Origin of the sequence: Snodgrassella sp. B3882 (assembly GCF_026535915.1) — a bacterium.
In the GTDB taxonomy this organism is placed as follows: Bacteria; Pseudomonadota; Gammaproteobacteria; order Burkholderiales; family Neisseriaceae; genus Snodgrassella.
This window is the reverse complement of sequence record NZ_JAFNPF010000001.1, coordinates 312,599-427,941: the sequence shown is the minus strand read 5'-3', so window position 1 is coordinate 427,941 and position 115,343 is coordinate 312,599. Positions and strand designations below refer to the sequence as shown.

Here is a 115,343-nt window from a genome sequence, read left to right as displayed (position 1 = left end):
AAAATAGTGAATCATTCTGGGGCTGAGATTATCAGTGGAATTGAGGCTGAATCAAATCCTATCTTAAAAAATACATCTGGCGGAACCATTGATAGCAACAATGCGGGTCTATTACATGGAAAAATTGCGGCTGAAGCTGGAGTGATTAATCTGACCAATACCGGAACTTGGCAAACAACAGGCTCCTCCAAATTAACTAATGTCGACAATTCTGGGACGATTGAATTTATTCGCCCTCTTCTTTATTCCACGAAGCATGATTTTTATACCATCGATATCACCGGCAATTACGTCGGCTATAATGGTATTGTAAAAATGCATACCATATGGAACGCACCCGGCGATGAAAATGGTGACAATTCCCAGTCTGATGTACTGAATATTGCCGGTACGGCAACAGGCTCTACAACCATCATTCCCGTTTCTGCCGATGGACATGAGAATATCATTGATGGCGATGTAAAACAGGTAAATAAAGTGATTAATACCATTCCCGTTGTGACAGTAGCTCAAGGAGGAGGTGTTAATGCCTTTACTGGTGCTGCTGAAACCACCGGTATGACCGCGGTTCAATTAGCAAAGCGAACGACCGCAACAGGAGTAGATGAGTATTATTGGTCAATGACCGCATCAAACAATGGTGGCGGTAATGGTAACGGCACTGGTGGTGGTAACGGCACTGGCGGTGGTAACGGCACTGGTGATGGTAACGGCACTGGCGGTGGTAATGGCACTGGCGGTGGTAATGGCACTGGCACAGGTAACGGCACTGGTGGCGGAAATTCTAGCAACAATAAAGGCACACTTATTTATGCCGATGCTGTAGCCGGCTATACCCTTATGCCTCGTGTCAATCTGGAACAGGGATTTGCCAGCTTGGCCACTTTGCGTGAACGCCGCGATAATACTTTTGTGGACAACGGCAAAGGCAATACTTGGGCTCGTACCTTTGGCAAACATCAGCAACAAGACGGCAACCTTCGTCTCAATCTGGAATCTGATATCTACGGTCTGCAAATTGGACATGACTTCTGGAACAGTCAAACCGCCAACAACGGCCTTAACCTTCTTGGCGGTTATCTCTCCTACAGCAGAGCCAATACCGATTTCTCTGATCAATACCATGCCAAAAACGGGTTGATTATTGCTGATAAAAAAACCGGCAAAGGCAAATCCGACAACATCAGCTTAGGTTTGACCAATACCTTCTATGCCGCTAACGGTACCTATATTGACTTAGTTGGTCAGCTATCTTATCTGCACAATAAATACACCGCCAATACCGGTTACAACCCTGACAGTCAGGATGGTTGGGGTATGGCTTTGTCCGCTGAAGTCGGTCGTTCTATTCCAATACGCAATTCTAACTGGTCTATTGAGCCTCAGGCACAATTGGTGTATCAATACTTGAACTTAGATAGTTTCAATGATGGTATTCGCTACATCGATCAGAATAATCCCGATGCTTTACGTGGCCGCGTTGGACTGGCTGTATCTTACCAAGCTAACGGTCAGGCTGAGCAAAGCACATCCATCTACACCATTGGTAATATCTGGCATGACTTCATCAATCCAAATCATGTGAGCATTGGACGGGACAGCGTGCGTGAGAAATTCAACAACACATGGGGTGAATTGGGTGTGGGGGTTCAGATTCCTGTTGCCAAGCAAAGCAATATTTATGCTGATGTTCGCTACGAACATAACTTTGGCAACAGCAAACACCAAAGCTTCCGTGGCAGCATAGGTTTTAAAGTAAACTGGTAACACACTAATTAGAGCAACTTTTGCCACTAGGTATTTATTTAATAATTTATTTACCTAGTGGTCTTTTTTTTTCCATTTCTCAAACTGTCATTTTTAAAATTTAGTCAGAATATCGGATGAATAATAAAAACAATATTTGATTACTTTCACCAAAAACGTTTGTCTATGAGACTTATTAAAACAAATACATAACCAAACCAAACACATTGCATCATTAATACAATTACACCATTATATCTTATACATAATTGATTATTATATTGTAATTTATAAACTATACTCAAATCAGCTAATTCATCTCATTTTAATTGGCCTACAATTATCTCATTTATACTACAACTTATGCATAACTTTGTATATAACTGATAAAAAAGATAATTATTCAAGACATTTGAATATTGTTTTAAATAATATGTTATATTGTTCAATATAATTGAATATTTACATTATTAAATATAGATTAAATTAATTAAGAATAATAAAATGACTAAACTATAACTTAATTAAATTTGTATTTTTTATACATTATGAAATTAAAGTTTACATTCATAGCTCTTAGTTATTAATTTATATTTACTAGAATTAAAACATGAATACCATTTATAAAATTATCTGGAATGAAACTTTCAAACAATGGATTGTGACATCGGAATTAGGCAAACGCAGCAAATCCACCTTACGGAAAGTTTTGGTTGCCACTGTTATACTGACCTCGTCCGCTTATTCTTTGGCAAATTGTGGTAGCCGAACTTCAGGTAGTGAAAAATTAATCACGGCTTCCGACGGAAAAAATTGTAAATTAGATAATAATGCTAACATTAACAAATTTGAATTTAAAGGGATCACGCCAATTGTGATCAACAATAATTCAAGTGTGGACTTTACCAATTTTGATTTAATCATAGCAACTTCTACAGGTAATGGTTATGGTATTGAGATAGGTCGAAGAACATCAGGTGGCGAAGCAAGCTTTAATCGCTTAGAAGTTGAAGCCAGTAGTTATACAAACTCTCGAGGAATTATTTTAGGAGAAAATGCTAAGCTAACTGTAAACAATGGTCTGTTAGTTAGAAAATCCTACAACGGCGGTGCCGCTATAGAGTTGGAAAGTAATTCCAATATGATGAAAATCAATGGTCAAGCCATGATACGGACAGATAGTGGTGATAATGGCTACGGCACAGATGGTATACGTAGCATGGGTACGGTAGAATTTCAAAGGCTCTCTATTAAAATTGAAAAAGCTGGTTGGGGTATTGACTTAAGAGGAGGAAATCTAACCTTAGCTGGATTAGCAGCTATAGTTTATAACAAAAATAATGGCATACGCATGCGAGAAGGAAAAATAACAAACCTTCAACACCTTATGTTAATGAGTCATGACATTAATAATCCGAATTCTGCAATTCTTAGCACGGCAGAAGCAGGAAAAGAGACTGAGTTTGTTAATGAAAAGGGCACTGTAGAAATTTTTAATTCGGACGGTTTCACCCATACTGGTGCCGGTACATTAAAAATAGTGAATCATTCTGGAGCTGAGATGATCAGTGGAATTGAGGCTGAATCAAATCCTATCTTAAAAAATATATCTGGCGGAACCATTGATAGCAACAATGCAGGTCTATTACATGGAAAAATTGCGGCTGAAGCTGGAGTGATTAATCTGACCAATACCGGAACTTGGCAAACAACAGGCTCCTCCAAATTAACTAATGTCGACAATTCTGGGACAATTGAATTTTTTCGCCCTACTAATTACTCCACTAAGCATGATTTTTATACCATCGATATCACCGGCAATTACGTCGGCAATAATGGTATTGTAAAAATGCATACCATATGGAACGCACCTGGCGATGAAAATGGTGACAATTCCCAGTCTGATGTACTGAATATTGCCGGTACGGCAACAGGCTCTACAACCATCATTCCCGTTTCTGCCGATGGACAGGAGAATATCATTGATGGCGATGTAAAACAGGTAAATAAAGTGATTAATACCATTCCCGTTGTGAAAGTAACTCAAGGAGGAGGTGTTAATGCCTTTACTGGTGCTGCTGAAACCACCGGTATGACCGCGGTTCAATTAGCAAAGCGAACGACCGCAACAGGAGTAGATGAGTATTATTGGTCAATGACCGCATCAAACAATGGTGGCGGTAATGGTAACGGCACTGGTGATGGTAACGGCACTGGCGGTGGTAATGGCACTGGCGGTGGTAATGGCACTGGCGGTGGTAATGGCTCTGGCGGTGGTAACGGCACTGGCGGTGGCAATGGCACTGGCGGTGGCAATGGCACTGGCACAGGTAACGGCACTGGTGGCGGAAATTCTGGCAACAATAAAGGCACACTTATTTATGCCGATGCTGTAGCCGGCTATACCCTTATGCCTCGTGTCAATCTGGAACAGGGATTTGCCAGCTTGGCCACTTTGCGTGAACGCCGCGATAATACTTTTGTGGACAACGGCAAAGGCAATACTTGGGCTCGTACCTTTGGCAAACATCAGCAACAAGACGGCAACCTTCGTCTCAATTTGGAATCTGATATCTACGGTCTGCAAATTGGACATGACTTCTGGAACAGTCAAACCGCCAACAACGGCCTTAACCTTCTTGGTGGTTATCTCTCCTACAGCAGAGCCAATACCGATTTCTCTGATCAATACCATGCCAAAAACGGGTTGATTATTGCTGATAAAAAAACTGGCAAGGGCAAATCTGACAACATCAGCTTAGGTTTGACCAATACCTTCTATGCCGCTAACGGTACCTATATTGACTTAGTTGGTCAGCTATCTTATCTGCACAATAAATACACCGCCAATACCGGTTACAACCCTGACAGTCAGGATGGTTGGGGTATGGCTTTGTCTGCTGAGGTCGGTCGTTCTATTCCAATACGCAATTCTAACTGGTCTATTGAGCCTCAGGCACAATTGGTGTATCAATACTTGAACTTAGATAGCTTCAATGATGGTATTCGCCACATCGATCAGAATAATCCCGATGCTTTACGTGGCCGCGTTGGACTGGCTTTATCTTACCAAGCTAACGGTCAGGCTGAGCAAAGCACATCCATTTACACCATTGGTAATATCTGGCATGACTTCATCAATCCAAATCATGTAAGCATTGGTCGGGACAGCGTGCGTGAGAAATCCAACAGCACATGGGGTGAATTGGGTGTAGGTGTTCAGATCCCTGTTGCCAAGCAAAGTAATATTTATGCTGATGTTCGCTACGAACATAATTTTGGCAGCAGCAAACACCAAAGCTTCCGTGGCAGCATGGGTTTTAAAGTGAACTGGTAACACAGTAATCAGTGCAGCTTTGCCACTGGGTATACAAAGAATTAACCGTATACTCAGTGGCATTTTTTATCATTTCAAAAACAATAAGATACTTCAAAAACTGGGAAAATCAAAATATTATAATTTAAATTAATTTTAGTAAATAAAAAAAATAATATTTTTTTCTTAAGCCAAAATTTTTTTTCTTAAATTCCTACTTAAAATAAATCAGCTTCATTCTGGGCATGGCTTGCAGCTCAAAATCTTCATACATGAATTCCTATCCTACTATTATTCACATATTAAAAATTATAAAAAATATATTCTAAACGTATATTAAGTCCCTGTATTTCTTGCATTTTTAATTAATAAAACCTACACTAATTTAGTTTGAGAATTAAATTATGGGTTACCAATTGCCTATCCTTAAATAAATAATTTCCAAAAACACTTTGTACATCAATATCAATCAAGCAGTGGGGAATAGCTATGAACAGAATTTATAGAATAATTTGGAACTCACTATTGAATCAATGGATCGTAGCTTCTGAACTGGCAAAACGTGGCAAAACACACAGCATCAAACCAATTTCTCTGCTGGCTTTAAGTGGTTTAAGTGCTTATGCAATGGCAGATTGTCAGATCAATCCTAACCAAATTATCGTTAACCAAAGTGCAGGTACATATTGCCAGATTAGCGGGGAAGAATATGTAGGGGGTGATGATAACGTTGTGGTTGTTGATAATGAGGGGATGGCAAAATTTAACGCCAATAAGGTTAAGCTGACCAGCACTGGTCAAAATCACGCTTTGCTTGTTGGTAACCCAGAATCTGCCACTGATAAAGGTGGCTTTGTCGATTTTCAGGGTAATTTAACCATTAATTCAGATGCCAATATCAATCCCAATAATACTAAAAAAGATGCTCGGGCCAGTGCTATCGTCCTTGGTAACCTTAGTCACCTAACCATTAATGGTAATCTGCAAATCGATCATCACGATCATACCAATACCACAACATTTAAACCGGGAAGTGCCATTCGTTTGGCCTCGAAAAATCTTTTGAATCCAAGTTCGTTAACCGTCAAAGGAACCACCCAAATTACGTCAAATGGCGATGGAATATTAAATGGTGATGAATCTGATCCTACTAAACGAGGAGGCAAACTTCAGTTTGATGGTGAAGTCAAGCTTAAAACTGAAAATAATGGCATTATTAACCATGCTGGTACCATTATTTTTAAAGAAAATGTTTCGATAAAGAGCACAAATGGCTCTGCCATCAAGCAAGCTCCAGACCATTTATCCAACTCTATCACAAGTGGTATTGTTGCCGAGAAAGATGTCACCTTAGAGTCCAATGGCAATGAAAATACCTTGAATATCTATGGCGGTAATAGCATATTTAAAGGTATTACTATTTTAAAAGCGTCTGGCAATGGAGATACAGAAGAAGCTTCTTCAACAGCCCTATTTGTTAAAGATGGTTTAGTTCAATTTGATAATAATGTAAGCGCAACAACATATTTTCCTACTACTCCGGGTCCTTTTAACCATAGAAATGCCACGGCTATAAAAATCAGAGGTGGAAAAACCATTATTAACAATTCCATAAGTTTCACGAGTAATAGTATGTATGACACAGCTTATGGACTTGATATCTCTGGCGGTGAATTAATTTTGGGAACAGATAACTGGGGAGTAACCAATCAAGCACCTGTAATTAATATGACAAATGGGAAGATATCGGTAACTGAAGACAGTCTGTCGATGAGACTGAATACCATTTCTGCTCAAACCGTCATCAACATATCTGGTGGAGAGTTTACTTTAACAAAATTTAATGACCTAATCTCTCCGGGTATAGACACTAAGGGTATCACTTTATCTGGAGGGAAATTAACATTAAACGGAAACACATTTATTCGTGTTAAAAGCGATTGTCTATCTGTTTCTGGTGGAGAAATAAATTTATTAGAAAATTCGAGCACTAAATTAGAGGCATACTCTGTAGAAAATGGATCAAGTCTGGTTATGTCAGGCGGTAAATTTACTTTGGCAGATAATACAACATTGATAAGTTCCAGAGAGAATGGAATTACCATGACTGGCGGTTTAATCAACTTAAACACATCTACATCCGTACAAGGCGCGCTATATGGAATTTTAATGAGCGGTGGCGAAATCAGACCTTTAGAAGATAGGGATACAGAACTTAACATCACGGGGATTATGAATTCAATTACCATGAATGGTGGTCTATTTACACTTGCTAAAAAATCCACCTTGAATATGAATTATGAGTTTGACAATATTATTGTCAATGGTGGCACTTTGGTTTTCAATGAACTGACTGATATTAGTAGCCAGGAAGGTAATGGTATCAATATGTCTGGCGGTAAGATTTTATCCACCGGTTCGAACCCTACTCTAATCATCAACAATTCCTCTTCTGGCAAGCCGATCAATATTTCTGGTGGTGAGTTTGATTTCAACGGGCAGGCTACGATTAGCAGCCGTGATAACAGTATCTTTATCAGTGGCGGCAAAGCCAGATTTAATGGGATAACCGATATTAAATCTGAACATTTTGTGCCAGTACAAATTGAAAATGGTGAGCTTACGCTATCTCAAAACACCACTATTCATGCCAACAGTCACACTGATGAAGCAATTAGCCTGCGTGGGGGTAAATTAACTCTGGCAGGTACAACCCAATTCGATACGGCTGGTAACCCTTTTATCGTCATGTCTGGTGGCACATTACATACCGCTGGTGAATTAAAGAGCTTTTCTGCCCCTACTCCCGTTTGGATCAGTAGTAATGTGCCTAATGGTGAAACCGCACGAATTATAAACAGCGACAAGCTGGTCATAGACTCCGATGAACATTTAAATGAGGATATGATCAACCATAATGGTGCCGGTACCCTTAACATTACCAATACAGCCACCGGCAACATCACTAAAACAAATGGCTTAATCTTCACCAATTCCTCTACCGGAACCATTGAAGTAGATAATGCAGGTACAATGGTTGGTCAGCTTCATCCTGGCAACGGTATAATCAATCTGAATAATCACTCTTCCGGCATCTGGAAGTTGACCGCTGATTCTGCAATCAACAATTTAACTAATGCGGGTAAAATACAACTCTCTCAGCCTGCATCTATTACCCGCAGCGCGGATGCATTCCATACCTTGACCATTCGTGAAAATTATCATGGACAAAATGGTATTATCGAAATGCACACCATTTGGAATAAGTCTGAGGTCGGCAATGAGCACAGCTCTCAATCAGATAAGCTGATTATTTATGGTCAAGCTGATGGAACGACTACTCTCGTCCCAGTAAAAGACAAGGAAGAGAATATCATTGATGGAAATATTCAGCAGGTAGCTTCAGCTATAGATTCTAATCCGGTAATCTATGTGCATACTAGTGGTGACAATGTCTTTACAGGTATAGCCAAAACCACCGGTGCCAGCGAAGGTCAATTAAAAAAACGTACCACAAATGCAAATAAAGATGAGTATTATTGGTCTATCACCGCTGACACGACTGGTCCTGTTGAGCCTGTTAAGCCTGAAAAACCCAAACTAATATACGCCGATGCTGTAGCCGGCTATACCCTTATGCCTCGTGTCAATCTGGAACAGGGCTTTGCCAGCTTAGCTACTTTGCGTGAACGCCGCGGTAATACTTTTGTTGAAGACGGTAAAAGTCGTACTTGGGCTCGTACCTTTGGCAAACATCAGAAACAAGACGGTAACCTTCGTCTCAATCTGGATACCGATATCTACGGTCTGCAAATTGGACATGACTTCTGGAACAGTCAAACCGTCAACAATGGCCTTAACCTTCTTGGCGGTTATCTCTCCTACAGCAGAGCCAATACCGATTTCTCTGATCAATACCATGCCAAAAACGGGTTGATTATTGCTGATAAAAAAACCGGCAAAGGCAAATCCGACAACATCAGCTTAGGTCTGACCAATACCTTCTATGCCGCTAACGGTACCTATATTGACTTAGTTGGTCAGCTATCTTATCTGCACAATAAATACACCGCCAATACCGGTTACAACCCTGACAGTCAGGATGGTTGGGGTATGGCTTTGTCTGCTGAGGTCGGTCGTTCTATTCCAATACGCAATTCTAACTGGTCTATTGAGCCTCAGGCACAATTGGTGTATCAATACTTGAACTTAGATAGCTTCAATGATGGTATTCGCCACATCGATCAGAATAATCCCGATGCTTTACGTGGCCGCGTTGGACTGGCTTTATCTTACCAAACTGCTGGCAAATCTGGTCAGAGCACATCCATCTACACCATTGGTAATATCTGGCATGACTTCATCAATCCAAATCATGTGAGCATTGGTCGGGACAGCGTGCGTGAGAAATTCAACAGCACATGGGGTGAATTGGGTGTAGGGGTTCAGATCCCTGTTGCCAAGCAAAGTAATATTTATGCTGATGTTCGCTACGAACATAATTTTGGCAGCAGCAAACACCAAAGCTTCCGTGGCAATATTGGCTTTAAAGTGAACTGGTAATGTAACACTCCTCGATACTGCGCCAAAGAGAATACCATGAATATCCGTATGCTCTTTGGTCAATTTCACCCAAATGTCATAGTAGTTATCCATATACTACATAAACTAAATAATAGATAAATTAATTTAAGTAAAGTTTATAAAATGTTGTCTGATTTTATCGAAACTTTAAATTTAATAAATATATAGATTGAGTGATCAAGTTTGTATTCTGGGTATAGCTCTGAGCACAAAATAATTTCCAATTAGTTCTGAATTTAATAATCATTCACATATTAAAAATTAATAAAACAACATCCATAATGAATATTAAGCATTTGTATTTATTGTATTTTTATTTGACAAATCTTACACTAATTTAGTATTTGAAGTTGATTTTATGTTATCGATTGCAAATTTCGAAACATAAAGTGATCAAATCAGTATGTACATCAATATCAATAAAGCAGTGGAAAATAGCTATGAACAGAATTTATAGAATAATTTGGAACTCACTATTGAATCAATGGATCGTAGCTTCTGAACTGGCAAAACGTGGCAAAACACACAGCATCAAACCGATCTCATTGCTGGCTTTAAGTGGTTTAAGTGCTTATGCAATGGCAGATTGTCAGATCAATTCTAACCAAATTATCGTTAACCAAAGTGCAGGTACATATTGCCAGATTAGCGGCACTGAGTACATCGGTAGTGATAACAATGTTGTTATTGTTGACAATGAGGGGATGGCAAAATTTAACGCCAATAAAGTTAAGCTGACCAGCACTGGTCAAAATCACGCTTTGCTTGTTGGTAACCCAGAATCTGCCACTGATAAAGGTGGCTTTGTCGATTTTCAGGGTAATTTAACCATCAATTCAGATGCCAATATCAATCCCAATAATACTAAAAAAGATGCTCGGGCCAGTGCTATCGTCCTTGGTAACCTTAGTCACCTAACCATTAATGGTAATCTGCAAATCGATCATCACGATCATACCAATACCACAACATTTAAACCGGGAAGTGCCATTCGTTTGGCCTCGAAAAATCTTTTGAATCCAAGTTCGTTAACCGTCAAAGGAACCACCCAAATTACGGCAAATGGCGATGGAATATTAAATGGTGATGAATCTGATCCCACCAAACGAGGAGGCAAACTTCAGTTTGATGGTGAAGTCAACCTTAAAACTGAAAATAATGGCATTATTAACCATGCTGGTACCATTATTTTTAAAGAAAATGTTTCGATAAAGAGCACAAATGGTTCTGCCATCAAGCAAGCTCCAGACCATTTATCCAACTCTATCACAAGTGGTATTGTTGCCGAGAAAGATGTCACCTTAGAGTCCAATGGCAATGAAAATACCTTAAATATCTATGGCGGTAATAGCATATTTAATGGTGTTACTAGTTTAAAAGCTTCTGGCAATGGAGATACAGAAGAAGCTTCTTCAACAGCCCTACTTGTTAAAGATGGTTCAGTTCAATTCAATGCAGTAGGCGCAGTAACATCCTATTCTAATATTATGGGTCCTTTTAACCATGGAAATGCCACGGCTATAAAAATCAAAGGTGGAAAAGTTGTCATCAAAGAATATTTATCTTTTGGTACGGCCAGTCACAGCGACACAGCTTATGGACTCGATATTTCTGGCGGTGAAATCGTTTTAGGTAGAAATACGGTAGCTGGAAACGATTACGCACCCTTATTCAATATAACTAATGGAAAAATATCAGTAACTAATGACAGTGACATGATGAGACTAAATACTGTTAACGCGAAGACCATTATCAACATGTCGGGTGGAGAATTTACTTTCACAAAATTTAATGACCTAAACTCTAAGGGTAGTGGCAATATGGGAATCACTTTATCTGGAGGGAAATTAACATTAAACGGGACGACACATATTACTTCCTTAGGAACATCTATTTATATAACAGGCGGCGAAATAAATACCTCGAAAAATACAAATACTGTTTTAATCTCTGCCACACATGGGAATAACCCTAATCTAAATATGTCAGGGGGCAAATTTACTTTAGCTGAAGATACAACTTTGATAAGTCCCTTAGAAACCGGAATTACCATGACTGGCGGTTTAATCAACTTAAACAAATTGACAAAAGTGCAAGGCACGCAGGTAATTTTAATGAGCGGGGGAGAAATCAGACCTTTAGAAGATAGGGATACAGAACTTAACATCATGGGGAAGACGAATTTAATTACCATGAATGGTGGTCTATTTACACTTGCTAAAAAATCCACCTTGAATATGAATTATGAGTTTGACAATATTATTGTCAATGGTGGCACTTTGGTTTTCAATGAACTGACTGATATTAGTAGCCAGGAAGGTAATGGTATCAATATGTCTGGCGGTAAGATTTTATCCACCGGTTCGAACCCTACTTTAATCATCAACAATTCCTCTTCTGGCAAGCCGATCAATATTTCTGGTGGTGAATTTGATTTCAACGGGCAGGCTACGATTAGCAGCCGTGATAACAGTATCTTTATCAGTGGCGGCAAAGCCAGATTTAATGGGATAACCGATATTAAATCTGAACATTTTGTGCCAGTACAAATTGAAAATGGTGAGCTTACGCTATCTCAAAACACCACTATTCATGCCAACAGTCACACTGATGAAGCAATTAGCCTACGTGGGGGTAAATTAACTCTGGCAGGTACAACCCAATTCGATACGGCTGGTAACCCTTTTATTGTCATGTCTGGTGGCACATTACATACCGCCGGTGAATTAAAGAGCTTTTCTGCCCCTACTCCCGTTTGGATCAGTAGTAATGTGCCTAATGGTGAAACCGCACGAATTATAAACAGCGACAAGCTGGTCATAGACTCCAATGAACATTTAAATGAGGATATGATCAACCATAATGGTGCCGGTACCCTTAACATTACCAATACAGCCACCGGCAACATCACTAAAACAAATGGCTTAATCTTCACCAATTCCTCTACCGGAACCATTGAAGTAGATAATGCAGGTACAATGGTTGGTCAGCTTCATCCTGGCAACGGTATAATCAATCTGAATAATCACTCTTCCGGCATCTGGAAGTTGACCGCTGATTCTGCAATCAACAATTTAACCAATGCAGGTAGAATACAACTCTCTCAACCTGCATCTATTACCCGCAGCGCGGATGCATTCCATACCTTGACCATTCGTGAAAATTATCATGGACAAAATGGTATTATCGAAATGCACACCATTTGGAATAAGTCTGAGGTCGGCAATGAGCACAGCTCTCAATCAGATAAGCTGATTATTTATGGTCAAGCTGATGGAACGACTACTCTCGTCCCAGTAAAAGACAAGGAAGAAAATATCATTGATGGAAATATTCAGCAGGTAGCTTCAGCTATAGATTCTAATCCGGTAATCTATGTGCATACTAGTGGTGACAATGTCTTTACAGGTACAGCCAAAACCACCGGTGCCAGCGAAGTTCAATTAGCAAAACGCACTACCGATAAAGGAATAGATGAGTATTATTGGTCGATGGAGGCACTTGATGACGGCAGTGGCAAAAACATATATGCCGATGCTGTAGCTGGCTATAGCGTTATGCCTCGCGTTAATCTGGAACAGGGCTTTGCTAGCTTGGGCACGCTGCGCGAACGTCGGGGCAATGTGACCTGCTTTGAATGCTTTACTTCTGACAATCGCCACACCTGGGCTCGCGCCTTCGGCAAACATCAGAAACAAGATGGTAAGCTACGCCTTAATCTGGACACCGATATCTACGGTGTGCAAATCGGGCATGACTTTTGGGCTAAACAAACGGCCAACAACGGCTTAAATATGCTTGGGGCCTACCTTGCTTACAGCCATGCTGCTACCGATTTTTCCGATCAATACCGCGCCAGAAATGGTCTGATTATTTCTGATAAAAAAACCGGTGAAGGCAAATCCGACAGTATTAGTTTGGGGCTAACCAATACCTATTATGGTGCTAATGGCTCTTATCTGGATCTGGTTGGTCAGTTATCTTATCTGCACAATAAATACTCTGCTCGTAGCGGTAAAAATCCTGACAGTCAGGACGGCTGGGGTGCGGCTGTGTCCGCCGAAGTGGGTCGTACCCTGCCCTTGCGCCAATCTAACTGGTCTGTAACGCCTCAGGCACAATTGGTTTACCAGATGGTGGATTTAGATTCTTTTAACGATGGCATTCGCCATGTTGATCAAAACAATCAGGATGCATTACGTGGACGAATTGGTTTAAGGCTGGAATATAACGCGGCCGGTCAAGCTGGGCAGGCTGCCTCATTCTATACAGTCGGCAACATCTGGCATGACTTTATCAACCCAAGCCATGTGAGCATTGGTCGGGACAGCATCCGTGAAAAATTCAATACCACATGGGGTGAAATCGGCGTTGGACTACAACTACCGTTGGCACGTAATAGTCAGCTGTATGGTGATGTACGCTACGAACATAACTTTGGTAGCAGCAAACGCCAAAGTTTCCGCGGTAACATTGGCTTAAAAGTGAACTGGTAGGAGTTTGCTTACTGCCGTAACCATAATAGCTTTGTACTTTCGAATGGTTACGGCAATTTCTAATGAATCTATTTAAATTAATTTCATATTACTTAAATTCAATCCATCAAATTTTTTTCATTCAAAAATAAATCAACCTTCTCATTCGCGTATTTAATCGCAAAGCACAATATTCCAATTTCATTTTATAATCATTAAAATCATATAGTTACAATAAAACAAATTGATATAAAAATTAATAAATATAACTTAAAAAGTTACGAAATATATAACTTTAAGCATTTAATTCTAAATTAAGCATTATATATCTTAACTTAATTGATTTATATAAAAATAAAATCTAAACTAAGTAGCTTTAATGTAATAACTTGTTAATTTTATTTATTAAAATTGTAGTAACACGATTCAGAATTCAATAACAATTCGTAGACAAAACTTGGGAAATAGATATGAATAAAATATATAAAATAATATGGAATTCAGTTAAAAGACAATGGATCGTCACTTCCGAACTCGCTAACAGAGGAAAAACCAAAAGCTTAAAATTAATTGCTGTCGCCACCTTAACCAGTCTATCGGCTTATTCGATGGCAACATGCAATATAAGCAATTCACAAGTGAGTGTGGATAATTCTGGCAACACAGCTTGTTCCATCCAATCTGGTACTTATGAGAGAGGCTCTGCAACCAATGATGTCATCACCGTCAAAGATAAAGGTATCGCCGTAGTCAATGGTAATCTCCAAGTCAAAAACACTGGTCAATATCACGCCATTGTCGTTGGCACCCCATACTCAAACCGTGATGGAGGGCAGCTGACCATCAACGGGGATTTAAATATTGATTCTGATGCCAGAATAAATGTTGATGACAACAGGACAAATGCACGTCCCTCGGGTCTTTTAATTGGCGATCTCAGTCAAGTTACCATTAAGGGAAATGTAAACATTGTTCATATGGAAAATGAAGAAGGAGGTGGGGTAGGAAAAAAATATGCTTCTGGTGCACCGATTCGCGTCTGGAATAAAATTGCTGGTAACAGTTCTTTAATAGTAGAAGGTGAAACCCGCCTGAAATCCAATGGCGATGGCATTCGCAATGGCGAGGAACATAACACTCTTTCGCAAATGAAAGGTGGAAATCTGACATTTAATAAAAAAGTAGATATTGATGTAGTGTTTGTAGGGTTAAAAAATAATGCCGGTAAAGTAACGTTCAAAGATGATACAAATATTTTTGCAGCAGATGGCATATCAATTGTTCAGACACATGCAAATGGAAAAATTCTTGCAGAAAAGGATCTTACCCTTACCTCACGCGGAGTACATAATGCCATCGATATATATGGAGGGAAAATAGACGCCCAAAAAAAGACCACCATTTCCACTGAAGGATCTGGAACTACTCATGGTGTAACTTCTTCAGCCGTGTTTATCACTGATGGAGAAATTACATTTGGAGAGGAGTTGATAGCGACTACAAACGGTACATCAACTGCTATTAATCTATTTGGAAATGGTGATGTGTTTCAATTAGAAGGGGGTACTATTCACCTCGCCCAAAAAAATACCTTAACCGCTGAAAACAATGGACATGGCATTTTTATGACCGATGGAGAAGTGACCAGTAACAATGTGAATAGTTTGGATATTAAGGTAAACAAAGGCAAGGCGATATTTGTTAAAGGTGGCGATCTAAGTATCAAAAATACGACCATTTCTAAAGTGGATTCTGGACAGGCTATCGAACTGGCAGGTGGGCGCTTTTCCACGCATGGTTATCTACAATTCGAGCAATCTTCTGCAGATACCGCCGCCATCCACAGCACAGTTGTCAGTAATCAAACCGCAGAGTTTATCAATACCGGTAGTTTAAATATCAGTAATCTATCTGATATGACTGATATTATTAATCATGAAGGCAGCGGTACACTGGATGTGTATAACTCTGGTAATCTGATAACAACCAAAGGTAAAGCATTAGCCAATACCAGCAACGGATCGATCATAGCTTTAAATGAAGGTGGGGTAATATCCGGTCAGATTGATGCAGGTAACGGCATTATCAATCTGGAGAACCTAAATTATGGGAGTTATATAGGTAGATGGGAAAATACTGGTAAGTCAATTCTGAACAACCTCACCAATGAAGGAATCATCGAATTCAAGCATCATCCAGCCGTTACCCGCGCTAGCAATAATTTCGATACCATCGAAGTTAAAGGAGATTATATTGGCAGGAATAATGCCACTTTAAAAATGCACACTGTATGGAATCATCCCGGCGATATCGATGGTACTAATTCATATTCTGATCAATTCATCATTCAAGGTACTGCCTCAGGACAAACCACGGTTATTCCAGTTGCTGCAGACGGCACAGAGAACAAAATTGATGGCGATGTTCAACAGCTTAAGACACAAATAAATACTATTCCTGTGGTTAAAGTTGGGCACAGTGGCACTGATAGGGCCTTTATCGGTACAGCACATACCACCGGCGTCGCCGAGGTTCAGTTAGCAAAACGCACTACCGCAGGCGCAGACGAGTATTTTTGGTCTATAACGGCTTCTAATGATGATGGTGGTGGTTCTGGTGGTGGCACGGATGGCGGCACTGATGGTGGTGGTTCTGGTGGTGGCACCGGCGGAGGAAATTCTGGTAAAAATAAAGGCACGCTTATTTATGCCGATGCTGTAGCCGGCTATACCCTGATGCCTCGCGTTAATCTCGAACAGGGCTTTGCCAGCTTGGGCACGCTGCGCGAACGTCGGGGCAACATGACCTGCGCTGATTGCTCTATTTCCGGCAATCGCCACACCTGGGCTCGCGCCTTCGGCAAACATCAGAAACAAGATGGTAAGCTACGCCTTAATCTGGACACCGATATCTACGGTCTGCAAATCGGACATGACTTTTGGGCTAAACAAACGGCCAACAACGGCTTAAATATGCTCGGGGCCTACCTTGCCTACAGCCATGCTGCTACCGATTTTTCCGATCAATACCGCGCCAGAAATGGTCTGATTATCGCTGATAAAAAAACCGGTGAAGGCAAATCCGACAGCATTAGTTTGGGGCTAACCAATACCTACTATGGTGCTAATGGCTCTTATCTGGATCTGGTTGGTCAGTTATCTTATCTGCACAATAAATACTCTGCTCGTAGCGGTAAAAATCCTGACAGTCAGGACGGCTGGGGTGTGGCTGTATCCGCCGAAGTGGGTCGTACCCTGCCCTTGCGCCAATCTAACTGGTCTGTAACGCCTCAAGCACAATTGGTTTACCAGTTGGTGGATTTAGATTCTTTTAACGATGGCATTCGCCATGTTGATCAAAACAATCAGGATGCATTACGTGGGCGAGTTGGTTTAAGGCTGGAATATAACGCGGCCGGTCAAGCTGGGCAGGCTGCCTCATTCTATACAGTCGGCAACATCTGGCATGACTTTATCAACCCAAGCCATGTGAGCATTGGTCGGGACAGCATCCGTGAAAAATTCAACACCACATGGGGTGAAATCGGCGTTGGACTACAACTACCGTTGGCACGTAATAGTCAGCTATATGGTGATGTACGCTACGAACATAACTTTGGCAGCAGTAAACACCAAAGTTTCCGCGGCAACATTGGCTTAAAAGTGAACTGGTAGGATTTTGCTTACTGCCGTAACCACGGTTATAAATTTCTGATTTATAGCCATGGTTACGCTAGATTGTTTGGACAAACGAACCTATGTGAATTTACTCCAATTTATTGAATTTAAATTAAAATATCTAATTTATCACAGTGTAAATACAATAATTACAATATTTTATAAAAGCATAAAAGATAATTAAAATGTAATTAAAATGCCTACATATTTAAAATAAATAATTATAAAAAGTAATTCAAAATAAATAAACGTAACTTAAAAATTCATTATCAATTTCACTTTAAGCATATAATTGCAAATTAATCTATAAACATATTACCCCAATTGATTTATATATAAATTAAATTTAAACTTAAGCGTTTTATCGAAAATAATGGTTAAGTTTTTTTATTAAAATTAGTTAAATACAGAAAAATATTTTGCTATCTCGCGTATATAACTTGGGGAAACGGGCATGAATAAAATATATAAAATAATCTGGAATGCTGTCAAAAGACAATGGATTGTCACTTCCGAACTTGCCAGCAGAGGAAAAAACAAAAGCATAAAATTAATCACACTTGCTACGCTAACCACGATATCAAGCTATTCAATGGCAGCAACTACTTGTCAAATAAATTCTGACCAAATCATAGTCAGTGGAAATGGGTCAGCTTGTTACATCCCATCAGACACTTATGAAGAAGTGAATAATGCCAGCCATAATGTGGCCACTGTTGACAATCAAGGAAACGCCATAATTAATGGAGATATTACTTTAAAAAGTAAAGGGCAAAATCATGCCTTGCAAATAAGTACACCTGTAGATTTTCCAAGTTCTCCTACTCTCGGCGGCACAGTCAAAGTTGATGGTACGCTGAACATCGATACTGATGCTCAAGCCAACAGTGATACATCCAGAATGGGGGTGCGACCAAGTGGTATATTAATGAGTGATTATGGTCAATTAACAGTGGAAAATAATCTAAATGTTAACCATATAGACCATTACTATGACGGCGCTCAACCTGCAAATACTCAATTTTTACCTGGAGCGGCGATCCGTATTTGGAACCGCGATCCCAATACCAGTTCAATACATGTAAAAGGCGAAACAACCATTAAATCTAATGGACATGGTATCAGCAATGGTCATAGAGAGTATAACCTTCTTATACATAAAGGTGGAATCTTAACTTTTGATGATTTTGTTAACATTAACACCACTCATGACGGCATACAAAACAATGCAGGAGAAATAACGTTCCACAAAACAGCTCACATTGAATCTGAAAAAGGAATGGGTATATTTCAATCAACCAACGGCGGAACAATCCATGCACGGGAAGATCTGACTCTGATCACCCATGATCTAAATAATGCACTGAATATTGATGCCGGCACCGTTAAAATTGATGGTAAAGCCACCATTACCACCACAGGCAAGGGCCACAATGATTGGGAATCATCGACAGCCATTTATATATATGGTGGTGAAATCACCTTTGGAAGAGAGTTAACGGCCACAACTAGTAATAACTATACTGATTCCTCAAACCCGCAGACCCCAAGTGGTACCATTATTACTGATCCTGCTCATCCAGATTCTCGTCAAGGCGACCCTGGACACTATGGTACAGTTATCAGAGTAAAAAAAGGGACCATCAATCTGGCTACCAATACAGAGCTAACTGCTACTGGCGTCGGAAATGGCATTAAAATAAATGATCGTAATGGGATTATCAACCTCAATAAGAATACGAAGATAAACACAGCACAGGGAAATGCGATTTTACTTATTGATGGTCAGCTGAACGCTACTCCCAATAGCGAAACTTTAATTGCCACAACCGACGGTCTCGGCAACGTTATCAGAATGGATAATGGTCTAATTAATTTGACTAAACAGACAGAGCTGACGGCTAACGGGGCTGGCAATGGCATCCTGATGAATAACGGTGAGCTCAATCTTAATGAGAATACAACGATTACAACAAAACAAGGTAATGCTATTTTCATTAAAGATGGTGAAATAAAAGCCAATTCGAATAGCAATGTGTTAACTGCCACCACAACCGACAGTGGCCATGTGATTCAAATGGATGGGGGCACCGCTACCTTAGCTCAATCAACCACATTAAATGCTACCGGTCGTGGTCATGGCATCCTGATCAGTGGCGGTCAGCTTAACCTCAAAAACCTTACTGAGATCAATAGCATTCAGGGAGATGCGATCCAGATGAATGGGGGTAGCATCAATCAAAATAACAGTGCAGACACTTTGACTGCGACGACAACTGGCACCGGTAACGTGATCACTATGCACAATGGTACACTCACTGTTGCTAAAAATACCGCTCTAAACGCTACAGGTACTGGTCATGGTATTGATATCTATAACGGTACGATCAATCTCAGTAACCAAACCACCATTAAGACCAAAGATGGCCATGGCATTAATTTCCGTGGTGGACAAATAAATACACTGACAACGCTTAATGCCTCCACCGAAGGTAGCGGTAATGTCATCAATATGCTTGGGGGTCAATTCACCACAGCTACAAACACCCAACTCCAAGCTCAAGGTAATGGCACCGGTATCACCATACACGATGGTCTACTTACTTTGAATACCCAGACCAACATCACCACACAAGCTAATCATGCTATTGAATTCAAAGGTGGAACAATAACCAATAATGGCAAAATAACGATCAATAGTCCTAGCGATCGGGCGCAAGTGTATAGCAGTACCTCAAACGGACAAATCTCAACCTTTAATAACCACGGCGAATTAAAGACACATACTGCGCCCGCTGGCATGTTTAGCCATGGTGGAAATGGTACCTTCAACATTAACAATACAGGTACCCTTTCTTCTGTCGGTGGTGCTTTATTGACCAATACGGCTGACGGTACGATTGAAGTGAACAATTCTGGCAGTCTGACTGGTCTTATCAATGCTGCAAACGGCACCATTAATTTGACCAATAGTGCCATCTGGGAAAATATGGGTGATTCAAAGCTGAACAACCTAACCAATAAAGGCAGCATTGTATTCAAGCATAATCCAGCCGTTACCCGCGGAAGCAATGATTTTAATAAAATTGAAGTTAAAGGAGATTATATTGGCAGGAATAATGCCACTTTAAAAATGCACACTGTATGGAATCATCCTGGTGATATTAATGGTGCCCATTCATATTCTGATCAATTCATCATTCAAGGTACTGCCACAGGACAAACCACGGTTATTCCAGTTGCTGCAGACGGCACAGAGAACAAAATTGATGGCAATGTTCAACAGCTTAAGACACAAATAAATACTATTCCTGTGGTTAAAGTTGGGCACTCTGGTGCTGATAGAGCCTTTATCGGTACAGCATATACCACCGGCGTCGCCGATATTCAGTTAGCAAAACGCACTATCGCAGGCGCAGACGAGTATTTTTGGTCTATAACGGCTTCTAATGATGATGATGGTGATGGTGGCAGTACAGATGAAGGAAAATCTGGTAAAAATAAAGGCACACTCATTTATGCTGATGCTGTAGCTGGCTATACCGTTATGCCTCGCGTTAACCTCGAACAAGGCTTCGCCAGTTTGGGCACGCTGCGCGAACGTCGGGGCAACGTGACCTGCTTTGAATGCTTTACTTCTGACAATCGCCACACTTGGGCTCGCGCTTTCGGCAAACATCAGAAACAAAATGGTAAGCTACGCCTTAATCTGGATACCGATATCTACGGTCTGCAAATCGGACATGACTTCTGGGTTAAGCAAACGGCCAACAACGGCTTAAATATGCTCGGGGTCTACCTTGCTTACAGCCATGCTGCTACCGATTTTTCCGATCAATACCATGCCAGAAATGGTTTGATTATCTCGGATAAAAAAACCGGTAAAGGCAAATCCGACAGCATTAGTTTGGGGCTAACCAATACTTACTATGGTTACAATGGCTCTTATCTGGATCTGGTTGGTCAGTTATCTTATCTGCACAATAAATACACCGCCAATACCGGTAAAAATCCTGACAGTCAGGACGGCTGGGGTGCGGCTGTATCTGCCGAAGTCGGTCGTACCCTGCCCTTACGCCAATCTAACTGGTCTGTAACGCCTCAGGCACAATTGGTTTACCAATTGGTGGATTTAGATTCTTTTCACGATGGTGTTCGCCATGTTGATCAAAACAATCAGGATGCATTACGTGGACGAATTGGTTTAAGGCTGGAATATAACGCCGCCGGTCAAGCTGGAAAGACTGCCTCATTCTATACAGTCGGCAACATCTGGCATGACTTTATCAACCCAAGCCATGTGAGCATTGGTCGGGACAGCATCCGTGAAAAATTCAATACCACATGGGGTGAAATCGGCGTTGGACTACAACTGCCGTTGGCACGCCATAGTCAGCTGTATGGTGATGTACGCTACGAACATAACTTTGGCAGCAGTAAACACCAAAGTTTCCGTGGCAACATTGGCTTCAAAGTGAACTGGTGATTATTCAAATAACACTGCCATTTATATTCTAAAGTTTAAAAACACTTTTCAGAATATAAATGGCAATAAAACCTTTTCTCAGCTTTTCGTATGTCGTTCAATTGTAGATAAATGATTTTTTTAAATAATTTCATTTAAACACAAGATAATTAATTATTACAAAGTTAACCATAGGAAAACATAATTGTAATATTTATTAGATAATGTATACAATTTGCGGTCTGTTGTATATTTTTTTATATTTTACTTAATATCGGATAACCAATGAATCGAATTCACAAAATCATGTGGAGCTCAGTCAAACGACAATGGGTTGTAGTATCAGAACTAGTTAAAAAAGGGAAAGCCAAAAGTGTAAAACTGGCAGTTGTTGCTGCGTTATCGAGTATCCCTTCTCTTGCCATGGCATATTGCGTCAATTCTCCAGGTCGAGGAATTGTGGCAAACGTAGACAGCACATGCGACAATTTTTTTCCAGACCATGCTACCAATACCGATCCAAATAACAATCAACTGTTTGATGATGACGTAATTGTGGTTAATACCGGAGCCACAGTTAACCATTCTGGGGATCTAAAAATTACCAACACCGGTTCACACACCGCCATGATTGTTGGCTCACCTGATGATCCGACAAAAGCACTAGCAACTGTAAACATTGATGGCAACCTGACTATTAATACTGATGCGGATTTAAATGCAACCAGACCAGATGTATTTCCTAGTGGGATACTACTCGGAGATAACAGCAAACTGATTATTAAAGGCAATCTTGACATTACTCAAACTGACAATCATGATGCAAATTGGGGAAAAGGCGCCCCAATTAGAGTTTGGAATGCTGAAGCCAATAACAGTACTATGATTGTTGAAGGCATCACCACCATTACATCTAATGGCGATGGTATTCGCAATGGCGAGGAAACTCAAAGCCTTTCAACTCATAAAGGCGGTAATCTGATTTTTAAAGATTTAGTCAGAATAGATTCCCAGTATGTAGGTCTGAAAAATAATGCAGGCACCATTCTTTTTGATAAAGGAATTGAAATCAATTCCCGAGATGGCATTGGTCTTATTCAAACACAGAATGGTGGCTCCATCACTTCTAATGGGAATCTAACATCAATTGCTGACGGTTGGCATAATAATATGATTATTAAAGGCGGAGAGCTGACTGTTAACGGCGATGCTAACATCATCACTTCCGGAAGCGGCAAAGATGCAGGTCAACCAGGCTTTGATGAATCAAATGCCTCATCCTCTGCCATTTTTGTTGATCAATCAAATCCATCGGCTGAATCTAAAATTCAATTTAAAGGTTCAAATTTAAATGCATCAACTTATAGCTCTACCGGATTGAACAAATACGGTATAGGTGATGTAATTAAAATGCGTGGTGGTTATATTGCTTTGGCTAAGAATAATTATTTAACAGCCAGAGGTTCAGGTAATGGTATAACGCTATCAGATGGCACCATTACTGCAGCAGATAACTCATCCAAAATATTAAACATCACCACCGATGAAGGCAAAGCCATATACATGACAGGTGGCTTACTGCATTTGAATAAAACTGAAATTACCAAAAATTCATTTGATGCCAATGATAATAGCACTCGCAACACGATTGAATTAGCAGGCGGTAAACTCGTTGTTTCCGATAGTATTAAGGTATCAAAATCTCAAGACTCAACGTTAATACACAGCACAGTGGTTTCAGGCCAAACTGCAGATTTTTCAACGACAAGTTCAGGTAACATAGATCTGAGTAGCAACAATCCTAGTGGCGAGATTGAAAACATTATTAAGCATGATGGTACAGGTACTCTAAATGTTGAGAATAATGGCCAACTCATCGCTCGTCAGTACCTATTTCAAAACACCACTACCGGCAAGATCAACGTTTCCAACAATACCGGTGCTGTACTGTCTGGCATGATTGATTCTGGTGGAGGTGTCATTGATCTGAATAATACAGGTACCTGGGAAATCACTGCAGAATCAAAGCTCACCAACGTAACCAATGCTGGCACCATTGTATTCAAACACCCATTAGCCACTACTCGCAGTAATGACCCATTTTTTGAGCTAAATATTACCGGTGATTACGCTGGTAATGGCTCGATAAAAATGCATACTGTATGGAATGCTCCTGGTGATGAAACCGGCACCCATTCCAATTCTGATGTATTGAAGATTGCCGGTACGGCAACAGGCTCTACCACCATCATTCCCGTTTCAGCTAATGGCGCTGAAAATATCATTGATGGCAATATACAACGGGTGAACAAAGTGATTAACACTATTCCCGTTGTAACCGTAGCTCAAGGAGGAGGCGTTAATGCCTTTACTGGAACAGCTCAAACCACTGGAGTCGCCGCGGTTCAATTAGCAAAACGAACGACCGCAACAGGAGTAGATGAGTATTATTGGTCAATGACCGCATCAAACAATGGTGGCGGTAATGGGAACGGCACTGGCGGTGGTAATGGCACTGGTGGTGGTAATGGCACTGGTGGTGGTAACGGCACTGGTGGTGGTAATGGCACTGGCGGTGGTAATGGCACTGGTGGTGGTAATGGCACTGGCGGTGGTAACGGCACTGGTGGTGGTAATGGCACTGGTGGTGGTAATGGCACTGGTGGTGGTAATGGCACTGGCGGTGGTAATGGCACTGGCACAGGTAACGGCACTGGCGGTGGTAATGGCACTGGCACAGGTAACGGCACTGGCACAGGTAACGGCACTGGCACAGGTAACGGCACTGGCACAGGTAACGGCACTGGCACAGGTAACGGCACTGGTGGCGAAAATTCTGGCAACAATAAAGGCACGCTTATTTATGCCGATGCTGTAGCCGGCTATACCCTTATGCCTCGCGTTAATCTGGAACAGGGATTTGCCAGCTTAGCCACTTTGCGTGAACGCCGCGGTAATACTTTTGTTGAAGACGGTAAAGGTCGTACTTGGGCTCGTACCTTTGGCAAACATCAGAAACAAGACGGTAAAACTCGCCTCAATCTGGATACCGATATCTACGGTCTGCAAATTGGACATGACTTCTGGAACAGTCAAACCGCCAACAACGGCATTAACCTTCTTGGCGGTTATCTCTCCTACAGCAGAGCCAATACCGATTTCTCTGATCAATACCATGCCAAAAACGGGTTGATTATTGCTGATAAAAAAACCGGCAAAGGCAAATCCGACAACATCAGCTTAGGTCTGACCAATACCTTCTATGCCGCTAACGGTACCTATATTGACTTAGTTGGTCAGCTATCTTATCTGCACAATAAATACACTGCCAATACCGGTTACAACCCTGACAGTCAGGATGGATGGGGTATGGCTTTGTCTGCTGAAGTCGGTCGTTCTATTCCAATACGCAATTCTAACTGGTCTATTGAGCCTCAGGCACAATTGGTGTATCAATACTTGAACTTAGATAGTTTCAATGATGGTATTCGCCACATCGATCAGAATAATCCCGATGCTTTACGTGGCCGCGTTGGACTGGCTTTATCTTACCAAGCTAACGGTCAGGCTGAGCAAAGCACATCCATTTACACCATTGGTAATATCTGGCATGACTTCATCAATCCAAATCATGTGAGCATTGGTCGGGACAGCGTGCGTGAGAAATCCAACAGCACATGGGGTGAATTGGGTGTAGGGGTTCAGATCCCTGTTGCCAAGCAAAGTAATATTTATGCTGATGTTCGCTACGAACATAACTTTGGCAGCAGCAAACACCAAAGCTTCCGTGGCAATATTGGCTTGAAAGTGAACTGGTAAATTTGAGCAATTTTGCTAGGAAAATAGAGACGAAATATTCATTAATCTCTAATTCAAGTATCAAAAGATTAATTCAATAACTCTCTATTATTATCAGATTAAATCATCAACAAACAGTTTGAATCATTTCAAACTGTTTTTTTTATTGGCTGAGGGAACCAATTTGATTAAAAATTGTTCTTATTTGGTGCCTAAAACAAAAGATTAAACCGCAACCAACAAAAATATAAATTACATTTAATTTATCACAAAATAATAATGATATTCAGAATATTAATTTTCAAATTAACGCTTAGAATTGTCGCTGGAACAGTCAGCATAAAATTTTAATCATTAAACTGATCGCAGATTAAATATTGCACAAGTCATCTTGGACTACTCAATCAATATAAAAATAAAACATCACCATATTAAATATATGAAATTTAATAGCATTTAAAACCGTTATAACATAATAAAATATTACAAATATAAGTTGTAATAAAACAATATTGCTAGATTATTAATAAATTGTATACAATGCTTATTTTTTGTTTATTTTTTTTAATCAGGAAGCCAAATGAATAAATTTTATAAGATAATGTGGAACTCTTCGAAAAGACAGTGGGTTGTTGTCTCGGAATTGGCAAAACGGGGAAAAACTAAGAGTTGCAAATTAACTATGATGTTAGCATTATCTAGCATCGCTACTTATTCATTAGCTTCGCCATGTCAGGTAACTGATCCATCCAAAATACAAGTCAGTGGAGATATCAACTGCGAATTACAAGATTCTACTTATCAAGGCGTAGAAATTGCCGGACAAGATCAAACCGTTATCACGGTGAATAAAGGGGGAAAAGTAAAATTCACAGCTGATGATGTAACCATAACAAGTGAAAAGCAAAATCACGCATTGGTCATTGGCTCACCGGTAGACACGGATGATAGCAATGCAGCGACTGATATCGGTGGAACAGTCACCACAAGTGGCAATATGACCATCAATGTGAACAGTGAAACTTCCCCAGATGCAGCAGATCCATCTAAGAAAAAATATCGCCCTAGCGGAATTCTAATGGGAGATAATAGCCATTTGACCGTGAATGGTGATTTAACCATAAATCAAATTGATTTTTGGAATCCAGCCGGCGAGACCAACGAAAATGAAAAATATTATCTCGGCAGTGCGATAAGAGTTAGAAGCAAAGAAGCACAAAGTAGTACGATCACTGTTAATGGTAAAACAACGATCAATGCAGAAAAAAATGGCTACGGTATACGCAATGGTGAAAAAGACAATAATATTCAGGGAGGCAAACTTACTTTTAATGATCTGGTAAATATCAATACAAGATGGGGCGGACTGTTTAATAACGGTGGTGAAATTATCTTTAATAAAGATGCCAAAATTTCATCAACTGAAGAAATGGCCATTTATCAGACTGCAAATGGCAGTAAAATTATTGCTGAAGGCAATCTAGAGCTGGAAAGCCAATTTTCAAGCTTACACAATACCTTAAATATAGATGCAGGATATTTTGAAGTTAAAGGTACTGCCAAAATTTCTGCAAAGGGTAATGGAAACGGTAACTGGGAAACATCTTCGGCAATTTACGTAGCCAATTCTGCCGATCAAAATGAGCCAACTAAAGTGGTGTTTGGAGAGGAATTAATAGCTTCGACTAACAACAATGGCAGAAGATTTATTGACGGAGAGACATCTTCTCCACCTACCTCTAAAACCGGAACCGTACTCAGAATGGAAGGGGGTGAATTACATCTGGCCAAAAACAATACTATTACTGCTTTAGATGTTGGCAATGGTATTGGGTTGCATGGAGGAACTATTTATGCTGATAAGGCTGAAAAACTCGATATTACTACTAATGGCAGAAAATTTCAGGACAAAAATACCCCCGATAGTCTAATGGAATATAACGCAATTAGTATCTATGGTGGTATTTTAAATTTAGCCAAAAATAATAATCTAACAGTTACCGGTGATGGACATGGCATTTTCATGTCGCAAGATCCAGCAAACCCTAATTCAGGAATTTTAAATCTGAATGGAACAACCACCATCAAAACTTCAAAGGGCAGTGCCATTCGTGTACGGGCAGGTACTATCAATGCTGGAGAGGGTACAACCTTAACAGCCGAAACAACTGATAGTTATCCTTACGGAGAAAATCATGTTATCTATCTCACAGGTGGAACGATTAATCTAGCTCAAAACACCTTTCTAGATGCTAAGGGTGATGGTCATGGAATTTACCTAACACAAGAACTAGACGATAAAGAGCCCAAAGATAGAGTAATTAATCTCAATGAAAATACCACCATCAATACTGTTGATGGTGACGGAATAAATATTAATGGCGGAAAGATCAACGCCGAAAAAGCCAAAATATTAACAATAACCTCAACTGGTAGAGGAAATTTAATCCATGTTTCTGGAGAGATGACTCTCGCTGCAAAAACCATCCTCAAAGCAACAGGATCAGGGCACGGCATCAACATTTACAACGGCACCCTGAATCTAATCAACGATCTAAAAACTTCGCAAGAAATCAATAATGAGGATGATGTTTTTATCTCTACAGTCGATGGTGATGCAATATTATCATCTGGTGGAAAAATTAATCCAAATGGCGCAAATAAATTAACAGCTAAAACAACCGGTCGCGGTAATGTAGTGAATGTCAGTGGAAATGGAGATGTAACTTTAGCCAAAGAAACAACTCTGATTGCTGAAGGTAGTGGTAATGGGATAAGTATTAACAGCGGTCTATTCCAAATTGATGAATCTTCCACAGTCACAGTCACTGCTAAAGGTAACGGGCACGCATTAATGTTCAATAACTTCGGAACTTTACAAGCCAACGGACCAAACTCTAAGCTTATCGCTTCAACATGGGGCAGCGGCAATGTCATCAATATAGAAATGAGTGGAGACGTAAATTTAACATCAGCAGAATTAACAGCATATGGAACAGGACACGGTATAAATTCAGACGCTTACCGGGCAAATGTCTATTTGAGGGGTACAGCTACCATCAAAACCACTTCAGGAAATGCCCTCAATTTTCTTAATTCTGAACTAGACCCAAATCTTGTGTCAGCTGGTTGGTTTAAAGCTTTTGATAAGACAAAACTCAATATAGAAACCGATAGCGGTAAGGCCATATATTTAGAAGACGGTGAGATTGAATTAAATGACACAGACATTAAAAAACATCAATCCGGTGGGATCATTGAATTAGCTGGTGGCACTTTTACCAATGCAGGAAAATTATCTATTCTTGAAGGTGACGATGAAGCTTTAATTCGTACTAGTGGGTATTCTGCTTTTGTAAGACCAATTACCTTCGAAAATAAAGGTTCTATAGATATTAGCCAAGTTTCAACTATTAAGGACATTATTCGTCATGAAGGGCAAAATCAACTAAATATCATTAATCATAAGTCTGGAACTTTAGAAACTGACAGAGGCAATGTCATAGCTAACTACTCTTATGGCAACATTCACGTTGATAATCAAGGTACATTAACAGGAAAAATTTATAATAAAAATGAATGGAATTCACTTGAACTTGACAATAGTGGCACATGGAATGCTCTAGGCGATTCAAATTTAAGTCGTATCGTCAACTCCGGTACTATTCAATTTATCCATCCAAATTTATCTAAATCAGATACTGATGAATTTTACACCATTCGTATTACTAATAGTTATCAAGGTAAGAATGGCATTATAAAAATGCATACTGTATGGAATAAGTCTGACAATGAAGATGATATAAATTCCCAATCAGACATATTACAAATAGATGGAATGGCCTGGGGTTCAACCACCATCATTCCCGTATCCAGAAACGGAAAAGAGAATATTATTGATGGTAATATCCAGCAGATTGCTTCCGTGATCAATTCCAAACCAGTGGTATATGTTGGTCGAACAGGTAATGATGCATTCTCAGGGACAGCAGAGACAACAAGTGGAATCCAAGTCCAGTTAGCAAAACGAACTGTTAATGATACGGATGAGTATTTCTGGACGATGGAAGCTCTCCCGGGCTCTGGTAACGGCAATGGTTCCGGTAATGGCAACGGATCTGGAAACGGTAACGGTTCCGGCAATGGCAACGGTTCCGGTGATGGCAACGGTTCCGGCGATGGCAATGGTTCCGGTAATGGCAACGGATCTGGAAACGGCAACGGTTCCGGCGATGGCAATGGATCTGGCAACGGCAATGGTTCCGGCAATGGTAATGGTTCCGGCGATGGTAATGGTTCCGGTAACGGCAACGGCAACGGCAACGGTTCCGGCGATGGTAACGGTTCCGGCGATGGCAATGGCAATGGTTCCGGCGATGGCAACGGTTCCGGCAACGGTTCCGGCAACGGTTCCGGCGATGGCAACGGTTCTGGCAACGGTAACGGTTCCGGCGATGGCAATGGTTCCGGCAACGGCAATGGTTCCGGCGATGGCAATGGATCTGGCAATGGCAACGGTTCCGGCAACGGTTCCGGCAACGGTTCCGGCAACGGTTCCGGCAACGGTTCCGGCAACGGTTCCGGCAACGGTTCCGGCGATGGCAACGGATCTGGCAACGGTTCTGGCAACGGTAACGGTTCTGGTAACGGTTCCGGCGATGGCAATGGTTCCGGTAATGGCAACGGATCTGGAAACGGTAACGGTTCCGGCAATGGCAACGGATCTGGCGATGGCAACGGTTCCGGCGATGGCAATGGTTCCGGCAACGGCAACGGTTCCGGCGATGGTAACGGTTCCGGCGATGGTAACGGTTCCGGCAACGGCAACGGTTCTGGCAACGGCAACGGTTCTGGCAACGGCAACGGTTCTGGCAACGGTAACGGTTCCGGCGATGGCAATGGTTCCGGTAATGGCAACGGCTCCGGCGATGGCAATGGTTCCGGTAATGGCAACGGATCTGGAAACGGTAACGGTTCTGGCAACGGTAACGGTTCTGGCAACGGTAACGGTTCTGGCAACGGCAACGGTTCCGGTAATGGCAATGGTTCCGGCAATGGTAACGGTTCCGGCAATGGTAACGGTTCCGGCAACGGCAATGGTTCCGGTAATGGCAACGGTTCTGGCAACGGTAACGGTTCTGGCAACGGTAACGGTTCCGGCGATGGCAATGGATCTGGCAACGGTAACGGCTCCGGCGATGGCAATGGTTCCGGTAATGGCAACGGATCTGGAAACGGTAACGGTTCCGGCGATGGCAATGGTTCCGGCGATGGCAATGGTTCCGGCGATGGCAATGGTTCCGGCGATGGCAATGGTTCCGGCAACAGTAACGGTAACGGTAACGGTTCCGGCGATGGCAATGGATCTGGCGATGGCAACGGTTCCGGTGATGGCAACGGTTCCGGTGATGGCAACGGTTCCGGTGATGGTAACGGTTCCGGTGATGGTAACGGTTCCGGCGATGGCAACGGATCTGGCGATGGCAACGGATCTGGCGACGGCAACGGTTCCGGTGATGGCAATGGTTCCGGCAACGGTAACGGTAACGGCTCTGGTGATGGCAATGGTTCTGGCAATGGCAACGGATCAGGCAATGGCAAGGGCTCACGTAAACCAATATTGATTTATGCAGATGCAGTTGCCGGTTATACCCTTCTTCCAAGGGTTAACCTTGAACAAGGCTTCGCCAGCTTGGGCAACCTTAGAGAACGTCGTGGGAACACGAATTGCCAGAATTGCGGAACCGATGGTCATCTCAAAACATGGGTGCGTAGTTTTGGAAAACATCAGAAACTAGATGGACAAGAACGATTAAATTTAGATACTAAAATTTATGGTGTTCAATTTGGTCATGATTTCTGGGTTAAACAAACTGATACCAATGGTATTAATGTATTAGGAAGCTATCTTTCTTACAGCAGAGCAGACACTGACTTTTCTGATAAGTATCATGCCAGAAATGGTATTATTATCAGCGACAAAAAAACTGGTAAGGCTAAATCTGATAGTATAAGCCTTGGCTTGACTAACACGTACTATAGCGGAAATGGAACTTATTTAGATTTAGTTGGACAACTATCTTATTTGCGTAATAAATATACAGCTCGAACCGGCTACAATCCTGATAGTCAAAATGGCTGGAGTATGGCTATGTCAGCAGAAGCTGGTCATTCATTTGCGTTAGGCAATACTAGCTGGTCGCTAGAACCGCAACTGCAACTGATCTATCAGTATCAAAATCTGGACACCATTAATGACGGTATTCGCGATATTGATCAGAACACTCAGGATGCTCTGCGTGGTCGAGTTGGTATGAGATTGTCCTATGAAGCTGCCAACAAATCAGGACAAAGCACCAATATTTATACGCTTGCAAATATATGGCATGATTTCAACTCTCCTAGTCACACTAATATTGGTTATGCCAGTTATAGTGAAAAAACCAATGAAACTTGGGGTGAATTTGGAATTGGATTGCAATTGCCAATTGGCCGCGCTAGTCAGATCTATGGAGATGTGCGTTATGAACATAATTTTGGTCACAACAAACGCCATAGTTACAGTGGCAATATCGGCCTAAAAGTTCAATGGTAATAAATACATCAATGTATAGTATTTAAAAATACTCTTCAATTAATTACCCTACAAGACCGTTTGCAAATTGCAAACGGTCTTTCTTATCTACACTGGAAAAGAAAACGATAAGACCATACTATTGAGCTACACCTTTATCATTGCATAATAACAATATAACAATGTAATTTAAAATTTAAGCTATATTTCAGCTTATAGCTATTCTCATGGTTTCTTTAGCCATCAAAATTATTCTTTAATTCAACAATTCAATTTACTGCAACTATTCTTTTCGTCCATCAATTGTCTTGACATCGGTATCATTTGTTTATCATTAATTTTAATCTGTAAATTAACGTATAGTGATATACATGTAAAATATGACCAATAGATAACTTATCAATATAACGATTATTCTTCTTTGAATATCTATAAAAAATAAATTAATACTTAAATGATAGTAAATAAGGTGATTTTCACTGTAACTATCTATTTAAATTATTTAAATATATTATTACATTATCATTGACCAAAGATTTTTTCCTCAATACAATGAGCAGCCCTATTCAAATAGGGTAATTTTATTTAGTATTTTTTAAATGCTATTTATATACTTATTAAATATTTAATTTTTGGTACAATTATGAACAAAGTTTATAAAATTGTCTGGCATGCTCTAAAGAGGCAATGGGTTGTTGTCTCGGAGCTCGCACGACGAGGGAAAACCAAAAGCACGAAGCTACTTGCTGCATTAGCACTAATCAGTATTTCAGCTCATGCTTTTGCTGGTCCCCCTTGTCAGGTCAGTGACGCCTCTAAGATTAATATTAGTGGTGGCTCTGCGTGTGAACTCAATGACGCAAGCTATATAGGCAAGGAAGTTCATGGATCTGATAACACAGTAATTACTGTCAATAACGGAGGAGAAGTTTTATTTTCTCCGAGTTCTGGCCAGGTTACTATCGAAAGTAAAGGTCAGAACCATGGACTAGTAATAGGTACACCTGAACCTTATCCTGTAAAAGGTCAGCCTGGTGCAGGCACTATCTCCAACCCAGGTAGTGGCGGTAAAGTAACATTCAACGGTAATTTAGATGTTAATCTCGATGCTAAAGTAACATCTGTAGACACATCTAAAACCAATTATCGACCAAGTAGCATTTTAATCGGTGATAACAGTGAACTGATAGTTAATGGAGATTTAACCATTGATCATACAGATTACTGGACTGATAAAAATTCTACAACTGCTACAAATATTTATGAAACAGGAGCACCTCTAGACATATCGCTTCATCAAGCTAATTCAGCCAAAGTCACCGTACACGGCAAAACCAAAATCACCTCCACAGGTGATGGGATTCGTAACGGTTCTGATGAAAATGATAACCAGTATGGTGGTGACCTAGAATTCAGAGGAAATACGACCGTCCAATCGGAATTTGTGGGCCTGAAAAATAAATCGGGCAATATCAGTTTTAGCAAAAATCTAGACATTACCTCAAACCAAGGCATCGCCATCTCCCAAATATCTGGAGAGCTTAGAGTGTATGGCGATGTAAATTTAACATCTTCAAAAAATGGTGTCGATAACTCCATGAGCATTCATGGTGGTTATGTCGATTTCCATGGCAAAACCACCATTCATTCTTATGGTGATGGAGATAACGATTATGCTTCAGGTACTTCCATTTACATTAATGGCAACAGCAGTAATGTTACATTTTCTAGAGAACTCAACGCAACAACATATGGTTCTGACAAAAACGGTGCAAAAAAAGGAACTGGTGATGTCATCAAAATGCGCTCAGGTCGTCTATATTTAGCCCAAAAAACCACTTTAACAGCTGAAGGTACTGGTAATGGTATATCCCAGAACGGAGGTAATATTGAACTATATTCGTTGGGTGGAGATACAACTACTATCAATACCGGAAAGGGTGATGGTATCAGCATTGAGGGAGGCACCTTTGAAGGTAGATTCGCTAATCAATTGACAGTCACCTCTACTAAAGGGGGTCATGCTATCAATATGCAAGGCGGTGAAATAAATTTAGCCGAAAACACCGTTTTGACAGCCAAAGAAACTGGTAATGGTATGAAATTATCAGGTGGTATTATCAACCTGAATAATCAGACAACCATTAATACAGAGCAGGGTGATGCCATTTTAATAGACGAGGGTATTATCTCTGGAGGGACCGCCTTTGGTGTGACCGCCAAAAACTTAACCGCTACCACTTCTGGTAAAGGGAATGTTGTCACCTTGCATGGTGGCGAATTTCGTTCTGCTGAAAACACCGAACTTACAGCCGGAGATAATGGTCATGGCATTAATATGTCTGGCGGTTTAGTTATACTGAACAAGTCAACCAACATTAATGTTAAATCTGGGAACGGACTTCACGTTGACGGCGGTGAGATTATCACTACTCGTGATTCAGAGTTGAATATCAAGGCACAAGAAGGTAAGGCCATCCAAATCAATAATGGCTTTTTAACTTTGCAAGACACGAAAAACTTAACCGCTACCACTTCTGGTAAAGGTAATGTTGTCAACTTGCATGGTGGAGAATTTCATTCAGCTGAAAATACCGAACTTACAGCCAAAGATAGTGGTCATGGCATTGATATGTCTGGCGGTTTAGTTGTACTGAACAAGTCAACCACCATCAATGTTAAATCTGGGGACGGACTTCACGTTGACGGCGGTAAGATTAACACTACTGCTGATTCAGTGTTGAATGTCAATGCACAAGAAGGGAAAGCCATCCAAATCAATGATGGCTCTTTAACTTTGCGAGACACCAACATTAGTAAAGATAATGCTGGTTCGGCTATTGAGTTGGCTGGTGGGAAATTTTCAAATGCGGGTACGATAAACTTCTTAAATGCCCAAGATGTAGCAGCAATTCATGGCACTGCCACAGCTGGCAAAGTAGCCACATTTAACAACAATGGTAGTATTGATATCAGCAAAGTAACAGATATGGTGGACATTATTCATCATGATGGAACGGGTACTCTGGTAGTCAATAATACTCAGGATGGTCAGTTGTCTTCACAATCAGGTCATGTGTTGACTAATACCGCTACAGGTACTATTGAAGCCCACAATCACGGTGTATTGACCGGAAAAATAGATTCAGGTGACGGCAAAATTAGTCTGGATAATACTGGTCTGTGGGAAAGTACGGGTGACTCAATCTTAACTGGCATTCATAATGCTGGAACCATTCAGTTTAAACATCCTAATTCTGCTACTCGCAGTGGGGATAAATTTTTCACCATCAACGTTAAGGGTGATTACAACGGCGATAACGGTATCGTCAAAATGCATACTGTTTGGAATGCTCCTGGAGATGAACAGGGCAGCCATTCTTTTTCTGATAAGCTGAATATTGCCGGTACTGCTACAGGCAATACAACCATTATTCCCGTTTCTGCCGATGGTACTGAGAACATTATTGATGGCGATGTCAAACGAATCGATCAAGTCATTAATACCATCCCCGTGGTAAATGTCGCACAAAGCAGTTCTGATGTCGCTTTCACTGGTACAGCAAAAACCACCGGAGCCACTGAGGTTCAATTAAAAAAACGCACCACAGATGAAAGTAAAGATGAGTATTACTGGTCTATCACTGCTGACACAACTGGTTCTGATAAGCCAGTTAAGCCTGAGAACACCAAGCTAATATACGCCGATGCTGTAGCTGGTTATACCCTTATGCCTCGGGTGAATCTGGAGCAAGGTTTTGCCAGCATGGGTTCTTTACGTGAACGCCGTGGTGCTATCTTAGCTAATGAAAACAGTGACACCAGCTGGGCTCGGACTTTTGGTAAACATCAGAAACAAGATGGTAAAACCCGTTTGAATCTGGATACTGATATCTATGGTTTACAGATCGGACAAGATTTCTGGTATAAACAGACTGGCAATAACGGCTCAAATGTACTTGGCAGTTACGTCTCTTATAGCCGAGCTAATACCGATTTTGCGGATAAATATCATGCCAGAAACGGTCTGATTATTGCCGATAAAAAAACCGGTGAAGGTAAATCCGACAACTTCAGCTTTGGTGTGACTAATACCTACTATTCCGGTAACGGTACTTATGTAGACTTAGTTGGTCAATTGTCTTATTTACGCAATAAATACTCTGCTCGTACCGGTCAAAATCCGGGTAGTCAGGATGGCTGGGGTTTTGCCATGTCGGCTGAGGTGGGTCGTTCAATCCCGTTGAGCAACTCTAATTGGTCTATTGAGCCTCAGGCACAACTGATGTATCAATATCTGGATTTAGATACCATGAATGATGGTGTTCGCAATATTGATCAGAATAATCAAGATGCTTTACGTGGTCGTGTAGGTCTGGCAGTGTCTTATCAAGCTGGCGACAAAACTGAGCAAAGCACTTCATTTTATTCTGTTGGTAACATCTGGCATGACTTCACCAATCCAAGCAGCGTAACTATTGGTCGTGATAGCATCCGCGAGAAAACCAATAATACTTGGGGTGAAGTGGGCGTAGGGGTCAAAATACCTGTTGCTAAACAGAGTAATATTTATGCCGATGTACGCTATGAACATAATTTTGGCAGCAGCAAACGCCAAAGTTTCCGGGGTAATATTGGCTTGAATATCAATTGGTAATTTTTGCGTAGATCAGTCTGCCACGCCGTTTTAAAAATAAAACTTCAAACTATTTTTAATCCATGTGGCAAATGACAGATACAACAGACTCAATTATTATTCGATTAACAAAAAAACAGTTTGAATAATTTCAAACTGTTTTTTCTTTTTACGCGACAACATTGATCAAATGACCAGATAAATATAGACGTGCTCGATAGAAACATTAAAATAAATAATTGGCATATTTAAACACAATATTGCCTATATTTCGATCATTCACCATTGATCCAATGCAGAAATTAAATATTTTTTAGATTATCCAGAAATAGTTTCATCTTTTCGTGATCTTTTATACCTGCACTTATTTCAACGCCACTAGACACATCAACTGCCTGCGCGCCCGTCTGAGCTAGTGCCATCTTAAGATTAGAAGGAGTTAAACCTCCGGATAAAATCCACGGCATCGATAACTGTTGCGGCAACAATTGCCAATCAAAAGTCTGCCCTGTTCCGCCATATTCTCCGGCAACAGCGGCATCAAACAACAATGCTTGCGCATTGGTATGATTTTGCGCTGCAGAAATAATATCTTTACTACTTTGCACCCTGACAGCTTTAATATAAGCGCGATTAAACTGCTGACAAAATTCAGGGCTTTCATCACCATGAAATTGTAATATATGTAAAGGAATTTGCGACAAAACTTGTTCAACTTCTGCTTTAGTTGGATTCACAAACAAGCCAACTACACTGACAAACGGCGGCGTTTTTGCCAAAATCCGTTGTGCCTGTCTAATATCTACGCAACGTTTACTGCCGGCAAAAAAAATCAAACCTATTGCATCCACACCTAAATCTGCAGCCAATAAAACATCTTCTTCTCTCGTCATTCCACAGATCTTACAACGAATATTCATGCCCTCCCCCCTAAAATTCGATTATAGTCATCAACGCAAATTCTTAATTTAAATGTGGCCACAACCACTGTGGTAATGGTGCAGTAGCAACTTGCCATTTCTCCGGATAATCCACACCGGTTAAATAAAGTCCGTCTGGCATGAATGTAGGTGGTGCATACTGACGACTTCGTACTGCCAATAATTGAGCAAAATCGGCAATACTCATTTTACCAGCACCAACATAGACTAAAGCGCCAACAATATTTCGCACCATATTATGTACAAAAGCACTACCATGAAAATCTATGGCCATTAATTGCGGATTACCCAAGATCTGTAAGTCATATAATGTTTTTACCGGCGATTTGGCCTGACAATCACTGGACCGAAAGCTGGAGAAATCATGCTCGCCAACCAGTAGCTTGGCCGCCGTACGCATTAACGATATTTCCAGTGGATAATGCGTCCAACCAACTTTACCTCTTAATTGAGGCATTCGCACCCGGCTAGACTCAAGCATATAACGATAACGTCGTCCGAAAGCATCAAAGCGGGCATGAAAATCAGCAGCAACAGGCTGAGCTTGCAGGATACGTACATTTTTATCCATAGCCGTGTTAACACCACGTAACCATGCTTCAGCATTACGTTTGGCAAAAGTATCAAAATGGACAACTTGTCCTGTAGCGTGCACACCAGCATCAGTACGTCCAGCCACCACAACTTGAATCGGCTCATCAGCAATCTGACTTAACGCTTGTTCCAATACCATTTGAACTGTGTACAATCCGTTTGGCTGTTTTTGCCAACCGTGAAAGGCACTACCTTCATAAGCTAGCGTTAATGCCCAGCGTTGCTGCGACTGTTGTTCATCCACCCTCGGCTGCCCACCTACCAACTCGACCATCTTAATCTTTCTTTGCTACCAGCTAAATTATGGGTTAATTATCGCATAGCTAGAAACCATTTCCTAACCTTGGACAGCGTACATGCTCTGGCTGACTAGCTTAGCTGACTACCTATTTAACCCTTCAATTATGAGTCTGCATAGACAAATTGAACAGATGGTCAAATACATCCAGCTATTCAAACTTAATGAATAAAAACTACTGTTCTATGTGTTAGCCCTTAACCAGATAGCATAAGGTAATGTGAAGATATTAGTACAGCTCCAATCAAATCGCATGGTAATTTGATCCTTATGGATTACCCTTATTCACTCCCTATTTCACCAAGACTCTTTAATCACAGCGTATTTTGTCTTCCCATCAAGCGATGATCTAATAACCGACAACTTAGATGTTTCATCAACCATTTTGTTAATTCAAATCATTTACATGGTTACAGTGCATCAGTCATAGCTTTCATTATTCAAGCACTCAATTCAAAATCCAGATAAATTTAAGCGATATAATCATTGATTATCTTTATTTTCTTTAGTTTCCAATAGATTAAGGCTGAACACTGGTGACCTAGTATTCAGCCTTAAAGAGAACAATCAGGATTATTGATTTACTTTCTGCAAATGGAGCATCCTAAATTTTAACCGCCCAATTTGTATAACAGATTCTGTGCTTCAGCCAGAATAGTACCATTTGCCTCTTCCACTAATTCACGTAAAGTCAGTCGAGCTGTAACCGCATCGTCCATTTCCAAATACATTTTGGCCAATTCCAACTTAGCTTGCAATGGGACGGCCAGTTGCTCAGGAGTTAAAGGTTGATCAATTTGCGTTTTAGGTTCATCTCTCTCCCAATCCTGAATGCCTTTTCCAGTTGCAAATGAGGAAGGTGGTGTAACCGAGGTATCGGCAACAACAGGCTTTTCTTCTTGATGCATGTCTTCATCAGAAAGAGATGGTCCATCCAAATCATCACTCAAACTGAAACCGTCTGCAGGCAAATCAACTCCATCATCGTTTGCTTGAGACTGAGATGGCTCATCAGTAACCAGAACTGGCGAATCTTCTTCTAAATTTAAAGCATTCCAGTCAATATCGGTCGTGACTACTTCATCCTTAGCCGCAAATGCAGACTGCTCTTGCGGAGCCAACGTTTGGCTGATGGTTTGTTGATCAGATTCAGGTGCAACATGTTCTGATTCTGAACGGCCTTCATCAAACTTATACGCGATATTCCATTTTCTGGATGATTGCGCATAAGATTTTTGTCCAGAGGGTTTAGCCTCAGTTTGTTCAATGTGTTCAATTTCTTCATCATCTGGGTCAACAATCGTAATAAATGATTGCTTTTCAGACTCTAAATTATCAGTAGATTTTTTCAGTCCACTGGATAAGGAAATACTTTGTGCGGCCTTTTCTTCTCTTGATATAGGTTGAGTATCGTCAGTAACTCGCCATTCCATGGTTTCAGCAACAGCAGGTTCAGACACCATTTCTTTTTCAGGCTCTTCTTCAGGAATGGCAAACGTTTGAGCAGTTTCTTCTTGCCAGGCAGATATCGACGGTGGTTCTTCAACTTCCAGCGGTTGCTCAAACTCAAGAGGTTGCATTTCTTCGTTTGGCACTGGCTCATCAATTTGATCCAGCCAAGATAAGTCTCGATCATGACTTTCCGTTGTCTGCATCTCAACGTTATCCAGCGAAGCTGACGTAAAATCATGGTCATGATGATCATCTTGCACTGTTGGTGCGTCATCATTGATATCTAAATTGAGCCAATCTTCTTCAGACATCATGGGTGTAGATTCAACTTCAGTTGCTTCAGCTGGGTGCTGTTCAGGCAATGGCTCTGGTGGTACTTCTTCTACAGTATTCGTGACCGTTAAGCTTTTAGGCTCTGATATCTCTTGAGCTGGAATTTCACTTTGAGTGAGCCAAGACCAATCATCTTCTGCAGATGATGCTGATGTTTCAGCAATATCTGCTTCGGCAGTTGTCGGTGATGTACTCGCTAAAGGGCGCTCATTTTCTGAATCGCTAGTGGCTTTATGTTGAGTCTCTGGCGTTTCGACAAAAACAATGTCGTCATCGTCTTCAAAATCGTCATCGTCAGCTGCAAAATCATCCTCATCATCACTGTCATCATCGTCGTCAAAATCTTCATCATCATGTCTAGTGGCTTTTTTACGACGCATCAACAATAAAATGGCAATGATTAATAACCCTCCTACACCACCACCCGCGGCATACGGCCACCAATCAGGTAACCATGTTCCTTCTTCATCAACTGGCTCAGGTTCAGTGTTGGTGACAGGCTGAGCAGGTTTTTCCTCTTCAGTTTTGGGTTCTACTGGTTGCGCAGTCTCTACAGAAGCAGCAGAAGCATCGGATGTGATTGTTCCAATCTCTTGCGATGCCGGTGTTGGTTCCAGATGTTCAGCCACAATAGCGTTTTCCGCTGAAGCGGACACCACTACCGGATTCGGAGAAACAGATGGCGTTTCAGGCGCAGAATCAACTTTATTATCTCTATCAGCCACTGGATGGTTTGAACTATCCGTGCCAGCAGCTGCCTGCTGGGATCTAGGTGTTTCGGCTGCCCGCTCAACAGCTGCGTCCACCCTCTTATCATTTTCGTTAATTTTCTGTTTAGCTAACCGCGATAACTCAGCTGTAGAAGGAATTTTTAGCTTGGCATTACGGTAAATAAAATCGGGATTACCGTTGCGGAATGCATGCGGATTAGCAACAACCAACGCGTGCATGGTTTGCGCCAGTGTCAAACCTTGCGGCCGCACTTTACGTGCCACATCTGTAAGCGTTTCATTACCGTCTACGGTATATTCAACAACAGCTTTATCTGAAGCATGAGCATTATTTAATGCAGCTGTAGCGCGGGCTTCGGAGCGTCTCGCTGATGTATTGTTGGCTGATTTCGTTTTATTATCTTTTGGTGTCTTATTATCTTTATTATGTACGGTTGCGACTGATGGCTTTGCATATCCACGCGGATCAAGCATCGCTGTGTATTGCCGCCCCTGATTGCCTGATATCAAAGAAAAAGACATCATCGGATCTTGTATCGCAGAAGAGGAGCGCAAATGAATAACAGCATTTTGCCCTTGAGGGGTGACCTTAACTACCTGTAGATTCGCACCTGAAATACTTGATTTTCCGCTCAAGGCAGCCTTTGCTTCATCACCGGTTACAAAAACAGTGCCAGAAAATGGCTCTCCTAATGCCGAGTTAACCTGCAAACTTCCCAACCCTGCTAGTGCAGGGAAACTACTAAGCATAAGCAAAGATAATGCAATGATTTTCTGATTGTTAGCCTTTTTCAAACCCGTATCCTCACCGGTAAAGTTCCCGCCAAATACAACGAAAACCTATTCAAAATGAAACTTCTGTTACATTATTCACATTGAGGTTTAACATTTAATAAACCTGTTTTAATACTATCTCACGCTATAATAACTTTTCGGATAGCTTTATGCCAAGCCACTTTTCGTGGTTTCTGGATAAAACATCTCATTTGTCTATTTTTTAAGACGCTAAAGAAACCAACTATTGACAAAATCAAATTAGAAAAAGTTCATTTATACCTGACATTAAGTTTTAACTCATTCCAAATTCAGTTTTAATTGTTACTATACCTTATCATACCTAGTATATTTATGTTTAAGCAAAAATCCAAGCATAATAATGATAATAGCAATTTATAATCTGGCTATTTTTAGGTTCATGCCTAGAAAAATAAATTAAAGCAATCGCTGAATCTGAAATAAAAAAAGAGACAATGTTGGCCAAAGTCTTTGATTTTATGACTCCAATAATTCGTTAATTCATTACTGCCGGTTTAATCAAATTGAATAATTTCACCATAAAGTATTGAATATACAAAAAGCGACAGTTGCAATAAGTAGCGTTCATCTTTGGGCACATAACTTAATCATTGCTCGTGGTGTTTTTTTATCATTGAACAACTTTTTTCATGCCGCCTACTTACATCCACACCCGTTGGATTAAATGCAATTTATCCACTCAACCCAAGCCATCCACAGTAAATTGATTGTTCTATCCCATTACATCATTATTTAACCAAATTAAAAAATGATGATGAAATTAAAACCAAAGCTTAAAAAATCCAATCTTATATTAAAGTTGCATCGTTAAAATCAAACTAGCTCAAGGTTTGAGCCAGATCTTAGTGCTATAACTAAAGACGTCATCGCCAATATTTTAGCGCTTAAAAAAACTTATTAGATTCACAATCTACCTGCAGCGAAATAATTTTAGTTGACCGCACAATCTTTGGGGATGAGCGTTACCGAGCGTGCTGGATCAAATTTAAGCAACGGCAAATCTGTTACATCATTATTAAAAGCAACTGTTCAGACTAATTTTTAGCAAATCAAAATTTTTGCGATAAATTTACCATGAATACACCAAGAAATCTAAACGCCTGCCAATCAGATAAACCACTTCATACAAATTCAGCAAAACGACATAGAAACCGGAAACCATTTATTATTTTTAATTTAGAAACTCGACTGTATGAATTATTCCTCATCAACCCCAGCTAACGCAATCCGAATATAACACCAACACCATTTAACGGAATTATCTAATCATAGGTAAATTAATTTAATGCACCCTGAATGAATTGAATACTGAGCAACTGATGAGTAAAAAACTAGGCAATACTCAACTTTAATCCCTAAAATATCTAATAATAATTTATGTTAGCAATCCCAAGCATAACCAAGATCATAAATATGTTGGATTTCATGGTAATGTAGGAAACACTTATCTGCTACAGCGGATCAATGCAATCAAAATTCAATTTAACCAAGCTAGGAAACTTAAGGTATTATAGTACTTTTAATCAATGTAATGTCTTTATAAACTTATTACAGAAAACGTATCCATCTAATGAAAGCCGTCTTTGAATTTTTGGTAGTGATCATTTTCTTTGCTACCTATGAGTTAACTAAAAATATCATTCTTGCTACTGAAGTGGCTATTGCAGCTGGCGTAGTTCAAGCAGGCTGGTGCTTATTCAAATACCGTCGCCTCCAAACAATGCAATGGGTCAGCTTATTATTGGTGATCGTGTTTGGTGGTGCCACCATATTTTTAAAAAATCCACATTTTATTATGTGGAAACCCTCGGTATTATTTTGGGTTATGGCTGCGGGGTTGCTTTTATCCCAATTACTTAACAAAAATATCTTGAAAAATACCATCGGTAAAGAAATAATGCTCTCAGAAACCATGTGGCGTAAACTGACTTATGCTTGGATAATTTTTCTGGTTTTATTAGGTGGTTTAAATCTGATCGTAGCCTATAATTTTACAGAGGGGCAATGGGTTAAATACAAACTGTTTGGTAGTCCGGTTTTATTGTTTCTATTTGCCATTGGTCAGTCTCTGTATATCAATGCTAGCTTGAAAAGGGAGCAATAAAGATGATGTATATGTTTTTAGCCACAGACACCGAACATAGCCAGGAAGCGCGACAAAAAGCGCGTCCTCTGCATTTGGCTAGATTAAAAGAGTTACAGGCAGAAAATCGCTTAGTGGTTGCTGGCCCCAACCCCTTGCCTGAAGATAATACTCAATTCTCCGGCAGCTTGATCATTGCCGAATTTGCTTCCCTAGATGAAGCTCAGGCATGGGCGGAACAAGATCCTTATGTTCAGGCAGGTGTTTACGAAGAAATTTTAATTCGCCCTTTTATGAAGGTATTACCAAATGAGTGATATTCAGTCGGCTATCTGTTTACGTTTGCAGTCGTTGCAACCCAAACAGATTGATCTGATTGATCATAGTCACCTTCACTCTGGGCATCCGCACAACAATGGCGGTGGACATTATCACTTAACCATTATCAGTGATGCCTTTATTGACTTATCGCGTGTAGCACGTCAGCGCAAGATATATCAATTGCTGGAAGATTTGTTTCAACAGCACACCATCCATGCTTTAAGTATAAAAGCATTAACCCCAAAAGAATATTTAGCATTATAATAACTTGCTTCAAATTAACAAAAGAAAGAGTCCCATGAAAAAACATCTTATTGCAGCTACGCTTATGTTGAGTCTGACTGGACTAGCCTCAGCTCATACTCTGGTTACCGTAAATGGCACCAAAATTGACAGTAAGGAAGTCGATAGTCAGGTTGCTTTACTCATCAAAGAAAGTAATAACCAGATTCAGGATTCACAGCAGTTACGCGATGATATTACTAATCGTTTGGTTATGCGCACCCTGCTAATTCAGGAAGCCAAAAAACAAAAGCTGGATAAAAATCCACAATACTTAGATCTGTTAAAACAAGCAGAAAATAAAGCTAAGCAACTGGGCGATGACAAAAAACCTAACTTCAAAACTCAATGGGCTATTTTTAAAGATGATTTATTAACACAAGCTTATTTGGTTAATGTTGCTCAAAGTATTCCGGTTCAACCTGAAGAAGTTAAGTCTGCTTATAACGATTTGGTACAAAATTACGCTGGCGTTAAAGAAGTTCAATTAGGTGAAATCATTCTTCAAGACAAAAATAGCGCTCAAAAAGCCATTGCTGATTTAAATGCCAAGAAAAACTTCAGCAGTGTAGCTAAGCAATATACTATTGATGAAGCTGGTCGCCAAAAAGGCGGTATTTCAAATAGTTATATTAACCTTAAAGACCTACAAGACAGCGCAGGACCTGTTTACAATGCCATCAAAAACTTGAAAAAAGGTCAGTATACGGCGACACCAGTACAAATTCAGCCTAATCAAAATATATATGTCATTTTCTATGTTAATGACATCCGAGCCGTGAAGATTCCAAGTGAAGCTGAAATCGCTCCGGCATTAACTCGTCGTTTGCAAAATACTAAGGTCAACGCATTTCTTCAGCAGTTAGTTGATCAAGCTAACATTCAAAAATAAATTGATCGATTGAGTCTAAATAATCCACACCATGTCAAAGAGAGTTTGGACATAAAATTCTATATTCTTTTTGACTGGTGAGATTGCCCTGTCCAATGCTTTGGCTGTTGTACTGATCTGGCATTGATTCAGAAACAGCGAAAAAAGTTATGCTGTAATAAATTTAAATTCAGATAGACAGAATTATTTTGATGATCTAGCCTGTTAATGTGAAACAAGTTAGAGCAAATATTTCTTACAGTTGTGGCTAAGCGATGCAGGTAAATCAGCAACATATCATGCTAATCTGCATAAAATTGATCGTCGAGCCTCTAGGGCAAACCTAGAGGCTTTATTATGTTTACCGGAGTGTGATTATCTATCCGCTAACAACCAGATAAGCGAAAAAGACAGCAGCAGAGAATAGGGATTGAAAATATCGCGAAAGCTCTTCAACCTATCACTTCAGCAAAGGCAATGAAGATATAAGCACACTGAGAAAGGATGCGTAAAAGCTCAAATTTCTCTAAGGTGCTTTAAAATTTTAGCAGTACATGGATAAGATAAAATATCCATATGCTTTGACTTATGGCTATACGCTATGGCTGGTCGCTCAAAAACGGTTTTTTGAGTAAAGTTGGAATACAACCAACATCACCTCTGTTATTGATCATATAACGTTTTAACCGGGTTCACTACTAGGCTACTATTTGCTCGTTAATGCTTAAATATGCCAATCTTCTACTTTAATAAATTTTAAACCAGTTGGTTTAACAGTCATTAATGCTTCAACTATAGATCGGTGATAAAGCATTATTGTGTGATCTTCTCCTAATTTAAAAATTAATCTTTCTTCTAATGGAATATTTTTTAGAATATTTTCATCAAGCTTAAATTTATCGATAAAATAGCAATCATCCCCTTCGTCAAATTTAGAGTTTAGTTTATCCATTGCATTAATCATATTATAAATATGTATATAAAAGTAATCCTTAAAAATATCACCTTTATTACTTGTAATCATAGCTGGAATTAGTTGAATTCCAAATATATTGAGTGAAGACAATATTTTTTTTAACTTATCTGAGATTACTGATTCAGGTTGGGAAAAATAATCTCCAATGACTGGGCGAGCAAAATAGGGTTCACTAAAGGTAAATTCCATTACTTCTGGTTTGAGAATTTTTTCATTTTCGTAATCATATAGATATTCTTCCGTATGTTCCGAATCAGGATCACACATAATTAAAGGATAGGAATGACCAGAATCACGCTCTAGTACATAATATGCAAAGTTGTCATCGACACTATTTTTTTCAATTTTATTCATTTTGATTTATATGTTTTCCTAATAAAAAATTTAGTCTCATTGGCAAAAAACATCTTATTTGTTTATTGAATTAAATTAAAACTTATTTAAGCCGTGTTTCAGCTTCATGATTCATTTTCTTGCCCGAATAATTAAATAAATGTAGATTTATTCCCCTACTCTTTTTCACACTTTTTACCCACCTTTGAGCAGGTAGGTATTAAAAAGCGCCAAAGCTTGAAGCACCATCCATTTATTGTTTCATTGCCTCAACTTGAATATTTAATTTGACATATCTGCTAGCCGGAATTTCGTTAAGATAGGCATTGATTCCCCACTGTGAGCGATCGATTATTCCTTCAAAATCCCCGCCACAAACTTCTGTCGCCGCTAGCGGACTATGATAACAATTAAATTTATTGGCTTTTAAGGTGACAGGATGAGTTTGCACTAGCATGGTTAATTGCCCTCGCACTGCTCTCACTTTACCCTTCCTATCAAAAATCCAATGATCAGAGCTAAAACGAATGGTTGGATAATGCGTCATATTAAAAAATTCTTTACTTTGTAGATGCTCATCAAACTTAGGGCGTCCAGTGGATAAAGTGGTTAAAGGAATCATAATATTTACCGATCCAGTTTTAGCTGCAGCATCATAGTGCACGCTGCCATTCAAATTATAAAAACCGCCAACATTACTAGAAGTAGCAAAGTGATCCAATGTGAATCGAGCATTGGTATGTAAGGGATCAATTTTATATTCTGCTGATATGGATGGCACGGCAACACCGGCTAAAAGCACCATCAATAAAGGTTTCAAAATATTCATCTTCGTATTCTCCGTTTTAGCTTCCTGTCAAAAATCAATGCATAAAATTTTTTCGATAAAGCTGTTAAATCAAATTATTTATTTTACCAAGTAAGCAATGACGCATCTTTGCCCTAACAAACGACCACAATCTATCTGCATTCATTCCATTTCAACAATTTACAGTCCACCAGTTTGAATTTTAACACTCTTTTGTTATTGATAAGCACACCGTGGATATCAGCGTATCAATAATAGAGTTAATGGTTATTCTTAACCCTGCCAATAGCAATTTCATTTCCAGCTGTCTGAGCGGTACCCGCTGCAGAACAATCAGCCTGGTAACACACATGGTCTTGAGGATTAATCAAATAATTGAATCAGTTTCACTTTTTTTATTGCATGAATTTATACCATCATGCCGCATTGATACGGTCACATTGACTAGTGATGTGAATGTATGTGGTGCTAAGTTTCCTTTAAATTTCTATTTACCATGAACATTTTAGTTGGTTCAGCATCAAGCATTTTACATGGATTATACCAAAATAATCAGGTTGATTTTCTTCGAATATTTGTTGAAATATCAGCAAGTTGAATCAAGATCGTAACTATACAATATTGAATTATCAACTATAATTTTATTGAGCGCTAAACAAGATCATATATAAATGAGTTGGATTCTTTTTTTGGTACGCACACTAAGCTTGTGCGCTAATTGTAAGTTGAGTTGCGAAGAAGGACAGAACGAAAGATGATTGGAAAAATTAGAGGTCACCGATAGCGTCAATTTGCCATTTATGAGCTATGTCTGCCGCTGCAGATGATTATCCTCAATTTACAGTAAATAAAGTTTTATTGTCTGAGCATGAATATGATGATTTTTAATTGATTAAACCCATATATGCTCAACAAAGCAGTAAAATAACATCGTTGGTTAAACATGCTGTCGACCATTTTCCTAAATAGAATTATTCTATTTATTACAGCAGAAATGGCTTTAGAATAAGCTGGCTTGATGTCACTAAGGGAGATAAATCAATATAGGAAGGATAATCTACACCTCAAATATGTCAGCCTTTAATTAGCTTCCTTTACTGGCAACTTGTCGCAGGCTATTCATTGCTGCACATTGACCAAAAAACAATCAATAGCCAAAAAATATAAACGATTTAATTTCAATTTTCATCATGTTGCCAATTGTGTAAATCAATTTTGCTCTATCAACGATATTAAAATTCACCTACAGCATGAAATGTAATAAGCCTTAATCATCATTTATGATCATGCCAATCAAATATGGCCAGTGATTCTAGATGTGCAGTCTGAGCAAAAAGATTCATGATTCCGCCAGCACGATAGTGGTAGCCTCGTTGCACCAGTAAATGGACATCTCGCGCCAAAGTAGCCGGATCACAAGAAATATAGACAATTCTTTTGGGGAGTTGTTTTATGTCTAATTGAGCTAATGCACTAATCAATTGTTGGGCTCCTGCTCGAGGAGGATCGAGTAACCATTTGTGCGCATAGCCCAATTGCTGTATCTGTTTAGCTGAAATATCAAACAGATCAGCCTGATAGAACTTGGTGTAGTCGGCTAAACCATTAGCATGCGCATTTTCCTGAGCTTGCTGGCACATCAGTGCCATCCCTTCTACTCCTGTAACTTTTGCTCCTAAGCGCGCAATCGGTAAACTGAAATTTCCTAAACCGCAAAACCAGTCAATAATGCTTTCGCCTCGCTGCGGTTGAAGCCATTGCATTGCTCTGTGCACCATTAATGCATTGGTAGTCCGATTAACTTGGGTAAAATCACTCGGTGTAAACGAAATATGAATTTGATATTCAGGCAAAGTATAAGAAAGGGTGGGTGTAGACTTAGAATCATGTTGTAAATGAGTTTGTCCCCCATCACCATGCCACCATTGCCACGGCATTTTAGTTTGATGTTGAAGTTGCTCGATTAGCTCGTTGGCTATTTGCCGCATGGTGGAATTGATGTGCTCAGCGTGCAATGTCAGGGCGATAACCTCATTTCCCTGATTGATAGCGATACTGCGCAATCTACCTTCAGGCCATCGCTGCAAATATGCTTTAATCACAGGCAGAGCATTGGAGACGATGTTAGGTAAGATCAAACATCCACTGATGTCCACAATTTCATGACTATTACGCGATCTAAATCCTATTTGTAATTGTTTGTGCTTATATCCGACGGATAAGGTAACCCGCTCACGATAATGCCACGGCCAACCATAAATTGGGGCGATTAATTCTGCTGGTTGAACTTTACCAAGCCGCTGCATTTGATTAAGCCATGCACGTTGTTTAAGTGCGACTTGGGTGGAAAATTCAATATGTTGACAACTGCATCCGCCGCAATGAGCATAATATTGGCATGGTGGGCTTACTCGAGCAGTACTGGGTTTCAGCAAATGCTTAATTTTACCTTCGGCATAGGATTTCTTGATTCGAGTCGGCTGCCACTGAACTATTTCTCCAGGCAATGCCCCCTCTATAAACACAACTTTGCCGTCAACTCTGGCTACGCCTTTACCTTCCTGATTCCAGTCTGCAATCAGAGCAATATTTTTTTGTTCCAAACAAAATCCTTAATACTTCTTATTCCCAAAAAATGGATTATATAATTTTTGCTGATTAAATCGTCACGAAAACTAAATGTTTTAAGCATTCTCTATTAGTTGGTCATGACTTGTCAAAGAATCTGCAGGACATGATAAATGGGCTCAATCATCATGTTTTACCATTAAGTTTTCGCGTATAGATGACATTTTGCTTGTTATGGTTATTTAATTTACTCATGCAATCATTTGTTCATGACTGAAAGCAAAAATCATGCATTAATTGAGCTCTATCTATCCATAATAAATTAGCAATAACCAAGCGATAATGTAAAGATTATTAAAGCCATAGGGATCAATTAATGGGTATTAGATCAGTTTAAGACGGAATATTATGGTTTTTTGCTAAAAAAACTTTATATTTTCTCACATTAGCCATTAATTTAAGTTATGATTACGCCCAGTATATATAGCCATAATGGAATATTATTCATAATGATTAAACCAACTTTTTATGCATTGTCTACATTGATGATATCTTCAAGTGCGTTTGCTGCTGTTCCATTACCTGATTTTTCTGTTCCTGCACAGGGTCAGCAAGTGATTCTGAATGTTCCGCAATTACGCCTTTTTCTTTTTCAGGACGGAAAATTGATTAAAACTTACCCAATTGCTGTGGGTAAAATACGTACGCAAACTCCATTGGGTAAATATAAAATTGGTGCAAAAATACGCAATCCAACATGGAGTGTACCGGTCAGCATTCAAAGAGAAATGGCAGCGGGCGGCAAGACGGTGGTCAAATCAGTTCCTCCAGGCCCTAAAAATCCGTTAGGACCTGTTTTTGTGCGTTTGGGTGAACCAAAGCTTGGTCTGGGTATCCATGGTACCAATGCGCCCAGTAGTGTTCCTGGGGTTCGCAGCCATGGTTGCGTGCGCCTACATAGTAAAAATGCATTGGATTTTGCGGGCACAGTTAAAAGTGGCTCAGATGCAGCGGTAATCTATCAACAAGCTTCAGTCAATGTAGATGGAGATAACGATATCTGGGTGGCCATTTATCGTGATCCTTATAATAAACGCTCTTTGAATAAATCCAAACTCAATAGCAGTATCAATTCATGGGCACAGTCGCATAAACTAAATGTTAATCAGAACCGATTGAATGCATTAATAGCTAAACCTAGTGGGGTGTTGACGTGTATTAGCTGTTCAGCAGGTAAAACCAAGGTAAAAGGCACGCTTAATTCCTTGCAATGGACCGAAGGAATTGGCGCGATTGTCAAACTGACTAACCCAGTATGGGTTAATCCTGCTCAGGTTGCTCCAGAAGGCAACAGCGTTGAAGTGAATGAAGATTCAGATAACAAACCTGAGCAATGGGAGAAACCGATCAAACCAATCATTCCTAAAGCTAAAGCTCAACGCAATAATAGCAATCAAGGTTTTGATAATCTGATGTAATGATTTTTATCACCGGCTCAGGCTAGCTTTAGGCAAGCAACGACTGACTATCGATGACCTGATCCGGTTTAAAATCATCCAGTAATGCCCATAAATTGGCTTTTTCAGCTGCATTAAGTTGTTTGAGCTGATATTCACATCGTGCAGCAACTGTTTTACTCAAGTTTTGACACACGAGTCTCATTTGTTTAGGTGGATGCATACGCGTATAACGCGCACCTTTTCCTGCTAAATGCGCCTGCCAGCGTATTTTTACTCTGTTGCTAATTCCGCAATAAAAAGCCTCATTCTTACACAACAACAAGTAAACACTCCAGTCACCTTTTTGCTGTGGTAAACATGGTAATGCATTAATAATGACTTGTGATAACAACGTTTATACTAACCCTTAAAATTCTCGCTAATCATCAGCTATTTTGCAGTTCTATAGGTATTTGCTCGACTACGGCAACCCTTTTTTAGTTTCATCAATACGTGGATTTGTATTGATTAATCAATTTAGGATTTATTATTATCATAATATGAGCAAAAGTTAAATTTTTATTTAGTATTTAGTTTGAGTCTAGCCAAATACCATAAAATCCTAAACAAGCTCCTAACATAAAGAATATTTTAAAAGCGATTTTTATTTTTTCTTTATTTGCTAAGACAAATTTTACTGGATTTTTATTTAGGTTAGCAGTGTTATATTTTTGATGAAACATGATTGAATTATCAATCATTAAATCAGCAACAATTAAACTAGCTAAATTTACCAATGATATGGTAATTAATGTCATCGTTAGTTTGATCAAAAAATCACAGATAAATGAAGCAGTCAGTTCTGTAACTCCTGAATAATTTACTAATGCATATATTATTTTCAATGTTAGAAAAAAAGCTAAAGGAATTAAAATTAAGGAACTTCCTAAATATATGCATAATTTTCTTTTAGGGTAATTGGGAGGTAGTTTAAAAGAGACAAAGTAAAATAAGGCTACTGATAATATAAAAAATAATATGTTCATTATCAAACTATATAAATGATCAAATTACAACTGTAGGTCATCCTGTTAATAGAGTTCCTGCTATCACCGAAAGAAACAAAACATATGTTGAAGATACTGGATTGATGATAGATTTTAAACTCATAGCCACTTTTAAATCAAAATCTCATCCTATTGATGCCGCTATTTAGCCCCTGCATTAACTCCAATCGCATAAGCAGCAGTATCTATATAAATCCGCCTTTTTTTCGTAATCTTTAAGACTAGCTCATGATCTGTTTTACTCTCTCATTCATGTGCATGAAACAAACTTAAGGTATAAACCAAATCAGTCAATATTATGTATTTAGTATAAATGCCTGCAAATTTAGCAACCGCTACCAACTGATTAAGGTTGTTTTATAAGCTCGTTTAATAATGTACCTGCACTGCCTCTTCGCCTATTAATTCATGTAAATTTTCCAGCAACTGACCATCCAAATAAATCAACCACTTAGTTGGTGTACTTAATTCGCCATAGGCGTGAGAATTTTGACAGCAGAATTTAATGGGAATATGTCTATTAGATTCTTCGCGGTAGGGTTGCAGTAGAGAAGCCAATTGGCTTACTGATGTATCTGCAGCCACTTGCAAATACAAACTGCGTGCTGCTCGAGCGCTGGCTTCAGTTAGGGTAAACGCATTATCGGCAGTAATACGAAGCCCTTCACCCCCGTTATACTCATCCACCGCCACTTTACACTCCATCACCAGCACCTGATCTGCTTTGAGATATTGCCCATACTCTTCTAAGGCTTGACCGGCTACAACCACCTCTTGTTTGGCACTGCCATCCTCGAGCAATACCACTGCAAACTTACCCCGTTTACCGATGATATAGCGTACTGATGTGACAAACCCTGCTAGCTTTTGTTTATTATTTGAAGGTTTGAGGGTGGAAAGTTTACTGCTGACCAGTGCGCGCACTTTATCGGCATATGGCTCAAACGGATGTCCGGAAAAATAAAAACCCATGGCCTGTTTTTCTTCCGCCAGCTTTTGTGCCAGTGTCCATGGTTTTACTTCAATCATCTGCAAGGGCTCAATGGCATCTTCGACCATATCAAATAACCCGCCCTGATTAGCATTTGCTGCCTGCTGTTCAGCATTTTCGATGGCCAAACTAATGTTAGCGAGCAATTGCGCTCGATTGTCGTTGAGTTCATCGAATGCACCTGCACGCACCAAAGCTTCCATGGTTCGTCGGTTCAAATGTTGACGATCAACACGCTGACAAAAATCAAACAGATCAGTAAAAGCACCGCCCAGTTTGCGAGCCTGAACAATCGCTTCTACCGCCCCCTCACCTGTTCCCTTAATGGCACCTAAACCATAACGGATCTGCTTGTTATTATCAGGCATAAAGCGATATTCAGAGTGATTAACACTGGGTGGTAAAAAGGTTATGCCGTTATCCAGACCGTCATCCACAAAAATTTTCAACTGATCGGTATTGGTCAATTCACTGGACATGGTTGCGGCCAGATATTCGGCCAGATAATGACATTTTAGCCACGCTGTTTGATAAGAAACCAAAGCATAAGCTGCAGCATGGGATTTATTGAAACCATAACCGGCAAATTTTTCCATGTAGTTGAAAATTTCATTAGCCGTGTTTTTATCAATCCCTTTTTCAGCAGCACCAGCTTCAAAAATGGCGCGATGTTTCACCATTTCTTCCACTTTTTTCTTACCCATGGCGCGGCGCAATAAATCCGCACCGCCAAGTGTATATCCGCCACACACCTGAGCCGCCTGCATCACCTGCTCCTGATACACCATAATGCCGTAAGTAGAATCTAGCACAGGTTCCAGAAATGGATGGAGATACTCTACTTTTTCTTCACCATGCATACGCCGGATAAAATCTGGGATCAGATCCATCGGTCCGGGTCGATACAACGCCACAAATGCGATAATCTCTTCAAATTTAGTTGGTTTGGCCGTTACCAACATTTTTTTCATGCCCACCGACTCGAACTGGAATACCGCAGTGGTATTGCCCCGAGCAAAAACTTTGGCATAAGTCGCGGCATCATCTAAAGGAATCTGATTGACATCTATCTTTTCACCCGTTGTTTTGAAGATGAAGTCCTGTGCCATTTCAATAATAGTCAGGTTGCGTAAGCCCAAAAAGTCAAATTTCACTAAACCTATCTGTTCCACATCATCTTTATCAAGCATGGACACTGGCGAAGCATCTTCGCCACTAGCTTGATATATCGGACAGAAATCGGCAATCTTACCCGGTGCCATCAGCACACCACCAGCATGCATACCCAACCCGCGCGTCAGATCCTCTAGCTTTAGCGCCAGCGTCATCAGCTCTTCAGCTTCCTCTTCACGTAACAATTGGTTAATTTGTGGCTCTGCTTCCATTGCTTTAGTCAGGCTGAGTGGTTTATTTGCCTCAACCGGTATCAGCTTAGATAATCGATCGCACAAACCAAATGGCAAATCCAATACTCGACCGACATCACGAACCACTGATTTTGACGACATGGTACCAAAGGTGACAATTTGGCTGACAGCAGGAATACCATATTTATGCCGCACGTACTGAATCACTCGCCAGCGATTTTCTTGACAGAAATCGATATCAAAGTCAGGCATGGACACCCGCTCAGGATTCAAAAACCGTTCGAACAGTAAGTTATACCGTAGTGGATCCAGATCGGTAATTTTCAATGAATACGCCACCAGAGAACCGGCACCGGATCCGCGTCCCGGTCCTACCGGACAACCATTCTGTTTTGCCCAGTTAATGAAATCCTGTACGATCAGAAAATAACCAGGGAATTGCATTTGAATAATGATGCTCAGTTCATAATCCAAACGTTGCTGATATTCGGGCATTTTTTTGGCTCGCTCAGCTTCATCCGGATAAAGAACCGCCATGCGTTCCTGCAAGCCTTCATTACTTAAATGAGTTAATAAATCGTCTAGCGTCATTCCCTCTGGCGTTGGGAATAAAGGCAGATAATGTTCCCCTAGGGTTAGAGTTAAATTACACCGCTGCGCTATGGCTAGGGTATTTTGCAACGCTTCAGGGATATCCGCAAAGCGGTTATTCATTTCTTCCGGACTGGCAAAATATTGGCTTGGTACAAAATCATGCGGACGCCTGTTATCAGCCAAAACATAGCCACTAGCAATACACACCCGTGCTTCATGCGCCTGAAAATCATCGGCGCGCATAAACTGAGTTGGATGGGTTGCCACTACAGGTAAATGAAGTTTTGCGGCCAAGTCTACACTTCCAGCCACCACCGCTTCCCACTCCGGACGTTCTGGTAAACGTTGTATTTCCAGATAAAAACGGTCTCCAAACCATTGCTGATATTTTTTACACGCCTGTAACGCCTGTTCATTTTTTTGCGCCAGCAAAGCTTGACCAATTTCTCCGTATTGCGCACCGGATAAACAAATTAAACCGCTGTTATCGCCTTGAGCCAGTGCTTGTTGCTCAATCATGGGTTGATTGGCATTTCTGTTGTCGCCCACATAGGCATCTGTCAGCAGATTATTTAGCCGTAGGTATCCAGCGTGATTCTTAACCAATAGCATTAATCTGAAAGGCTTGTCTGGATTATCCGGATTCTCTAATCGTACATCCGCCCCGATGATGGGTTTGATACCGGCATTGCGACAAGCTTTATAAAACTTCACGAGCGCAAACACATTCATTAAATCACTGATTGCCAGCGCAGGAATACCTTGACTCACAGCATAATTAACTGCTTCTTTGATGCGCACAATGCCATCTTCAATCGAAAATTCAGTGTGCAAACGTAGAGGAATGTATGGCAATTTTTCAGACATATAATTTTCACGCCGTATAAGACTAGCAACCAGTGTTAAATGTTCAAAGCAAGAATGACAATAGCAAATATCACCTATTATCCATATATTAGCGATAAAGCGGGACTAAATTGCTACTGATGGTTTGATCAAGAAGTTAATTTTACCTTACTTAGACGTTAATACTGCGACAAACTTAAGTAAAAGCCACAAATATTTTGATTTGTCAGCGAAAAGCGTTACAGAATTTCTTACATAGCAAACCGGATTTTTGCCCCGATGACCACAATCAAATCTTGGTTTAATTTTCTTATTAGTTTGGTCATCATGTTGCCATCATATTAGTTAGGCGTGTTGACTCTTCTCTGGCTAATTTTGCTAACCACCACGATGCGAAGGTAAAAAACCGATGAAAGAACCTATGAGCAGCAGATATTTGACCCGATAAATTTTTAACAGGGTTTAAGCAAATAGGATGCGTAAATAATCCACGTTATAAATTAGCTAAGACTATGCGCATACAATGATATAACCAGATTAATCAGCTGATAAGAAAAATGATTAATATTGATTATTTTTGAAATCCCAACAGAAAACCGTGAATATAAATTGCATAAAATATTTTTTGTCGACATCTGCAACGCTATTTTTTACGATGCTATGCCATCAAGCAGTCATCAAATCGTTAGATCATGACTCTGTGCATGTAAGTTTATTTCACTTTACGCCACATTTTTTTCAAAGTCATATGTTATTCAATCAAGATGATTCTTGTATTTAGCTATAGCTTTAATGAATCCAGTTTGCGGATAGAAAAATGCAAGACTTATCTTTGCATTAAAAAATCAGCAAAAAGGCTGTCTGAATCACCATTCAGACAGCCATAGATTGGGTTTCCCCCACGTATGCCGCGTTGGGCTCCATCCGCTTGAACCTTTGAGACAAGGCTAGCAGTATCGAATGGCTTCGGGTTCATTCCTCAGGAGGAATGCTCACGCCCACCATTACCCAACCGCTAAATAAAGCGAATTATTGGTTCAAAGGAATATATGCCCTTACAAACACCGCAGGGGAAGAAAACTGTTAGGTAACAATTATGCCATTGCCTCTTCGCATAATTGAATCATACCCTGTATTTTACGCTCAAAATCGCCAACTGCCAAATCACCCTGCATGGTTAGCTTGAGTAAATCATGCGCCAGATTCAAAGCAGCCATAATGACGATTTTATCATTTTCAATCACTCTGCCAGAACTTTGAATAGCCACAATTTTTTCATTCAACATTTTTACTGCCTGCATCAATGTTTCCTGCTCACTTTTAGGCGTACCAATATTAAATGGACGTCCAAGTATTTCCACTCTTACCTGTTGAATTTCGTCCATTATTTAGCCTCCTTAGACGCGGGCATCCGGTGCAACAAATGCTGCAAATCGGTTCTGGAGTGTTCCAGTACAGATTTAAAGCGTTGATTTTCTTGCATCAGTTCATCGATTCTGGCCTGCATTGTTTCCTGCATGTGGAATTTATCCTGCTCATACTGCCTCACCAACTCATCATGCTCGATCTGGGCTGATGTGACTTGCTTGTGTAACTGATCTTTTAACAACATGACCTGTTTAGCCAGCTTTTCTTTTTCCATCAAAACAGTATTGAAGTTTAAGATCAAGCGTTTAAGGCAGTCTTCCAGTTGTTCTAATTGATTTTCCATTACTGACCGCTTCCGTTATCTAACCACGCTAGTTAGGTTTTTGATTTTCTTCCAACCTATAAAAGGTTGTGTCAATCATCACTATTCTGTCTTTGGTGTCCGTTCCATCAGTATTTCTGCCATTGCCCCCACTTTAATCTCTCCGTGGAACAATTGCTGCAAGATGGAAGCAATTGGCATATCTACCCCTAATTTTACTGCCTGGCGACACACTTCCTCTACAGTATAAACACCTTCGGCAACATGTCCAAGTTTCGTTAATGCTTCGGGCAAGGTTTTACCTTCAGCCAGCAGCAAGCCAACTCGGCGGTTGCGCGATAAATCACCGGTACAGGTCAGGATCAAATCCCCCATTCCCGACAATCCCATCAACGTAGCAGCTTGTCCGCCAAGGGCCTGATTCAGACGACTGATTTCCGCCATACCGCGGGTCATCAAGGCAACGCGAGCATTAATGCCATAATGTAGTCCGTCAGCAATACCGGTGGCAATGGCCATGACATTTTTGACTGCACCACCAACGGCAGCACCAATGACATCTTCATTGGCATACAAGCGCAAAACTGTATTATTCAGCGTTGCCGCCAATTTTTGAATCCAAACAAAATTAGCCGAAGCTAAAGTCACTGCACAAGGTAATTGTTGTGCCAGTTCCTGCGCAAAGCTGGGACCGGATAACACACCAATATAGTGATTCTGTGGCATGGCTTCAGCCAATACCTGTTGCGGCAACAAACCGGTTTGTTGCTCAAAACCCTTACAGGCTGCAATAACCGGAACGGTATCTAAACCGGCGGCAACCAGTTTTAATGCGGTTTGGCGCAGGGCTGCCACCGGAGTAGCAATAATGACCAAATCTGCGGGCATAAATTCAGTGGTTGGGGTCAGATTATCCGGCAACAGAAAATCAGGCAAATAGCGCGCATTCGTACGCTGCTGCTGCAATTGAGCGACATGAGCATCATTATGTGACCATAACCATACCTGATGACCATGTAACGCAAAATGAATGCCTAGTGCTGTTCCCCATGCACCAGCACCCAATACTCCGATTTTCATGACTTTAATTCCTTCTCTACCGCCGGTGATCTGATTTCTGTCTGTATTCCAGCCAAACCATTTCAAGCTGAATACACGAATGACTGATGCGAAAATAAGTGCAAACCGCTTAAATTCAAGACAGACCAGAGCATTGACCTGCTGCTTAATCTGCTGAAATCCACCTTTAACTCACGATAATGGGAGCTATTATAACGATATATTCATATTAAAACAGCAAGCTAAGCATGATTACGTCTTAGCATTTTGTCATTTTAACCCAGCACAGATCTGGCACAACCATCAATTTTTCCAGATGCCGGCGCAATCCAACCGAAATGACAAGCTGTCACTAGGCTTATAACAACTATAAAAGTAGCGCGCCAATGCGTGTACTGCAATACCCACAACCAGCATCACATTTAGCTAATATTCTGAAAAATAAAAAGTTTAATTAATTTTTTATCTTTCATCGAACAGCGCCAGCTAGAAACAGTTGGGACTGAATATAAAATAACAGGCTGCTTGACTACAAGCAGCCTGTTAGGATTATAAAAACGCATTAGTTTTCGAAGCGTTTAAATACCAATGATCCATTGGTACCACCAAAACCAAATGAATTGGAAATGGCTGCCCGAATTTGCATATCACGGGCTTCGTTGGCACAATAATCCAGATCACAACCAGCTTCAATATCTTGTTCAAAGAGATTAATGGTTGGAGGTGATTTTTGCGTATAGATTGCCATGGCTGTATAAACAGCTTCGACACCACCAGCACCACCCAGTAAATGACCGGTCATGGATTTGGTTGAATTCACCACCACTTTGCGCGCATGCTCACCCAAAGCGAGTTTAATCGCATTGGTTTCATTCACGTCACCCAAAGGTGTTGAAGTACCATGTGCATTCACATAATCAATATCATCTGGATTCAAGCCGGCGTCATTCAGAGCTCGGGTCACGCCTAAAGCGGGTCCTTCCATGCTTGGAGCAGTGATGTGATAAGCATCAGAGCTCATACCAAAGCCGACTAGCTCAGCATAAATTCTGGCGCCACGTTTTTTGGCGTGCTCATATTCTTCCAACACCATCACGCCAGCACCTTCTCCCATGACAAACCCATCACGACCTTTATCCCATGGTCGGGATGCAGTCGCCGGATCATCGTTGCGGGTTGACAAGGCCTTCATGGCAGCAAAACCGCCCACACCCATTTCACAAATGGCTGCTTCGGCACCGCCGGCGATCATGATATCAGCATCGCCATATTTAATCAGACGAGCAGCATCACCAATGCTATGTGCCCCTGTTGTACAGGCAGAAACCATACCATAGCTCGGTCCCTGATAGCCTTTGAGAATGGTGACGTGACCGGAAATCATATTGATTAAGGAACTGGGAATAAAGAACGGGTTAATTTTACGGGCGCCGTTGGCAATCATGGTACGGGCAGTTTCTTCAATAGAAGGCAAACCACCAATACCTGCGCCGATATTTACCCCAACCCGAGTTTTATCCAGTCCGGCTATATTATCCAGATCAGCATCAGCAATAGCTTGTAAGGCAGCAGCAATACCAAAATGAATAAAGGTATCCATTCTGCGCGCTTCTTTAGAGCTAATATACTGTGTTATATCGAAATCTTTAACCTGGCCAGCTATGCGACAAGCCACAGATGAGGCATCAAAATGGGTAATAGCACCAATGCCACTCACACCTGCAAGCAGATTCTGCCAAGCTGTACCAACATCATTACCTACAGGAGACACCTGCCCCAGACCAGTAATGACAACTCTTTTTTTACTCATAAATTGCTCGCGAGAAAAACCCCTGTCGAATAAGTGAGCTGAGCCACAGAATTTTCGTCAGAGGTAATCCGGATATAGTTAACCATTCAAAGATTAATTCAAATGAGCGCTAACAAAGTCAATTGCTTGTTGAACAGTAGTGATTTTTTCTGCTTCTTCGTCTGGAATTTCGCAACCAAACTCATCTTCCAGCGCCATTACCAATTCAACGGTGTCCAGTGAATCTGCACCTAAATCTTCTTGAAATGAAGATTCATTTTTTACATCGGCTTCATTCACTTCCAATTTTTTAGCAACAATATTTTTCACGCGTTGTTCGATAGTGTTATCCATTGACTGATCTTTCGTTTCTTAGCCTGCGATGTGCAGACTGGGTTAATTGAATTAATCAACTTTTCATTAGCTGATATTGTACCTAATAAAAATAGAGTTTTCCATACAATTTGTTTTATCAACATTTATGCGGTTTTCGGCGATGTTCACAACACTTCTATTTATTGATATCAGCAACATCCGTATGGCGAATGGCAGCCATATTAGCACAGCCTGTTTTTTTGTCACAAGTTATATGAGTATTATACCAAATTCCATTCACATATTTTTTCTGGCTGTACTTACACGGTTATGCCGGCTGCTGTAGAGTATTTTCCAGCAAAATAAAGCGACTAATACCAGCCAAGCAAGACATCAGCCAAATTCTGTTACACCTTTGACAAGATGCATCATCCATCACTCACAGCAGGCTGTTTAAAATCGTGCCGAAACCTTGCCCACCATTTATGCCATGATTGCACATCTCTGCACTAGCTGATTGTTGTCATTCAACCCTTTCCACCGTTGTTTACGATGATTGCCAGCTATCAATATGGATGATTGTTGGTACTACATGAAAAAGGCAAAATACATATCAGGGTAATCTTTAATTTATAACAACAATACTTTTCCCGTAGATTTTTTTCCTTGTATCTTTGTTCTAATCAATTGCAGTGGCTAAAGCAGAGCATCCCGCATCCTGCGCCTGTTTGGCGATGGTTTGATAGAGAAAATTCATGATCAGAGCTAATTCCGCTGCGGTACTGTCCTGTGTACCACCTCCGCTATGACCACCTGTATCCGGTACTGCTAGCCATACAGGCTGATTAAGACCACGCAAGCGAGCATAAAATTTTAAGGCATGAGCCGGATGCACCCGGTCATCAGCAATATTGGTGGTAATCAGCGCCGGAGGATAACATTGTTTGTTCGATAAATTATGATAGGGTGAGATGGCTTGTAGAGACTGTTGATGCTCAGCAATAGTTGGATCCCCATACTCATCCAGCCAGGATGCACCGGCTGACAAATAGGGATAGCGCAACATATCTGTCAATGGCACTTCACATACCATGGCGCCAATCTGTTCAGGTTGCTGACAAAATGCCGCCGCCACCAGCAAGCCACCGTTACTACCACCTTGTATGGCGGTGTGTTGCTTACTGGCATAACCATGGGTATATAAATCCTGTAATACTGCCAGTAAATCATCTACACTGATTTGCTTGTTCACCCCACATGCGGCCTGATGCCACTTAGGACCAAACTCTCCACCTCCACGTACATTAGCCAGCACAAAAGCATAACCCTTTGCCAACCAGTAGCGTCCGACACTACCTAAATAGTAAGGCAGTTGAGGCATGGCAAATCCACCATATACATATACTATGGTTGGTGTATCGACGGTGATGTTTTTACCCACATGAAAATAGGGAATGTCTGTACCATCTTGTGCCTTAGCATAAAACTGTCTGATGGAAATTCCTGTGGCATCAAACTGTGCAGGCTGTACCCGCATGACACACAGCTCCAACAGATTTAGATCCAAGGTATACAGCGTTAGCGGTACCGTAAAATGACTGATGGCCAGATAAAGCACGTCACCGCCCCATGGCTGATCAATTATTTCCAGCGCCCCAGGTGGCAGAGCGGGTAAATTCACCTGTTGCCAGCCAGTTTCCGTATACCGCCATGCCAGCAGACGACTTTGAACATGATCCAGAAGAGATACCACCACGAAACGACGCGTGGTTTCAATACTTTCTATTGCCTGAGCACTGGTAGGCTGACAAATGATCTGCGCAGCACCTAATTCACCTTTATTCAGCTTCACCGCCACCAAGCAACCAGCTGGATATTGTTTATTGGCACGCTGCCAGTCACTGCGCAGTTGCACCAGCAATTGCCCGTACAGGTAACCCATTAATTCACAATCATCAGGCAAAGGCAATGAATACACACTGATGTCATGCATGACCTGATAATACTGCTTGTGATAAAAACCATCAGAAACTTCCAGTAAATCAATTGGCGAACCTTGACTGTCTAAATAACGCCAAGCATTCACCATCATAGCCTCAGTATCGGTTTCCAATACCGGCATGGCCTCTGCGAAAGTTTGCCCTCGCTGCATCAGCCATATTTGGCGTGGATAACCGGCATGGGTTAATTGTCGTTCATCCCATGCCGGACAAACCCAAACACTATCGACATCGCGCCAGCTAACGATACTTTTGCTTAGAGGAAAATGAAAACCACCTTCAACAATTTTCCGCTCGGCCAAATTAAATTCAATCGTGTAAGCCGCATCGGCACCACGGGCACTCAGGCTAATAAGCACATGCTCGGGGCTTTCTACATAATGCGCCACACCTTGCAAATAGACATCATCGTGCAATATGGCATCAAAATCGGCCACCGAAAATAGTATTTCCCATTGCGGCAAACCCGATCTATAGCTTGAAGCACTACATACGCGGTATACCCCTTTAGGCCATTCTGCTGACTGGTAAAAATGGTACATTCGCGCACGATGCTCCTGACAAAAAGGGATCTGCTGATCATCCTGCAATACCGATACCATGTCAGCCTGCATAGTCTGATAGCATGTGTCTGCCGCAAAGCAGGATTGGGTATATTCATTCGCCTGCTTGATAAAATCCTGCGTCTTTTTGCTTGTCAGATCTTCCAAATAATCAAAGGGATCAGCATTAAACATAAAATGAATTCCGCTTGTCTATAATAGGGTTACCATCAACAATATAATTTGCCGTGATATTAACGATAAAAAAGTTTATTGAATCTGATCCTGATCATCAATCAATAGGTGTTATGCTGAGATTCAATGCCCATCATGGCTAAAAGTAGCCAGTTTAAAAGCCGTCAGCGTGTACGGTTAGCGTTACTGGCTATGAATAAATTTCCTCTTTGAACCGTAACAATACTTTCAGTCACGACTTATCTAGAGGATTATTCTAATTAAGAATTACTAGAATAAGTTTTACGAATAAAATATTGTGTTTAGCCAAATGCAAAAATTCATTAATTGATCTATGAATCATTGATCGTTGCTAGAAATTCAAAGGGCAGCCTTACAGGCTGCCCTTATTCATTTATGGTGCCGACAACGAGACTTGAACTCGTACGACCTAGGGTCACCACCCCCTCAAGATGGCGTGTCTACCAATTTCACCATGTCGGCTAAATTTAAACAATATTACTCCGGTATAACTGGTTTATTAGCCGGAGCAGCAGGTGTGACTGGTGCACTGACTGGTTGATTAGCAGCAGGCTGCTGCACCACTGGTTTCTGATTCACATTACTGAAATCCAGACCGGTACGACCGTGAGTGGAAATATATCCCAGAGCCAAACACGTCACAAAAAAGATAGTAGCCGCAATCGCAGTACTGCGACTGAGAAAATTTGCATTACCGGCAGCACCAAATACACCTTGAGCACTACCTGAGCCAAAAGCAGCACCAGCATCAGCACCTTTGCCCTGCTGCATCAGTACCAGCACGATCACAAACAGTGCGGCAAATATATTTACGATTAAAATAATGGTTTTAAATGCTTCCATAAGGTCAACTTTTATAGAGCAGGCGCGCAAGCGGCCTGAATAATAGCGGTAAAACTATCAGCCTGCAGAGAGGCACCGCCAACCAGAGCACCGTCAACATGCGGCACAGCCAAAATTTCTGCTGCATTTTTTGTGTTGACACTACCGCCATAAAGGACGCGGATTTTAACATCTTTACCGCATAATGACAAGATTTGATGATAAATAAACTGATGCATCTCAGCAATCTGACGCGTAGTGGGTATTTTGCCAGTTCCAATCGCCCATACTGGCTCGTAGGCCACGACTACCTCTGTTGCACTCAATTCAGCCAATATCGCCAACTGATCGCCCACAACGGCTTTTTCCTGAGCTGATTCTCGTTGTGCTAAGGTTTCGCCAACACACAAAATAGGTAAAATGTGTGCAGACAGACAATGCTGCAATTTAGATAACAAAATTGCATTATCTTCTTGAAAATACTGACGTCTTTCCGAATGCCCTATCAACGCAAAGCCAGCACCTACATCAGCAAGCATTTGCGCGTTGATTTCACCAGTATAGGCACCAAAATCTCCGAATCTGCTGACGTCTTGTGCGCCTATTACCAAAGGAAAACCACGCACCTGCTCTTTAGCGCTTGTCAGGTATACATCAGGAACAGCAACTGCGCAATAAACCTGAGCAGACGCTGCTGAAACTGGCTTCTGCAATGCTAGTAGTAACTGCTGATTGCTGGCCAAACTGCCGTTCATCTTCCAGTTACCCATGATCCATTTTTGTTGCCACATCGTATTCTTTTCCTGATTCACGCACATGCCTTGTATTCAATTTAATGATTAATCGACGTCATCTGACGACAACTTAGGTGATATTGTACCTTAGCCTACTCTTTTGCACTACTGGCAGAAGTCAGTCCATTCCTATAGGTTCTGTCTTAAATATCCCATCCCTAAACTATCTTTCACTTAGCCATGCGGATCAAAATCAATCATTTTTTGGCTCAGTAAACATCGTTGCCGGATATCAATAAATAATTAACATACTGCACAACTAAACTTAAAACTTGTCCTGCAACTGCACCGGATTATTTGACCATAATTTGGTCAAAAAACCCAAGGTTAAATAAGTCACTTCGCGATGAATTTCCTCTCTATCACGCTGATACCCATTCTGACACCATAAACCTTTTGTAAGAGGTTTACACGTTTGAATAAAACTAAAATGTGTTGCATCAAAGATAAACACAAAGGTTGAGGTCTGCTTAGGCAGAAAGGGTTGCATATGCCCTGATTCAAGCTTGACCTCCCTGTTACTAGCCACATTGCCAGCGCCGATCACTAATATCGGTAATTGAAACTGTTGCAAACTTTCAGTTGTCATCCCTCTAGTCAATCCGGCATCCAAAGTAACCACCGCTTTCACTCGCTCGTCACGTGTTGGTTGAATGAATTCTGGCTGATCCAGACCTAACTGATTCATCAGCTGACACGCTTTTAAATATGAGTGAGTCCGGCAATCTTGTTGAAATTGTCTGGTATCAAATTTGGCCCCAGCTAAAGAAAGAACCGTCCAGCCACCAAGCGAATGCCCGATGGCAGCAATTTTATCCTTATCAATCAGCTTACTCAATGATCGATCTGTTAAGACTGCATCAATTGTCATGCTTAATTCCTGCGGCCGCAACCATAACTGAGCTGGCTGATTATTTCGCTGGGTTGAGGAAAGAGGGTCATGATGTGTAGGTGCAGCCACAATGTAGCCCAAGCTGCTTAATTCATACGCTAACCAACTTAAATTACGCCAGCTACCACTGTAACCATGCGACAGCACGATCAATGGATGGGCATGTTGACCTGATGAAATGGGTTCAGCGTTGAGGGACACTTGCGAACCAATAAAGAGCTTATTAGCGGCAATAGTTGTCGTTTTTTTCTGTTCCTTAGCAGGATACCATACAGCAATATTAAGTGGGTGCAGAGTCTGGGTTGTGAGATTTATTTCTTTAAAACCAACACTGGCCGAGGCGGAAGAAATCAACACCCAAAAAAGCACCATAAACCGCAAAATATTAACCATAAATCCCCTTCCTCCTGCACAGTTGAATTTCTGAAATGTATTCGCCCAACTACATCAACCCTGAACTACAAAAATAAACACCGCCATTTGTCAGCTTTATTTTATTATCCAGGGAGACCTTGTTAGCAGATTGCATCATTTACCGGCTAAATAGATCGCAACGGATTGACGTCTAACTTTAAAAATTTGGTCGAGACCACATCCATCGGCTTCATCCACTGCAACTGAGTTTAATAACACTGATTCCAATGAGGCAGACACCCTTTTGTGATGGCATTTCCTCCCCTGTTGCACCACTGCCGCTGGACATGATTACGAGCAGATTCTCTAAGATTTGATGACAGCCAAACTTCGTTCTTCTTCAATAATTTAGTAAAATACTTTATTGTACAGAGTATGGCAAACAAAAAAGGTATTCATGGTCTGCATTCGTTTTATGCCAACTGCACCATTAAGCGACCGGATCGAGCAAATCTTTTAGACACCAAACCCAAAGCCTCTGTGATTTAACCACCTCACCCTTTATTTAAACCCTTTTTCCTTAACATTTACACTATTGTCAATAGTTAAATCGTTTTATAATTCACATTCAGATATTTATTTACAAGCTTAATACGACTTAACATCCACCAACTGATTGATTAATAGAATAGCTGGTCAATCACAGCAATTTGGAGCCGACATGGATTTCAATACCGCCCGCTACAATATGGTCGAGCAGCAAATCCGTCCCTGGGACGTATTAGATTTTGATTTACTGGATGTTCTCAGCGACATACCACGTGAGCGCTTTGTTTTACCGCAGCATCAACAACTCGCCTACAGCGATCAATCATTACCACTGGCTAATGGCGGTAGTATGCTGGAACCTAAAGTGATGGCTCGGCTTATTCAAGCTTTAAAATTAAACCTTGCAGACACGGTTGTGGAAATTGGCACAGGTTCCGGATATGCCACTGCTGTGCTGGCCAGATTAGCTAACCAAGTTTTAACTATAGATATCGATGCTGCACAACAACAAACGGCGAAAACCGTTTTAAGCGAACTTGGTTACACCAATATTCAATATAAAGTGGGTGATGGACTGAGCGAGAAACTGATCCAGACGCCTTTTTCTGCTATCTATGTAGGAGGAGGCATTTCACAATTGCCCACCTTTCTGCTCGATCAGATCCCCGAACATGGTCGTATGGTAGCCATAATCGGTGATGCACCCTTGATGAAAGCAGTGTTATTTGAACGTCAAAACAACCAAATTCAAGAAACGGTATTGTTCGAAACCCTTGCGCCAACCCTTCATAGTTTAGCCATCAATCAACCGAGCCAATTCAAATTTTGATATTCAACCATGGCCCATATCCATTATATAGATATGTGCCATGGTTAAAGTAAACACAAAAATAGGAGAGATTGATTTGAAGAACTAATGCCAATTAATGAACATTTCTAATCAGATCATTTTTGGCTAAATTAAGTTGAACATGGTCATGATTAAAATACCCTTAGCTTAAAATCAAACCTCTTCAGCCAAGATAATAATCTTGGCATAATCAACTAAATAGTCCATTTCTCAAATATCAGCTTGCGCCTTTAACCAAGCTATTTCTTGCCCCCAAATTTCTGGGTCGATGGTTTCGAGAATAAGTGGGATTTCATCAATTCTGGCATCACGCATAATGTATTTAAAAGCAGCCTCGCCAATATTACCTTTACCTAAACTATGATGACGATCAACATGACTGGCAAATTCACTTTTCGCATCATTCAAGTGCATAGCGCGTAAATATTGAAAACCCACGATCTTTTCAAACTGAGAAAACGTTTCCTCACATGTTTGTTCAGAACGTAGATCATATCCAGCCACAAAGGCATGACAAGTGTCGATACAAACACCTACACGGCTTTTATCTTCAACCTGATCAATAATCGCAGCCAGATGCTCGAATTGATAACCCAGATTAGATCCTTGCCCTGCGGTATTTTCAATCACAGCCACCACATTGCTGGTTTTATCTAAGGTCAAATTAATGGATTCAGCAATACGATTAAGGCATGCATCTACCGATATTTGTTTTAAATGGCTGCCTGGATGAAAATTAAGCAAAGTTAAACCTAATTGCTCACATCGTTGCATTTCATCTAAAAAAGCCATACGAGATTTTTCTAATTGCTCCTGATCTGGATGACCTAAATTAATCAGATAACTATCATGCGGTAGGATTTGTTTACTACTGAAACCATATTGTTCACAATGTTTTTTAAAACGATCAATTACCGCTGCTTCAAGCGGTTTGGCACACCATTGGCGTTGATTTTTAGTAAACAGGGCAAATGCCGTTGCTCCGATTTGATTAGCATTTATTGGCGCATTATCCACACCACCAGACGCACTCACATGCGCACCGATGTATTTCATATTGTTCTATCCTGATAATGAATTAAGGCAGTATTGGTCATCATCCAAGACACAGTTATACTGTCATTGCATGGATTGCGTCAGCAAAGACCCACACTGAGATACTCTAAAATTAGGTGTAATTATCTCACCGAATATCATCTCTCACTATATGGCAACAACGTTTTATGATCATTTCCCCCATGACTGAAGAACTGTTCAGTTTGACTTAGGCGCAATGATCCTTAATTTGATTATGTTACTTAGCTTAGGGTTAGCCTGTAACAAAGAAACTGATTTATATTTCAAATCATTTTCCACACCGTCAGTTTTATTTAACTGCGAGCCCAATGAAAATATTATGAAAATAAACTTGCCTGATCATTAAAATAAGATTAAGTTTTAAAACAACGAATTATATTGATAAACCACGATGAATCATCATCATTGTCAGCATTAAGGAGAAATAATATGCCATATCAAACACGCAATGATCTGCCTGCTTCTGTGCGCCATGTTTTACCAGAACATGCACAGGATATTTTTAAAGATGCGTTTAACCATGCCATTCAGGAATATCAAGATCCAAGCAAACGGCGCGACAACAGTGACCCTGAAACCATCGCGTTTAGAGTTGCCTGGGCAGCGGTGGAAAAAGTTTACCATAAAGGTGCTGATGGCAAATGGCAACGCAAATAACGGCTTATCCGTACCATAGGTATATCTTTACGCACCGGTATTGGCATATGACAAACTTAAGCATCCGGTCAAAATTTCATCATGGGTTGGACAATTTTCACGCTAAATTAGCTAAGGATGTTTATTTGCAAGCGAAACAGAGTTGATACAGCGAAAGGTCAGAAGCCAAGTGCAGAATTAATTTCTTACAATAAAATAATCATAAAATTAAATAAAAACTTCAGCTAATACCCAAAAAAAGCTGACGCAGAATGTCCCTGCTGATCAATTAAAGACGGTTGGACCATCACCACACAAACAGATTGAGCACCCTGTAGAAATTGTGCGCTGACAATGGGTGAGATCGCTGTAGATTGTACCTTGCCAGATGCCGAGGATTGACCTATTTCACTCAACAATAACATGCTGTCAGATGAAGTTGTTAGCGTGGTAATTGCTGCCCGTTGCGTATGGCTGAATGAACCCATTAACCAGCTATCTATCATACACAGGGTCATGAGGCAACGGTTTGCGCATTTTTTCTCAGACTAGCCATTTTAAGCATCTAGTCACGCGCTAAAACCAGCTTAAATTGACAAGGCGTTGTTATAAAGATAAGCAAATTGCGACGAAATTTGCGCTTGTCTACACTTTACAAGAGAATATTCGCCATATCTATAAGCACAAGGGCAAGAATTTAACCTATTTAATCCTGATAAAATTGCCTACCCCAGCAACTTATTTTATTGATAAAAATACATGACAAGAGCTGTTATAGGTGATATCAAACTTGAATGAGCATTAGGATTGAGAAAGCGATAGTCTATTCGTCTTATTCAGTCATAGAATAAATCAAGTATAAAAGTAATGGGAATGGGGAAAATTTAGCAGTATGATATGTTTCGTTGCTTGAGTGCTTTTTTCGGCAACAGCGTATTTAGCACCGCTTGAATACTGCAATATTTACCCATTAAGAAATCAAAGTTTTTATGTCTGTTGAAGAAATCAGTCCCAAGCAATTACAGCAATGGTTATCAGAAAAAAAACCATTTATCTTGCTTGATGTTCGTGAACAAGATGAAGTTCTTGTTGCTGCACTACCTGATCACATGCACATTCCGATGAATCTTATTCCGATTCGTCAAAACGAGATTCCAGATGATTTACCCATTGTTATTTATTGTCATCACGGCATGCGCAGTTTGCAAGTTGCCTTATACTTATCCGAAAATGGTTTTGATGATGTGTATAATCTCAGTGGAGGCATTGATGCCTGGTCTCTGATGGTTGACCCAAGTATTCCCCGATATTAATCCTCTTTGCTCTCATTCATTTCATGTATGCACTCAGAATTAATCTGATTGCATGTACATCCCATTGCGTTCCTAGATTAACGCTTTACGCTTGATTTGCCGGTGGGACTAAAGACTGCAATTTGGACGTGGATAAAACCCACAATGAGTGTTTGTATTGTTTTTCTTTCCCACTAAAGACATTAGCCTGGGACTTGATTCATTAAAAAAAACCCACACCACAGCATCTTGATAAGTCCATAAATAAACATTTTTTAAGCCTTAAAAGTAAGATTGAGTATAAATAACGGTTTAAAGAGCTCAACTAACCATGTTGATAAACCACTAAAAATGAAGCGGTTTAGCCACGATATACCCCACCCATTCGCTAAATCATTTAATTCAATATATCTTGCAAACACTTTTGATAAAAAATTGATTAAGCTAGCTCATCGTTTATTTCGCGTGTAGAGCCATGAACAAAGTATTTAGTCTTCAGCAAGATTCCTCTTGATTCATCAACAACATAATCTAAATGGTGCTAATAAGCATGCACTATTCTTATTAATCATCAATATTACGCACAAATTCTATAGGACAACATAGTCACAGCTTGCAATACTTATTTTGAATGAAGTTAAGTTACTAGCTAAATTTGATTGTCTATCATGGCAACATGCCGAATATTTTCTATATGCAGAAGATGTTTAATTTGAGAAACACTTTAAAAAAGAGATTACTGGGTTTTACAAAACCAATGAGAAGGTAAATGATGAACGTTTTTAAAACTAGATAAAATATTTAGTATGACATTTGGAGAGACTTATTTTGTCGAAACATTAATCGGAGAAAAGGATTTTTTGAAAAAAGTGAATGGATATTAAAAGAAAATGGACGTACCAAAAAAAATTAGAATCACTTCTGAACAAATGCCTTCTGTGAATAAAATTGATAAAAAAAATTTAAGTATCTAAAGAATCTTTGGATAGGTCATCTATAAATTTAGAGGAAAATTTAACATTAGAAAAAATGCAGTAAGGTAAGCTAAAAAGTGTTAGAGTCTAATTTGAAAACTTATATCAGCTATCGGGTTAAATCTGAGAAATAAAGGAAATTATATAAAGCTTCTTTGCAGGGCAATTTAGTGCCGTGGATAATTTAAATTATTATGACTTTTTAACTGAAAATTTAAATTAATTTCAATTAAAAAAATACTAGACCTGTTATTGTGATTGATCTAGGACATGGGGTTACACTGGGAAATGAAGGAGCTCTAGCAAGAATATACCAATACAAATTAAACGCGAACAATGAGGAAATTTTAAAAGATGCAAAAGGTAATGTACAAACAAAAACCGCAACAGTTATAGATCTTTCCTCATATGTTCTAGAGGCTCCGAATACATGGATTATTGGAAATAATGATTATTCAAAAAGTAAAATAATAAATTAAATCATGAGAGAACTGAATCTAGTATGGTTTATGAAGTTTCAATAAAACTTTATAAACTATTGCTACAAAAAGGCTAAATGTTTTAATTACCAGAAATAGTAAAATCGTTGTTAATGTTGCCAATAATAAAGAAGCTATCTATTTTCGCTGTGATATAGCTAATAACAACAAAGCGGATTATTTTATTTTTATTCATGCGGATGGCTTAACCAATTTTACTTCCGGCGCGCATGTTATCTATAATGAAGAAGATAAAAAAGGGCTAGAATTAGTTAATAATATTTTTAGTTGTTATACTGTTGTCAATATAGGAAAGAAACACCCAGATGCTAGAAATAATATAGGAGTTCTTGGGGGGAAAATCAAACGAAGTATAAAGTTTTAATCGAGCTTGGTTATATTACACACCCTAAAGCTGCAAAAAGTATTTACAACAATATGGACTTAATAGCAGAGCAATTTGCTCAAGGGTTAACAATCCACATTAATAAACATTTTTAAGAATAAAATGAAAAAATTACTAATGGTGTCTATTTTTTTTGTTGGCATTTTGGCATGTGTTCAACGCATTGAAGCAAAAAAAATTTCCGAAGCTCCCCCTTCACATTCAGTACGAATTAAAGAATCCAATACTCCGGAAGGTTTTTTACGATATGAATATTATATCAATGGCAATAAAGCAGCGGATTATATAAAAACTTACTATACTAAAGGCGGTCAATTAGAATCTGTGTATTATATGTCATCATATCAACGAGACAGCATTTCTGCTCAAGGATTTTACCCAAATGGAAAACTAAAATTCACGCATTATGTAAGAGATGAAGTTAAAAAAGGAGATGTATTATATGTTAAATATTATCCTAATGGACAAATAAATCATATAGAAACAATAGTTACTGGCTCTTTAGAATTACCCAAACTCACTACTATTTACTTTGAAAATGGCGTTAAGCAATATGAAGGGTTTATGGATATGTATAATGCTACCATAATACCTGTAGGATTATGGAAAACATACGATGAAAAAGGCGATTTAATCGAAACCACCTATTATCATCCCGATGAATTCGGCAAAGACTATAAAATCGTCACTCAATATAAGAATGGAAAAGTTGTTTCAAAGAAAATTTACAATTTTGATGATTTATATGAGACTGAGTTAAAAGAGCTTTTCACCATACCGAAATAATAAATAATTGAAAAATGAAAAAAGTAAACTAATAACTGATACTGAAATAAAAATAACCGGAAAAATACAAGAACAATACGATTTATCAGATTTACAAGCGTTAGCTGAGCTCAGAAAAATAAATATAAAAAAGGAAGATAATCCCAAGCTAGATGAATATGAAGGCATCTATCATTTGCAACCCGATAATTCCGTCTAAAAATGCCTCTCTATCAATTCGTTTCTCTTTTGAAGAAAACTATAAAAAAAATACGCTACACATTTAATACACTATCTTATGAAGAAATACAAAAAAACTCTTCACATACACGATTTTCAACAAAAACTAGATTTTAAATACGGAAAAGGAAAATTCCATGCTGTTTTGGTACTGAGCTTATTTTTCTGTCTGTCTTTTACTTCCTGCTCCAATGATTTACATAATAGCGGGACTACAAATAGAAGCAATATAAGCGGCTCTATTGAAGGAACTACCCATGAAGGGCAATCGAGCGGAGCAAGAAATCAAATAACGAATACGGGACAAACAGTTACATTAAACAAATCGCCTTATGGGGATAATCCAACGGTATTAGATGCTTATTTTGCCCAACAAGATACTAAATCCAAAATGAAAAAAACTGTTCTTTTAATTCTTGTTTTGTTTTTGCTTTCGCCACTGCAAAAAGAATAAATATGCAAGAAGTAAAATATTATGGAAGTTTTTCTGGATATCATCATATAATCAAATTAATCAACATGATTGATGTTGAAAGGGTAAAAAGAAAAATCATTATTTACGAGCGATTTATATCAATAATAAACTTGCATTAGTGGAGAAATATATAAATAAAAATTTTTTAGATATGTTTATACGTACAAAAAATAAACGGATAAAAATTGAAATTATAAATATTAATGGAGAAAAAAATAATATCAAACAATTATGCAGCTGCAGATTTAATAAATTCCAACTATCTTATTTAAAAATAGAGGATACACCATGATAACATTAGAAAAAATTGATATTCCCATGACTGAACTCAATTCTAATTTGACTGGATTAGGACACGTGATACATTTATTTCCCCAACATATTATGGGGCCGAACGATGTCATCATTGATCAGTTTTGGGTGCATGATATCATCTTGATTGATCCGCGTACGCTGATTATCTGTATGGCATATTATATACAGTCTGACCCAGACGTAGCAAAAGATTTGGATTTTTACTTCTATTGTGTTATCGATCTGGATGCGAATAAAGTTGATTATTACCTTGAAAATGAAGGTGAAGATCCTGAATGTGAAGATCCAACACTACTTCTCGCTAATATGTTTATCGGTCCAGATTATCAGCCTTATACTCTGCTTGAAGTCAATCAGTTCAAAAAAAAATCTAATGTCATCATCCCACTTTTAAACCGCCAATACACTGTTTTACCATACACGGTTTTATCTAAGTCTATACGGCTTGCTAATGGTGATTTTAAGGGTGTGGTTAATCAATCGAGTATTTTTTATCATATTGTCGATTCTGTCAGTTATGAAACATACAGACAGCCAGACCAACTAACTCTTCTTAAGTTGAAACACAATGGCGTCTATACTTTCCGCCAAAACGAAATACCCTTACCTAAAAGCAACCATTTTTTTATTCATCCAAGCAATAATGAATTTCATTTACTCGCACCTGCGCCAGGTGAGGATGGTTGGTTGCACCGCCAAATTGATGAAAAAGGTAATATTATAAACTCAAGAATAATCAAAGTGGATAAAGGGTTTTATCCAAACAGAGCGTTAGTTTTAAGCTTTAGCGAAACATCACGGGTTTTAAGTCTGAATGGAGAGAACCTAATTTATCTCATTACTATTTCACCAGAAGGCAAAATTAAGCAGGATGTTTTGTTTCAACATGAACACATAATTCAATATATTCATGATTCAATACAAATTTCTGAGCATACTTATGTAGTTAATTTTTCAGACACCAATTATACGCTCAACTGGATAACTATTCGCCATGATGAGGTGATTGAAGGTTTTATTCAACATCAGGATGGCCATTTTCTCAATGTGCTGACACAAGAAACGTTTCAATTAAGCCAGCGAAAACTAAGGATTCTCAAAATTATTAAAATTCAGGATGACAAATATGGAATTATTTTCCTATATCAACATTATGAAACCGATGGTCTAACTGAATTAATTGTTATGTCTCGAAAAATAGATTAGTTGCGGAACCTAAAAAGAAAATCAGAATTTTCTCTTAAACGCGTGGATGAGTAGTCTTCTATGGGGGATTTACTCGCCCACAGTGATGAATTTGACATGCCATTCGCCTGTTAACTGGCGCTTTTCTCTCTTCCTCACTTAATGTCTGGCGACGAAGTCGTGGCATTTAATATTTTGCCCATGCTTTTACTTCGGTGTCATCACCTCTTTCATGATTGATTAATCTGTCGCCTTATCGTGTTTCGTTGCTAAGACCTACCTAAATTTTTCGGCAAGCGTTGTTTCTACAGGTGTGTTAATTTACTCATTGATATCACACTCTGTTATCAATTAGTTTTTGTCAAAGAATTTTTTCTTCATAGTGCTCTGCATTGATCATGCTGTTAAATGATTTGAACTGCAAAATCGATTATTTGAATGTCACGAGGTTATCTTTATTGAGGCACATTCAGTTCAGATAGGCATCAGTTGGGCTATATCAACACCAATTTATGTGCTACATGACTCTTGATGGCTTAATTACACGGGCTTAAATGGTAATTTAGGATAGTGAAGAGCTAGTCAGAAGATAAAACTAAAGGACTTTCAGTAGAGTTGAAAGTCCCGCATATATATAATTGGTGCACCCAACAGGGATCGAACCTGTGACCTCCGGCTTCGGAAACCGACACTCTTCCAACTGAGCTATGGATGCAAATTTAAAAATAGTATGCGAGTTTAGCCGAAAATAAGCAGTTTGGCAAAGATAAGATTGATAAAAGTAACATTTACCACAAGAGCATTTAGATAGCGTTTTCTAATCATTTGAAAAAATTAACATTCATTAATCAATTCATACTCACTCCCATGTAAATAGCACCCTATTTCAATGCTTAAGTTGGCATATTTCAATATACTGTGCTATGTTTAATCGCTTAAATTGATTAAACATTGTCTTACAATACATAGACATACACACACAACCGCTGTACTAGCTGCTCAGATCGTATTGATTATGGATGCTTATCAAAGTCCCTTTATTCGTAGCTTACCTGCTGGTGTACCGCTGGATATCATTGGCGATGTGCACGGTGAATGGCTGCCGTTACAACATTTATTACATTTCCTTGGCTATGATGAATATGGTCATCATCCTCACGGGCGCAAACTGGTATTTGTCGGCGACTTGTGTGATCGAGGCACAGATAGTCCAGCCGTATTAGATTGGACTATCGAAGCAGTAGCCAAAGGAAATGCCTTCAGTGTCATTGGCAATCATGAATTAAATTTGTTGATTAATGACCCTAAAGATGGTTCAGGCTGGTTTTTTACTGAACGTACTCAAGATGAGGCGCGTTATGCACCATGGCAACATTATGCCAAACACAAACGCCAACAATTAACAGACCAGCTTGGACAATGGCCATTAATATTGCAACGGGACGATCTACGCATTGTTCACGCTGCATGGTTACCCGAGAGTATTCACAAACTGAATGAATATCAGTCCTCTTCCCTAACCGATGTCAATCAATATTGGGAACATCGTTTTCATGATGATTTCAAACAAACTGAGTGGTATGAAGTATACAAAAGGGAAATTCAGCTTTTGGGGGCCAAACTGGAAGACGAAAATGTCAGCATGTCATTTCAGCCAGGTATCGCCCATTATGACTTAATGCGAAGCTGCCACAATCCATTACGGGCTCTCACCAGTGGCATACAGGCTTTAGCTACAGCTCCCTTTTATATTAATGGACGTTGGCGGTTTACCATTCGCAAACCATGGTGGCAACATTATACTGATTCGGTCGCCGTCATCATCGGTCATTACTGGCGGAGCTGGTATCGTGATGGGGTGGCAGAACACCGCAAAGAATTATTTCAGGAACCACCAACACAATGGCTGGGCGCTAAACAACAGGTTTTCTGTGTAGATTATTCAGTTGGCGCGCGTTGGCGCGAACGGCAACAATCAATTGATCCTGCGCGCAGCCGGATGCATCTGGCGGCTTTGCGTTGGCCGGAAAAAGTGATTGTACTGGATAATGGTCAGCAGTATTTGAGTGAACAAAAACATTGAATTATCACGCCAGTCATTCCTAGGGTTTGTTATAATAATTGTTTTAGACATTAAAACTTGATATGTCATATGGTTTTATACTGCATAACCAAGCAGTTAGACCAAACCTAACCGCCATTTCTACAGCCCACTATTACCATTTAAAGCGCAGAAAGCTTCTGATTTAAGGGTATTTGGGCGCCAACAGCATGTGTTGTATATTGGCTTGTGTGGGGAGACATAACAGAATCGATTAAATTGAATAATAAAATGACAGACACCCAATCTTCTTCTAATCAAGTTAGACGCCATTTGAAAACCCGTCACCTGTCGATGATTGCAATTGGTGGCAGCATTGGTACGGGACTGTTTATGGCCAGTGGCAGTGCTATTCACGATGCCGGACCTGGCGGTGCCTTACTGGCTTACATCGCTATCGGGGTCATGGTGTATTTTTTAATGACCTCTTTAGGCGAAATGGCCACTTATCTGCCAACTTCAGGTTCATTTTCTACCTACGCAGCCCGTTTTGTGGATCCCTCCTTAGGATTTGCCTTAGGCTGGAATTATTGGTTTAACTGGGTAATCACTGTAGCCGCTGATATATCGATTTCCGCATTGGTTATCACCTATTGGGAACCCTTACGTTTCATGCCTCCATGGTGTTGGAGCCTGTTATTTTTTACCTTGATATTTCTGCTCAATATACTGTCCGTGCGGGTATATGGTGAATCTGAATACTGGTTTGCCTTGATTAAAGTCGTCACCGTCATTGTTTTTCTGGTGATTGGTGTATTGACGATACTCGGGATACTTGGCGGACAATATGTCGGACTGACCAATTTCACCATTGGCGATGCCCCTATTTTGGGCAACGGCTGGTCGGGGAGATTCTTTACCGTTTTAGGCGTATTCCTCATTGCTGGCTTCTCCTTTCAAGGTACTGAACTCATCGGCATTACCGCCGGCGAATCCGAAGATCCGCAGACCAGTATTCCTAAAGCAGTCAAGCAGGTGTTCTGGCGCATATTGATATTTTACATTTTGGCCATGTTGGTGATCGGACTACTGATCCCTTATAACAGCAATGCCCTGTTAGGTGCAGATGTTGATCAAATAGCCAAATCTCCGTTTACTTTAGTGTTTGAACGAGCTGGACTGGCTTTTGCCGCCGCAATAATGAATACCGTCATTCTGACCTCAATACTTTCTGCCGGAAATTCTGGTCTGTATGCCTCTACCCGCATGTTATACGCCATGGGCAAAACAGGGATGGCACATCGCTCGTTTGGTCAGGTAAATCGCCGTGGTGTACCAGTTTTAGCCTTACTGGCAACAGCAATCATTGTGCTGGCGATTTTCTTATTGGAAAGTATCGATGAAGGTGCTTATGAATATGTCGTCGCAGCTTCAGGTCTTACCGGATTCATCGCGTGGCTGGGCATTGCCATCAGTCATTATCGCTTCCGACGTGCCTTTGTGCATCAAGGTCGCGACGTGAATACTTTGGTTTACAAAGCCAAATGGTTTCCCTTCGGTCCGATTCTGGCTTTATTCTTGTGTATTCTGGTCATCATGGGACAGGATAGCAATTTATTGTTGCATGGCGACTTCAAATGGCAACGCTTTGCCATCACCTACATGGGATTACCCGTTTTTGCCGCTTTTTACCTGTACCATAAAATCCGTTATCGTACCCGCAAAGTACCACTGGATCAGGTTAATTTAAGCCAACAGCTGGATTAACAACCAATCACGCCCAACAGCAGGCAGCCAGATATGGCTGCCTGACGTATTTTCCGTTAACATAAGTCACATTAAACGGATATATAAACACATGCTCACCTATACCCCTCCGAAAAGCAATATTAAGCCCGTCAGCGCCAAACGTTCGTGGCTATTAATGCTGCTGGTTTTTGTCTGGTTGTGGCCGGGTGTATTTCACCATGATTTATGGACACCAGGTGAACCTTATTTATATGAAACCATTCAACAATGGCAGAGTAGACAATGGGCTATCCCAAGCTTGTTTCATACCACCAACTGGGATTCCTCTCCCCTATATGTCTGGCTGGGGGTCTTATCTCAGCACCTGCTAAGCCCGCGCTGGTTGGATAGTTATGAAGCGATTCGTTTCCTCAACGCTATCCTCATGACTTTAACTTTTAGTTGCATTGGCGGTTCTGCCCGTCAGTTTCTCGGTCGCGGTAACGGCCGCATTGCGGTGCTGATATTACTGGGTTGTCCGGGATTATTGATGCCAGGGCATTTCATCAACGACAGCATTGTCCTGTGCCTCGGTGCCGCCATGTGCTGGTATGGCTTTTCACTATCGACACGTCGCGTCATGATGGCCAGCCTGATGCTAGGCGGTGGCTGGGTAGTTTTGTCATTATCCGGCAGCTTATTCTGGCCGTTACTGTTCATGTTGCTGGCGATCAGTCTGTTGCTGTTTCCGCTGTGGCGATATCGTCGGTATTATTTGGTTCTGATTATCTCCATGCTATGGGCTTGGCCACTGATGTTAATTTGGCCAGTAGCACTGCACCAAAGCAGTGCGCCATTATTCCATCAATGGTGGCAATACCACGCTTTATATCCTTTTGGCGGTTTCAATCATTTCCGCGTTCATTTCTCTTTAGCGTACTATGTCAAAAATCTAATCTGGTTTGCCTTCCCAGCTTGGCCTCTGGCAATCTGGACTGCAACCCGCACCTCATTAAAAAGCCAACCTTGGGGAATTCTGGCCATTATCTGGCTAGGATTGTGTCTACTGATGTTTGCTATTATGCCTGCTCAAGGACAAAACCTGCTGGTTATTCTTCTGCCCGCATTGGCCGTTATTGGTGCTGCGCAATTAAATGCTTTACGTACCGGTGCAGTTGCTTTCCTAAACTGGTTTGGCATCATGACTTTTGGCTTTCTGGCCATTTTCTTATGGCTAGGATTTGCAGCGATGAATTTTGGCTGGCCGGCCAAACTGGCTGAAAGAGCAACCTATTTCAGTCCCTATTATCATTATGACGTTGATTACTTCCCACTGATCGTAGCTGGGGTACTGACACCACTCTGGCTGTGGGCAATCACCCGTCAGCATATTAGAGGACGTCAGGCCGTGACCAATTGGGCAGCAGGCGTTTTGCTGGTGTGGTCACTCCTACTGACTTTATTTTTACCGTGGTTGGACGCAGCCAAATCGGCTCGACCAGTGGTCATACAAATGCAAAACAGCTTAAGTAGCCAACTGACACAGGATTTACAGAGTGGAAAAGAATGCATCAGCATCAAAGCTGATCAATTCAGTACCCGTATCGCCTGGCAAGAATACAGCTGGATTAAATTATCGCCAGACAACCAACACTGTCAGTATCGACTGGTGACACATGATGTAAAAGCAAAAGTACCGGATAACTGGATTGAAATCTGGACCGGTGCACGACCTCGCGAAAAAAATAACGTTATCGCCTTGTGGCAAAGAACCCCACAGCCTACGGAACCATAACCATGACCTCATCTCAATCACAACACTCCGCCCAGCAGTCGTATACGGAGAATGTTGATAGCAGTGAAATAGACAAATTTAGCCAACTGGCGCATAAATGGTGGGACAAAAACAGCGAATTTAAGCCATTACATGACATCAATCCGCTGCGCCTGAAATTTATTGATGACTATGCTCATCTGTCCAACAAAAACATTTTAGATATTGGCTGTGGCGGAGGCATTCTGGCCGAAGCGATGGCTAAATCCGGAGCAGAACAAGTTACTGGCATTGATCTAGCCAAAAAATCATTGAAAACTGCTCAGCTGCACGCCATGCAGGAACAATTAACTCATATCAGTTACCGTATGATCAGCGCAGAAGAAATGGCTGCCGAATGCCCGGCAGCCTTTGATGTCGTCACGTGCATGGAAATGTTAGAACACGTTCCTGATCCAAGCAGTATTGTGCGTGCCTGTGCCGAGTTAGTGAAACCAGGTGGCATTGTTTGCTTTTCCACCATCAACCGCAATCCTAAATCCTATTTACAAGCGATTGTTGCTGCTGAATATATTCTCAAACTAACACCACGCGGAACCCACGATTTCCGTAAATTCATCACCCCTGCCGAACTGGCACGGCTGTGCCGGCAGGCTGGACTAGAATGGCTTGGCTGCAGTGGTTTTACCTATAATCCGCTCAACAAACAATACCATATAACTGACCGTGTCGACGTAAACTACATGATTGCTTGTCAGCGTCCGCCAATCTAAAACGACCAAAGCCAACCTTTAAGTTGGCTTTATATTTTAATAGTCATGTCAATTCCTTCACCATTTCTTAGTGATATTCCTCTAAAATGCATAAATGAATTTTTGACTAATATTGAATTAAATTACCTGTCATTTGAGGAAGAGAAAAAACCTCTGAATGCTTCATCATAGCAAGAACATGCCACGGAAAATTAAATAAAGATTCACCAACTTTATCGATCTGAATATTTCAATTTCAGCAACTTTTGGATGAAAAAAAACAGGCTAGAAAAAGATTGGCTTCATTCCCTGTAAGCATCAAACATAATTTATCATTTAGCCTGTTATTCTAAATTATTTTTTCGTTTGCACTTTCTCTAGAAAATTAACGTCACCATCGTAGTTGACTTCAGCCAACTTACCTAGCTTACGTATAGTTTGCGTTATTTTTATAATCCGCATCCACTTCCTGTGGCGATATTTTAGTTGAATTCAAAAACCACGTATCAGTTTACATGTTCCCCTATTAAGCCGACTTTATTCAAACTATTACTGCAAAACAACCATCATTGCTCCACTAAAGATTTCATCAGTGGAATCGTAGACCAATCAATACTATCCAGCAGATTTTTCACAATCAACCCCAGCTCCGTATCACCTTCAATTTTTAATTTGCGATTAAAAAACAAAGTATCCGGATCCTCTTGGCGCAATAGCATTTTTAGAAAATCGGCCATATTGGCACCAAAATACAGATCCACTGGAATCGACTGATCCGCCAGAATAAAACGCTTCTCATCTGCCGTAAAAAACAGATTCAGCCCCAGATCTTCTATTCCAATTTGAAAATAACGACCAGCTAATAAAGACATATCCGCCAACAGTATCTCTTTTTTTAACAGCTGATTTAACGTATTCACCAACACCCAAGCCGGAGGTTTAGCAGGCAAAACTGACACCACTTTTTTGACCAAGCCCGGGATTACCACATTAGGAACCTGCACAACTGACCTCCTCATTACATTTAATACCTTCCTTACCTAGCCAGTACCCATCTACCAGCTTATCTGACGTCAAGCCTTGTAAGATTGCCACTGCATCAGCCGCAGCCAACTTTCCATCGATAACCTGACGATAAATCTGAACAATCTCAGCCATATGCTGTTGCTGCGGAGACAACCGCATCGCTGCAACCCCAAGTTGGCACATTTGCGCATAATGGGCAAGCAAACAGCAGCAGGCTGCAGACATTGTCTGAATCCCATTAATGGTTAAAAATGACTCATGTTCGCGCGTATATAACTTTAAACCTTCAACATGCTGTAAGCATTTAAACTCACAACTGTCCTTTTTTAAATTGTAGTGTCGGGCGGTAAAACAGCGTGATGAATAGGCCAACGGCAATTTACCCCAGCTCATCACCTCACATGCCATGTCAGGCATTTCAGCAATAATCAGCGCCAATTTTTCTGCCGCCAGTTCAACAGATGCTACCCAACTTATGGCTCCCAATGACTGCATCAGCGCTAAAGTTTGTTCATTATAAATATTCAAAGATTGACCAGCGATAAACGGCAGACCTTTAGCATGCAGCATATTCACTGCGCCCAGATCATTTGCCTCAATCGTAAATTCTTCCTGCTCAACCAACTTGCGTAAACGGCGTAAATCCGATTCACTTTCCATCAAAACCTGAGAGGACAAAATAATTTTTTTACCTCCAGAAGATAGATCATGAGCCAGATCTATCCAATCTGCCAGCTTAAATTCCTGTCGGCGGGAACACACCGTTTCGCCCAAATAGATACGATCTAGCGGCAGTTGCATCATCTGCTGGTAAAAATCCAGCATCATTTCTTTTGACCAGAAAAATAAAATCGGCCCTAGCGTCAGTTCCAGTTTTTTATGTTGCATATACATTCTCAACTACTTCCACGGCCGGCTATACGCACCCAAAGTGACTTGTTGTCCCTCGGATACCTTAGCCAGTGCCTGTTGCCATTGTGGATTAACCGCAAAACTTTCTGGTTGCTGACTGGCCATATCAATGGCTTGTCGCAAAACCTTCGTCACTTGTGCCGTATAAGCAGGACTACGCTGTCTGCCTTCTACCTTAATAGCAGCCACATTCATCGCCAACAATTGTGGCAAAATCTCAATAATATTCAAACTGGTCGGTTCTTCCAGCGCATAATAGACGTCACGATCAACCTGAAAGCGCCCTTTACATAAAGTGGGGTAACCTGCTGCTTCACCTTGCTGATACTGATCAATCAAAATATGATTCAGTCGCGCATCCATCCCCTGAGCATGCTGTTCCCAGCGTACAAATTTAGCTGGAGAACACACCCCAAAGGTATTTGGTGATTCGCCCGTCACATAGCTGGAAAGCAAACAGCGACCTTCCACCATCACACACAGACTACCAAAACCAAATACCTCAATTTCAACCGTCGTATGCTTAATAACCTGTTCCACTTGCGCCAGCGTCAATACCCTTGGTAACACCACCCGTTTGATGCCAAATAGCTCCTGCGCCAAATTAATTGCTTCATAATTGGTCGCCGAACCCTGTACCGACAAGTGCAGATTTAGATGCGGATGGGTCTTACGGGCATAAGCCAACATACCCAAATCAGCCAAAATCACCGCATCGACACCCAGCTGTGCTGCCGTATCCACAGCTTGTTGCCATTTATTCACTTGCCCAGCCTGTGCATACGTATTAATCGCCATCAGCACCTTACGATTGCGCTGATGAGCGTAATCAATTCCCTCTCGTGCAGATTTCGCATCAAAATTCAAACCGGCAAAATTACGTGCATTAGTGGCATCTTTTAGCCCCATGTATACCGTATCTGCACCATGATCAATAGCCATCTTTAACGCTGGCAAATTGCCTGCCGGACAAACAAGTTCAGGTACTTTTCTAACCATATGTCTCTAACAACTCCAACAAAACCTAAGCGTCCGTGACCTAATGCCATTCAGACAGTGCAGGACGAATCATCATTATTAGTAACCGTTAGCACTAACAGTCAGCGGGGATTAAAGCACCAGCCTCAATCCAAACTATTGACCAAACACAATAACAACTCAGATAAATCAGACTTTTAATCTTTTTTAACATTAACAACAAAAAAACACACAAAACAGCAATAATTAGCATCCTAAATTGAGTAAATCTCTTTTTAAATTAAATATTTATACTCATTTTTCATATCACTTCTAATTGTTTCCTAAAAGTCACAAACTTAGCTAATACCATCCGATAAGTAAAATACCAGATAAGTATTTGCCAGATGCAAGAGAAAAAATCAGCGGATTACAACGTAGCAAAACAACTTTAGCTATCCAAAAAAGCAGGCTCCCTTTAAAGCAAACTGATTATCGAAGCGAAGAAAAAAAATTTAAACAATACACCGCTAAGATACCCACCGCTTAGGCATTTTTGCTCCGGCAGCGTTCACTACCACCTTCGCTCAAGACAAATACATAAACAGCTTTAAAAAAAAATAGTATTCGGTTTTTTAGTTGAAGTTTTGCCCATTTCTCATACCTACTTCATTGAATTGGTCATCAATCCTACTTGAGCAAGCTTGTGCCAAAACTCAACTTTTATTATTTTTTAGAAGATATGAATAAGCCACATGCAAACATGCGAAAAAACCAGACATAAACGTGATTGATCCTGTAATCAAGCTAAATGCTCAGCTAATCATCATGACAACCACCTCTCTACTGTGTTATTCCCAGCTGGGCTACAGAATAGATGCCATCTATCCATCATCGTATATTGAGTAAGACGGAATAAATGATGGTTAACCCGATCCATCACTCATGCTTAAATAATTTTGTTTGTTGATCTAAATAGCTTAGCAAATCAGGCATTCGATATTTTCCAGCCATCAATTGCAGGTTTTCTGCTGCTAATTCCACTGACGTTCCAATAGCAGTCACGTACAAAGGATGTTTACTTTTGCCACGACTTACAGCCATGACATAATCACGATTACCTGAAAAAATTTTTTTGGCCACCCCCACAATGGGTATTTTTTGATTTAATGCTTGATAAAGATGAGCGCCTAAGCCTAGATTTCCATCATTTAAATAGACGTAGCCATCAATAACTATCGTCGCAATAGCATCCAAATCAATCTTGGAGAGTAAAGACAAAATGCATGGCAATTCGCGTTGAAAAAATCGACCAGATTGGTAGGGATTAATATTATCCTGATAATCGATAATTAAAGCTTTAATCGCTGATATAGAATCATCCCATTGCTCAAATAAAATACCGACAGACTTCGCTTTATCATCAATATAATAGACATCAATTGCCAAAATCATAGATAACTTTAATCAAATGCCATTATTAACTTATATTCAATAATCATATAGCGGTTAAAGTCCTGAGTAAAGACCCGACATATCCAAGGTAGAATTGTTCTATCAAATAATTAGACCGATTAAAATAAATAATTGTAGTTACTAGCAATCGCATGATTGCCGATAAAATGCCCTGCCCTTGTGCGAGCAAACAAAAGTGGACGAAGGAATCGGTTTATACAACAAAACATACCTAATATTGAATGTTCCCTTCAACTCAAAATAGCCCGCAACAACTTCGTCATGGGTAAATATGCTCTTTTCCACATCATGGCATTAAAATACATTACTCAATCCTGTTTAACCCAAATAATCGAATAATCCCCTTACCACGCCTACTTCCAGCACCATTGCTGAACAACATAACAAGGTAATGATTCAGTTACATAAATCCTCATTGAATAGAAAACGGATCAAAGTTGCTAATAAAGAAAAACATGTCCTTAAAAAATTAAATGGGCGCTAAACAGTCGAAAAAAACGGATTCTGACAGCGTCAAAATCCGGAAATGACCAACACGATAAATCAGATGACTAAAATGAACCGAATTCCTTAAATCTGACCCGATCATCCAGAAAAGTCTTATCCGCGATCGTCGCTTCATTTGAACCAAACGGCATCATCGCGCGCAACTTCCAGCTTGGGGGAATATCCCATAGCTTTGCAGCATCCGCGTCTGGTAGTGGATTATAGTGTTGTAGATTGGCGCCGATTCCTGCATTTGCCAACGCCGACCAGACTGCAAACTGGGCAATACCACTACCCTGTTCCGACCAAATAGGAAACTGATCATGATAACTAGGATATTGTTGCTGTAAAGCAGCGATCGTATCCTGATCTTCATAAAACAAAATCGTGCCAACACCCGCCGCAAAACTATTCACCTTAGCTTCAGTAGGCGCAAATTTATCCGCCGGAACAATAGCGCGCAGCTTATCCATGACAATTTGCCAAAACTGATCACTTTGCTGACCAAAGAGAATCACCACCCGTGCACTTTGCGAATTAAACGCAGAAGGAGCCAGCTTAACCGCCTGTTTAATCAGCTCACTCAACTCCAGCTGTGACAAAGACACATTTTTACCCAAAGCATACTGACTGCGACGTTTAGAAATAGCATCAATCAAAGCATTATTCATCTTTCTTCCTTTACATATTACCAAGCAAACCGCCATATCCAGACAGCTCATTCACCTTGCTTAATTTACCTTGCACATGCTAGAAAAGAAAGTAAATTTACCCATTATTCTTTTAAAAATTAACATGATAACCGTCAATAGAGAGATGTAGAACTGGCCACAACCGCATCTTAAGATCCCTGCACTAGATCTCACCGCAGTATTAAAGAGCCCATCTTAACTTGCAGCAGCCATTAACCATCATCATCGATCAGCCATCATGAATCAGCGTTTAAAAACACCTTAACCACCCCATTGCTTAAAGTTACGATTATTTTAGCCACGCAGCAGAACAGCTAATTTCATTCATCACTGGTGCTGCCATGCATTACCCACCAGAACGACAACTGACTGCCTACATCACAGTTACGCTATTACCCAAGTTTTACTACCTTACAGAGTAAACTAAACTGTAATCAATAAAAATAAATTGGGTGGTTCTTTTTATTTCAACTTATATTCATCATCTTGAACAACCTATTCAAGCCTATGTCCAGAATCTTTGCTCACCGCTTTCAATTCCCAAATAGTGTCTTGCGCCCAAAATTATTGAAAGATTTGATCAATTCAGAGTTTAAAATAAGAGAAATTTTTTTCACAGATGCAAATAGAAGTACCGATATAGATAAAATATGCGCATAAATAATGCACACCAATACTCAACATCCGCTGGCATACCCAAAAAACCGCCACCCACAGAAATACACCTTAGGCTGGATTGCGTCTGAATCCAGGTATTAAGTTACTATTGACTACCTTTAATCGTTTTGAGCATCACAAAGAAAACACATAGCGCAATAAAGCAGTGAGGACAATACTGCCAACCACTGTCACCACAAACGAACATCGGCTAGCGAGTAATAAAGTCAACGCCAACGCAAGCAGATTAGCAATATTCTGAGTGGCAAATGCCGGTGCAATCACCGCAATCAACACACAACCTGGAATAGCCTCTAACATTCTTCTCATGCGCGCACTCAATACCCGATTGCGCAACAACAGGTAACCCGTCACACGAGTTGCATAGGTGACCAAAGCCATGGTCAGAATGGTCAGTAACGTGGATAAATCAATCATGACGCGTCATCAGAAAAGTCGTACCCAGACCGGCTACAGATCCTATTAGCACATACCACGCTCCGGGAATAAAACAATAACCAGCTATTGCCGTCAAAAGACTTACTAACCAAGGTATAGCGGCTTTACACCCTTTCCACATCCCTTTTAACAAAACCAGGAATACGGCCACAAAAGCCATATCAAAACCGTATTGCGTAATATCTCCAAGTACCGGACCAATCAGCGCACCTACGGCAGTAAAAAGAACCCAAATCCCATATAAAGCAACAGCCGAACCCATATAAAAATAAAAATTAAACTTTTTATCTGCAGAACGTTTAATTTCGGCAAACATCAAAGCCCAGCTTTCATCACACATCAGAAACAAAGCTGGTAAGACCTTTCTAGCCGGCAGACCTTGCAAATAAGGAGTTAAGGCTGCACCCATCAGAAAATGACGACTGTTAACCAATAAAGTCATTAAAGCGATCAAAAATAAATGTGGAGGTGATGTCCATAAATTGACTGCTACAAACTCAGAGCCACCGGCAAAATTGACCCCAGCCATCAACGTAATTTGTCCGGCACTCATCCCTTTTTGTACAGCCTGTGCCCCCAAAACCATAGCAAAAGGAATGAAACTGAGCACAATCGGCAATGCTGCACGCAAACCGCGCTCCATTTCTTGTTTGGGAGATAATTGTTTGGTCGGCACCACTTTATTGAAAATCCGAAATTGAAATTGACGATCATTATATTGGTGGCATCCTCAGGCAGTCAAAGCTTATCTTAACGCGTTTTAGCACAACTGCTTTATACATCATCATGCTGTATAATCAACGCATATTCAACTTACTTATAAAGTATAAATGTATAAAAAATATAAGACTCTATTACCCATTATTGCAATCTGGTTGTTAATCAGCCTAAGCGTCAATGCGCAAACCATTTTTCATTTACAAAAAGGGGATCTCATCTTTCAGGAAGCCTGTGACGGTGGAATGAATAGTGCAATTAAAGCAGCTACTCAAGGCATTGAAGGCTATAACTTCACGCATGTGGGAATAGTAGAGCAAAAGAACAACGGAAAATATTATGTCATCGAAGCCACCCATCCAAAAGTCCGAATTACCCCTTTGCAAACTTATCTCCATCCGAAAAATAAATGCACACCCCGCTCAGTTGTCGGTAGATTAAAACCTCCATACCTGTCACTAATTGAACCAGCATTAATACAGGCCAGACTAAAAGTGGGCAAAAAATACGATGATGCTTTCGATATTAATAACGACCAGTACTACTGCTCAGAACTAATTTATCAAATATTTAAAGAGGCCAACCATGGACAAGAAGTTTTTCCCTTACAAGCCATGACCTTTAAATCCAAAGAAACAGGCGAATTTCCTCCTTATTGGGTTGAACATTTTAAAAAATTAGCACTCCCCATTCCGGAAGGTCAGCCTGGCAATAATCCCGGTGATATGTCGCGATCTAACTTAATCGAAATTGTTCATTATTATTAAATTGCACCTTGGAATTACTCAAAAAAATCATAAAATAAATTGTTTAAAATGCCCAATTTTTAAAAAAATGCATTAAAGTATAGAAAATACTTAATGAGAAGCACCTCTTAATGGGTTATAACTACATCACTCTTTACATAAGCATATAATTCCAAGATGTAATTTTTAATAGTCAATATCCGTTCTTCAATTTGGTCATACCCATAATCTAAGCCGAGTTTTTAATCATATTAAGGTTATTAATCTATTTAGTAACTTAAGTGGGCAAATGATAAATTTGATGAATTCAACATCTAGATCATAAAATGAAGGTCAAACAATTCTCTTGATGCGGGTAAATTTAGGATACGATTCTAGTAAGCAATAAAAAACACCTTATAACTCAAGTTACTGGTATGTACACTTAAGTCAGAAATTAACTCATGAAATTTATTTAACGATATTGTGAAAGTGCCAACGCAAATTTTTCTTTGGAAGAATTAAATTTTTTTGCTGTAGCCAGAATTTTAGAATGAAGTTCCTGACCTTTTGCATAGTCATCTTTTAAGAATGTTTCAGCTTTATAATATTCCTTAGCTAAATACAACAATTCATCCAATTGTTCTGCTACAGGTATTAATTCTTTCGTCGCCGCATCTAATTCATTAATAGCTGGTTGTTCATTAGGGACTGCTTTTATTTCATCCCAATATCGATATTTAACACCATAATTATACTTTCTTCCTCGTATAAGATCGGAATTTTGTCCCATAATCTCAAAATAAAGATTCAATTTTTCAAGAAGATATTTTATGCCCTTTTTATCAAAATCAACGTATCGATTGTATTTATCAACCATACTCTTTTCGGTTATTTTTGATGATACTTCAATTTCTGAAGATGCTATATTCGATGGCTTTTCAGAACAGGAAGTTATTATCGTTAAGCTTAAAATGATAATACCTAATCGAACAAAACAATCTTTGTTAACAACCATAGCAGATCCTTATTTATTTGAGCAATTACTACATGAAATATTCTAATATTTATAAAAACATTTGCCTTATTACAATCTCAACATTATTTAAGTGCTTATTAACAGGCATTCTTTTCTCTTAAACTCATCAGACAAATTGGTTCAATCGCATAGAATAATATTATCATATTAACAAAAGCAACAAAATAAAAACTGTGGACTCAATAAACCTTTAATCCAGATCCAATATAATAAAAGAATTTATTAAGCTTCAACAGCTAATAAAATAAAACGAGTAATGAAATATTTAAGAAAGTTTCATATTACTATAATCAAGAAGTAGATATAAAACAAACAAATATGATTATGGTAGATTAAGGTTGAATTAATTTCATTCTTAACTGTATCTTTTCCATTAGGTTAAAATAGTTTTTATTTTGCACGGCTAAACATAGAAAAAGTATTATATTTAATATAATGGCTAAAGTATTCTTTAAAACTCATTGAACACGACAATACTTTTGAAAAAACTGCTTTATAACTTTCATAGTTCAATGATTATGCTCACCATGACCCATAACAATCTTAAGACTTAAAGCGATTTAGAATTCGCTCTGCTATCTAGCTGTATTATTTTGTCTTTTAATCAACTAATTCGTCACATATTTAAAGTTTACTATTATTTAATCGATGCTGATCTATTTTCTGGCACAGAATATATAAATTGGTTAAAGAAGCCTTCAGTCTGATTAAGTGAAAAGACAATGATCAATCTTTTAAATAGTTATATTGATGACTATTGAGCATAGTAGCAAATATTGACTAAGCGATAGAATAATCAAAAAAGGTAATTTAAATGATTTAAATTACCTTTTTTTAAGCTGATTGAAATTATATAGAGTTATTATATTCTTTTATCGTTTCTTTTCTTAACTCAATCAACAACTCAGGGGTTCCTTTAGCTGGTGTAGCATTAATAACGCGCAATTCAGCTTCATTTAGAGGTTTCTGAGTTTCTACTCGCTCTATTAAATCAACCACACATGCTTTAAATTTTGCGGTTGTATCGACAAATTCTTTCGAATAATGTTCGTTGATCAAATCCTTATTTTTGGGAGCCTTACGAACTTTACTCGCTTCTCTGAGCGCCTTTTGCGCTTGGCTGAGATCTTCATAAAGCGGTTTGATTTTGGTCAGGTCTGTAGTGGTTACATTGCGAGCAGACACCTTTTGAGTTTCAAGCTCAGTTAAAATTTTATCCATCAAAATCGAAACCAAAATGCGATTATAAACAAGTTCATTACCCTCTTTTTTAGCTTGCTCCATTTCAAGTGAACGGGTTTCACTTTCTTTGGCTTTTATTGCCACTTCGAATTGACTATATGCCTGTTGATATTTTTGACTGGTTGCTAAGATTTTGGTATGTAGCTCTTGTCCTTGGGCATAATTGTCAGCGGTATATTTTTTTGCTTTATAGTATTCTCGAGCAGTTGCCAATAATTCATCTAATTGCTCAGCTGCTGGTATTAATTCAGCAGCTGCCTCATCCAGTTGTTGGAAAGCTGGGGGTTCCTTGATCAGCGTTTTAATCTGCTCCCAATCTTTGTATTTTGCCCCAGAAGTGTAATCGCCATCCTTTTTGAGCGTTTCGGCTTTGCCTTCTTTTTTGAAATAATTATTTAACTCATTTGATAGTCCGATTAAACCTTCATTATAAAAATCAATATACTGATTAAATTTATCTGCATTATCATTTGGCTTTACAGATACTTCTTGTGATGCGGCTATTTGTGGTATTTCAGTGGACGCCTTAATGACCTTGTCCGATTTAACCTCTGATTTAGGTTTATTATCACTACAAGATACGATTAACAATGCACTCAAACAATACAGCCCTAATTTAACTAAACCTTTTTTCGTACACCGCATAATAAACCTTTAATATTGATAAAATGATGAAAAATCTCTAGTTAGATGGGTAAATATTATAGCATGTACGTTAATATTTTTATTACAAAATTTGTGTGATTGGTGTTTTTTATTAGGCTATAAATTTTAGGCTCTAAAATTCAAATAATAAGAAGGCTTTGATGTTGTTTCAGCCTTAGATAATGCGATTTAATCTTTATATCCGGATTTGAATAATTTTTTACATGATGATATTGACTAATTCATCTATATTTTTTATTTTTACTATATTTTCATTTACAGAATATTAAATTGGTCTTTCTTGGTCTATAACTAAATCAATAATGTGTATTTTTTTTAATATTGTATCTAAAAACATTATTGATTCTAAAAATATTTGATTCATAATGACATTAAATATATTACACTTATTAAAAAATGCCCCGTTTAGATTAACTTTCCAGAATTTTGAAACTTTGAAGTATTAAATTCTGATTTAGACATATTACAATCATAAAACTCACAATCATAAAATTCACATTTTCTTATATTAGTTTCGTTTAATTGAATGTTATAAAATCTACAATTAAAAAATCAGCTCCCCCCCAAATTAACTTGATCAAATAAAACGTTTTCAAATTTAACATGATTATATATAGCAGAGTTTATATCAGCGTTACATAAATTCTGATCTTTTATAACACAATCACTGATATCAATTTGAGCACTATCAGGACTTCCTTTTAACCATTTTTTATGAGATTCCAACTCTTCGTTTAAGTTCATTTATATTCCCCTTTTACTCAATACGCTGTGAAGTCAGTTATAGCAATATTGGCTACCTCCCTTCTCAGATTTATTCAATCACCTCACAGGCAATGACCCGTTTTTCATCCTGTAAAAATAACTAGAAATGCATATTTTAACGATTGCAAGTTGATATTTGGCAGGGATTCAAATTCATCAATCACGATACGATTTTCACTACAATGATACATAGCTCTTTTATTATATTATCATTTAAGAAAAAGTAACCATCAATAAATCTCGTAGTGCATCTGGATAAATTAGTTTCTAAAAAATTAAAAAAAACGGGTATTTTTTATAACCAGTTTTAAAATTAACGTGTTAGCTAAGTTAATTGGCTATCTTCACTTTCTAACTAATATTTCATCCCCTGAGCGTACAGGGAAATTTTTCCAATACGTCATATTTGAAAAATCAGTGTTTTAACTGCAACGGATAGTGATCATCTTAATATTAGTGCCAAAGCCTCCGTTTGCTTCGCTGAATAGATATTGGCATGTTTTTAAATAAGAACGAATCTAATCACACTAATTAATTACACGGAGATTCGTATATTGAAAACATAAGCGCCATTTTTTCATGGCTATTTTAGGCATCTTATATTTTTTTGAAACTAGGTTATTTTACGATTTATGCAATCCAATTTATTGATTATTTAGCTGAAAATGGGAATCCAAAATTCTTCTTTACTCAATGGATTATCTGGCAAATAATCACGATGCATCATTTCTAATCTTGGTCGATGATGATCTATTCGAATATGATTGTTGGTCAGATAATCTATTGCTTGTTGATAAACTTGGTTAAATTGTAATGCTGTCCCTGTATGAATAAAACCAAAATACGCGCCATCGATGGTGATTGTATTTAAACCATCTATCTGAGGAATGAACATAGCATCATGTGCTATCTCTATCGTAGCCCATTTACTAATATGATGACGAGTAATCGGTTCTTCCACCGCAATGATATTCTCATCAATACAATAAGGTAGCAATTTATGATAGTTATTGGTCATAAATTGTTGCCACAGATTGAGTATTTCCTGATTGTTGGATGAATCATATTCTGGAGAGACTGGCAACTGTATTGAGCTTCCGACAAGGTGTTTAGTTAAAATTTTATTACCAATAATAGACAGTTTTCCTGTAATCATCATTTTTTCTCCTTGGCATTAATATTCTATCAATCATGAATCCGCGCTATTTCGATAATTGCATGAACAGCCAACTTAACCGGTGACGTGCATCAGATATTATTCCTATCCTTTCGTGCAAAAGTGTCCCATACAAGCGCATACACATTATCTGAACAAGTCTTTCAAGAGGAACTTGACTTAATCTTGCCCAGCAGATATTGCATTATATTATTGGTATTCCCTATACGATATGAAAATTAAAATAATATAAGAGGTAATTCAGCTCAGCTAAACTACCTCTTGAGGATAAAAAATTTAAATTTTATTTAATTAATGCGATTATATCTACTTGTTGCTGATTGTTGAATGTCAGCTAGTTTTTCTGGCGTTCCATCGACATTTCTAGGATAGCGAACTTCAGAATTTCTTAATGTTTTTTTATTTTCAACCCGATCAATTAAATTAATTACCTCTAATTTAAATTCGGTTGTTTTTTCAACATATCTTTCTACATTTTCCAATTCATCTTTGTTTTTGGCATTATTAACAGCGTCTCTCAATGCTTTTTGCGCTTGATTATATTCTTCATATAATGGTTTGATTTTGGTTAAATCTGTTGATAGCACATTAGCAGCAGAAATCTTTTCTGCATTTAGCTCATCCAGGATTTTATCCATCTTAGTGGCGACATTAATCAGATTATATCTCACTTCATCACCCTCTTTTTTGGCTTGTTCCATTTGTTCAGCGCGTACAACTCTTTGTCTATTTTCTAAAGCCTGATTAAATTTAGAATAAAGCGACTCGAACTTGTTTATTTCGGCCAGTATTTTAGTGTGCAATTCTTGACCCTTAGCATATTGATCATCTTTGTAATCTTTTGCTTTGTAATATTCTCGTGCCGATGTCAATAATTGATCTAAATTTTCAGCCACAGGAATCAATTCTTTAGCAATGTCATCAAATTCTTGCATCGCTGGTGCCTCTTGCGGCAGTTTTTTGATTTCATCCCATTTAGAATAACTTGATCCAATCGTATATGCTTCTTCTTTATTTAAATTTGGATCTTGTCCCATATTTTGAATATAAGTGTTAACTTCTTCGTAAATGTCATTCAAACCATCATTATAGAATTCAACATATTTATTGTATTTGTTGCTTTCTTCTTGCTTTTTATCTTTCCCAGATAATTGATTGATAACATTTTTACCTTGGGTTTTCAGATCGCTGGAATCACCACACGCTGCCATGAAAGAACTACTCAAAATAATTAAAGCCAACCCAATCAAACGATTTTTGCTAAAACGCATATAAATTCTCCGATATTAAAATAAACAAAATAAGGTAATGTGTAAATTCAGTTTAGTTTTTAGAATGACATTTCTTATCCGATTATATCAAATTAAAAGAAATTGAAATTAATAATCGTTAATTTTAGATATGTAAATATGATTTTAGCAAATCAAATTGATGTTTTCTCAAGCTATTTCGTAATAATTAAATGATGAAGATATATTTTAGCTATTCACCTGCTGATAATTGGTTTTTTAATATATTAGCTGATAACTATAGCAGTAATTTACAGAGTATGGCTGGCTAAGCATTAATAATGTGCCTATTTCAAATTGAACCCTATTTTCAAGTTGATAAAAATTTAGGTATAGAGATACCAGCAACAATTTGTTTACGATTAGATTATATTTTTTCCAGGGCAAGTAAAAAATTATTAGACTTAATATTAGCAATGACTTTGATTAAACCACTATATACAGGCTTTTAAGATTTAAAATTAATCAGCTACTGCTTATATTTAGTTAGTGATATTTTTCCAAAGCATGGAATATGACTTTTAACAGGCGCTGATTATTAACCTGATCCATGACATTGATGGGTTGGTGTGTGACTGGCTGCATGCCCACGGTCAAACGTAACGCTCCTTCCTTCCAGCGCCGACTACTGGCTCGGGTACAATCTTGAGCGGTGGAAACATCGACAATGTAAGCAGATGTGGTGGCTATTTCTCTGTCAATCAATTGCGCAACACATAGAACATCATGGATCCAGCATCCAGGCAAATGACGTGTCTGTATTGAATAATCCATCCAAGGACGTGTGGTACGAACGATAAAATTACTCAGCGGATTGTTGTAGTTTTGTAATTGATCTAAATCCTGATGGGTAAGCATGGTCTGCGTGGTGACATCTAATGGCGCAAGGGTAATATTGGCACCGCTTTCGATAACAATTTTCGCCGCTTCAGGATCAACGGCAAAGTTGGTGTCTTTAAGATAATTATCCAGTTGAAATACTCCACCCATGATAACGATTTCGGCCACGGAGCGGGCAAAATCTGGGTAAAGCTGGATGGTATGGGCTATGTTGGTTAAGGGTCCAATGGCAACTACGGTTATTTCACCTGGATTGTTGCACACGAGTTCTCCAATTGCTTGAGCGGCATGTGGTGTGCTGATATCTGCAACCGCAGGTAATGCAGGTAGATTATCCCAAAGAGATAATAAACCCTGTTTGCGCACATTGTTATCCAGTTGCTCCCGCCATGGTTCAGCCGGTTCAAGTAATGCCTGCGCCGCGCCTTTTACTACCGGAATAGTGACGTTCAGTTCTTTTAGCATCTGGCAGGCTACCCGATAACCGGTATCGCGAGGCGTATTACCCGCAACGATGGTAATCAGTTCCAGTTTGATTGAATCAGAGGCTAAAGCTAAGGCCAGAGCCAGTCCATCATCAACATTGGCCCCTGGAATGCCATTACCAGGATCACAGTCAATCACGATGCGCTTCATAAATCTTACCTATACGTATATTGCAACGGAGTCAAAACTGACTCCGTTTTATGTATCAATCAATTGAGAACGCTTTAGATAGCATCTTCAACTGCATTTAGATCACGTCCGCGTGTTTCCGGAGCAAAGAAAGTAGTGACAAAACCAATACCGGCCATGACTGCGAAGTAAATGGCAATAGGCCACCATGACTTGTAATGATCAAATAATGCTGAAGCAACTAAAGCTGCTGTACCACCAGAAAGGATACCACCGAGTTCTTTGGCCAGAGCCATTTTGGAATAGCGGTTGCGTACACCGAAAAGCTCTACGCCATATGCTGCCTGTACACCGAAGATACCCAGTGAAGCCAAACACATACCGATAACAATAATCGTGGCTACGATGAAGGGATCACGGGTTTCCAGAAACATATAAGCTGGCACGGCATACAGCATGAGCAGGAAGCAGAACCAACGGTAAACAATGCGTCGACCAAACCGGTCAGACAGCCAACCAGCAAACGGAATCACAAAGAAACCCAGCAAGGAAGCCACAAATACCGCTGTAGTGGCAACGGTTTTATTGACATGCAGAATTTTGACTACATAGCCAATGACAAATCCTTGTGCCAAATAAGATGGTCCATTTTCACCAATTCGCAACCCTAGCATGACAAAAAACGCTTTATTGCGCGCCCATAGGGAAGTGTGAGAATGGTTGGCGGTGGCTGGGGTCGCTAAGCCGTTATCTGTTGGTGCTTGTTCAGATTCTTTTTGCTCCTGTTCAAACACCGGTGTTTCACGCACATGGCGACGGATTAATGTTGCAGCAACAGCAATTAAGGCACTGAGGACAAATGGAATGCGCCAGCCCCAGGTATTCACATCTGCAGGATCCAGCATCAGGACTAGCAGCCATACGGCGGACGCGACCAATGTACCACTGTTGGAACCAATGCCAATAATGGAGGCAATCAGACCGCGGTGTTTTGGAGGAGCATATTCCCCCAGCATGACAGTAGCGCCAGAAAGCTCAGCACCGGCACCAAAGCCCTGAACGAAGCGTAATATGACCAGCATCAATGGTGCCCATAGACCAATGGTGGCATAGCTGGGAATAAAGCCAATTAGGGTAGTGGAAATCCCCATTAATGCGATGGTCGTCACCAGTACAAATTTCCGTCCTTTGCGATCGCCCATTCGGCCAAAAAAGATGGCACCAATCGGGCGGGCAACAAAGCCAACTGAATAAGTGGCAAAACTTGATAATAAGGCAAGTGTCGGCGTTACTTCTGGAAAAAACACATCTCCGAACACCAGACCTGCGGCCAGACCGTACAGGGCAAAATCCACATATTCCATGGTGGTACCAAGCCAGCAGGAAAGTGTTGCCTTAATAAATTCCCGTCGTCCTTCAGGTGTGGCTAAACGTTGTTCAGCTGCGCTTTGCTTATGGCTGTCAACTGACGATTGTAAGTCACTCATTCAAATATCCTATGGTTACAAATCAGGGTGATACTATTAAAAATAAAAGTTAAAACAAAAATTCATGCTCAAATTTGCTGTTGAAATAACCCAGCACCAGACTGACATAAGACACTAATTAACCAAAAAGCCGCTGTTTTCCGCGCCAAGCTTGGGTATGATGTCATAAACAGAATGATCAAAAATTAACCAAGACAACACCAAAAGATGGTTTTGTGATTAAATTTTTGGGTTGCCAAAATATTGCCTGCTGAAAAAAACTGCGCCCTCAATCTTTCAAACACCACTGTTTCAATGGCAAGCAACGGGTAAGAAATAAAATCACAAGTATTTGATCAAAGGCGACGCCAGCTGTAATATTTTATCAGCATAAAATCGCCTGTAATAATGAAAATACCTGTAGCATAAATGCACCACTTTGCAGGTTATGACTATTGCCCAGATTGGTATTATCGAAACACTCAACATCAGCGCCACAATCACAGGAAAATACATCAATTACGAACCTTGCACACTGTAGTGAATATTTCCATTCCTTTGAATAAAATCATTAACCCTGAAGTTAAATTATGTACCCGTCCAATCCACGCCAATAGTCGTTTTGGCATTAAAAAGGCTGCTATACTACGCAGGCATTTAACCGCGATACTGGCAAAAAATAGTTGGCTATTTCCGCAGTGTACTGAGCTGAAAAATTCTGGCTATGTGAAGCAGACCAAATACCTATTGTTGAGTACTGTGTAGGCAAATATCCGCACCAAAATTAAACAACTCATTTTTTTCCGCAACAATAGCGCGCCATTTTTAGGCGCGCGTAGTGTAAAATAGGCAATATTTTGTCGCTTCATCGATTAAAAACAGATTTAGAGGAAGCGACAGTGTGCTATTTTATAACCAAATCGCCTTTTATTCATCCCCCATTTTTATGGAATTGATTGGAAGTAGCGATTTTCAACAGATATGAACAGGCTACTTACACGTAGCTGGAGACGGTTTCGATGTTAGATAATCTATCAGATCGCTTTAGTAAAATCGCTAAAACCCTGCGCGGTCAAGCGCGCCTGAGTGAAGATAATATCAAGGAAGCCTTGCGCGAAGTTCGCATGGCTTTACTGGAAGCAGACGTGGCTTTACCGGTTGTAAAAGATTTTATGAGTTCGGTAAAAGAACGTGCAGTCGGTCAAGAGGTCATCGGCAGCCTCACGCCTGGTCAGGCTTTTATTGGTGTGGTCAATGATGCACTAACCGAGCTGATGGGTAAAGAAAACAGCAGTTTAAATCTGGCAGCAGTCCCGCCAGCAGTTATTCTGATGGCTGGTTTACAAGGTGCCGGTAAAACCACGACTGTGGGCAAACTGGCCAGATTGCTGAAAAATGACCATAAGAAGAAAGTATTGGTTGTTTCTGCTGACGTTTATCGTCCAGCGGCTATTGAACAGTTAAAACTATTGGCACAACAGGTAGAAGTGGATTTCTTCCCTTCCAACGAAAATGAGCAGCCTGTTACTATTGCCAGCAATGCTTTAGATTATGCTAAAAAGCATTTTTATGATGTTTTGATGGTTGATACGGCCGGTCGACTGGCGATTGATGAGAAAATGATGGATGAAATCCAGCAGGTTCACGCCGCAATCAACCCAGTTGAAACCTTGTTCGTGGTGGATGCCATGCAGGGTCAGGATGCAGTCAATACGGCCAAAGCATTTAATGATACTCTGCCGTTGACTGGCGTGGTGCTCACTAAAATGGATGGTGATGCCCGTGGTGGTGCTGCTCTGTCTGTGCGTCATGTAACGGGTAAACCCATCAAGTTTATTGGTGTGGGTGAAAAAATCACTGGATTAGAACCGTTTTATCCAGACCGTATGGCCTCACGTATTCTGGGTATGGGCGATGTCTTATCGCTGATTGAAGATGTGCAAAAAGGTATCGACGAAAAAACTGCTCAGCAGATGGCGAAGAAGCTGCATAAGGGCAAGGGTTTCGATCTAAATGACTTTAAAGCGCAGATTCAACAAATGCATAAGATGGGTGGAATTGAATCGATCATGTCCAAATTACCGGGCGAAATGGGCAAAATGGCGACACAGGTACCGGAAGGAACTGCCGCAAAAGCCATGAATCGTGTTGAAGCCATCATCAATTCGATGACGCCGAAAGAACGTAGTCATCCATTGCTGATTAAAGCCAGCCGTAAACGGCGGATTGCCAATGGTGCAGGTGTAACTGTGCAGGAAGTAAATAAAATGCTTAAGCAGTTTGAACAATCACAAAAGATGATGAAATCGCTGACAAAAGGTGGTATGGGCAAGCTGCTGCGTATGGCCAAAGGAATGAAAGGGATGTTCCCGCAATAATATCTGCAAACTGCCTGAGTATTTCAGGCAGTTTTTTTGATGGTTTACCCATATTCTAGTATGACGGTTCAACCATCAATCAGTTCAACATAGATGATTTTTGATTAACCAATCTGAATGGCCATTTTGGCCGATTAGCTGATGTATGGATTGTCGCGTTTTTTTAGCGCGGTAGTTATCAGGATTAAGTCAGCAAAATAATTGAAGTTAAACATTGTGGAAATATATTTAAGGGTAATGATGTGACGACTTGAGAAAATCGGTCTTTTAACAACATTTTTCTGAAAAGTCTTGATACTTTTTTTTATCGTTTTTATCGTCAAGCTGAAACATTTAGATTAATACATTAAATCAATGGATTATTTATTCTCTTTTAAGCTGACGCTGGACTAAAATTTCTTTTAGCAACGCAATTATACCGAATATAAATCTAAGGTTCTGAACCTTAACCGAATCTATGCGTTATAATCGCTGTCTTATTTTTAGTTATTTTCTAAACCAGTAACCATGTTAAACAGCCAATACTCTCCGAGTGAAATTGAAGCCCGCTGGTATCAGCAATGGGAAGAACGCGGCTACTTCGAACCTTCACTTGATTTAAATAAACCATCATTTGCTATCCAGTTACCGCCACCAAACGTGACTGGTACTTTGCATATGGGGCATGCATTTAATCAGACCATTATGGATGGTTTGACTCGTTATCACCGTATGAAAGGTGAAAATGTATGCTGGATTCCGGGCTCTGATCATGCCGGTATCGCTACACAAATTGTGGTTGAACGGCAACTGGCTGCTGAAAATATTACCCGTCATGATCTTGGTCGAGATGCTTTTATAGCCAAAATTTGGGATTGGAAAAAATTTTCCGGTGGCACCATTACTGAGCAGATGCGCCGAGTTGGTTGTTCAGTTGACTGGAGCCGCGAATATTTCACCATGGATGAAACGCGTGCTGAAGTGGTGAGTGAAGTATTTGTACGATTGTTTCAGCAAGGACTAATTTATCGCGGCAAACGGTTGGTAAACTGGGATCCGGTATTGGGCACGGCCGTATCTGATCTGGAAGTGGAAAATATCGAAGAAAACGGCCATATGTGGCATATTCGTTATCCTCTAGCCGATGACCCTACGCAATCATTGATCGTTGCTACAACCCGTCCGGAAACGCTTTTAGGAGATGTAGCGGTAGCGGTGCATCCTGAAGATGAACGTTATGCTTCGTTTATTGGCAAACAACTGTTATTACCTTTATCTGGTCGTACTATTCCGGTTATTGCGGACGAATATGTCGATAAAGATTTCGGCACTGGTTGCGTCAAAATTACACCAGCTCATGACTTCAACGATTATGAAGTTGGGAAACGTCATCAGACAGCTTTAGTTAATGTTCTTGCTTTAGATGCGACTATTTTGCCACAAGCAGAAGTATTCAATTTCCAAGGTCAAGTGCAGCCAGCCATCAGTTTACCGGCACAGTATGCCGGTATGGATAGATTTAAAGCCCGTAAACAGATGGTTGCCGATTTGCAAGAGCAAGGGTTACTGGTTAAGGTTGAAGAGCATAAGTTGATGACACCGAAAGGTGACCGTACCGGCAGTGTGATTGAACCGATGCTGACCAATCAGTGGTTTGTCGCCATGACACGCACACCGGATAATGGTGTGTATGCCGAACCCGAATCAGAATTCAAAGGTAAAACCCTAACTGAGAAATGTATTCATGCCGTTGAAAGTGGTCAGGTACGCTTTATTCCAGAAAATTGGGTCAATACCTATAATCAATGGATGAATAATATTCAGGACTGGTGCATTTCCCGTCAGCTATGGTGGGGTCACCAGATTCCGGCTTGGTATGATCAGCATGGTCAGGTCTATGTGGCCCGTAATGAAGCAGAAGCACTGGCTCAAGCAGGGGCAGATGCGGTTTTAACTCGGGATGAAGACGTATTAGACACGTGGTTTTCTTCTGCATTGGTGCCTTTTTCTACTTTAGGCTGGCCTGAAAACACCCCAGAACTTAAGGCATTTTTGCCTTCACAGGTACTCGTAACCGGTTATGAAATCATTTTCTTCTGGGTTGCACGAATGATTATGATGACTACGCACTTCACGGGTAAGGTTCCTTTCCATGATATTTATATTCACGGTATGGTGCGCGACCATGAAGGCAAAAAAATGTCTAAATCTGAGGGGAATGTGATTGATCCAGTGGATCTGATTGACGGCATTGATCTACCAGAACTGCTGATCAAACGCACTACTGGTCTGCGCCGTCCAGAAAAAGCTCCCAAAGTGGTTAAAGATACGGAAAAACTGTTTCCAAATGGTATTCCGGTATTTGGTGCCGATGCCTTACGCTTCACTATGGCCAGCTACGCCAGCCTTGGTCGTACCATTAATTTCGATTTCAAACGTGCAGAAGGCTACCGCAATTTCTGCAATAAGTTGTGGAATGCCAGTCGCTTTGTGTTGATGAATGTTGAAAACCAAGACTGTGGGCAAGACGAAACGTTGCCATTAACCTACAGTTTTGTTGATCAATGGTTACTGACGCGCTTACAACAAACCATTAGCGCTGTGACTGAAGCGCTGGATACTTATCGGTTTGATATGCTGGCGCAAACGTTGTACGAATTTATCTGGAATGAATATTGTGACTGGTATGTCGAATTGGCTAAAACGCAGTTACAAAAAGGTGATGCAGCACAGCAACGTGCTACCCGCCGTACTTTGGTCAGAGTATTGGAAACGGTGTTACGGTTATTGCATCCAGTCATGCCTTTTATCACTGAAGAATTGTGGCAAACTTTAGCTCCCTTGGCCAATGCCAAACAAACAGACAGTATTATGCTGGCTGCGTGGCCGGTTGCTGACGAAAGTCTAATCCAACCGCCGGCTATGGAGCAGATGACCTATCTACAAGACTTGATCAACAGTGTGCGCAATTTACGTGGTGAGATGGGCTTAGCCATGAGCGTTAAAGTTCCGCTGTTGATACAAAGTAGTCATGATCTGGGCGATTTACTACCCTATTTACCCATGATGGCTCGTTTAAGCGAAGCGCAACAAGTTGAGCGTTTACCTGAAACTGATGACGCACCGGTTGCTGTTTGTCAGGGTGCCAGATTGATGCTCAAAGTGGAAGTGGATAAAGCGGCGGAACGTTTGCGCTTACACAAGGAAGCGGAAAAACTACAAAAGAAAATTGATAAGATTGATGCCAAGCTATCCAAACCCGGTTATGCTGAAAAAGCTCCGGCACACCTGGTAGAGAAAGATCGTCTCGAACTGGCTGAGCTTGAGGAAAAGATGACTCAAATTTCCAAACAATTGGAAAAATATCAATAATGTTTAAATCAGCCGCCAGCAGGCGGCTTTTTCCTATTTTATTGTTTCAAAGCAATATTTAATCAAATAAATAATATTAGATATAAAACAATTAGTTAAACTAATATAAATTGTATAAAATGATTAAAATAAGTTAATTCATATTTTTATATTTATAAATTAATTAATTTTCTATATATTTATTAACACAATTTGAACCGGATACATTGATAGAATGGAGAATACTGGTGGTTAACACATCTAGATACTCATCCCTGAACATCGTCCTGATTCAGACTCGTGAAGCGTTACTTTCTCACTTTCGTCCCATGCTGAACGATATGGGGATCACTGATCAGCAATGGCGCATTATTCGTTTACTTGCTGAACACGGTATTATGGATTTTCAGGATTTAGCCAAACAGGCTTGTATACTGCGTCCAAGTTTGACCGGTATATTAACCCGGCTTGAAAAACTCAACTTTGTAGTTAGATTAAAACCGTCTAATGATCAACGTCGTGTTTTTCTGAAATTGACCAGTGAGGGTGAACATCTATATGAAAAATTCTGTATTGCTGTAGATGCACGTTATAAGACTCTTGAAGAACGCTTTACTCAGGAAAAACTGCAACAACTGGGTAATTTATTAAAAGAATTTACGGATATTGCTATCGATAATAACGAAGAATCTAATTAACACATGAATCAAACCACTACCAATATCCCTTCTTTATATCGCGATGCGATGGCAAAAGTGGCTGCCAGCGTACATGTGATCACCACAGATGGTGAAGCCGGTCGATACGGCATTACTCTGACAGCCATTAGTTCAGTCACGGATACACCACCGACGGTATTACTGTGTATTAATCAACATGCACGAATTCAACCTATTCTTCGTCGCAACAAACATTTATGTATTAATGTCTTATCCCACACGCAACAAGATGTAGCGGAACACTTTGCTGGTATAACCCCAATTAGTGCAGCAGAACGCTTTTTACAAAATAACTGGGAAACTCATCCGCAATCTGCCCAACCACAGTTACCTGGCGCACTGGCACATCTTCATGGACATATCATTAATAGCCATGACATCGGTACCCATAGTATCTTTTATGTTGCCATAGACCATATTCATGTTACTGACACACACGAGCAACAGGCATTATTGTATTTCCAACGGCAATTTATGCAGACAGCCTTGTTAAGTAAGGTTCCTGAAACAGTGGTCTAATTAATTTTAGTCGAATATAAGATTGATGATTTTGCTGTTTAACTTATGGGGCACGCAAAAAAGGACTATTCCTCAAGAATAGCCCTTGTTGCATACAGTTTCTGATGGGATTATTTAATAATCTGCACCAATTCGCCTTTAGCATAACGATTAGCCATTTTTTCTAATGATATAGGCTTAATTTTATCTGCCTGACCTTGAGCACCAAAAGCCACATAGCGATCAATACAAATCTGTTTCATGGCTTTAATGGTTTCAGTAAAATATTTACGTGGATCAAATTCGGCTGGATGTGTTGCCAGAAAACGACGAATAGCTCCAGTACTCGCCAGTCGCAGGTCGGTATCAATGTTCACTTTACGCACACCGTATTTGATACCCTGCACAATTTCTTCAACCGGCACACCATAAGTTTCAGGAATTTCACCACCATATTCATTGATCACCTGCAACCATTCCTGTGGCACTGAGCTGGATCCGTGCATCACCAGATGGGTATTGGGCAGACGCTCATGAATTTCACGAATACGGTCGATACGCAAAACATCACCTGTTGGTTTGCGCGTAAATTTATAAGCACCATGACTGGTACCTATGGCGATAGCCAAAGCATCGACACTGGTGTCTTGTACAAAGCGTACCGCTTCATCGACACTGGTCAACATTTGATCATGACTTAACTTACCAGCAGCCCCAACTCCGTCTTCTTCCCCAGCTTCCCCGGTTTCCAGATTCCCCAGACAACCGATTTCCCCTTCAACTGAAACACCGCAAGCATGTGCCATATAGACGGTTTTCCGAGTCACATCAACATTATATTCATAAGTAGAAGGTGTTTTCGCATCGCTGAGCAGTGATCCATCCATCATCACGGATGAAAACCCAAGCTGAATGGAACGCTGGCAAACTTCAGGTGATGCGCCATGATCCTGATGCATCACGACTGGAATATGAGGAAATTCTTCTATCGCGGCCAAAATAAGATGACGCAAAAATGGCGCACCAGCATATTTACGCGCTCCAGCACTGGCCTGCACGATCACTGGAGCATTGACTTCATCAGCTGCTTCCATAATTGCGCGCATCTGTTCCAGATTATTGACGTTAAATGCCGGCAAACCATAGCTGTTTTCAGCAGCATGATCAAGCAGTTGGCGCATAGAAACTAAAGCCATGAGAATCTCCGTGAATAAATGAATAGTTGAGCAAAAATAAGTGTAATTATATCACCTTCAACTACTAATGTTATCCATAACGCTAGCCTAACCACGCAAAATATGCCGGCTCAGCTACAGATCATCAGGGAAAAATCACAATTTGTTCCGACCAGATAGTCAGGGGTAACCAATCACCCACATTAACCGGCTGCGTCAATGGCAACCACCAATGTAACAAACCATACTGCGGATGCATTAACTGCACATCATAGTTGGTGGCGGTCAGGTTAACTGTACAAACCTGTAATGGTGTGCCGTGCTGGGCATCATATTGCATCGCAGTTTGGGGAATATACCAATTATCGGTAACATTATCACAACCTAACAGCCGAGCTACCCAAGCATTAAGCGGCCGAGCCAGAAGCTCGGTTACTGTGCCCTGTTGCACCCATTTTCCATGGTGTAGCAGACAAATCCAGTTAGCCATAGCAAAAGCTTCCTTTGGACTATGCGTGACCAATACAGCTGGGCAATGCTGTTGTTGTATTAAGCGCAAGGTCAATTGCTGCAAACTACTACGTAAGCTCGTATCCAGTGCTGAAAAAGGCTCATCCAACAATAATCCCTGCGGCTGCATAATCAAAGCGCGTGCTAAGGCTACTCGCTGCCGTTCCCCGCCAGATAAAACTTGAATACGTTGTTGCGCCAAATCAGCCAGTCCGATTTGCGCTAACAGCTCATAAGCCTGCTGACGAGCTTCTTTTTTGCTGACACCATGCATACGTAAGCCAAAAGCAACGTTTTGCCAAACATTCAGATGAGGTAATAAGGCATAATCCTGAAACATCAAACCCAAACGGCGTTTCTCCGCTGCCCAATTGGTGATATTTTGCTCATTTACCCACACTGAACCGTCATCTGGAGCCACCAAACCGGCAGCAATATTCAGCATAGTCGATTTACCGCTGCCACTTTCTCCCAATATCGCAATCAGTTCACCATCATTAACATCCAAACTTAAGTCGTCTGCGATTAGTTTGTCGCCAAAGTGTTTATGAATGTGTCGCCAGCTCAGCATAGCGATTTTTCCTTTCTGGCAGTACACCACTCCAATAAACTAAAAATCAGTATCGCTACCAACATCAAGATCAGCGTTAAGACCATTGCCCGATCGTAATTATCCTGTCCGGCAATACCAAGATAATGATAAATCAGTGTAGTTAAGGTCTGCCATTCTGGTCGGGATAAAAACAGTGTGGCCGCAAATTCTCCGACACAAGTGGCCGCAGCTAAGGCTAAACCTCGTTGCAATGCCGGCCGCAATAAAGGTAAGGTTACAAATAATAAAACTTGCCAATTTTTAGCCCCCAAAGTGCGGGCAGCTTGTTCATATTGCACCGGCAAACTATCCCACGCAGCCAATACATCCTTAGTAATAAAGGGATAAGCCAGCAAAGCATACGTTGCAATCAACATACTTAAAGATGCGGTATAGTCCGGATAACATAACAACAAGCCAAAAGAAACACATACTGGAGAGGCCATAAAAGGCAAAAAAGTGATACTCCGCACCCATGCCCAACGGTGTGCCAGAGCGGCATGACAAAAACCCAGCAATAATGCCAGTGCCATTGCCAGTACAGTAAACCGAATTGTATTAAATAAAGCCTGCCATGTATCTTCTTCGAGCAAAACCTGCCATGAACTACCGGCTGAGATAGCACGCCAGCCCAATGCTAAAATTGGCATGGCACAGCATAGCAGCAGTAACACTAAAGCCAGCGCTAAACCAAGTTTCTGACCAGCAGACGGAGTCTTAGGTGGCAATACTTGTACCGTTGCTTTAAACGTCGTGCGCTTACTGATCACGGCATACAATAATCCGGCGATTAGGGTGATGGACAAAGCCCACACAACCAGTACACCCGCCTGTGCCATATCCAGCTCATAAGCAATTAACTGGTAAATCTGCACTTCCAGCGTACCGTATCTTTCTCCGCCCAATAATAACGCCAGTCCAAATCCAGAAAAGCAGTATATAAAAACCAGACACATGGCACCGGAGAGCCAAGGCCGCATTTGTGGCCATTCCACCCGAACAAACCGTTGCCAAATATTGGCGCCCAATGTTTGTGCTGCATACAATCGGTTTGCCGGTACCTGACATAAACCCTGATAAGCAGCACGTACCATGACGGGCAAATTAAAAAATACATTGCCATACAACAACAGGTACGGGGTGTCATCCCATCCACGCCACAGCATTCCCTGCGCACCGAAGAGTGCCAATATGCCCATAGCAGCGACCAGCGTAGGCATCACAAAAGGCAGCATAATAAGACGCAACACCCATTCGCGCCCGCGAAACTGTATGCGGGTAATGAACCAGGCTACCGGCACACCCAATAACAAGGTGATAAAAGTACTGATGCCAGCCTGAATTGTTGTCCAGCCCAGTTGCCGGCGCATAAAATCATCCTGCCACACCATGTGGTAACTTTCTGGATCCGTTTGCTGCAACATTGTCCAGAGCGGCAACAACACAACCAGCAGCAAAAAAACCAGAGGCAGCAACAACAATGTCAAAGCCAATAAATTTTGACTGATACGACCAGTTTTCGACCAATTAGACTTCAATTCCATGGATTACAGTTCATGACTATCAATACATTCAAACAGGAAAACAGGGCACTGATGCCCTGAATAATCCGCTAATCCAAATTCTTTGGATACCCGTTGACTAACTCAATGTTATCGTTGCACCACCCGTACCCACTGACTCACCCAATTTTGCTGCTGGGTAGCGATATCACCACTGGGCTGGTTAGCGAATTCGGGTACAGTAACCAGACGCAGGGGCTGCGATACAGGCAGCGACTTAACTGCTGGATAAACCCACATAGATGTCTGAATCACACCTTGTACCTCATTACTTTGCAAAAACTGCACCAGTTTTGCGGCCAGTGCCGGCTGTTTCGCCTTATTGAGTACCGCTGCGCCTTCAACTTGACGGAACACCGCGCCTTTAAAGCGTAAATCACCAGAAGGTGGCACTTTATATTTACCCTTACTGTAATAAACCTCGGCGGCCGGACTGGTCGAATAACTCACCACCATCGGACGGCTACCGCCATTGAGCGTGAAATCAGTGTAATAGGCCTCACTCCATCCCTTGGTAATCTTGACCCCGTTCTGACGCATTTTTTTCCACCACTCAAACGTGGCTTTTTCACCGATACCGCCTATATTGGCCAGCAAAAAGCCCAAGCCGACAGATGAAGTGGCCGGACTGGGCATAACCAGTAAATTTCGATAAGCCGGACTGGCTAGATCATCCAGAGATTTGGGTAAGGCTTTACCCTGTTTTTGGAACCAAGCTTTATCATAATTAATCGTGATGTAGCCATAGTTTATGGCAACCGCATTCGGTAAAGTGACATTGACTGGACGACTAGCTGGCTGATTAGCGGCAAAAAGATTAAATTTTGCTCCCTTTGTCACATTTACGTTATCCAAACCATAAACCGCATCAGCAATCGGATTAGCGCGGGTTAAAATCAGCTTATTCATCATTTCATTGCCACTGCCAACCTTAACCACCACAACCTTAGCATTATTCTGACGTTCAAACCGAGTAATTAAATCTTTCGGCAAAGAAAACGCATTATGCACAGCCAAACGCACTTCAGTTTGCGCTTGTACAGCCAGCGACAGCAATAAACACATCAACCCGCTTAACCACTTTCCAGCTTTCATGCCACCCTCCCTTTATTCGATAAACATAACACCGGTTATCCATCATACCCGTTTTACCAGACAATGTTGCAAATATGATCACTTCTTACATTACGACAATCATCAGTACCTATGAGGTTTAAATAACCACCATACAGTTTTTTAATTCAGCGCCCTGTCACAGCAGTAAGCCCTTGTCTGACTACTCAATACCTGTCTGAAAAACCGCTTATGAATCCAGCTTCATGATGATATAATTCACGCCGCTCCAGCTTTCAAAACAGACTTCCTGTTTTAAATCTATAACTTCAGTTCAGTCAAGCATTTAAATGGCTGCCATCGATTTCATCACTCTTAACTATCATGACGTCCCATTACTGGTTATTTGATTTGGATAACACCTTGCATGACGCGGATGCGGGTATTTTTACCATCATCAATCAACACATGACCGCTTATCTGTCAGCCCAATTAAACCTATCCCATAGCCAAGCTTCCGCACTCAGGCAACATTACTGGCAAAAATATGGTGCCACATTGGCTGGTCTGAAACAGCACCATCCACAAATCAACCTGCAAGACTTTTTATTGGCCAGCCATCCGTTGGAAATTATTTTGTCACATTTGCAGCCTATGTCTCACTTACAGCAGACTTTGAGTCAATTACCTGGCAAGAAAATCATCTTTTCCAATGGACCTAAGCATTATGTAGACGCTTTGATCCACGCCATGCAGATACATCACCATTTTCATCAGCTAATCGGTATTGATCAGATCAATTTTCTGTACAAACCCAATCCACAGGCTTATCAAAATGTCTGCCAGCAACTGAATATCCATCCAAGACAATGCATCATGGTGGACGATAGCTTAAATAATTTGCACACAGCTCGAACTTTAGGCATGCGTACCATCTGGTACGGTAAACAAACCTATCCGCAGGCACATACCGACGCCATTGCTGCCGATATGCCGGCTCTGTTAAAAATTGCCCCGATAATATTGCAAACAGCTATACGCCATCGTGCAAATTGACTACAATAAAGAATAAACAACAACACCATAAGGGTGACACTATGCGCGCAGGAATCTTCTTAATCTGTGGCTTATTGGCTCTAAGCGGCTGTACATGGGAAACCTATCAGGATGCCAGCGGGCAAACCAAACTGCGTCAGAAATATGAACCTGGAACCAGAGTAGTTTATCAGGATGGTACTTATTCCAATAATATGCGTTACAACAGCATGCGCCCTGAGCCACATGCCATGAAACCCACAGTTGGTGACGTTAACGAAAAACTTCCGGCCAATACCCACTGGCAACGTTCAGATCGTTACGCCGAATAAAACCCTTTTTTTCTTATTTTCTCAGGTTGCCGTAGTGATCCATCATTCAGGCAGCCTGTTTTACTATCTTATTCAAGCTGATTTTATGTCAACACCACAACTGAACATCGTCATCCTGGCTGCTGGTAAAGGCACCCGCATGTATTCCAGCCTACCAAAAGTATTACATGAAATTGGTGGCATAAGCATGCTGGAAAGGGTTATCCACACAGCACAAAGTCTCAATCCAGATAGTATCAGCGTCGTCATTGGCCATGGTAAAGATATCGTTCGCCAACGGATTCATGCCCCAGTAAATTGGATTGAACAAACGCAGCAACTGGGAACTGGACATGCCCTTAAAATGGCTCTACCGCACCTGGCGCCACAAGGTAAAACACTGGTTCTCTATGGTGATGTTCCGCTGATTGATCAGCAAACTCTGCAAGATTTACTTAACGTGGCAGGAAACGATATCGGTTTATTAACCGATGTGCTGGACAACCCCAGCGGCTACGGCCGCATTATTCGCCAACAGGGGCATGTCGTGGCCATTATCGAAGAAAAAGATGCCAGTGCTGCCGAAAAAGCCATTACCGAAACCAATACCGGCATCTTCGTCTTACCCAACCATAAACTACCAACATGGCTCAATGCCCTGCAAAACCATAATGCGCAACAGGAGTATTATCTTACCGACGTCATTGCTTTGGCACAGCAGGATCACATTCCCGTGCACCCTTTACAGGTACGCGCTTCCTATCTTGCCGCTGGTGTGAATAACAAACTTCAACTTGCCCAACTGGAGCGCATCCTTCAACAACAGCAGGCCACTGAATTAATGCAAGCAGGCGTGACCCTACGCGATCCAGCACGATTTGATCTGCGCGGTACAATCAACCATGGTCAGGACGTAATCATTGACATCAACGTTGTGTTGGAAGGAGAGGTAAAATTGGGCGACAACGTCACGATCGGTGCTAACTGCGTCATTAAAAATAGCGTGATCGGTACCGGTACCACCATCTTGCCTAACTCTCATCTGGATAACTGCTCCATAGGTAATCATGCCCAAATTGGTCCATTTGCCCGCCTGCGTCCTCAAGCCCAGCTTGGCGACAACGTGCATATTGGTAACTTCGTAGAAGTTAAAAACAGCACTATTGGTACCGGCAGCAAAGCCAATCACCTAACCTATCTGGGCGACACCAGTATTGGTGAACACAGCAATATTGGTGCCGGCACCATCACCTGCAATTATGATGGTGTAAAGAAACATCGCACCCAAATCGGCAACCGCGTTCGCATAGGTTCCGGTAATATGCTGGTGGCCCCGCTTATCATTGGTGATCGAGCAACCACCGGTGCCGGCAGCACCATCACGCACAACTGCCCGCCAGATCAATTAACTTTGGCACGCAGTCGGCAGAAAACCATCACGGAATGGGTGCGACCAGAAGCCGAAAAAACGGAGTAATAAACCGCCTCGGCCGCTTTAAAAAAGCAGTAAAAGCGGCTGAGGTCTCTAATTCTATTTTGAACAGCCAAAGTGACAAACAACCACATAAAATCAAATAGCATCTGTCTTCTGCCCGATACCGCTTAATCCAAATTGACAGCCAGCAAACATCAGCCTTAACCGCTACAGTTATTAGCTTTACCATAGCCATCAACGCTGCATAAGCCGAGCAAGATGTCTTCTACTTAAATTTCAATCAATTGCTCAAATCCTTAAAGCAGCCATTGCACTGATCAAATTAATTCGTCATATACCAATTTATGATTATTATTCAGTAATAATGTACAAGAATAACCTATCCGACCATTTTTTTGATTTTCCTCAACCAGATACAAATTCATAAAAACATAAAAGGTGATTGGCTTTTTGTACAGCAAAACAGAAAACAGAAAACAGAAAACAGAAAACAGAAAACAGAAAACAGAAAACAGAAAACAGAAAACAGAAAACAGAAAACAGAGT

General features: G+C 40.3%; 74 protein-coding genes, 2 tRNA genes, 1 other RNA gene and 2 pseudogenes (1 of these 79 cut by a window edge). 37 read left to right on the top strand and 42 right to left on the bottom strand.

Annotated elements, in window-relative coordinates:
• The 10 genes and pseudogenes from J3U68_RS01795 to J3U68_RS01755 all read left to right on the top strand — a co-directional run.
• A protein-coding gene (locus J3U68_RS01795; protein ID WP_267373961.1) for an autotransporter outer membrane beta-barrel domain-containing protein crosses the window boundary here: on the top strand, window positions 1-1,767 show its 3' portion. Its footprint begins 924 nt before the window's first position; 1,767 of the gene's 2,691 nt are visible here — the last part of the coding sequence; its start codon lies off the left edge, out of view; its stop codon occupies window positions 1,765-1,767.
• A gap of 589 nt (window positions 1,768-2,356) precedes the next feature.
• Window positions 2,357-5,083 (top strand): autotransporter outer membrane beta-barrel domain-containing protein, encoded by a 2,727-nt coding sequence (locus J3U68_RS01790; protein WP_267373959.1) that lies wholly within the window; start codon window positions 2,357-2,359, stop codon window positions 5,081-5,083.
• A gap of 468 nt (window positions 5,084-5,551) precedes the next feature.
• The gene (locus J3U68_RS01785) at window positions 5,552-9,625 is read left to right on the top strand and encodes an autotransporter outer membrane beta-barrel domain-containing protein (RefSeq protein WP_267373957.1); all 4,074 of its coding nucleotides are present in this window, start codon (window positions 5,552-5,554) and stop codon (window positions 9,623-9,625) included.
• A 461-nt stretch (window positions 9,626-10,086) separates the two neighbouring features.
• A complete protein-coding gene (locus tag J3U68_RS01780; protein WP_267373955.1) occupies window positions 10,087-14,142 on the top strand; it encodes an autotransporter outer membrane beta-barrel domain-containing protein in 4,056 nt (1,351 codons plus the stop codon).
• A gap of 449 nt (window positions 14,143-14,591) precedes the next feature.
• Entirely contained in the window at window positions 14,592-17,795 is a 3,204-nt protein-coding gene (locus tag J3U68_RS01775) for an autotransporter outer membrane beta-barrel domain-containing protein (RefSeq protein ID WP_267373953.1), read from the top strand.
• Between the two features lie 457 nt (window positions 17,796-18,252).
• Window positions 18,253-22,284 (top strand): autotransporter outer membrane beta-barrel domain-containing protein, encoded by a 4,032-nt coding sequence (locus J3U68_RS01770; RefSeq protein ID WP_267373951.1) that lies wholly within the window; start codon window positions 18,253-18,255, stop codon window positions 22,282-22,284.
• A 264-nt stretch (window positions 22,285-22,548) separates the two neighbouring features.
• Window positions 22,549-26,082 carry an autotransporter outer membrane beta-barrel domain-containing protein gene (locus tag J3U68_RS01765; protein ID WP_267373949.1) on the top strand — a complete coding sequence of 1,178 codons (3,534 nt, stop codon included), beginning with the start codon at window positions 22,549-22,551 and terminating at the stop codon, window positions 26,080-26,082.
• Window positions 26,083-26,641: 559 nt separating this feature from the next.
• Window positions 26,642-26,722, top strand: a pseudogene (locus J3U68_RS10655) (ESPR-type extended signal peptide-containing protein); the annotation flags it as partial.
• Window positions 26,723-26,743: 21 nt separating this feature from the next.
• Entirely contained in the window at window positions 26,744-32,656 is a 5,913-nt protein-coding gene (locus J3U68_RS01760; protein ID WP_267373947.1) for a hypothetical protein, read from the top strand.
• 622 nt (window positions 32,657-33,278) lie between these two features.
• Window positions 33,279-37,292 carry an autotransporter outer membrane beta-barrel domain-containing protein gene (locus J3U68_RS01755; RefSeq protein WP_267373944.1) on the top strand — a complete coding sequence of 1,338 codons (4,014 nt, stop codon included), beginning with the start codon at window positions 33,279-33,281 and terminating at the stop codon, window positions 37,290-37,292.
• A gap of 281 nt (window positions 37,293-37,573) precedes the next feature.
• Here the strand turns inward: J3U68_RS01755 and J3U68_RS01750 are convergent, their stop codons facing one another.
• The 3 genes from J3U68_RS01750 to J3U68_RS01740 all read right to left on the bottom strand — a co-directional run bounded on the left by J3U68_RS01750 (window position 37,574) and on the right by J3U68_RS01740 (window position 42,415).
• A complete protein-coding gene (locus tag J3U68_RS01750) occupies window positions 37,574-38,191 on the bottom strand; it encodes a phosphoribosylanthranilate isomerase (protein ID WP_267373942.1) in 618 nt (205 codons plus the stop codon).
• 43 nt (window positions 38,192-38,234) lie between these two features.
• Window positions 38,235-39,080, bottom strand: coding sequence for a tRNA pseudouridine(38-40) synthase TruA (gene truA, locus J3U68_RS01745; protein ID WP_267373940.1), 846 nt, complete (start codon window positions 39,078-39,080; stop codon window positions 38,235-38,237).
• A gap of 635 nt (window positions 39,081-39,715) precedes the next feature.
• The gene (locus tag J3U68_RS01740; protein WP_267373938.1) at window positions 39,716-42,415 is read right to left on the bottom strand and encodes a FimV/HubP family polar landmark protein; all 2,700 of its coding nucleotides are present in this window, start codon (window positions 42,413-42,415) and stop codon (window positions 39,716-39,718) included.
• A gap of 1,591 nt (window positions 42,416-44,006) precedes the next feature.
• On the opposite strand from J3U68_RS01740, the gene J3U68_RS01735 reads away from it, so the two are divergent.
• From J3U68_RS01735 to J3U68_RS01720, 4 genes are read left to right on the top strand one after another with little or no spacing between them, the layout of a single operon-like run.
• Window positions 44,007-44,540: a septation protein A gene (locus tag J3U68_RS01735; RefSeq protein WP_267373935.1), complete on the top strand. Its 534-nt coding sequence runs from the start codon at window positions 44,007-44,009 to the stop codon at window positions 44,538-44,540.
• Between the two features lie 2 nt (window positions 44,541-44,542).
• Window positions 44,543-44,836 (top strand): YciI family protein, encoded by a 294-nt coding sequence (locus tag J3U68_RS01730; protein WP_267373932.1) that lies wholly within the window; start codon window positions 44,543-44,545, stop codon window positions 44,834-44,836.
• Window positions 44,829-45,104 carry a BolA family protein gene (locus tag J3U68_RS01725; RefSeq protein ID WP_267373930.1) on the top strand — a complete coding sequence of 92 codons (276 nt, stop codon included), beginning with the start codon at window positions 44,829-44,831 and terminating at the stop codon, window positions 45,102-45,104. Before J3U68_RS01730 ends, J3U68_RS01725 begins: the two co-directional genes overlap by 8 nt.
• Window positions 45,105-45,138: 34 nt before the next feature.
• Window positions 45,139-46,014, top strand: a complete 876-nt coding sequence (locus J3U68_RS01720) for a peptidylprolyl isomerase (protein ID WP_267373927.1) — start codon at window positions 45,139-45,141, stop codon at window positions 46,012-46,014.
• Between the two features lie 703 nt (window positions 46,015-46,717).
• Here J3U68_RS01720 and J3U68_RS01715 read toward each other — a convergent pair.
• From J3U68_RS01715 to rlmD, 3 genes are all read right to left on the bottom strand, one after another.
• Complete coding sequence (locus J3U68_RS01715; protein ID WP_267373924.1) at window positions 46,718-47,323, bottom strand: imm11 family protein; 606 nt, start codon at window positions 47,321-47,323, stop codon at window positions 46,718-46,720.
• 232 nt (window positions 47,324-47,555) lie between these two features.
• Window positions 47,556-48,122: a YceI family protein gene (locus J3U68_RS01710; RefSeq protein ID WP_267376182.1), complete on the bottom strand. Its 567-nt coding sequence runs from the start codon at window positions 48,120-48,122 to the stop codon at window positions 47,556-47,558.
• Window positions 48,123-49,384: 1,262 nt separating this feature from the next.
• Complete coding sequence (gene rlmD, locus J3U68_RS01705; RefSeq protein ID WP_267373922.1) at window positions 49,385-50,713, bottom strand: 23S rRNA (uracil(1939)-C(5))-methyltransferase RlmD; 1,329 nt, start codon at window positions 50,711-50,713, stop codon at window positions 49,385-49,387.
• Between the two features lie 474 nt (window positions 50,714-51,187).
• On the opposite strand from rlmD, the gene J3U68_RS01700 reads away from it, so the two are divergent.
• Window positions 51,188-52,156: a L,D-transpeptidase gene (locus tag J3U68_RS01700; RefSeq protein ID WP_267373919.1), complete on the top strand. Its 969-nt coding sequence runs from the start codon at window positions 51,188-51,190 to the stop codon at window positions 52,154-52,156.
• 28 nt (window positions 52,157-52,184) lie between these two features.
• Here the strand turns inward: J3U68_RS01700 and J3U68_RS01695 are convergent, their stop codons facing one another.
• The 14 genes from J3U68_RS01695 to J3U68_RS01630 form a co-directional block, all read right to left on the bottom strand.
• Window positions 52,185-52,529 carry a GIY-YIG nuclease family protein gene (locus J3U68_RS01695; RefSeq protein ID WP_267373917.1) on the bottom strand — a complete coding sequence of 115 codons (345 nt, stop codon included), beginning with the start codon at window positions 52,527-52,529 and terminating at the stop codon, window positions 52,185-52,187.
• A 178-nt stretch (window positions 52,530-52,707) separates the two neighbouring features.
• Window positions 52,708-53,163 carry a hypothetical protein gene (locus tag J3U68_RS01690; RefSeq protein WP_267373914.1) on the bottom strand — a complete coding sequence of 152 codons (456 nt, stop codon included), beginning with the start codon at window positions 53,161-53,163 and terminating at the stop codon, window positions 52,708-52,710.
• 390 nt (window positions 53,164-53,553) lie between these two features.
• The gene (dnaE, locus tag J3U68_RS01685; RefSeq protein ID WP_267373911.1) at window positions 53,554-57,003 is read right to left on the bottom strand and encodes a DNA polymerase III subunit alpha; all 3,450 of its coding nucleotides are present in this window, start codon (window positions 57,001-57,003) and stop codon (window positions 53,554-53,556) included.
• 871 nt (window positions 57,004-57,874) lie between these two features.
• Window positions 57,875-58,058: non-coding RNA, 6S RNA (ssrS, locus tag J3U68_RS01680), on the bottom strand.
• Window positions 58,059-58,076: 18 nt separating this feature from the next.
• A complete protein-coding gene (locus J3U68_RS01675) occupies window positions 58,077-58,367 on the bottom strand; it encodes a cell division protein ZapA (protein ID WP_267373909.1) in 291 nt (96 codons plus the stop codon).
• The gene (locus tag J3U68_RS01670; RefSeq protein WP_267373906.1) at window positions 58,367-58,693 is read right to left on the bottom strand and encodes a hypothetical protein; all 327 of its coding nucleotides are present in this window, start codon (window positions 58,691-58,693) and stop codon (window positions 58,367-58,369) included. The genes J3U68_RS01675 and J3U68_RS01670 overlap by 1 nt, the downstream gene beginning before the upstream one ends.
• 81 nt (window positions 58,694-58,774) lie before the next feature.
• Window positions 58,775-59,752 carry an NAD(P)H-dependent glycerol-3-phosphate dehydrogenase gene (locus J3U68_RS01665; protein ID WP_267373903.1) on the bottom strand — a complete coding sequence of 326 codons (978 nt, stop codon included), beginning with the start codon at window positions 59,750-59,752 and terminating at the stop codon, window positions 58,775-58,777.
• A gap of 541 nt (window positions 59,753-60,293) precedes the next feature.
• Entirely contained in the window at window positions 60,294-61,541 is a 1,248-nt protein-coding gene (fabF, locus tag J3U68_RS01660; RefSeq protein WP_267373901.1) for a beta-ketoacyl-ACP synthase II, read from the bottom strand.
• 93 nt (window positions 61,542-61,634) lie between these two features.
• Window positions 61,635-61,874, bottom strand: a complete 240-nt coding sequence (gene acpP / locus J3U68_RS01655) for an acyl carrier protein (RefSeq protein WP_267373898.1) — start codon at window positions 61,872-61,874, stop codon at window positions 61,635-61,637.
• Window positions 61,875-62,514: 640 nt separating this feature from the next.
• A complete protein-coding gene (locus J3U68_RS01650; RefSeq protein WP_267373896.1) occupies window positions 62,515-64,572 on the bottom strand; it encodes a prolyl oligopeptidase family serine peptidase in 2,058 nt (685 codons plus the stop codon).
• A gap of 397 nt (window positions 64,573-64,969) precedes the next feature.
• Window positions 64,970-65,055, bottom strand: a tRNA-Leu gene (locus tag J3U68_RS01645).
• A 15-nt stretch (window positions 65,056-65,070) separates the two neighbouring features.
• Window positions 65,071-65,436, bottom strand: coding sequence for a preprotein translocase subunit SecG (secG, locus tag J3U68_RS01640; RefSeq protein ID WP_267373894.1), 366 nt, complete (start codon window positions 65,434-65,436; stop codon window positions 65,071-65,073).
• A gap of 11 nt (window positions 65,437-65,447) precedes the next feature.
• Window positions 65,448-66,206 (bottom strand): triose-phosphate isomerase, encoded by a 759-nt coding sequence (tpiA, locus tag J3U68_RS01635; protein WP_267376180.1) that lies wholly within the window; start codon window positions 66,204-66,206, stop codon window positions 65,448-65,450.
• Window positions 66,207-66,474: 268 nt separating this feature from the next.
• Complete coding sequence (locus J3U68_RS01630; protein WP_267373892.1) at window positions 66,475-67,494, bottom strand: alpha/beta hydrolase family protein; 1,020 nt, start codon at window positions 67,492-67,494, stop codon at window positions 66,475-66,477.
• Window positions 67,495-68,176: 682 nt separating this feature from the next.
• Between J3U68_RS01630 and J3U68_RS01625 the strand changes: the two genes are divergently transcribed.
• Complete coding sequence (locus J3U68_RS01625; RefSeq protein WP_267373890.1) at window positions 68,177-68,833, top strand: protein-L-isoaspartate O-methyltransferase family protein; 657 nt, start codon at window positions 68,177-68,179, stop codon at window positions 68,831-68,833.
• Window positions 68,834-69,064: 231 nt separating this feature from the next.
• Here J3U68_RS01625 and nfo read toward each other — a convergent pair whose 3' ends face one another.
• Entirely contained in the window at window positions 69,065-69,910 is an 846-nt protein-coding gene (gene nfo, locus J3U68_RS01620; protein WP_267373888.1) for a deoxyribonuclease IV, read from the bottom strand.
• 450 nt (window positions 69,911-70,360) lie between these two features.
• Here nfo and J3U68_RS01615 point away from each other — a divergent pair, with 450 nt between their 5' ends.
• Window positions 70,361-70,588: a ChaB family protein gene (locus J3U68_RS01615; protein ID WP_267373885.1), complete on the top strand. Its 228-nt coding sequence runs from the start codon at window positions 70,361-70,363 to the stop codon at window positions 70,586-70,588.
• Between the two features lie 224 nt (window positions 70,589-70,812).
• Here J3U68_RS01615 and J3U68_RS01610 read toward each other — a convergent pair whose 3' ends face one another.
• Window positions 70,813-71,073 carry a hypothetical protein gene (locus J3U68_RS01610; RefSeq protein WP_267373883.1) on the bottom strand — a complete coding sequence of 87 codons (261 nt, stop codon included), beginning with the start codon at window positions 71,071-71,073 and terminating at the stop codon, window positions 70,813-70,815.
• Between the two features lie 483 nt (window positions 71,074-71,556).
• Here J3U68_RS01610 and J3U68_RS01605 point away from each other — a divergent pair, with 483 nt between their 5' ends.
• The 7 genes from J3U68_RS01605 to J3U68_RS01580 all read left to right on the top strand — a co-directional run bounded on the left by J3U68_RS01605 (window position 71,557) and on the right by J3U68_RS01580 (window position 76,719).
• Complete coding sequence (locus J3U68_RS01605) at window positions 71,557-71,880, top strand: rhodanese-like domain-containing protein (protein ID WP_267373881.1); 324 nt, start codon at window positions 71,557-71,559, stop codon at window positions 71,878-71,880.
• A 1,207-nt stretch (window positions 71,881-73,087) separates the two neighbouring features.
• Window positions 73,088-73,312 carry a hypothetical protein gene (locus J3U68_RS01600; RefSeq protein WP_267373879.1) on the top strand — a complete coding sequence of 75 codons (225 nt, stop codon included), beginning with the start codon at window positions 73,088-73,090 and terminating at the stop codon, window positions 73,310-73,312.
• Window positions 73,313-73,370: 58 nt separating this feature from the next.
• Entirely contained in the window at window positions 73,371-73,697 is a 327-nt protein-coding gene (locus J3U68_RS10650) for an N-acetylmuramoyl-L-alanine amidase (RefSeq protein ID WP_416384649.1), read from the top strand.
• A gap of 123 nt (window positions 73,698-73,820) precedes the next feature.
• The gene (locus J3U68_RS01595; RefSeq protein WP_267373877.1) at window positions 73,821-74,504 is read left to right on the top strand and encodes a toxin-antitoxin system YwqK family antitoxin; all 684 of its coding nucleotides are present in this window, start codon (window positions 73,821-73,823) and stop codon (window positions 74,502-74,504) included.
• Between the two features lie 7 nt (window positions 74,505-74,511).
• Window positions 74,512-74,703 (top strand): hypothetical protein, encoded by a 192-nt coding sequence (locus J3U68_RS01590; protein ID WP_267373874.1) that lies wholly within the window; start codon window positions 74,512-74,514, stop codon window positions 74,701-74,703.
• Window positions 74,704-74,781: 78 nt separating this feature from the next.
• A complete protein-coding gene (locus J3U68_RS01585; RefSeq protein ID WP_267373872.1) occupies window positions 74,782-75,177 on the top strand; it encodes a hypothetical protein in 396 nt (131 codons plus the stop codon).
• A gap of 309 nt (window positions 75,178-75,486) precedes the next feature.
• On the top strand, window positions 75,487-76,719 hold the full coding sequence (locus J3U68_RS01580) for a hypothetical protein (protein WP_267373870.1): 1,233 nt from the start codon (window positions 75,487-75,489) through the stop codon (window positions 76,717-76,719).
• 618 nt (window positions 76,720-77,337) lie between these two features.
• Here J3U68_RS01580 and J3U68_RS01575 read toward each other — a convergent pair.
• Window positions 77,338-77,413: transfer RNA gene (locus tag J3U68_RS01575), tRNA-Arg, on the bottom strand.
• Window positions 77,414-77,713: 300 nt separating this feature from the next.
• On the opposite strand from J3U68_RS01575, the gene J3U68_RS01570 reads away from it, so the two are divergent.
• From J3U68_RS01570 to ubiG, 4 genes are all read left to right on the top strand, one after another.
• On the top strand, window positions 77,714-78,781 hold the full coding sequence (locus J3U68_RS01570) for a metallophosphoesterase (RefSeq protein ID WP_267373866.1): 1,068 nt from the start codon (window positions 77,714-77,716) through the stop codon (window positions 78,779-78,781).
• Window positions 78,782-79,093: 312 nt separating this feature from the next.
• Window positions 79,094-80,506: an amino acid permease gene (locus J3U68_RS01565; protein WP_323811436.1), complete on the top strand. Its 1,413-nt coding sequence runs from the start codon at window positions 79,094-79,096 to the stop codon at window positions 80,504-80,506.
• A gap of 91 nt (window positions 80,507-80,597) precedes the next feature.
• Complete coding sequence (locus J3U68_RS01560; RefSeq protein ID WP_267373861.1) at window positions 80,598-82,262, top strand: ArnT family glycosyltransferase; 1,665 nt, start codon at window positions 80,598-80,600, stop codon at window positions 82,260-82,262.
• 2 nt (window positions 82,263-82,264) lie between these two features.
• Window positions 82,265-83,014, top strand: coding sequence for a bifunctional 2-polyprenyl-6-hydroxyphenol methylase/3-demethylubiquinol 3-O-methyltransferase UbiG (gene ubiG / locus J3U68_RS01555; protein ID WP_267373859.1), 750 nt, complete (start codon window positions 82,265-82,267; stop codon window positions 83,012-83,014).
• A gap of 545 nt (window positions 83,015-83,559) precedes the next feature.
• Here ubiG and ubiT read toward each other — a convergent pair.
• From ubiT to J3U68_RS01520, 7 genes are all read right to left on the bottom strand, one after another.
• Complete coding sequence (ubiT, locus tag J3U68_RS01550; RefSeq protein WP_267373857.1) at window positions 83,560-83,997, bottom strand: ubiquinone anaerobic biosynthesis accessory factor UbiT; 438 nt, start codon at window positions 83,995-83,997, stop codon at window positions 83,560-83,562.
• Window positions 83,984-84,907 carry a U32 family peptidase gene (locus tag J3U68_RS01545; protein ID WP_267373854.1) on the bottom strand — a complete coding sequence of 308 codons (924 nt, stop codon included), beginning with the start codon at window positions 84,905-84,907 and terminating at the stop codon, window positions 83,984-83,986. The genes ubiT and J3U68_RS01545 overlap by 14 nt, the downstream gene beginning before the upstream one ends.
• A gap of 12 nt (window positions 84,908-84,919) precedes the next feature.
• Window positions 84,920-85,930 (bottom strand): ubiquinone anaerobic biosynthesis protein UbiU, encoded by a 1,011-nt coding sequence (gene ubiU, locus J3U68_RS01540; RefSeq protein WP_267373852.1) that lies wholly within the window; start codon window positions 85,928-85,930, stop codon window positions 84,920-84,922.
• 897 nt (window positions 85,931-86,827) lie between these two features.
• The gene (locus J3U68_RS01535) at window positions 86,828-87,343 is read right to left on the bottom strand and encodes an endonuclease V (protein WP_267373849.1); all 516 of its coding nucleotides are present in this window, start codon (window positions 87,341-87,343) and stop codon (window positions 86,828-86,830) included.
• A gap of 572 nt (window positions 87,344-87,915) precedes the next feature.
• Window positions 87,916-88,521 carry a nitroreductase family protein gene (locus tag J3U68_RS01530; protein WP_267373846.1) on the bottom strand — a complete coding sequence of 202 codons (606 nt, stop codon included), beginning with the start codon at window positions 88,519-88,521 and terminating at the stop codon, window positions 87,916-87,918.
• A gap of 813 nt (window positions 88,522-89,334) precedes the next feature.
• Entirely contained in the window at window positions 89,335-89,637 is a 303-nt protein-coding gene (locus J3U68_RS01525; RefSeq protein ID WP_267373843.1) for an AzlD family protein, read from the bottom strand.
• Window positions 89,630-90,301 (bottom strand): AzlC family ABC transporter permease, encoded by a 672-nt coding sequence (locus J3U68_RS01520; protein WP_416384648.1) that lies wholly within the window; start codon window positions 90,299-90,301, stop codon window positions 89,630-89,632. Before J3U68_RS01520 ends, J3U68_RS01525 begins: the two co-directional genes overlap by 8 nt.
• A 187-nt stretch (window positions 90,302-90,488) precedes the next feature.
• Here J3U68_RS01520 and J3U68_RS01515 point away from each other — a divergent pair, with 187 nt between their 5' ends.
• Window positions 90,489-91,142: a YiiX/YebB-like N1pC/P60 family cysteine hydrolase gene (locus J3U68_RS01515; protein ID WP_267373840.1), complete on the top strand. Its 654-nt coding sequence runs from the start codon at window positions 90,489-90,491 to the stop codon at window positions 91,140-91,142.
• Window positions 91,143-91,575: 433 nt separating this feature from the next.
• Here J3U68_RS01515 and J3U68_RS01510 read toward each other — a convergent pair whose 3' ends face one another.
• The 8 genes and pseudogenes from J3U68_RS01510 to J3U68_RS01480 all read right to left on the bottom strand — a co-directional run bounded on the left by J3U68_RS01510 (window position 91,576) and on the right by J3U68_RS01480 (window position 100,220).
• Window positions 91,576-92,118: a DUF3829 domain-containing protein gene (locus tag J3U68_RS01510; protein WP_267373839.1), complete on the bottom strand. Its 543-nt coding sequence runs from the start codon at window positions 92,116-92,118 to the stop codon at window positions 91,576-91,578.
• Between the two features lie 870 nt (window positions 92,119-92,988).
• Complete coding sequence (locus tag J3U68_RS01505) at window positions 92,989-93,981, bottom strand: DUF3829 domain-containing protein (protein ID WP_267373837.1); 993 nt, start codon at window positions 93,979-93,981, stop codon at window positions 92,989-92,991.
• A 471-nt stretch (window positions 93,982-94,452) separates the two neighbouring features.
• A pseudogene (locus J3U68_RS10645) lies at window positions 94,453-94,578 on the bottom strand (pentapeptide repeat-containing protein); the annotation flags it as partial.
• 21 nt (window positions 94,579-94,599) lie between these two features.
• The gene (locus J3U68_RS01500) at window positions 94,600-94,791 is read right to left on the bottom strand and encodes a hypothetical protein (RefSeq protein WP_267373836.1); all 192 of its coding nucleotides are present in this window, start codon (window positions 94,789-94,791) and stop codon (window positions 94,600-94,602) included.
• A gap of 676 nt (window positions 94,792-95,467) precedes the next feature.
• Window positions 95,468-95,971 (bottom strand): GyrI-like domain-containing protein, encoded by a 504-nt coding sequence (locus J3U68_RS01495; RefSeq protein WP_267373835.1) that lies wholly within the window; start codon window positions 95,969-95,971, stop codon window positions 95,468-95,470.
• Between the two features lie 305 nt (window positions 95,972-96,276).
• A complete protein-coding gene (locus tag J3U68_RS01490) occupies window positions 96,277-97,260 on the bottom strand; it encodes a DUF3829 domain-containing protein (RefSeq protein WP_267373832.1) in 984 nt (327 codons plus the stop codon).
• A 504-nt stretch (window positions 97,261-97,764) separates the two neighbouring features.
• On the bottom strand, window positions 97,765-98,754 hold the full coding sequence (locus J3U68_RS01485; protein WP_267373830.1) for a nucleoside hydrolase: 990 nt from the start codon (window positions 98,752-98,754) through the stop codon (window positions 97,765-97,767).
• A 74-nt stretch (window positions 98,755-98,828) separates the two neighbouring features.
• A complete protein-coding gene (locus tag J3U68_RS01480) occupies window positions 98,829-100,220 on the bottom strand; it encodes an MFS transporter (protein WP_267373828.1) in 1,392 nt (463 codons plus the stop codon).
• A gap of 408 nt (window positions 100,221-100,628) precedes the next feature.
• On the opposite strand from J3U68_RS01480, the gene J3U68_RS01475 reads away from it, so the two are divergent.
• From J3U68_RS01475 to hpaC, 5 genes are all read left to right on the top strand, one after another.
• Window positions 100,629-100,964, top strand: a complete 336-nt coding sequence (locus J3U68_RS01475; protein ID WP_267373826.1) for a hypothetical protein — start codon at window positions 100,629-100,631, stop codon at window positions 100,962-100,964.
• A 254-nt stretch (window positions 100,965-101,218) separates the two neighbouring features.
• The gene (ffh, locus tag J3U68_RS01470; protein ID WP_267373824.1) at window positions 101,219-102,577 is read left to right on the top strand and encodes a signal recognition particle protein; all 1,359 of its coding nucleotides are present in this window, start codon (window positions 101,219-101,221) and stop codon (window positions 102,575-102,577) included.
• Window positions 102,578-103,084: 507 nt separating this feature from the next.
• Window positions 103,085-105,928 (top strand): valine--tRNA ligase, encoded by a 2,844-nt coding sequence (locus tag J3U68_RS01465; protein WP_267373822.1) that lies wholly within the window; start codon window positions 103,085-103,087, stop codon window positions 105,926-105,928.
• 227 nt (window positions 105,929-106,155) lie between these two features.
• Window positions 106,156-106,605: a homoprotocatechuate degradation operon regulator HpaR gene (gene hpaR / locus J3U68_RS01460; RefSeq protein ID WP_267373820.1), complete on the top strand. Its 450-nt coding sequence runs from the start codon at window positions 106,156-106,158 to the stop codon at window positions 106,603-106,605.
• A gap of 3 nt (window positions 106,606-106,608) precedes the next feature.
• The gene (hpaC, locus tag J3U68_RS01455) at window positions 106,609-107,145 is read left to right on the top strand and encodes a 4-hydroxyphenylacetate 3-monooxygenase, reductase component (RefSeq protein WP_267373817.1); all 537 of its coding nucleotides are present in this window, start codon (window positions 106,609-106,611) and stop codon (window positions 107,143-107,145) included.
• A gap of 110 nt (window positions 107,146-107,255) precedes the next feature.
• Here hpaC and fba read toward each other — a convergent pair whose 3' ends face one another.
• The 4 genes from fba to J3U68_RS01435 form a co-directional block, all read right to left on the bottom strand.
• A complete protein-coding gene (gene fba / locus J3U68_RS01450; protein WP_267373816.1) occupies window positions 107,256-108,320 on the bottom strand; it encodes a class II fructose-bisphosphate aldolase in 1,065 nt (354 codons plus the stop codon).
• A gap of 124 nt (window positions 108,321-108,444) precedes the next feature.
• Window positions 108,445-109,380 carry an ABC transporter ATP-binding protein gene (locus J3U68_RS01445; protein WP_267373814.1) on the bottom strand — a complete coding sequence of 312 codons (936 nt, stop codon included), beginning with the start codon at window positions 109,378-109,380 and terminating at the stop codon, window positions 108,445-108,447.
• Entirely contained in the window at window positions 109,374-110,945 is a 1,572-nt protein-coding gene (locus J3U68_RS01440; RefSeq protein ID WP_267373812.1) for an ABC transporter permease, read from the bottom strand. The genes J3U68_RS01445 and J3U68_RS01440 overlap by 7 nt, the downstream gene beginning before the upstream one ends.
• A gap of 108 nt (window positions 110,946-111,053) precedes the next feature.
• Entirely contained in the window at window positions 111,054-112,058 is a 1,005-nt protein-coding gene (locus J3U68_RS01435) for a thiamine ABC transporter substrate-binding protein (protein WP_267373810.1), read from the bottom strand.
• 342 nt (window positions 112,059-112,400) lie between these two features.
• Between J3U68_RS01435 and J3U68_RS01430 the strand changes: the two genes are divergently transcribed.
• The 3 genes from J3U68_RS01430 (at window position 112,401) to glmU (ending at window position 114,839) form a co-directional block, all read left to right on the top strand.
• The gene (locus J3U68_RS01430) at window positions 112,401-113,072 is read left to right on the top strand and encodes a pyrimidine 5'-nucleotidase (protein ID WP_267373808.1); all 672 of its coding nucleotides are present in this window, start codon (window positions 112,401-112,403) and stop codon (window positions 113,070-113,072) included.
• A 41-nt stretch (window positions 113,073-113,113) separates the two neighbouring features.
• Complete coding sequence (locus tag J3U68_RS01425; protein ID WP_267373806.1) at window positions 113,114-113,383, top strand: spore cortex protein; 270 nt, start codon at window positions 113,114-113,116, stop codon at window positions 113,381-113,383.
• An 85-nt stretch (window positions 113,384-113,468) separates the two neighbouring features.
• Window positions 113,469-114,839 (top strand): bifunctional UDP-N-acetylglucosamine diphosphorylase/glucosamine-1-phosphate N-acetyltransferase GlmU, encoded by a 1,371-nt coding sequence (glmU, locus tag J3U68_RS01420; RefSeq protein ID WP_267376177.1) that lies wholly within the window; start codon window positions 113,469-113,471, stop codon window positions 114,837-114,839.
• Window positions 114,840-115,343 lie beyond the last annotated feature (504 nt).

What these genes read in the sequence shown, in the direction of transcription:
- J3U68_RS01790 (WP_267373959.1), top strand. Translation starts at nt 2,357, where the DNA reads ATGAATACCATTTATAAAATTATCTGGAATGAAACTTTCAAACAATGG.
- J3U68_RS01785 (WP_267373957.1), top strand. Translation starts at nt 5,552, where the DNA reads ATGAACAGAATTTATAGAATAATTTGGAACTCACTATTGAATCAATGG.
- J3U68_RS01780 (WP_267373955.1), top strand. Translation starts at nt 10,087, where the DNA reads ATGAACAGAATTTATAGAATAATTTGGAACTCACTATTGAATCAATGG.
- J3U68_RS01775 (WP_267373953.1), top strand. Translation starts at nt 14,592, where the DNA reads ATGAATAAAATATATAAAATAATATGGAATTCAGTTAAAAGACAATGG.
- J3U68_RS01770 (WP_267373951.1), top strand. Translation starts at nt 18,253, where the DNA reads ATGAATAAAATATATAAAATAATCTGGAATGCTGTCAAAAGACAATGG.
- J3U68_RS01765 (WP_267373949.1), top strand. Translation starts at nt 22,549, where the DNA reads ATGAATCGAATTCACAAAATCATGTGGAGCTCAGTCAAACGACAATGG.
- J3U68_RS01760 (WP_267373947.1), top strand. Translation starts at nt 26,744, where the DNA reads ATGATGTTAGCATTATCTAGCATCGCTACTTATTCATTAGCTTCGCCA.
- J3U68_RS01755 (WP_267373944.1), top strand. Translation starts at nt 33,279, where the DNA reads ATGAACAAAGTTTATAAAATTGTCTGGCATGCTCTAAAGAGGCAATGG.
- J3U68_RS01750 (WP_267373942.1), bottom strand. Translation starts at nt 38,191, where the DNA reads ATGAATATTCGTTGTAAGATCTGTGGAATGACGAGAGAAGAAGATGTT.
- truA (WP_267373940.1), bottom strand. Translation starts at nt 39,080, where the DNA reads ATGGTCGAGTTGGTAGGTGGGCAGCCGAGGGTGGATGAACAACAGTCG.
- J3U68_RS01735 (WP_267373935.1), top strand. Translation starts at nt 44,007, where the DNA reads ATGAAAGCCGTCTTTGAATTTTTGGTAGTGATCATTTTCTTTGCTACC.
- J3U68_RS01730 (WP_267373932.1), top strand. Translation starts at nt 44,543, where the DNA reads ATGATGTATATGTTTTTAGCCACAGACACCGAACATAGCCAGGAAGCG.
- J3U68_RS01725 (WP_267373930.1), top strand. Translation starts at nt 44,829, where the DNA reads ATGAGTGATATTCAGTCGGCTATCTGTTTACGTTTGCAGTCGTTGCAA.
- J3U68_RS01720 (WP_267373927.1), top strand. Translation starts at nt 45,139, where the DNA reads ATGAAAAAACATCTTATTGCAGCTACGCTTATGTTGAGTCTGACTGGA.
- J3U68_RS01715 (WP_267373924.1), bottom strand. Translation starts at nt 47,323, where the DNA reads ATGAATAAAATTGAAAAAAATAGTGTCGATGACAACTTTGCATATTAT.
- J3U68_RS01700 (WP_267373919.1), top strand. Translation starts at nt 51,188, where the DNA reads ATGATTAAACCAACTTTTTATGCATTGTCTACATTGATGATATCTTCA.
- J3U68_RS01690 (WP_267373914.1), bottom strand. Translation starts at nt 53,163, where the DNA reads ATGAACATATTATTTTTTATATTATCAGTAGCCTTATTTTACTTTGTC.
- dnaE (WP_267373911.1), bottom strand. Translation starts at nt 57,003, where the DNA reads ATGTCTGAAAAATTGCCATACATTCCTCTACGTTTGCACACTGAATTT.
- J3U68_RS01675 (WP_267373909.1), bottom strand. Translation starts at nt 58,367, where the DNA reads ATGGACGAAATTCAACAGGTAAGAGTGGAAATACTTGGACGTCCATTT.
- J3U68_RS01670 (WP_267373906.1), bottom strand. Translation starts at nt 58,693, where the DNA reads ATGGAAAATCAATTAGAACAACTGGAAGACTGCCTTAAACGCTTGATC.
- J3U68_RS01665 (WP_267373903.1), bottom strand. Translation starts at nt 59,752, where the DNA reads ATGAAAATCGGAGTATTGGGTGCTGGTGCATGGGGAACAGCACTAGGC.
- fabF (WP_267373901.1), bottom strand. Translation starts at nt 61,541, where the DNA reads ATGAGTAAAAAAAGAGTTGTCATTACTGGTCTGGGGCAGGTGTCTCCT.
- acpP (WP_267373898.1), bottom strand. Translation starts at nt 61,874, where the DNA reads ATGGATAACACTATCGAACAACGCGTGAAAAATATTGTTGCTAAAAAA.
- J3U68_RS01650 (WP_267373896.1), bottom strand. Translation starts at nt 64,572, where the DNA reads ATGTTTAATGCTGATCCCTTTGATTATTTGGAAGATCTGACAAGCAAA.
- secG (WP_267373894.1), bottom strand. Translation starts at nt 65,436, where the DNA reads ATGGAAGCATTTAAAACCATTATTTTAATCGTAAATATATTTGCCGCA.
- tpiA (WP_267376180.1), bottom strand. Translation starts at nt 66,206, where the DNA reads ATGTGGCAACAAAAATGGATCATGGGTAACTGGAAGATGAACGGCAGT.
- J3U68_RS01630 (WP_267373892.1), bottom strand. Translation starts at nt 67,494, where the DNA reads ATGGTTAATATTTTGCGGTTTATGGTGCTTTTTTGGGTGTTGATTTCT.
- J3U68_RS01625 (WP_267373890.1), top strand. Translation starts at nt 68,177, where the DNA reads ATGGATTTCAATACCGCCCGCTACAATATGGTCGAGCAGCAAATCCGT.
- nfo (WP_267373888.1), bottom strand. Translation starts at nt 69,910, where the DNA reads ATGAAATACATCGGTGCGCATGTGAGTGCGTCTGGTGGTGTGGATAAT.
- J3U68_RS01615 (WP_267373885.1), top strand. Translation starts at nt 70,361, where the DNA reads ATGCCATATCAAACACGCAATGATCTGCCTGCTTCTGTGCGCCATGTT.
- J3U68_RS01610 (WP_267373883.1), bottom strand. Translation starts at nt 71,073, where the DNA reads ATGATAGATAGCTGGTTAATGGGTTCATTCAGCCATACGCAACGGGCA.
- J3U68_RS01605 (WP_267373881.1), top strand. Translation starts at nt 71,557, where the DNA reads ATGTCTGTTGAAGAAATCAGTCCCAAGCAATTACAGCAATGGTTATCA.
- J3U68_RS01595 (WP_267373877.1), top strand. Translation starts at nt 73,821, where the DNA reads ATGAAAAAATTACTAATGGTGTCTATTTTTTTTGTTGGCATTTTGGCA.
- J3U68_RS01585 (WP_267373872.1), top strand. Translation starts at nt 74,782, where the DNA reads ATGAAGAAATACAAAAAAACTCTTCACATACACGATTTTCAACAAAAA.
- J3U68_RS01580 (WP_267373870.1), top strand. Translation starts at nt 75,487, where the DNA reads ATGATAACATTAGAAAAAATTGATATTCCCATGACTGAACTCAATTCT.
- J3U68_RS01570 (WP_267373866.1), top strand. Translation starts at nt 77,714, where the DNA reads ATGGATGCTTATCAAAGTCCCTTTATTCGTAGCTTACCTGCTGGTGTA.
- J3U68_RS01565 (WP_323811436.1), top strand. Translation starts at nt 79,094, where the DNA reads ATGATTGCAATTGGTGGCAGCATTGGTACGGGACTGTTTATGGCCAGT.
- J3U68_RS01560 (WP_267373861.1), top strand. Translation starts at nt 80,598, where the DNA reads ATGCTCACCTATACCCCTCCGAAAAGCAATATTAAGCCCGTCAGCGCC.
- ubiG (WP_267373859.1), top strand. Translation starts at nt 82,265, where the DNA reads ATGACCTCATCTCAATCACAACACTCCGCCCAGCAGTCGTATACGGAG.
- J3U68_RS01545 (WP_267373854.1), bottom strand. Translation starts at nt 84,907, where the DNA reads ATGCAACATAAAAAACTGGAACTGACGCTAGGGCCGATTTTATTTTTC.
- ubiU (WP_267373852.1), bottom strand. Translation starts at nt 85,930, where the DNA reads ATGGTTAGAAAAGTACCTGAACTTGTTTGTCCGGCAGGCAATTTGCCA.
- J3U68_RS01535 (WP_267373849.1), bottom strand. Translation starts at nt 87,343, where the DNA reads ATGATTTTGGCAATTGATGTCTATTATATTGATGATAAAGCGAAGTCT.
- J3U68_RS01530 (WP_267373846.1), bottom strand. Translation starts at nt 88,521, where the DNA reads ATGAATAATGCTTTGATTGATGCTATTTCTAAACGTCGCAGTCAGTAT.
- J3U68_RS01525 (WP_267373843.1), bottom strand. Translation starts at nt 89,637, where the DNA reads ATGATTGATTTATCCACGTTACTGACCATTCTGACCATGGCTTTGGTC.
- J3U68_RS01520 (WP_416384648.1), bottom strand. Translation starts at nt 90,301, where the DNA reads ATGGAGCGCGGTTTGCGTGCAGCATTGCCGATTGTGCTCAGTTTCATT.
- J3U68_RS01515 (WP_267373840.1), top strand. Translation starts at nt 90,489, where the DNA reads ATGTATAAAAAATATAAGACTCTATTACCCATTATTGCAATCTGGTTG.
- J3U68_RS01510 (WP_267373839.1), bottom strand. Translation starts at nt 92,118, where the DNA reads ATGGTTGTTAACAAAGATTGTTTTGTTCGATTAGGTATTATCATTTTA.
- J3U68_RS01500 (WP_267373836.1), bottom strand. Translation starts at nt 94,791, where the DNA reads ATGAACTTAAACGAAGAGTTGGAATCTCATAAAAAATGGTTAAAAGGA.
- J3U68_RS01495 (WP_267373835.1), bottom strand. Translation starts at nt 95,971, where the DNA reads ATGATGATTACAGGAAAACTGTCTATTATTGGTAATAAAATTTTAACT.
- J3U68_RS01490 (WP_267373832.1), bottom strand. Translation starts at nt 97,260, where the DNA reads ATGCGTTTTAGCAAAAATCGTTTGATTGGGTTGGCTTTAATTATTTTG.
- J3U68_RS01485 (WP_267373830.1), bottom strand. Translation starts at nt 98,754, where the DNA reads ATGAAGCGCATCGTGATTGACTGTGATCCTGGTAATGGCATTCCAGGG.
- J3U68_RS01480 (WP_267373828.1), bottom strand. Translation starts at nt 100,220, where the DNA reads ATGAGTGACTTACAATCGTCAGTTGACAGCCATAAGCAAAGCGCAGCT.
- J3U68_RS01475 (WP_267373826.1), top strand. Translation starts at nt 100,629, where the DNA reads ATGCACCACTTTGCAGGTTATGACTATTGCCCAGATTGGTATTATCGA.
- ffh (WP_267373824.1), top strand. Translation starts at nt 101,219, where the DNA reads ATGTTAGATAATCTATCAGATCGCTTTAGTAAAATCGCTAAAACCCTG.
- J3U68_RS01465 (WP_267373822.1), top strand. Translation starts at nt 103,085, where the DNA reads ATGTTAAACAGCCAATACTCTCCGAGTGAAATTGAAGCCCGCTGGTAT.
- hpaC (WP_267373817.1), top strand. Translation starts at nt 106,609, where the DNA reads ATGAATCAAACCACTACCAATATCCCTTCTTTATATCGCGATGCGATG.
- fba (WP_267373816.1), bottom strand. Translation starts at nt 108,320, where the DNA reads ATGGCTTTAGTTTCTATGCGCCAACTGCTTGATCATGCTGCTGAAAAC.
- J3U68_RS01445 (WP_267373814.1), bottom strand. Translation starts at nt 109,380, where the DNA reads ATGCTGAGCTGGCGACACATTCATAAACACTTTGGCGACAAACTAATC.
- J3U68_RS01440 (WP_267373812.1), bottom strand. Translation starts at nt 110,945, where the DNA reads ATGGAATTGAAGTCTAATTGGTCGAAAACTGGTCGTATCAGTCAAAAT.
- J3U68_RS01435 (WP_267373810.1), bottom strand. Translation starts at nt 112,058, where the DNA reads ATGAAAGCTGGAAAGTGGTTAAGCGGGTTGATGTGTTTATTGCTGTCG.
- J3U68_RS01430 (WP_267373808.1), top strand. Translation starts at nt 112,401, where the DNA reads ATGACGTCCCATTACTGGTTATTTGATTTGGATAACACCTTGCATGAC.
- J3U68_RS01425 (WP_267373806.1), top strand. Translation starts at nt 113,114, where the DNA reads ATGCGCGCAGGAATCTTCTTAATCTGTGGCTTATTGGCTCTAAGCGGC.
- glmU (WP_267376177.1), top strand. Translation starts at nt 113,469, where the DNA reads ATGTCAACACCACAACTGAACATCGTCATCCTGGCTGCTGGTAAAGGC.